Annotated in this window: 110 protein-coding genes and 2 tRNA genes (1 of these 112 only partly in view); 70 read left to right on the forward strand and 42 right to left on the reverse strand. The window is 69.1% G+C overall.

The window, feature by feature from the left end:
• A partial coding sequence (locus tag AC5W7N_RS10150) for an FAD-dependent oxidoreductase (protein ID WP_495923573.1) occupies nt 1-1,221 on the forward strand: 1,221 nt, incomplete at its 5' end.
• Nucleotides 1,222-1,277: 56 nt separating this feature from the next.
• The gene (locus AC5W7N_RS10155; protein WP_495923574.1) at nt 1,278-3,029 is read left to right on the forward strand and encodes an acyl-CoA dehydrogenase family protein; all 1,752 of its coding nucleotides are present in this window, start codon (nt 1,278-1,280) and stop codon (nt 3,027-3,029) included.
• Nucleotides 3,030-3,216: 187 nt separating this feature from the next.
• Here the strand turns inward: AC5W7N_RS10155 and AC5W7N_RS10160 are convergent, their stop codons facing one another.
• Both AC5W7N_RS10160 and AC5W7N_RS10165 read right to left on the reverse strand, forming a co-directional pair.
• On the reverse strand, nt 3,217-3,651 hold the full coding sequence (locus tag AC5W7N_RS10160) for a ferritin-like domain-containing protein (protein WP_495923575.1): 435 nt from the start codon (nt 3,649-3,651) through the stop codon (nt 3,217-3,219).
• Nucleotides 3,652-3,727: 76 nt separating this feature from the next.
• Complete coding sequence (locus AC5W7N_RS10165) at nt 3,728-4,288, reverse strand: hypothetical protein (RefSeq protein ID WP_495923576.1); 561 nt, start codon at nt 4,286-4,288, stop codon at nt 3,728-3,730.
• A gap of 218 nt (nt 4,289-4,506) precedes the next feature.
• On the opposite strand from AC5W7N_RS10165, the gene rimP reads away from it, so the two are divergent.
• From rimP to truB, 11 genes are all read left to right on the forward strand, one after another.
• A complete protein-coding gene (gene rimP / locus AC5W7N_RS10170; protein ID WP_163811787.1) occupies nt 4,507-5,187 on the forward strand; it encodes a ribosome maturation factor RimP in 681 nt (226 codons plus the stop codon).
• A complete protein-coding gene (nusA, locus tag AC5W7N_RS10175) occupies nt 5,184-6,212 on the forward strand; it encodes a transcription termination factor NusA (RefSeq protein ID WP_014352000.1) in 1,029 nt (342 codons plus the stop codon). The genes rimP and nusA overlap by 4 nt, the downstream gene beginning before the upstream one ends.
• Before the next feature lie 101 nt (nt 6,213-6,313).
• Nucleotides 6,314-6,682 carry a YlxR family protein gene (locus AC5W7N_RS10180; protein WP_375139377.1) on the forward strand — a complete coding sequence of 123 codons (369 nt, stop codon included), beginning with the start codon at nt 6,314-6,316 and terminating at the stop codon, nt 6,680-6,682.
• Between the two features lie 111 nt (nt 6,683-6,793).
• A complete protein-coding gene (infB, locus tag AC5W7N_RS10185) occupies nt 6,794-9,733 on the forward strand; it encodes a translation initiation factor IF-2 (RefSeq protein ID WP_163811791.1) in 2,940 nt (979 codons plus the stop codon).
• 78 nt (nt 9,734-9,811) lie between these two features.
• Nucleotides 9,812-10,102: a DUF503 domain-containing protein gene (locus AC5W7N_RS10190; protein WP_014351998.1), complete on the forward strand. Its 291-nt coding sequence runs from the start codon at nt 9,812-9,814 to the stop codon at nt 10,100-10,102.
• 28 nt (nt 10,103-10,130) lie between these two features.
• Nucleotides 10,131-10,571: a 30S ribosome-binding factor RbfA gene (gene rbfA / locus AC5W7N_RS10195; RefSeq protein ID WP_163811793.1), complete on the forward strand. Its 441-nt coding sequence runs from the start codon at nt 10,131-10,133 to the stop codon at nt 10,569-10,571.
• 69 nt (nt 10,572-10,640) lie between these two features.
• Entirely contained in the window at nt 10,641-11,702 is a 1,062-nt protein-coding gene (locus AC5W7N_RS10200; protein ID WP_495923577.1) for a DHH family phosphoesterase, read from the forward strand.
• Nucleotides 11,703-11,799: 97 nt separating this feature from the next.
• Nucleotides 11,800-13,341, forward strand: a complete 1,542-nt coding sequence (locus tag AC5W7N_RS10205) for an MATE family efflux transporter (RefSeq protein WP_495924080.1) — start codon at nt 11,800-11,802, stop codon at nt 13,339-13,341.
• A gap of 123 nt (nt 13,342-13,464) precedes the next feature.
• The gene (locus tag AC5W7N_RS10210; RefSeq protein WP_163812019.1) at nt 13,465-14,421 is read left to right on the forward strand and encodes a metallophosphoesterase family protein; all 957 of its coding nucleotides are present in this window, start codon (nt 13,465-13,467) and stop codon (nt 14,419-14,421) included.
• An 84-nt stretch (nt 14,422-14,505) separates the two neighbouring features.
• Nucleotides 14,506-15,171, forward strand: coding sequence for a 4'-phosphopantetheinyl transferase Npt (npt, locus tag AC5W7N_RS10215; RefSeq protein WP_195007025.1), 666 nt, complete (start codon nt 14,506-14,508; stop codon nt 15,169-15,171).
• Entirely contained in the window at nt 15,168-16,085 is a 918-nt protein-coding gene (gene truB, locus AC5W7N_RS10220; protein ID WP_416382043.1) for a tRNA pseudouridine(55) synthase TruB, read from the forward strand. Before npt ends, truB begins: the two co-directional genes overlap by 4 nt.
• A gap of 25 nt (nt 16,086-16,110) precedes the next feature.
• Here the strand turns inward: truB and AC5W7N_RS10225 are convergent, their stop codons facing one another.
• A complete protein-coding gene (locus tag AC5W7N_RS10225) occupies nt 16,111-16,719 on the reverse strand; it encodes a TetR/AcrR family transcriptional regulator (RefSeq protein WP_195007026.1) in 609 nt (202 codons plus the stop codon).
• Between the two features lie 138 nt (nt 16,720-16,857).
• On the opposite strand from AC5W7N_RS10225, the gene AC5W7N_RS10230 reads away from it, so the two are divergent.
• On the forward strand, nt 16,858-17,259 hold the full coding sequence (locus AC5W7N_RS10230) for a DUF4345 domain-containing protein (protein ID WP_163811804.1): 402 nt from the start codon (nt 16,858-16,860) through the stop codon (nt 17,257-17,259).
• 18 nt (nt 17,260-17,277) lie between these two features.
• On the opposite strand, the gene AC5W7N_RS10235 is transcribed toward AC5W7N_RS10230, so the two are convergent.
• The 3 genes from AC5W7N_RS10235 to AC5W7N_RS10245 are packed head-to-tail and all read right to left on the reverse strand — an operon-like array spanning nt 17,278 to nt 19,453.
• Nucleotides 17,278-17,943: a GntR family transcriptional regulator gene (locus tag AC5W7N_RS10235; protein ID WP_495923578.1), complete on the reverse strand. Its 666-nt coding sequence runs from the start codon at nt 17,941-17,943 to the stop codon at nt 17,278-17,280.
• Nucleotides 17,930-18,682 (reverse strand): maleate cis-trans isomerase family protein, encoded by a 753-nt coding sequence (locus tag AC5W7N_RS10240; RefSeq protein WP_194992283.1) that lies wholly within the window; start codon nt 18,680-18,682, stop codon nt 17,930-17,932. Before AC5W7N_RS10240 ends, AC5W7N_RS10235 begins: the two co-directional genes overlap by 14 nt.
• A gap of 30 nt (nt 18,683-18,712) precedes the next feature.
• Complete coding sequence (locus tag AC5W7N_RS10245) at nt 18,713-19,453, reverse strand: maleate cis-trans isomerase family protein (RefSeq protein WP_495923579.1); 741 nt, start codon at nt 19,451-19,453, stop codon at nt 18,713-18,715.
• 86 nt (nt 19,454-19,539) lie between these two features.
• Between AC5W7N_RS10245 and AC5W7N_RS10250 the strand changes: the two genes are divergently transcribed.
• Together AC5W7N_RS10250 and AC5W7N_RS10255 are read left to right on the forward strand one after the other, a co-directional pair.
• A complete protein-coding gene (locus AC5W7N_RS10250) occupies nt 19,540-20,505 on the forward strand; it encodes a D-2-hydroxyacid dehydrogenase (protein ID WP_495923580.1) in 966 nt (321 codons plus the stop codon).
• A gap of 29 nt (nt 20,506-20,534) precedes the next feature.
• Entirely contained in the window at nt 20,535-21,920 is a 1,386-nt protein-coding gene (locus AC5W7N_RS10255) for an amidase (protein ID WP_495924083.1), read from the forward strand.
• Nucleotides 21,921-21,968: 48 nt separating this feature from the next.
• Here the strand turns inward: AC5W7N_RS10255 and AC5W7N_RS10260 are convergent, their stop codons facing one another.
• Nucleotides 21,969-22,463: a DUF3830 family protein gene (locus AC5W7N_RS10260; protein ID WP_194992281.1), complete on the reverse strand. Its 495-nt coding sequence runs from the start codon at nt 22,461-22,463 to the stop codon at nt 21,969-21,971.
• Between the two features lie 30 nt (nt 22,464-22,493).
• Nucleotides 22,494-23,753: an aspartate aminotransferase family protein gene (locus AC5W7N_RS10265; RefSeq protein ID WP_195007027.1), complete on the reverse strand. Its 1,260-nt coding sequence runs from the start codon at nt 23,751-23,753 to the stop codon at nt 22,494-22,496.
• 166 nt (nt 23,754-23,919) lie between these two features.
• Between AC5W7N_RS10265 and AC5W7N_RS10270 the strand changes: the two genes are divergently transcribed.
• The gene (locus tag AC5W7N_RS10270) at nt 23,920-25,392 is read left to right on the forward strand and encodes an NAD-dependent succinate-semialdehyde dehydrogenase (RefSeq protein WP_195007028.1); all 1,473 of its coding nucleotides are present in this window, start codon (nt 23,920-23,922) and stop codon (nt 25,390-25,392) included.
• Nucleotides 25,389-26,450, forward strand: coding sequence for a tartrate dehydrogenase (locus AC5W7N_RS10275; RefSeq protein WP_195019690.1), 1,062 nt, complete (start codon nt 25,389-25,391; stop codon nt 26,448-26,450). The genes AC5W7N_RS10270 and AC5W7N_RS10275 overlap by 4 nt, the downstream gene beginning before the upstream one ends.
• Before the next feature lies 1 nt (nt 26,451).
• Here AC5W7N_RS10275 and AC5W7N_RS10280 read toward each other — a convergent pair whose 3' ends face one another.
• Complete coding sequence (locus tag AC5W7N_RS10280) at nt 26,452-27,231, reverse strand: metal-dependent transcriptional regulator (RefSeq protein ID WP_228815112.1); 780 nt, start codon at nt 27,229-27,231, stop codon at nt 26,452-26,454.
• 135 nt (nt 27,232-27,366) lie between these two features.
• Here AC5W7N_RS10280 and AC5W7N_RS10285 point away from each other — a divergent pair, with 135 nt between their 5' ends.
• The 4 genes from AC5W7N_RS10285 to AC5W7N_RS10300 all read left to right on the forward strand — a co-directional run bounded on the left by AC5W7N_RS10285 (nt 27,367) and on the right by AC5W7N_RS10300 (nt 32,775).
• Nucleotides 27,367-28,335 carry a bifunctional riboflavin kinase/FAD synthetase gene (locus AC5W7N_RS10285; protein ID WP_195019689.1) on the forward strand — a complete coding sequence of 323 codons (969 nt, stop codon included), beginning with the start codon at nt 27,367-27,369 and terminating at the stop codon, nt 28,333-28,335.
• Between the two features lie 138 nt (nt 28,336-28,473).
• Nucleotides 28,474-28,743, forward strand: coding sequence for a 30S ribosomal protein S15 (gene rpsO / locus AC5W7N_RS10290; RefSeq protein ID WP_163811825.1), 270 nt, complete (start codon nt 28,474-28,476; stop codon nt 28,741-28,743).
• Between the two features lie 367 nt (nt 28,744-29,110).
• Complete coding sequence (locus tag AC5W7N_RS10295) at nt 29,111-31,381, forward strand: polyribonucleotide nucleotidyltransferase (RefSeq protein WP_195007029.1); 2,271 nt, start codon at nt 29,111-29,113, stop codon at nt 31,379-31,381.
• A gap of 80 nt (nt 31,382-31,461) precedes the next feature.
• On the forward strand, nt 31,462-32,775 hold the full coding sequence (locus AC5W7N_RS10300; protein ID WP_163811830.1) for a M16 family metallopeptidase: 1,314 nt from the start codon (nt 31,462-31,464) through the stop codon (nt 32,773-32,775).
• Between the two features lie 75 nt (nt 32,776-32,850).
• Here the strand turns inward: AC5W7N_RS10300 and AC5W7N_RS10305 are convergent, their stop codons facing one another.
• A complete protein-coding gene (locus AC5W7N_RS10305) occupies nt 32,851-33,183 on the reverse strand; it encodes an ArsR/SmtB family transcription factor (protein WP_163811832.1) in 333 nt (110 codons plus the stop codon).
• A 93-nt stretch (nt 33,184-33,276) separates the two neighbouring features.
• On the opposite strand from AC5W7N_RS10305, the gene AC5W7N_RS10310 reads away from it, so the two are divergent.
• A complete protein-coding gene (locus AC5W7N_RS10310) occupies nt 33,277-34,494 on the forward strand; it encodes an MFS transporter (protein ID WP_194991069.1) in 1,218 nt (405 codons plus the stop codon).
• A 24-nt stretch (nt 34,495-34,518) separates the two neighbouring features.
• On the opposite strand, the gene AC5W7N_RS10315 is transcribed toward AC5W7N_RS10310, so the two are convergent.
• Together AC5W7N_RS10315 and AC5W7N_RS10320 are read right to left on the reverse strand one after the other, a co-directional pair.
• The gene (locus AC5W7N_RS10315) at nt 34,519-34,914 is read right to left on the reverse strand and encodes a hypothetical protein (protein WP_194991068.1); all 396 of its coding nucleotides are present in this window, start codon (nt 34,912-34,914) and stop codon (nt 34,519-34,521) included.
• 114 nt (nt 34,915-35,028) lie between these two features.
• Nucleotides 35,029-35,424 (reverse strand): VOC family protein, encoded by a 396-nt coding sequence (locus tag AC5W7N_RS10320; protein ID WP_163812025.1) that lies wholly within the window; start codon nt 35,422-35,424, stop codon nt 35,029-35,031.
• Nucleotides 35,425-35,666: 242 nt separating this feature from the next.
• On the opposite strand from AC5W7N_RS10320, the gene dapB reads away from it, so the two are divergent.
• The 7 genes from dapB to AC5W7N_RS10355 all read left to right on the forward strand — a co-directional run bounded on the left by dapB (nt 35,667) and on the right by AC5W7N_RS10355 (nt 41,746).
• A complete protein-coding gene (gene dapB / locus AC5W7N_RS10325) occupies nt 35,667-36,419 on the forward strand; it encodes a 4-hydroxy-tetrahydrodipicolinate reductase (protein ID WP_081597358.1) in 753 nt (250 codons plus the stop codon).
• 56 nt (nt 36,420-36,475) lie between these two features.
• Nucleotides 36,476-36,919 (forward strand): hypothetical protein, encoded by a 444-nt coding sequence (locus tag AC5W7N_RS10330; protein WP_194992918.1) that lies wholly within the window; start codon nt 36,476-36,478, stop codon nt 36,917-36,919.
• Between the two features lie 22 nt (nt 36,920-36,941).
• Nucleotides 36,942-37,394, forward strand: a complete 453-nt coding sequence (locus AC5W7N_RS10335) for a flavodoxin family protein (RefSeq protein WP_280499195.1) — start codon at nt 36,942-36,944, stop codon at nt 37,392-37,394.
• 97 nt (nt 37,395-37,491) lie between these two features.
• Nucleotides 37,492-38,193, forward strand: a complete 702-nt coding sequence (locus AC5W7N_RS10340) for a response regulator transcription factor (protein ID WP_163811840.1) — start codon at nt 37,492-37,494, stop codon at nt 38,191-38,193.
• Nucleotides 38,190-39,476 (forward strand): ATP-binding protein, encoded by a 1,287-nt coding sequence (locus tag AC5W7N_RS10345; RefSeq protein WP_195019687.1) that lies wholly within the window; start codon nt 38,190-38,192, stop codon nt 39,474-39,476. Before AC5W7N_RS10340 ends, AC5W7N_RS10345 begins: the two co-directional genes overlap by 4 nt.
• Nucleotides 39,469-40,488, forward strand: a complete 1,020-nt coding sequence (locus tag AC5W7N_RS10350; protein ID WP_175585820.1) for a DUF8320 family protein — start codon at nt 39,469-39,471, stop codon at nt 40,486-40,488. Before AC5W7N_RS10345 ends, AC5W7N_RS10350 begins: the two co-directional genes overlap by 8 nt.
• Nucleotides 40,489-40,534: 46 nt before the next feature.
• Nucleotides 40,535-41,746, forward strand: a complete 1,212-nt coding sequence (locus tag AC5W7N_RS10355; protein ID WP_495923584.1) for a winged helix-turn-helix domain-containing protein — start codon at nt 40,535-40,537, stop codon at nt 41,744-41,746.
• Nucleotides 41,747-41,756: 10 nt separating this feature from the next.
• Here the strand turns inward: AC5W7N_RS10355 and AC5W7N_RS10360 are convergent, their stop codons facing one another.
• Nucleotides 41,757-42,320, reverse strand: a complete 564-nt coding sequence (locus AC5W7N_RS10360; RefSeq protein WP_163811848.1) for a hypothetical protein — start codon at nt 42,318-42,320, stop codon at nt 41,757-41,759.
• Between the two features lie 208 nt (nt 42,321-42,528).
• Between AC5W7N_RS10360 and dapA the strand changes: the two genes are divergently transcribed.
• The 3 genes from dapA to AC5W7N_RS10375 all read left to right on the forward strand — a co-directional run bounded on the left by dapA (nt 42,529) and on the right by AC5W7N_RS10375 (nt 48,310).
• Nucleotides 42,529-43,452, forward strand: a complete 924-nt coding sequence (dapA, locus tag AC5W7N_RS10365; RefSeq protein ID WP_194992204.1) for a 4-hydroxy-tetrahydrodipicolinate synthase — start codon at nt 42,529-42,531, stop codon at nt 43,450-43,452.
• Nucleotides 43,449-45,470, forward strand: a complete 2,022-nt coding sequence (locus AC5W7N_RS10370) for a ribonuclease J (protein WP_228815111.1) — start codon at nt 43,449-43,451, stop codon at nt 45,468-45,470. The genes dapA and AC5W7N_RS10370 overlap by 4 nt, the downstream gene beginning before the upstream one ends.
• A 212-nt stretch (nt 45,471-45,682) precedes the next feature.
• Nucleotides 45,683-48,310, forward strand: coding sequence for a DNA translocase FtsK (locus AC5W7N_RS10375; protein ID WP_195019686.1), 2,628 nt, complete (start codon nt 45,683-45,685; stop codon nt 48,308-48,310).
• A 186-nt stretch (nt 48,311-48,496) separates the two neighbouring features.
• Here AC5W7N_RS10375 and AC5W7N_RS10380 read toward each other — a convergent pair.
• Both AC5W7N_RS10380 and AC5W7N_RS10385 read right to left on the reverse strand, forming a co-directional pair.
• Nucleotides 48,497-48,569, reverse strand: a tRNA-Arg gene (locus tag AC5W7N_RS10380).
• 25 nt (nt 48,570-48,594) lie between these two features.
• Nucleotides 48,595-48,677, reverse strand: a tRNA-Tyr gene (locus AC5W7N_RS10385).
• A gap of 704 nt (nt 48,678-49,381) precedes the next feature.
• On the opposite strand from AC5W7N_RS10385, the gene AC5W7N_RS10390 reads away from it, so the two are divergent.
• A complete protein-coding gene (locus AC5W7N_RS10390; RefSeq protein WP_163811856.1) occupies nt 49,382-50,368 on the forward strand; it encodes a TerC family protein in 987 nt (328 codons plus the stop codon).
• A 48-nt stretch (nt 50,369-50,416) separates the two neighbouring features.
• On the opposite strand, the gene AC5W7N_RS10395 is transcribed toward AC5W7N_RS10390, so the two are convergent.
• On the reverse strand, nt 50,417-50,704 hold the full coding sequence (locus tag AC5W7N_RS10395) for a YciI family protein (protein ID WP_194990980.1): 288 nt from the start codon (nt 50,702-50,704) through the stop codon (nt 50,417-50,419).
• Between the two features lie 37 nt (nt 50,705-50,741).
• Nucleotides 50,742-51,356: an amino-acid N-acetyltransferase gene (locus AC5W7N_RS10400; RefSeq protein WP_163811860.1), complete on the reverse strand. Its 615-nt coding sequence runs from the start codon at nt 51,354-51,356 to the stop codon at nt 50,742-50,744.
• A gap of 110 nt (nt 51,357-51,466) precedes the next feature.
• Here AC5W7N_RS10400 and pgsA point away from each other — a divergent pair, with 110 nt between their 5' ends.
• From pgsA to pspM, 5 genes are all read left to right on the forward strand, one after another.
• Nucleotides 51,467-52,123, forward strand: a complete 657-nt coding sequence (pgsA, locus tag AC5W7N_RS10405; protein WP_375139378.1) for a CDP-diacylglycerol--glycerol-3-phosphate 3-phosphatidyltransferase — start codon at nt 51,467-51,469, stop codon at nt 52,121-52,123.
• The gene (locus AC5W7N_RS10410) at nt 52,120-52,623 is read left to right on the forward strand and encodes a CinA family protein (protein ID WP_163811863.1); all 504 of its coding nucleotides are present in this window, start codon (nt 52,120-52,122) and stop codon (nt 52,621-52,623) included. The genes pgsA and AC5W7N_RS10410 overlap by 4 nt, the downstream gene beginning before the upstream one ends.
• 109 nt (nt 52,624-52,732) lie before the next feature.
• Nucleotides 52,733-53,179, forward strand: coding sequence for a helix-turn-helix domain-containing protein (locus AC5W7N_RS10415; protein ID WP_195019685.1), 447 nt, complete (start codon nt 52,733-52,735; stop codon nt 53,177-53,179).
• A 216-nt stretch (nt 53,180-53,395) separates the two neighbouring features.
• On the forward strand, nt 53,396-54,229 hold the full coding sequence (gene pspA / locus AC5W7N_RS10420; RefSeq protein ID WP_104359183.1) for a phage shock protein PspA: 834 nt from the start codon (nt 53,396-53,398) through the stop codon (nt 54,227-54,229).
• A 123-nt stretch (nt 54,230-54,352) separates the two neighbouring features.
• A complete protein-coding gene (gene pspM / locus AC5W7N_RS10425; RefSeq protein ID WP_163811867.1) occupies nt 54,353-55,225 on the forward strand; it encodes a phage shock envelope stress response protein PspM in 873 nt (290 codons plus the stop codon).
• Here pspM and AC5W7N_RS10430 read toward each other — a convergent pair.
• Both AC5W7N_RS10430 and AC5W7N_RS10435 read right to left on the reverse strand, forming a co-directional pair.
• Nucleotides 55,222-56,220, reverse strand: coding sequence for a hypothetical protein (locus AC5W7N_RS10430; protein ID WP_195019684.1), 999 nt, complete (start codon nt 56,218-56,220; stop codon nt 55,222-55,224). The two genes, pspM and AC5W7N_RS10430, sit on opposite strands and share 4 nt — an antisense overlap.
• Nucleotides 56,221-56,376: 156 nt before the next feature.
• Entirely contained in the window at nt 56,377-57,522 is a 1,146-nt protein-coding gene (locus AC5W7N_RS10435; RefSeq protein ID WP_194990978.1) for an acyl-CoA dehydrogenase family protein, read from the reverse strand.
• Between the two features lie 139 nt (nt 57,523-57,661).
• On the opposite strand from AC5W7N_RS10435, the gene AC5W7N_RS10440 reads away from it, so the two are divergent.
• Entirely contained in the window at nt 57,662-58,333 is a 672-nt protein-coding gene (locus tag AC5W7N_RS10440; protein ID WP_195019683.1) for a TetR/AcrR family transcriptional regulator, read from the forward strand.
• 4 nt (nt 58,334-58,337) lie between these two features.
• On the opposite strand, the gene AC5W7N_RS10445 is transcribed toward AC5W7N_RS10440, so the two are convergent.
• Nucleotides 58,338-58,865, reverse strand: coding sequence for an OsmC family protein (locus tag AC5W7N_RS10445; RefSeq protein WP_195019682.1), 528 nt, complete (start codon nt 58,863-58,865; stop codon nt 58,338-58,340).
• Between the two features lie 189 nt (nt 58,866-59,054).
• Here AC5W7N_RS10445 and AC5W7N_RS10450 point away from each other — a divergent pair, with 189 nt between their 5' ends.
• The 5 genes from AC5W7N_RS10450 to AC5W7N_RS10470 all read left to right on the forward strand — a co-directional run bounded on the left by AC5W7N_RS10450 (nt 59,055) and on the right by AC5W7N_RS10470 (nt 62,185).
• A complete protein-coding gene (locus AC5W7N_RS10450) occupies nt 59,055-59,228 on the forward strand; it encodes a hypothetical protein (RefSeq protein ID WP_194992222.1) in 174 nt (57 codons plus the stop codon).
• Nucleotides 59,229-59,312: 84 nt separating this feature from the next.
• On the forward strand, nt 59,313-60,023 hold the full coding sequence (locus AC5W7N_RS10455) for a PIG-L deacetylase family protein (RefSeq protein ID WP_163811877.1): 711 nt from the start codon (nt 59,313-59,315) through the stop codon (nt 60,021-60,023).
• A 49-nt stretch (nt 60,024-60,072) separates the two neighbouring features.
• Nucleotides 60,073-61,230 carry a glycosyltransferase gene (locus AC5W7N_RS10460; protein WP_195019681.1) on the forward strand — a complete coding sequence of 386 codons (1,158 nt, stop codon included), beginning with the start codon at nt 60,073-60,075 and terminating at the stop codon, nt 61,228-61,230.
• Between the two features lie 32 nt (nt 61,231-61,262).
• Nucleotides 61,263-61,457, forward strand: coding sequence for a DUF3046 domain-containing protein (locus tag AC5W7N_RS10465; protein ID WP_130917187.1), 195 nt, complete (start codon nt 61,263-61,265; stop codon nt 61,455-61,457).
• The gene (locus AC5W7N_RS10470) at nt 61,454-62,185 is read left to right on the forward strand and encodes a phosphotransferase (protein WP_495923590.1); all 732 of its coding nucleotides are present in this window, start codon (nt 61,454-61,456) and stop codon (nt 62,183-62,185) included. Before AC5W7N_RS10465 ends, AC5W7N_RS10470 begins: the two co-directional genes overlap by 4 nt.
• A gap of 21 nt (nt 62,186-62,206) precedes the next feature.
• Here AC5W7N_RS10470 and AC5W7N_RS10475 read toward each other — a convergent pair whose 3' ends face one another.
• Nucleotides 62,207-62,725, reverse strand: a complete 519-nt coding sequence (locus AC5W7N_RS10475) for a CGNR zinc finger domain-containing protein (RefSeq protein ID WP_163811884.1) — start codon at nt 62,723-62,725, stop codon at nt 62,207-62,209.
• A 154-nt stretch (nt 62,726-62,879) separates the two neighbouring features.
• Here AC5W7N_RS10475 and AC5W7N_RS10480 point away from each other — a divergent pair, with 154 nt between their 5' ends.
• The 5 genes from AC5W7N_RS10480 to recX all read left to right on the forward strand — a co-directional run bounded on the left by AC5W7N_RS10480 (nt 62,880) and on the right by recX (nt 66,978).
• Nucleotides 62,880-63,332, forward strand: coding sequence for a VOC family protein (locus AC5W7N_RS10480; protein WP_194992227.1), 453 nt, complete (start codon nt 62,880-62,882; stop codon nt 63,330-63,332).
• A 72-nt stretch (nt 63,333-63,404) separates the two neighbouring features.
• On the forward strand, nt 63,405-64,262 hold the full coding sequence (locus AC5W7N_RS10485) for a pyridoxamine 5'-phosphate oxidase family protein (RefSeq protein WP_495924084.1): 858 nt from the start codon (nt 63,405-63,407) through the stop codon (nt 64,260-64,262).
• A gap of 25 nt (nt 64,263-64,287) precedes the next feature.
• Complete coding sequence (locus AC5W7N_RS10490; RefSeq protein ID WP_163811888.1) at nt 64,288-64,737, forward strand: nuclear transport factor 2 family protein; 450 nt, start codon at nt 64,288-64,290, stop codon at nt 64,735-64,737.
• 131 nt (nt 64,738-64,868) lie between these two features.
• Entirely contained in the window at nt 64,869-65,906 is a 1,038-nt protein-coding gene (gene recA, locus AC5W7N_RS10495; protein ID WP_036538104.1) for a recombinase RecA, read from the forward strand.
• 430 nt (nt 65,907-66,336) lie between these two features.
• Entirely contained in the window at nt 66,337-66,978 is a 642-nt protein-coding gene (gene recX, locus AC5W7N_RS10500) for a recombination regulator RecX (RefSeq protein ID WP_495924085.1), read from the forward strand.
• A 117-nt stretch (nt 66,979-67,095) separates the two neighbouring features.
• On the opposite strand, the gene AC5W7N_RS10505 is transcribed toward recX, so the two are convergent.
• The 4 genes from AC5W7N_RS10505 to gluA all read right to left on the reverse strand — a co-directional run bounded on the left by AC5W7N_RS10505 (nt 67,096) and on the right by gluA (nt 70,401).
• Nucleotides 67,096-67,995: an amino acid ABC transporter permease gene (locus AC5W7N_RS10505; protein WP_163811890.1), complete on the reverse strand. Its 900-nt coding sequence runs from the start codon at nt 67,993-67,995 to the stop codon at nt 67,096-67,098.
• Entirely contained in the window at nt 67,992-68,672 is a 681-nt protein-coding gene (locus AC5W7N_RS10510; protein ID WP_495923593.1) for an amino acid ABC transporter permease, read from the reverse strand. The genes AC5W7N_RS10505 and AC5W7N_RS10510 overlap by 4 nt, the downstream gene beginning before the upstream one ends.
• A gap of 100 nt (nt 68,673-68,772) precedes the next feature.
• Nucleotides 68,773-69,612 (reverse strand): glutamate ABC transporter substrate-binding protein, encoded by an 840-nt coding sequence (locus tag AC5W7N_RS10515; RefSeq protein WP_495923595.1) that lies wholly within the window; start codon nt 69,610-69,612, stop codon nt 68,773-68,775.
• 60 nt (nt 69,613-69,672) lie between these two features.
• Complete coding sequence (gene gluA / locus AC5W7N_RS10520) at nt 69,673-70,401, reverse strand: glutamate ABC transporter ATP-binding protein GluA (RefSeq protein ID WP_163812038.1); 729 nt, start codon at nt 70,399-70,401, stop codon at nt 69,673-69,675.
• A 398-nt stretch (nt 70,402-70,799) separates the two neighbouring features.
• On the opposite strand from gluA, the gene miaB reads away from it, so the two are divergent.
• Both miaB and AC5W7N_RS10530 read left to right on the forward strand, forming a co-directional pair.
• Nucleotides 70,800-72,266 (forward strand): tRNA (N6-isopentenyl adenosine(37)-C2)-methylthiotransferase MiaB, encoded by a 1,467-nt coding sequence (miaB, locus tag AC5W7N_RS10525; RefSeq protein WP_495924086.1) that lies wholly within the window; start codon nt 70,800-70,802, stop codon nt 72,264-72,266.
• Between the two features lie 377 nt (nt 72,267-72,643).
• On the forward strand, nt 72,644-73,228 hold the full coding sequence (locus AC5W7N_RS10530; RefSeq protein ID WP_163812042.1) for an Rv2732c family membrane protein: 585 nt from the start codon (nt 72,644-72,646) through the stop codon (nt 73,226-73,228).
• Between the two features lie 272 nt (nt 73,229-73,500).
• On the opposite strand, the gene AC5W7N_RS10535 is transcribed toward AC5W7N_RS10530, so the two are convergent.
• Complete coding sequence (locus tag AC5W7N_RS10535) at nt 73,501-74,874, reverse strand: DUF349 domain-containing protein (protein WP_163811892.1); 1,374 nt, start codon at nt 74,872-74,874, stop codon at nt 73,501-73,503.
• Between the two features lie 265 nt (nt 74,875-75,139).
• Here AC5W7N_RS10535 and AC5W7N_RS10540 point away from each other — a divergent pair, with 265 nt between their 5' ends.
• The 7 genes from AC5W7N_RS10540 (at nt 75,140) to AC5W7N_RS10570 (ending at nt 82,645) form a co-directional block, all read left to right on the forward strand.
• Complete coding sequence (locus AC5W7N_RS10540; RefSeq protein ID WP_495923597.1) at nt 75,140-75,895, forward strand: class III extradiol ring-cleavage dioxygenase family protein; 756 nt, start codon at nt 75,140-75,142, stop codon at nt 75,893-75,895.
• Nucleotides 75,892-76,881 carry a tRNA (adenosine(37)-N6)-dimethylallyltransferase MiaA gene (gene miaA, locus AC5W7N_RS10545; protein ID WP_495923599.1) on the forward strand — a complete coding sequence of 330 codons (990 nt, stop codon included), beginning with the start codon at nt 75,892-75,894 and terminating at the stop codon, nt 76,879-76,881. The genes AC5W7N_RS10540 and miaA overlap by 4 nt, the downstream gene beginning before the upstream one ends.
• A complete protein-coding gene (locus tag AC5W7N_RS10550; protein ID WP_194992127.1) occupies nt 76,878-77,711 on the forward strand; it encodes a TrmH family RNA methyltransferase in 834 nt (277 codons plus the stop codon). Before miaA ends, AC5W7N_RS10550 begins: the two co-directional genes overlap by 4 nt.
• Nucleotides 77,712-77,752: 41 nt before the next feature.
• The gene (dapF, locus tag AC5W7N_RS10555) at nt 77,753-78,634 is read left to right on the forward strand and encodes a diaminopimelate epimerase (protein ID WP_163812044.1); all 882 of its coding nucleotides are present in this window, start codon (nt 77,753-77,755) and stop codon (nt 78,632-78,634) included.
• An 88-nt stretch (nt 78,635-78,722) separates the two neighbouring features.
• Nucleotides 78,723-80,243, forward strand: a complete 1,521-nt coding sequence (gene hflX / locus AC5W7N_RS10560) for a GTPase HflX (protein ID WP_195019677.1) — start codon at nt 78,723-78,725, stop codon at nt 80,241-80,243.
• 117 nt (nt 80,244-80,360) lie between these two features.
• Complete coding sequence (locus AC5W7N_RS10565; protein ID WP_228815110.1) at nt 80,361-81,350, forward strand: lysophospholipid acyltransferase family protein; 990 nt, start codon at nt 80,361-80,363, stop codon at nt 81,348-81,350.
• A 149-nt stretch (nt 81,351-81,499) separates the two neighbouring features.
• Nucleotides 81,500-82,645 carry an acyl-CoA dehydrogenase family protein gene (locus AC5W7N_RS10570; RefSeq protein ID WP_194992082.1) on the forward strand — a complete coding sequence of 382 codons (1,146 nt, stop codon included), beginning with the start codon at nt 81,500-81,502 and terminating at the stop codon, nt 82,643-82,645.
• 71 nt (nt 82,646-82,716) lie between these two features.
• Here AC5W7N_RS10570 and AC5W7N_RS10575 read toward each other — a convergent pair whose 3' ends face one another.
• From AC5W7N_RS10575 to AC5W7N_RS10585, 3 genes are all read right to left on the reverse strand, one after another.
• On the reverse strand, nt 82,717-83,568 hold the full coding sequence (locus AC5W7N_RS10575; protein WP_324197322.1) for a class I SAM-dependent methyltransferase: 852 nt from the start codon (nt 83,566-83,568) through the stop codon (nt 82,717-82,719).
• 79 nt (nt 83,569-83,647) lie between these two features.
• Nucleotides 83,648-84,721, reverse strand: coding sequence for an NAD(P)H-dependent amine dehydrogenase family protein (locus AC5W7N_RS10580; RefSeq protein ID WP_195019676.1), 1,074 nt, complete (start codon nt 84,719-84,721; stop codon nt 83,648-83,650).
• A gap of 10 nt (nt 84,722-84,731) precedes the next feature.
• A complete protein-coding gene (locus AC5W7N_RS10585; RefSeq protein ID WP_195019675.1) occupies nt 84,732-85,523 on the reverse strand; it encodes an SDR family oxidoreductase in 792 nt (263 codons plus the stop codon).
• A gap of 93 nt (nt 85,524-85,616) precedes the next feature.
• On the opposite strand from AC5W7N_RS10585, the gene AC5W7N_RS10590 reads away from it, so the two are divergent.
• Nucleotides 85,617-86,492, forward strand: coding sequence for a helix-turn-helix domain-containing protein (locus tag AC5W7N_RS10590; protein ID WP_195019674.1), 876 nt, complete (start codon nt 85,617-85,619; stop codon nt 86,490-86,492).
• 69 nt (nt 86,493-86,561) lie between these two features.
• Here the strand turns inward: AC5W7N_RS10590 and AC5W7N_RS10595 are convergent, their stop codons facing one another.
• Nucleotides 86,562-87,269 (reverse strand): histone deacetylase, encoded by a 708-nt coding sequence (locus tag AC5W7N_RS10595; RefSeq protein WP_195019673.1) that lies wholly within the window; start codon nt 87,267-87,269, stop codon nt 86,562-86,564.
• Nucleotides 87,270-87,301: 32 nt separating this feature from the next.
• Entirely contained in the window at nt 87,302-88,039 is a 738-nt protein-coding gene (gene lexA / locus AC5W7N_RS10600) for a transcriptional repressor LexA (protein ID WP_175585824.1), read from the reverse strand.
• Nucleotides 88,040-88,328: 289 nt separating this feature from the next.
• Here lexA and AC5W7N_RS10605 point away from each other — a divergent pair, with 289 nt between their 5' ends.
• From AC5W7N_RS10605 to nrdR, 3 genes are all read left to right on the forward strand, one after another.
• Nucleotides 88,329-88,850: a hypothetical protein gene (locus AC5W7N_RS10605; protein ID WP_195007032.1), complete on the forward strand. Its 522-nt coding sequence runs from the start codon at nt 88,329-88,331 to the stop codon at nt 88,848-88,850.
• Between the two features lie 199 nt (nt 88,851-89,049).
• On the forward strand, nt 89,050-90,234 hold the full coding sequence (locus tag AC5W7N_RS10610) for a hypothetical protein (RefSeq protein WP_280499230.1): 1,185 nt from the start codon (nt 89,050-89,052) through the stop codon (nt 90,232-90,234).
• 208 nt (nt 90,235-90,442) lie between these two features.
• Nucleotides 90,443-90,913, forward strand: a complete 471-nt coding sequence (gene nrdR, locus AC5W7N_RS10615) for a transcriptional regulator NrdR (protein WP_048834273.1) — start codon at nt 90,443-90,445, stop codon at nt 90,911-90,913.
• 29 nt (nt 90,914-90,942) lie between these two features.
• Here the strand turns inward: nrdR and AC5W7N_RS10620 are convergent, their stop codons facing one another.
• On the reverse strand, nt 90,943-91,173 hold the full coding sequence (locus tag AC5W7N_RS10620; protein WP_194991279.1) for a hypothetical protein: 231 nt from the start codon (nt 91,171-91,173) through the stop codon (nt 90,943-90,945).
• A 267-nt stretch (nt 91,174-91,440) separates the two neighbouring features.
• The gene (gene hrpA / locus AC5W7N_RS10625; protein ID WP_195019671.1) at nt 91,441-95,631 is read right to left on the reverse strand and encodes an ATP-dependent RNA helicase HrpA; all 4,191 of its coding nucleotides are present in this window, start codon (nt 95,629-95,631) and stop codon (nt 91,441-91,443) included.
• Nucleotides 95,632-95,925: 294 nt separating this feature from the next.
• On the opposite strand from hrpA, the gene AC5W7N_RS10630 reads away from it, so the two are divergent.
• From AC5W7N_RS10630 to AC5W7N_RS10640, 3 genes are all read left to right on the forward strand, one after another.
• The gene (locus AC5W7N_RS10630; RefSeq protein WP_163811921.1) at nt 95,926-96,579 is read left to right on the forward strand and encodes a Pr6Pr family membrane protein; all 654 of its coding nucleotides are present in this window, start codon (nt 95,926-95,928) and stop codon (nt 96,577-96,579) included.
• A complete protein-coding gene (locus AC5W7N_RS10635; protein ID WP_194991280.1) occupies nt 96,579-97,802 on the forward strand; it encodes an aminotransferase family protein in 1,224 nt (407 codons plus the stop codon). The genes AC5W7N_RS10630 and AC5W7N_RS10635 overlap by 1 nt, the downstream gene beginning before the upstream one ends.
• Before the next feature lie 284 nt (nt 97,803-98,086).
• Complete coding sequence (locus AC5W7N_RS10640) at nt 98,087-98,707, forward strand: DUF5134 domain-containing protein (protein WP_194991281.1); 621 nt, start codon at nt 98,087-98,089, stop codon at nt 98,705-98,707.
• Nucleotides 98,708-98,719: 12 nt separating this feature from the next.
• On the opposite strand, the gene AC5W7N_RS10645 is transcribed toward AC5W7N_RS10640, so the two are convergent.
• The 3 genes from AC5W7N_RS10645 to AC5W7N_RS10655 form a co-directional block, all read right to left on the reverse strand.
• Entirely contained in the window at nt 98,720-99,394 is a 675-nt protein-coding gene (locus tag AC5W7N_RS10645; protein ID WP_194991282.1) for a PhzF family phenazine biosynthesis protein, read from the reverse strand.
• A gap of 138 nt (nt 99,395-99,532) precedes the next feature.
• The gene (ahpD, locus tag AC5W7N_RS10650) at nt 99,533-100,072 is read right to left on the reverse strand and encodes an alkylhydroperoxidase, AhpD family (RefSeq protein WP_138455001.1); all 540 of its coding nucleotides are present in this window, start codon (nt 100,070-100,072) and stop codon (nt 99,533-99,535) included.
• Between the two features lie 9 nt (nt 100,073-100,081).
• On the reverse strand, nt 100,082-100,669 hold the full coding sequence (locus tag AC5W7N_RS10655) for a peroxiredoxin (protein WP_036538064.1): 588 nt from the start codon (nt 100,667-100,669) through the stop codon (nt 100,082-100,084).
• Between the two features lie 130 nt (nt 100,670-100,799).
• On the opposite strand from AC5W7N_RS10655, the gene AC5W7N_RS10660 reads away from it, so the two are divergent.
• Entirely contained in the window at nt 100,800-101,708 is a 909-nt protein-coding gene (locus AC5W7N_RS10660) for a hydrogen peroxide-inducible genes activator (RefSeq protein ID WP_195019670.1), read from the forward strand.
• A gap of 57 nt (nt 101,709-101,765) precedes the next feature.
• Here the strand turns inward: AC5W7N_RS10660 and speD are convergent, their stop codons facing one another.
• The 4 genes from speD to AC5W7N_RS10680 form a co-directional block, all read right to left on the reverse strand.
• Nucleotides 101,766-102,974, reverse strand: coding sequence for an adenosylmethionine decarboxylase (gene speD, locus AC5W7N_RS10665; protein WP_163811931.1), 1,209 nt, complete (start codon nt 102,972-102,974; stop codon nt 101,766-101,768).
• A 10-nt stretch (nt 102,975-102,984) separates the two neighbouring features.
• The gene (locus AC5W7N_RS10670) at nt 102,985-104,097 is read right to left on the reverse strand and encodes a type III PLP-dependent enzyme (protein WP_163811934.1); all 1,113 of its coding nucleotides are present in this window, start codon (nt 104,095-104,097) and stop codon (nt 102,985-102,987) included.
• Nucleotides 104,098-104,196: 99 nt separating this feature from the next.
• Nucleotides 104,197-106,695, reverse strand: a complete 2,499-nt coding sequence (locus AC5W7N_RS10675) for a DEAD/DEAH box helicase (RefSeq protein ID WP_194990021.1) — start codon at nt 106,693-106,695, stop codon at nt 104,197-104,199.
• 42 nt (nt 106,696-106,737) lie between these two features.
• The gene (locus AC5W7N_RS10680; RefSeq protein ID WP_163811938.1) at nt 106,738-107,694 is read right to left on the reverse strand and encodes a PAC2 family protein; all 957 of its coding nucleotides are present in this window, start codon (nt 107,692-107,694) and stop codon (nt 106,738-106,740) included.
• Nucleotides 107,695-107,953: 259 nt separating this feature from the next.
• Here AC5W7N_RS10680 and AC5W7N_RS10685 point away from each other — a divergent pair, with 259 nt between their 5' ends.
• On the forward strand, nt 107,954-108,673 hold the full coding sequence (locus tag AC5W7N_RS10685) for a sensor domain-containing protein (RefSeq protein ID WP_194990020.1): 720 nt from the start codon (nt 107,954-107,956) through the stop codon (nt 108,671-108,673).
• A gap of 559 nt (nt 108,674-109,232) precedes the next feature.
• Nucleotides 109,233-110,432 carry a DUF4192 domain-containing protein gene (locus tag AC5W7N_RS10690; RefSeq protein WP_194990019.1) on the forward strand — a complete coding sequence of 400 codons (1,200 nt, stop codon included), beginning with the start codon at nt 109,233-109,235 and terminating at the stop codon, nt 110,430-110,432.
• Between the two features lie 29 nt (nt 110,433-110,461).
• Here AC5W7N_RS10690 and galE read toward each other — a convergent pair whose 3' ends face one another.
• On the reverse strand, nt 110,462-111,442 hold the full coding sequence (gene galE, locus AC5W7N_RS10695; RefSeq protein ID WP_194990018.1) for a UDP-glucose 4-epimerase GalE: 981 nt from the start codon (nt 111,440-111,442) through the stop codon (nt 110,462-110,464).
• A gap of 3 nt (nt 111,443-111,445) precedes the next feature.
• Nucleotides 111,446-112,132 carry an iron-dependent transcriptional repressor DtxR gene (locus AC5W7N_RS10700; protein ID WP_163811946.1) on the reverse strand — a complete coding sequence of 229 codons (687 nt, stop codon included), beginning with the start codon at nt 112,130-112,132 and terminating at the stop codon, nt 111,446-111,448.
• A 186-nt stretch (nt 112,133-112,318) separates the two neighbouring features.
• Between AC5W7N_RS10700 and AC5W7N_RS10705 the strand changes: the two genes are divergently transcribed.
• Nucleotides 112,319-113,191 carry the 5' portion of an acetoin utilization protein AcuC gene (locus AC5W7N_RS10705; RefSeq protein ID WP_194990016.1) on the forward strand. Its footprint extends 396 nt past the window's final position, so 873 of the gene's 1,269 nt are visible here — the first part of the coding sequence; its start codon is at nt 112,319-112,321; the stop codon falls past the right edge of the window.

The raw sequence follows: 113,191 nt of genomic DNA on the forward strand, positions 1-113,191 counted from the left end.
CCGCAAAAACCCGCTCTCAGTCCCGGTTGGTTGCGCGCGCTCGGCGCCGAGGTCGGCGCGAGCGCGCAGTACCACACCGAGGCCGAATATCTCACCCTCGACGGCAGTGACTGCTACGCGGGCATGGACACCGTCGGCGCGCAGCTGGGCAACTTCCTGCTCTACGACTTCCTGCTCGGCGCGCTCACCGAGCGCGATATCGACGTGCGGTTCTCCACTCCCGCCGTGGAACTGCTCACCGAGTCCGGGGCGGTGGCGGGGGTGCGGACGGCCGACGGCCGCCGGGTCCGTGCCCTCGGCGGGGTCGTCCTGGCCACGGGCGGTTTCGCCGCGAACCCTGGCATGGTCCGCGACTATCTGCGCCTGAGCGACGCACCGATCTGGGGGTCGCCGCACTGCACCGGCGACGGCCATCGCATGGTCCAGCGCTTGGGCGCGGACCTGTGGCATATGGGCAACATGATGACGATCACCGGGGTGCGCGTCGATGACGGGCCCGGTGCCTTCCTCGCGCTGTGGGCCGCCCACCACTACCTGTTCGTCGGCCCGGACGGCCTGCGGTTCGTCGACGAAACCGCCGAGAACCGGCACGGCCACATCTACCGCAACGGCGCGCTGGAACTGTTCCCGCTGCGCCCGTTCCACCTGATCTTCGACGAGCGGATGCGGAAGGCGGGACCGCTGAGTCCGAGCCGCGAGGTGCTGCCCGTCGGCTGGAAACTGCTGATGGAGGATTTCAGCTGGAGCGCCGACAACAGTGCCGAGATCGACCGCGGCCTGATCCGGCGCGCGGATTCCATCGCCGAGCTCGCCGGCCTCATCGGCGTCGATCCGGCAACGCTGGAACGCACCGTCGCCCGCTACAACAAGGCCTGCGAATACGGCCGCGACGACAGCTTCGGCCGGGACCCGAAGACCCTCGCACCCGTATCCGAACCGCCCTTCTACGTTCTGGACGTCGCGCCACTGCTCGGCTGGAGCAATGGCGGCCCGCGCCGTGACGGCCGCTCCCGGGTGCTCGACGTGTCCGGCGCGGCGATCGACGGTCTGTATGCCGCGGGTGAGGTGAGCTCGACCTACAGCTGGGCCAAGGACGGCGGTTTCCATATCGCGGATGCCCTGGCCTTCGGCCGGGTCGCGGGCCGGGAGGCCGCCGATCGCGCGGTCGCGCCGCGCGCGTCGACGCCGCTCGCACTCAGCGGTGAACCTACGGTTACGTAGGGGAATGGGCTGGTCAGGCCGATGAAACGGGGCTACCCACTGGTAGGTTGACGGCCATGACTAGCTCTGAAGCGGTGCTGTTCAATCCGGCCACCTACGATCCGCAGCATTTCGATGCCGAGACGCGGCGGCTGTTGCGGGCGACCATCGACTGGTTCGAGCAGCGCGGCAAGAAGCAGCTGCTCGCCGATGACGATGACGCGGTGTTCACCGCCGACTTCCTGGAGTTCGTCAAGCAGGAGAAGCTGTTCGCGACCTTCCTGACCCCGTCTGCCTACGCCGACGGCGACCCGAACCGCCGCTGGGACGCGGCGCGCAACGCGGCACTGTCGGAGATTTTCGGCTTCTATGGGCTGGCCTACTGGTACGCCGAGCAGGTCACCATCCTCGGGCTCGGCCCGATCTGGCAGAGCGACAACGAGGCCGCCAAGCAGCGCGCGGCCCGTGATCTGGACGCCGGTGAGGTGATGGCGTTCGGGCTGTCCGAGCGTGCGCACGGCGCCGACATCTACAACACCGATCTGGTGCTCACCCCGACCGAGCCGGGCAGCGCCGACGCCGAGGCGGGCATTCTGTTCCGCGCCAACGGCGAGAAGTACTACATCGGCAACGGCAATGTCGCGAGCATGGTGTCGGTGTTCTCCCGCCGCGCCGACATCGAGGGTGCCGACGGCTACGTCTGGTTCGCCGCCGACAGCAGGCACGAGAACTACCACCTGCTCGGCAATGTGGTACGCCAGCAGATGTATGTGAGCACCTTCCGGCTCGAGAACTACCCGGTGCGCGCCGAGGACATCCTGCACACCGGCCCCGAAGCCTTCAGCGCGGCGCTCAACACCGTCAACGTCGGCAAGTTCAACCTCTGCCACGGCGGCATCGGCATGGTCGAGCATTCGTTCTACGAGGCCATCACCCACGCCAACAACCGCATCCTCTACGGCAACCCGGTCACCGACTTCCCGCATGTGCGCACCAACTTCGTCGACGCCTACGCCCGGATCGTGGCGATGAAGCTGTTCAGCGACCGCGCCGTCGACTACTTCCGCAGCGCGAGCCTCGACGACCGCCGCTATCTGCTGTTCAACCCGATGACCAAGTCGAAGGTCACCTCCGAGGGCGAGGTCGTGATGACCCTGCTGCTGGATGTGCTCGCGGCCAAGGGTTTCGAGAAGAACACCTACTTCGCGCAGGTCGCCCGGTTGATCAACACCCTGCCCCGGCTCGAGGGCACGGTGCACGTCAACGTCGGCCAGATCCTGAAGTTCATGCCGAACTACCTGTTCAACCCGAAGGAATACCCGGAGATCGGCACCCGCCTCGACGCCGCCGACGACGAATTCTTCTGGCACCAGGGCCCCGCGCGCGGTGCGGGCAAGGTGCAGTTCGCCGACTGGACCCAGGTCTACGACAAGCACATCGACATCCCCAACGTCGCCCGCTTCTACGAGCAGGCCCAGGCGCTGCGCACCCTGCTCGGCACCGCCGCACCGGATGCCGACCAGCAGCGCGACCTGGACTTCATGCTCACCATCGGCCACCTGTTCGCCCTGGTGGTCTACGGTCAGCTGATCCTGGAGCAGGCCGCCATCACCGGCCTGAACCCGGACCTGCTCGCCCAGATCTTCGACTTCCAGATCCGCGACTTCAACACCTACGCCACCACCCTCTACGGCAAGCCCTCGGCTACCGAGGCCCAGCAGCAGTGGGCCAGAGACGCGCTGCGCACCCCCGCCGCCGACCGCGCCCGCTTCGACCGGGTCTGGGCCGAGGTCGCCTCCTACGACGGCGCCTACGAGATGCCCGCCTGATTCGCGCAGCCGGTCGTTCGCTCGAAACCGTCGACGAGGCCGGATCGGATCCGACGGCCGGGGAGCCGTCCTGTTCGACCGATGGTCCCGCCGGGTGCGCTCGGCGGGACCGAGGCCACGGATACGGTCCGTGACGGAAGGTCCTGGTGCCCGTTCACGGTCCACGGGCTCGGCGTGGCGATGTCGGCTACGGCTGCCCGGGGAAGGGTGTCGTCGGCGGCGCCACGCCGAGGATCGACTGCCAGACCGCAAGGCGCAGCGCGCATTCGGTGAGCGCCTCCACACCCATGCGGCGGGTGGGCTCGGATTCGCCCTGCTCCACCACCGAGCGCCAGGCGACCGCGGTATCGGATTCGACGGTGGCGGCGAGCCTGGCCGCGGCGACCGGGTCGGTCACCGGGAACGGCATGGTGTAGGCCGCGTCCGGCGGCGGTACGGTGATGCCTGCGGCCTCGACCGTGTCGACGGTGGTGTCGCGGCGGGCCCGGTGGGCGGCGGTGTGCTCGGCGACCAGCCGGTCGCGCTCGGGGGAGGCATAGGCGGCGATCAGGCCGTAGGCGTACACGGCCGCGTGCTCGGCGCTCAGTGCGTCGAGCAGGGCGCGGCGCTCGGACTCGGTCATGCGGCGTCCTTGTGGGCAGGTGCGAGGGGTTCCGGCATCCCGGCGGTCACCGGCGAGGCGAAGGGGTGCGGCTCACTCACGCGAGCAGCACCCCGGCGTGCACCCCGCAGGCAGCGCTGATCGAGGCGAGTAGCCCGGCCCGGTAATCGGAGAGGGTCGCGGCCAGCTCGGCGGCCGAACGCTGGGAACCTGTGAGCTGATCGCGCAGTGTGGCGACGTCGACCGGCGCCGCGGGGGCGACGGTCACCTCGGGTTGGCGCCGGCTCGGGGTGGTGCCGTCGCCGTAGACGCCGACGAGACGGTCGATCTCGGTGCGCAGCGCCTCCGCGTGCGCGGTGCGTTCGGCGGCCACCAGTGTCAGCGCGCCGTGACGCTGTGGATCGAGCGCGATGGCCGCGGTGGCGGCCGCGGCGTCGGTGCGCGCCAGAAGTTCTTGGGTGAGAAGCGGATCGGGTTCGAGCTCCGATTCCTGCGTGCACCCGGTGGCCGCGGCGAGCGCGAGGGCACCGGCCGCACCGGCGCCGGCCAGCCGTAGCGCGGTGCGCCGGTTCACCGGGCGGAAGCGGGAATCGTGCCGATCGATCGGTATGCCGGAAATACACCCGGCCTCGGACCGGATGGGAAGGCGGTTGGGCACCGCACTATCGTGCCAGACGCGCGGTCGGCGACCGCGCACGGACGGAGCCCGGTCCGTCGCCGTCATGCCTTTCGCCACTACGTGCCCCGGTGGGGACGTCACGTGCTGGGGAAACTTGCTTGTAGCCGATCGTCCTTTACACTCTCCGGGCGCGTTACGCTAGACCTTCGGTACAGAAATTTCCGCTCGCGCCACAACTGAACCAGGAGCCGCCCCACATGCCCATGCCGACCGAGGAAAGGGTGAGCCAGCTCGTTGCTGGCCCCGTCGAACGCCGGGGATTCGATCTCGAGGGCGTCGAGATCTCGACGGCCGGACGGCATGCCGATGCCCAGGCTCGGGTTCGGGTGATCGTGGACAGCGACGACCCGGCCGACCTCGACGCCATCGCCGAACTCAGCAACGAACTCTCGGCCCAGCTCGACGACGCAGGCGACTTCGGCGAATCGCCCTATCTGCTCGAAGTCTCCACTCCGGGCATCGACCGCCCGCTGAGCACCGACCGGCATTGGCGGCGCGCCCAGGGCCGCAAGGTGCGAGTGACGCTGCGCCCCGGCGCCGAACCGCCCGATCCGGGTGGCAAGGCGACCTTCGACGCCCGGGTGGGCAAGCTCGCCGGCGACACCATCGCGCTCGTGCTCGGCGGCAAGGCCAAGCCGCACCGGGTCAACGTCCCGCTGGCCGATATCGCCGGCGCCGTCGTCCAAGTGGAGTTCTCCCCGCCGAGCCCCCGCGAGCTCGAACTCGCCGGCGGCGTCGCGCCGGGCAGGCCGATCCCCGGCAGCGAGCCGGGCACAACTGTTCCCGCGGGAGAGGACGCCGCGGACACCAGAGGAACCAGCGGGGCGTCGCCCCAGTCTGTTGCAGCGTCCGATTCGATCGAAGGGACCGTGGAATGAACATCGAAATCGAAGCCTTGCGCGCGATCGTCGCCGACAAGGGGATCTCGATCGAGACCGTAATCTCCGCGATCGAGTCCGCGCTGCTGACCGCCTACCGGCATACCGAGGGCCACCAGCCCAACGCGCGCATCGACATCAACCAGAAGACCGGCGTGGTCCGGGTGATGGCGCGCGAACTCGACGCCGACGGCAACGTCATCTCCGAATGGGACGACACCCCGGAGGGTTTCGGCCGCATCGCCGCCACCACCGCCCGCCAGGTGGTGTTGCAGCGGCTGCGCGACGCCGAGAACGAGAAGTCCTTCGGCGAATTCTCCACCCATGAGGGCGATATCGTCGGCGGTGTCGTGCAGCGCGATGCCCGCGCCAACGCCCGCGGCACGGTCGTGGTGCGCATCGGCAGCGAACTGCACGGCGCCGAAGGCCTGATCCCGCCTGCCGAGCAGGTGCCGGGCGAGAGCTACGAGCACGGCGACCGGATCAAGTGTTACGTCGTCGGCGTCTCGCGCGGTCCGCGTGGCCCGCAGATCACGCTGTCGCGGACGCACCCGAATCTGGTGCGGCGGCTGTTCGCGCTGGAGGTGCCCGAGATCGCCGACGGGTCGGTGGAGATCGTCGCCGTCGCCAGGGAGGCGGGGCACCGATCCAAGATCGCGGTCCGCTCCACCGTCGCCGGGGTCAACGCCAAGGGCGCGTGCATCGGCCCGATGGGTCAGCGCGTGCGCAATGTGATGAGCGAGCTGGCCGGGGAGAAGATCGACATCATCGATTACGCCGACGATCCGGCGACCTTCGTCGGTAATGCGCTCTCGCCGTCGAAGGTGGTGTCGGTCACAATCGTGGATCCGGATGCGCGGGCCGCGCGCGTCGTCGTCCCGGATTTCCAGCTCTCGCTGGCCATCGGCAAGGAGGGCCAGAACGCTCGCCTGGCCGCCCGGCTGACCGGCTGGCGCATCGATATCCGCAGCGACGCCGCCCCCGACACCGGTGGTGGCGTGCGCACGGAAGCCCAGCACAGTTGACCCACTCGCGACGTGCGCGGCCCGGCGCGGCGCCGCGGGGAACAACCGGCCGGGATGACATGTTGGTAACTTCGGCAGGGGCGGGGTTCGGTGATCGGACCGTGGCAGCGGTAGAGTGGTCCAAGGTTCAGCACGAGCCGCCGGTTTCCCCGCCCGAACGCACCACCGAGCATCCCCAGGCGCCCCAGCGCCCGGCAGCTCCGGTGCGAACGTGTATCGGATGCCGTAGGCGCGAGCTGGCCGCCGATCTGTTGCGGATCGTGGCCCGGAACGGCAGCGGCGACGTTGTCGAGATCGTGCCCGACCCGCGGCGCAGACTTCCCGGACGGGGTGCCTGGTTGCACCCCCTTTCGGCTTGTCTGAGCCTTGCGGTTCGGCGCCGAGCGATCGGCAGAGCACTACGAGTGTCCGGACATCTGGATATCTCAGCCCTGGAGCATTACCTCGAGAACAGGCACGAGCACTCATGAGCACACCGTGAAGTACCAACGATGAACGTCCATCGGAGATAACCCGAGGTCGTGCGGGCCGCCGTCCCCTGAACAACGGTGGCGCTGCTCGACCTCTCAGTGAGGAGAGCAGTGGCAGGCAAGGCCCGCGTGCACGAGTTGGCCAAAGAACTCGGTGTCACGAGCAAGGAACTACTCGCAACGCTCAAGGAGCAAGGCGAGTTCGTGAAGTCGGCGTCGTCGACGGTGGAAGCACCCGTCGCGCGCCGTCTGCGTGAATCGTTCGCATCCAAGTCCGCACCGGCGAACGGTGCCAAGGCCGGGGCGAAGCCCGGTCCGTCGACCGCGGCCCGTCCGGCCGCCAAGCCCGCCGCGGGTGGTCCGCGTCCGGGTCCGCGCACCCCGGCTCCGGCGCAGGCCGCCGCTCCCGAGGCGCCCGCGACCCCGGCTCCGCGTCCCGGCCCGGCGGTGAAGCCCGGCCCCGCGCCCGCTCCCGCCAAGGAAGCGGCAGCGCAGGCGCCCAGCCCGGCCCCGGCCGCCAAGGCCGCCCCGCAGGCCCAGCCCGGTACTCGGCCCACGCCGGGTGCGCCGCGCCCCGGCCAGCAGCAGCAGCGTCCCGGCGCCCCCGCGCAGGCCGCGCCGCGTCCGGCCGGTCCCAAGCCCGGTCCGAAGACCCCGCGTGTGGGCAACAACCCGTATTCGTCCGCGCCCGAGCGTGAGCGTCCGGCTCCCCGTCCCGGCCCCGGCCAGGCCGGTGGACGTCCGGTGCCCGGTCAGGGTGGTCCGCGTCCCGGCCCGGCCCAGGGCGGTCCCCGTCCGGGTCCGGCGCAGGGTGGTCCGCGCCCGGCCGCCGCGCAGGGCGGTGGCCCGCGTCCCGGCGGTCCGCGTCCGAGCCCCGGCTCGATGCCCCCGCGTCCGAGCCCCGGTGCCATGCCCGCGCGGTCCGCGCGGCCCGGCCCGGCCGGTGGCGGCCGTCCCGGTCGTCCCGGTGCCGGTGGCGGCGCCGGTCGTCCCGGTGGCGGCGGCGGTGGCGGCTACCGCGGTGGCGGTGGCGGTGCCCCCGGCGCCGGTGCCGGTGCTCCCGCGGCCGGTGGTTTCCGTGGTCGTCCCGGTGGCGGCGGCGGTCGCCCGGGTGGACCCGGCGGTCGCGGTGGTGCGGCCGGTGCGTTCGGTCGTCCCGGTGGCGCTCCGCGTCGTGGCCGCAAGTCGAAGCGGGCGAAGCGCGCCGAATACGAGAACATGCAGGCGCCCGCCGTCGGCGGCGTGCGGCTGCCGCGCGGCAACGGCGAGATCATCCGGCTCGCCCGTGGCGCCTCGCTGTCGGACTTCGCCGAGAAGATCGACGCGAACCCGGCCTCGCTGGTGCAGGCCCTGTTCAACCTCGGTGAGATGGTCACCGCGACCCAGTCGGTGAACGACGAGACCCTCGAGCTGCTCGGCAGCGAGATGAACTACGTCGTGCACGTGGTCAGCCCCGAGGACGAGGACCGCGAGCTGCTGGAATCGTTCGACCTCAGCTACGGCGAGGACGAAGGCGGCGAAGAAGACCTCGAGCAGCGTCCGCCGGTGGTGACCGTCATGGGTCACGTCGACCACGGTAAGACCCGACTGCTGGACACCATCCGTAAGGCCAACGTCCGTGAGGGCGAGGCCGGCGGTATCACCCAGCACATCGGCGCCTACCAGGTGATGACCCACCTCGGTGAGGACGATCGCCTGATCACCTTCATCGACACCCCGGGTCACGAGGCGTTCACCGCCATGCGTGCCCGTGGCGCCAAGGCCACCGACATCGCGATCCTTGTGGTCGCCGCCGACGACGGCGTCATGCCGCAGACGGTGGAGGCGATCAACCACGCCCAGGCGGCCGACGTGCCGATCGTGGTCGCGGTCAACAAGATCGACAAGGAAGGCGCGAACCCGGAGAAGATCCGGCAGCAGCTGACCGAGTACAACCTGGTGGCCGAGGAGTACGGCGGCGACACCATGTTCGTCGACATCTCCGCCAAGCAGGGCACCAATATCGACGCTCTGCTGGAAGCGGTGCTGCTCACCGCGGACGCGGCGCTGGACCTGCGGGCCAACCCGGATATGGACGCCCAGGGTGTCGCCATCGAGGCGCATCTGGACCGCGGCCGCGGTCCGGTCGCCACGGTGCTGATCCAGCGCGGCACGCTGCGCGTCGGCGATTCGATCGTGGCAGGCGACGCCTACGGTCGCGTGCGCCGCATGGTCGACGAGCACGGCGAGGACGTCGAGGCGGCGCTGCCGTCGCGGCCGGTCCAGGTCGTCGGTTTCACCTCGGTGCCCGGCGCCGGTGACAACCTGCTCGTCGTCGACGAGGATCGCATCGCCCGTCAGATCGCCGACCGGCGCAACGCACGCAAGCGCAACGCGCTCGCCGCACGCAGCCGCAAGCGGATCAGCCTGGAAGATCTGGATGCCGCGCTGAAGGAGACTTCGGAGCTGAACCTGATCCTCAAGGGCGACAACTCCGGTACCGTCGAGGCCCTCGAAGAGGCGCTGCTCGGTATCGAGGTCGACGACGAGGTGCGCCTGCGGGTCATCGACCGCGGTGTCGGTGGCGTCACCGAGACCAACGTCAACCTGGCCTCGGCCTCGAACGCGATCATCATCGGGTTCAACGTCCGGGCCGAGGGCAAGGCCACCGAACTGGCCAACCGCGAGGGTGTCGACATCCGGTACTACTCGGTGATCTACCAGGCCATCGACGAGATCGAGAAGGCCCTCAAGGGCATGCTCAAGCCGATCTACGAAGAGGTCGAGCTGGGCCGCGCGGAGATCCGGGCGATCTTCCGGTCCTCGAAGGTCGGCAACATCGCCGGCTGCATGGTCACCTCGGGTTCGGTCAAGCGCAATGCCAAGGCGCGCCTGCTGCGCGACAACGTGGTCATCGCCGAGACCGTCACCATCTCCTCGCTCAAGCGGGAGAAGGACGACGCCACCGAGGTCCGCGAGGGCTTCGAATGCGGTATGACGCTCACCTACTCCGATATCAAGGAAGGCGACGTCATCGAGGCCTACGAGTTGCGCGAGAAGCCGCGCGACTGATCGTGACGAACATCGGGTGACCGGCGGATTCGATGATCCGCCGGTCACCCGGTCGCGTCGCTCGAAACTGGAGGTTGTGTGTACCTCGGTGCACTCGAGTTCGACATCCTGCTCGGAGACGTGCATTCGCTGAAAGAGAAGCGCTCGGTGATCCGGCCCATTCTGGCCGAGTTGCAGCGCTTCGGGGTGAGTGCCGCCGAGGGCGGGGAACATGATCGCTACCGCCGCTCGTTGCTCGGAGTAGCCATGGTCAGTGCCGGAATGGACCACCTGACCGAGGTGCTCGACAAGTGTGAGCGGCACGTCGCGGCACGTCCGGAGTTACAGTTGCTGGCGGTACGCCGCCGGGTCTTCGGACCCGAAGATTGATCTCATAATCAGTGAGGAAGGAGCGGCCATGGCGGATCAAGCCAGGGCACGCCGACTCGCCAAGCGGATCTCGGCGATCGTGGCCACCGCGATCGAATACGAGGTGAAGGATCCGCGGCTGCGGTTCGTGACCGTGACCGATGCGAAGGTGACCGGCGATCTACGCGACGCCACCGTGTACTACACGGTGATGGGCGAAACCGTCGACGCCGAACCGGATTACGCCGCCGCGGCGGCCGGCCTGGAGAAGGCCAAGGGCGTGCTGCGCTCGAAGGTGGGTGCGGGCACCGGGGTGAAATTCACTCCGACGCTGGCGTTCGTCCTCGACACCGTGCCGGATGCGGCGCGGCAGATGGAGGACCTGCTGGCCAAGGCCAGGGCCGCCGACGACGAGGTGGCGAAGGTCGCGGCCAACGCCACCCATGCCGGTGAGCCCGACCCGTACAAGGTCGATTCCGATGAGGACTAGGCCGTCGCGGGCGGGCCGTCGTCAGCGCTTCGCGCGCCCGCGGGGATGACCCGGGACTCGCGGTAGGCGATGACGACAACTGGACAGCGAGCGGGAGCGGCAGGCCCGGCTCCCGAACCGGCGGACGGCTCGGATGACGCGCGGCCCGGTACCGCCGATTTCACGACGGCGGCGCGGGCCTTGGCGGCCGCCGCATCGGTCACCATCCTGTGCCATGTGCAGCCCGACGCCGACACCATCGGCAGCGGGCTGGCCCTGGCGCAGGTGCTGCATCGACGCGGGGTTGCCGTTCGGGTGTCGTTCGCCGAACCCGCGCAGCTGCCGGCGTCGATGAGTTCGCTACCCGGCGCGGAGCATCTGGTGCCACCGGCCGAGGTTCCCGAGCAGGTGGACCTGCTCGTCGCCGTCGACTGCGGCAGTGCCGCCCGGCTGGGCGGGCTGGCCGACCGGCTCGCCGGTGCCCGCAGCACGCTGGTCATCGACCATCATCGGTCCAACACCCGATTCGGCACGATCAATCTCGTCGACCCCTCGGCCGAATCCACCACGAGTGTGCTCACCCGGCTGTTCGACGTCTGGGGTGAGCCCATCGACCGGCCCGTCGCGCACTGTCTGTACGCGGGGCTGGTGACCGATACCGGTTCGTTCCGGTGGGTCCGCCCCGGCACCCATGAACTGGCCGAACGGCTGCTCGCCACGGGCATCGATGGCGCCGAGATCGCGCAAACGCTGCTCGACACCCATCCCTTCGGCTGGCTGCCGATGCTGTCCCGGGTGCTCGGCTCGGCCCGCTTGGCGCCGCAGGTGTGCGGCGGCGTCGGTCTGGTGTACGCGTTCGTGCGGCGCGCCGACTTGGACGGTGTGACGCAGGAGGAAGCCGAAAGCGTCGTCGATATCGTGCGCACCACCGCCGAGGCCGGGGTGGCCGCCGTGTTCAAGGAATCGGCGGAGCCCGGGCGCTGGACGGTGTCGCTGCGCTCCAAGGACAGCGGCCCCGACCGCCACGACGGACTCGATGTCTCCGCCGTCGCCACCGCGCTCGGCGGCGGCGGACACCGTTACGCCGCGGGGTATACCGCGCACGGGACACCGGAGGAGATCGTCGCCGAACTGCTGGCGGGTCTGGGATGAGTGCGCCGACGGCCGTGCGTTACCTGCGTCTGGGTCAACCGATGGGGCGTACCGGCTCGGTGCCGCCGGAGACCCACCGACGGATGGCGTGGTGAGCATGGCCGGTGACGCCCGGAACCCGCACGGCCGCACCAGGGGCACCGGCCCGGATGCCTCGCGTGCGAGCGCCGGGGGAGGCGCGCACGCCGATCCGGCCGCTCACCGGGTGGCTGCCGAAGTCGACGACACCCGGCCCGGCTCGCCCGCGGGTACCGCTTCGGATCCAGTGGACGTGGCGCCATCCCCTACCGGCCCGCAGAGAACCACGGCTGATCCTGCCGATGCCGGTCCGCGGCGCATTCTCGCGCTGGCCCTACCGACGCTCGGTGTCCTGGTCGCCGAGCCCGTCTACTTGCTCTTCGATCTCGCCGTGGTCGGCCGGCTCGGGGCGCTGGCCTTGGCGGGCCTCGCCGTCGGCGGATTGATTCTGGCCCAGGTGAGTTCGCAGCTCACCTTCCTCGCCTACGGCACGACAGCGCGGGCGGCTCGACGCCACGGTGCCGGTGACGAACGCGGCGCGGTGGCCGAAGGGGTGCAGGCCAGTTGGCTGGCGGCAGGCATCGGACTGGTGATCGTCGCGGTGGTGCAGCTGTTCGCCGTGCCCATCGTCGGGGCGATCTCCGGGGGCGGCGATATCGCGGACGAGGCACTGGACTGGGTACGCATCGCGCTGTTCGGTGTGCCGTTGATCCTGCTGTCGATGGCCGGCAACGGGTGGATGCGCGGGGTGCAGCAGACGCGGCGCCCGCTCACCTACGTCGTGGCCGGGCTGGCGTTGTCGGCGGTGCTGTGCCCGGTGCTGGTGCACGGGCTGGTGGGTGCGCCACGGATGGAACTGCCCGGTTCGGCGGTGGCCAATGTGGCCGGTCAGGCGGTGACCGCCGGCCTGTTCGTGTGGGCGCTGGTGCGGGAACGGGTCGAGCTGCGGCCGCATCCGTCGGTCATGCGGGCACAGCTGGTGCTCGGCCGGGATCTGATCGCCCGCAGCCTCGCCTTCCAGGCCTGCTTCGTCTCGGCCGCGGCGGTGGCCGCACGGTTCGGTGCGGCTTCGGTCGCCGCGCATCAGCTGGTGTTGCAGCTGTGGAATTTCCTCGCATTGACCTTGGATTCGCTGGCCATCGCGGCACAAACGCTGGTCGGCGCGGCGCTCGGCGCGGGCAATGCCTCCGGTGCCCGTAGCCTGGCCCGCCGGATCACCGGCTGGTCGGAAATCTTCGCGCTCGGACTCGCCGCGATCTTCGCCGCGGGGGCCGCGGTGATTCCACCGCTGTTCACCGATGATCCCGCTGTGCTCGACCGCACCGGCGTGGTGTGGTGGTTCTTCGTCGCGTTGATCCCGGTGGCGGGCATCGTGTTCGCGCTCGACGGCGTCCTGCTGGGTGCCGGTGACGCCGCCTACCTGCGCACCACCACCCTCGGTGCGGCGCTGCTCGGCTTCCTGCCCGCGATCTGGCTGTCGCTGGCCTTCGACTGGGGAATCGCCGGGATCTGGTCCGGTTTGGTGGCGTTCATGGCGTTGCGGCTGGTCGCCGTCGTCTGGCGGGCGATGTCCGGGCGCTGGGCGACGGTCGGGGCCGAGGTTCCGCGTGCCGCGCGGTGAGTGCGGGTAGCTCGGAGCGGTCCGGTGTTCTGGTGCCGCGCTGGTCGGTCGCCGGTGCGGTGTGTCCCGGCGCGACGGTGGTCCCCGCAGCCGGAGTCACATCGGTATGCCAAGGTGGGTGTGGTGATACCCAAGTTGATGGCGGTGAGCGACATTCATGTCGGGCACCAGGGCAATCGTCCCGTCGTCGAACAGATCCACCCCGACTCGCCGGAGGACTGGCTGATCGTCGCCGGTGATGTCGCGGAGAAGTCCGACGACATCCGGTGGGCGCTGGAACTGCTGCGCAGCCGCTTCAAGACGGTGATCTGGGTGCCGGGCAACCATGAACTGTGGACCACGGCCAAGGATCCGGTGCAGATGCACGGCGTCGCGCGCTACGAGTACCTGGTGTCGATCTGCCGGGACCTGGACGTGCTGACCCCGGAAGACCCGTTCCCGGTGTGGCGTGGCGCGGGCTCGGAACCCTACGGCGGCGCGGTGACGCTGGCGCCGATGTTCCTGCTCTACGACTATTCGTTCCTGCCCGAGGGCACCAAGACCAAGGCCGAGGGCCTGGCCGTGGCCAGGGAACGCAATGTGGTGGCCACCGACGAGTTCCTGCTCTCGCCCGATCCGTACCTCACCCGCGACGCCTGGTGCCATGCCCGGGTGCAGGTGACCGAACGCAAGCTCAACGCGCTGCCCGAGGGCACGCCGCTGGTGCTGATCAACCACTTCCCGCTGGTGCGCGAACCCACCGATGTGCTGTTCTACCCCGAATTCGCGCTCTGGTGCGGCACCGATCTCACCGCCGACTGGCATATCCGCTACAACGTGGTCTGCTCGGTCTACGGACACCTGCACATCCCGCGCACCACCTACTACGAGGGTGTGCGCTTCGAAGAGGTGTCGCTGGGCTATCCGCGGGAATGGCAGCGCCGCGGCATGCCCGAGCGGCTGCTGCGCCAGATTCTGCCCGAGCCCGAATATCCGCCCGGCACGCTCAACTCGTGGGGCGGGCATTTCAAGGTCACCCCGGAGATGGAGGCAGCCGCCGCCGAGATGCGCAGCAAGGCACAACGTCGCCGCGGGGTATAGCGCAGCACGCTGCCGGGCTGCGCCGGAGACGGGGTGCCCGGGCTGCGGCGGAAGCGCTCTGCGCACCTACTAGGCTCGATCGCGATGATCGAGAACATTCTGCCCGCCGGGGTCGCGTCGGCCGAGCTGCTGACGTACCCGGAGGGCCTGCGGGCGCATCCGGCCGAAGAGCATCTGATCGCGAAGTCGGTGGACAAGCGCCGCCGCGACTTCATCGGGGCGCGCCACTGTGCTCGGCTGGCGCTGGCGCAGCTGGGGGAGCCGGAGGTCGCGATCGGCAAGGGGGAGCGAGGCGCGCCGGTGTGGCCGCGCGGCATCGTCGGCAGTCTCACCCACTGCGACGGGTACCGCGCCGCCGCGCTGGGGCACAAGCTGCGCTTCCGCTCGATCGGTATCGACGCCGAACCGCACGACACGCTGCCGGAGGGCGTGCTCGATTCGGTGAGCCTGCCCGCGGAACGAGAATGGCTGCGCGCCACCGATTCCGAGCTGCATATGGATCGGCTGCTGTTCTGCGCGAAAGAGGCCACATACAAGGCGTGGTTCCCGTTGACCGGGCGGTGGCTGGGCTTCGAGGACGCCCACATCACCTTCACCGTCGACGATTCCTCCGACAAGGCGTCCGGCAGCTTCCGTAGCGAGCTGCTGGTTCCCGGCCAGGTCACCGACGGCGGCATGCCGCTCACCTCGTTCGACGGCCGCTGGCAGATCGCCGACGGTCTCATCCTCACCGCGATCGTGCACGCCTGATGGCCGCCGACAAGCCGGTGCTCGGCCCCGATGGGCTCGGTGGGCTGCTGATCGTCGACAAGGACGGTGGCCTGACCAGTCACGACGTGGTCGCCCGATGCCGGAAGTTGTTGCGCACCAAGAAGGTCGGTCACGCGGGCACGCTCGACCCGATGGCGACCGGTGTGCTGGTGCTCGGGGTCGAACGCGCCACCAAACTGCTCGGGCTGCTCACCCTCACCACCAAGGCCTACACCGCCACCATCCGGCTCGGTCAGGCCACCACCACCGACGACGCCGAGGGCGAGATCGTCTCCACCGCACCGGCCGGTGCGGTCACCGACGCCGATATCGCCGCCGGTATCGCCGCGCTCACCGGCGAGATCCAGCAGATCCCCGCCACCGTCAGCGCCATCAAGGTCGGCGGCGAACGTGCCTACGCCCGTCACCGCGCCGGCGAGGAGGTGCGGCTGGCGGCCCGGCCGGTCACCGTGCACCGGTTCGACCTGCTGGCACGCCGTGCTGTCGGGGACTTCGTCGATCTGGATGTGGTCGTGGAATGCTCCTCGGGCACCTACGTGCGGGCGCTGGCCCGTGATCTCGGCGCCGCGCTCGGCGTCGGCGGTCACCTGACCGCCTTGCGCCGCACGCGGGTCGGGCCGTTCACTCTCGACCATGCCCGCACGCTCGATCAGCTCGCCGACGATCCCGGGCTGAGCCTCGATATCGACGCCGCGGTCCGCACCGCCTTCCCGCATCGCGGCATCGACGCGGCCCAGGCCGAATCGCTGCGCGACGGCCGCTGGCTCGATCCGATCGGCCTGTCCGGGGTGTATGCGGCGCTGACCGAGGACGGCACCGCCATCGCGTTGCTGGAGGAGAAGGGCAAACGCGCCGCACCGGTGATGGTGGTCCGTCCACGCGGATTGGCCTGAATCGCGCTAGACGGGCCTCAGCGCGTCAGCCGGCCGCGCTCGGCGGGAACCGGCCGGGACCCAAAAGCGCCTCGAGGGCGCCCAGCAGTGCTCCGACGCTGACCTGACGCATCTGCTCGCGAGTCAGGCTGTGGTTCTCCAGCCAATCGATCGTCAGCACGCGTACGTAGGTCAGCCAGGACATCAGCACCGCCGAGGTAGCCTCGCGCAATTGGCCCTCGACGCCGAGAACGTCGAGCAGCCGCAGTCGCAGTTCGCCCAGCTCGCCGGAGATGATCGCCTGGATCGTCGGGTCGGTGGCGAGCACGCGGTTGGCGGCGATCACCGAGTGGGCGTTGGACTCGAAGTAGTCGAAATGGGCGTCGAGTCCGGCGGCCAGTTGCTCGGCGAACGGGCTGTCGGCGTCGAGTTCGGTGGCGACGAGCAGATCCGCTGACGCCTGCTCGTAGACGGCCGCGAACAGCTCCCGCTTGGTCGGGAAATGCCGGTAGAGCAGCGCCCGGGAGACCCCGGCCGCCGCCGCGACGTCCTCCATCAGCACCGCGTCATAGGGCCGTTCGCCGAACAAGCGCGCACCGGCCTCGACCAGCAGTAGGCGGCGTTGCTCCGGGGCGAGACGGCGGCGGGCGCTCATGAACACAGCTTAGTTGACGCGTGTCTACCAACGCTCGTATGGTCGTAGTAGACGCACGTCTACTACGACGCCGGGTGGATAGCACGCGGCGCGGCAACAGAATTCACGCCGACGACGGCATGCTGATCGGAGGGTCCCATGACTCGCGCACTCACCTGGCTGACCTGGACGATGGGCGTCGCCTGCGTCGCCATCGGCTGCTATCACCTGGGCCTCGGCAAGGACTCGGTGCCCGATATGGAGTGGAACGGCGTGACCGCCGACAGTCAGAGCCGGTTCTTCGGCGCGATCTTCGTCGGCTACGGGCTCGCCTGGATCTGGGCGGTGCGCCAGTCGCCGATCAACCTGTGGGCGGTGCGCTGGCTGGCCGGGATCTTCGCCCTCGGCGCGGTCGGGCGGTTGATCTCGCTGGCGGTGCACGGGTGGCCGCACTGGTTCCAGATCGTGCTCACCGTCATCGAGATCGTGCTACCTCCGGTGTTCTTCGCGTTGGCGGCGGCGATCGAGCGCGGGCGGCAACCGGTGCCTGCTCGGGTGTGATCCGGCGTGGCCGTTCGCTCAGTCCGCGTATCGATCGCGCAGCCTGCGTACCGCGTCGTCCATGTGCTCGGCGAGCATCGCCTGGACGGCGGCGGCGGGCGCGGAGCCGATGGCGTCGCGGAGTTCGATGTGTTCGCGGGCCTGCTCGCGCAGGTCGGGATAGGTGGTCTGGAGGGCGCCGAGGCACATGCGGGTCTCGATCAGCAGGGTGCGGGCGGCGCGCACCAGCCGCGGGCTGCCCGAACTCTCGACGAGCGCTTCGTGGAAGGCCTGGTCGGCATCGGAGACCGCGGTGGCCTCGCCCTGTTCGGCGTGCGCGAGCATCGCGGTGACACTGGGTTCCAGGGCCTGATAGGCGATCTCGCGCCTGCCGTCGAGGATCAGCGTCAGCGCACCACCTTCCAGGGCGGACCTGGCGCGGTAGATGTCGACCAGATCGTCGAGGGTCAGATCGACGACGAAGATCCCGCGATTGCGGATGCTGGTGGCCAACCCCTCCGAGACCAGCCGCTGCATGGCCTCGCGCACCGGCCCGCGGGATACCCCGAACCGGGCGGCCAGCTCGGCCTCGCCCAGCTGATCGCCCGGCGCCAGCCCACCACGCATGATCGCCTCGCGCAGCCGATCGGCGATCATCTCGGCGGTCGACTGCCGGTTCACCGGCTCGAAATCAATGACGGGCATAACGAGGCCTTTCGATATCCGATCGGGAGGGGTCGGCGAACAGTGCGCCGAGCTCGGCACTGCCGCGCAGGCCGCCGCTCAATCGCAGACCCTCCCAGACCGTGACCTGGTTCGCGGTGAGCACGGGTTTCCCCAGCGCGGTCTCCAGTCGCGCGAGGACGGCCAGGGTGTGCATGGCGGTATCGGGAATCAGCAGTGCCTGTGCGTCGGGATGGTCATGGCGCACCGCCAGGTCCAGCACCTGCTCGGCGGTCAGGGTGCCGACTTCGGCGGCGGTATCGATCCCGGCGCTCGCCATCGCTACCACGGTGATGCCTGCGTCGGCGAGGAACTCCACGAACAGTCGCGCCACCTCGTCGGGATAGCTGGCGGCCACCGCGACCGTGCGCACTCCCAGCGCCCGCGCCGCCTCGACGAACGCGATGCTGGTGCTGGAGGCAGGCACCCCGGCATACGCCGCCAACTGCCGCACCTGTTCGCGCGCGCCCTCCGGGCCGAACACGAAACTGCCCGAGGTGCATGCCCACACCAGCGCGGCCGGTCGGTGCCAGGCGAGCAGGCGCGCGCCGTGGCGCAGCTTGTCCGGACTGCCGAGATCGAGCAGCTCCGGCACCGCGTGCAGATCGGTGCCGTAGATGTGGGCGACCTCGAGCCGCGCGCCGAGCGTTCGGGCGACCAGCGCGTAGTCGTCCTCGGCCGCGTGGTCGGGGTAGATGAAACCTACGGTCGGAGTGCGCATCTGCCACCTCTTTCGGGCCGGATATCGGTCTCAGAACACATCGAGCAACCACTTTCCCGGGCCCATCATCGGCAGCTTCATCCGGCCGAGACAGGCCCACATGGTGAGCTGATTCGCGGTCAATACCGGTTTGCCGAGCGCCATTTCGAGTGGCTCGATGATGTCGTAGGTCGGCAGGTTGGTGCAGCTGACAAAGATCGCCTCGGCCTCGGGATAGTCGGCGCCGAAGATGCGCTCGGCGATGGTGCGGTAGTTGACCTTCCAGATGCCGCCGCCGAGCCCGAGGTGATCCGAACGCACCACCGCGCATCCGGCTTCGCCCAGGAATTCGTGCAGTTTGCCGGTCAGCACCTCGTCATAGGGCGTGATCACCGACATGCGTGAGATGCCGAGATGGCCGATCGCCTCCACCAGCGCGCCCGAGGTGGTGACCGCGTCCTGCGCGCCGGCGCGGCAGATGATCTCGCGCAAGGCCCGCTCGTGCGCGAGGCCCTTGATGAAGCTGCCCGAAGTGCACAGGTAGGCAACGACTTCGGGCTCCACGTGCAGCACGTCGCGGGTGGCGGTGGTCAGATGGGCCGGGTTGGAGACCAATTCGGCCATGGCCAGCGACACCGGCACCGGCTCATAGGGGGTGCGGGCCAGGTGCAGGCTCACCTCGAGCGGCGCCCAGCGCCACAGTTCGCGTTCGAGTGCGAGGTCGAAGGGTGCGATGATGCCGATTCCCCGTTGGGCGACCGGGCCTTCGATATCGGGGAAACCGATGTCCACTGCGGCCCCTCTCGCGCTCAGCTGGGTAGACCTCCGAACCCGATCGGATTGTTGACAATCATACGATGTGATCTTACGGTGTCAATGTGAAAGAGGGCCCTATTGTCGCCGTCTTGCACAGTGACAGTGTGCCCGACTCGGAATCGATGGCCCGGGTGAGCGCCCGGGCCACAGTGCGCTACACGGAGGAATCCGGGCTGGCCGAGGCACTGCGCGGGGCAGAGGCGCTGTTCGTCTACGACTTCCTGACCCGGGCTGTGCCCGGCGCCTGGCATGCGGCCGACCGGCTGCGCTGGCTGCACATGGGCGCCACCGGCGTGGACCCGGTGATGTTCCCCGAGCTGAGAGCGAGCGAGGTCGTGGTCACCAATACCCGTGGCGTCTTCGACGCGGCCATCGCCGAATACGTGCTCGGGCAGATCCTCGCCTTCGCCAAGGACCTGCCCGAATCGGTCCGGCTGCAACAGCGCCACGATTGGCAGCACCGTGAATCGGAGCGAGTCGCGGGCGCGACCGTGCTGATCGTCGGCACCGGCGCCATCGGACGCACCATCGCCCGGATGCTGCGGGCGGTCGGGATGCGGGTGCGTGGGGTCGGCCGGCGAGCGCGCGGCGACGATCCGGATTTCGGCAGCGTCGGGGTGGACCTGCACGCGGAACTGCCGTGGGCCGACTACGTCGTCGCGATCGCGCCGCTCACCGAGCAGACCAGGAAGATGTTCGACGCCAGGGCCTTCGCCGCGATGAAACCGCATGCGAGGTTTGTCAATGTCGGACGCGGGGAACTCGTGGTTACCGACGATCTGGTCGCCGCCCTCGGCGACGGGACGATCGCCGGGGCGGCGCTGGACGTGGTGGATCCGGAGCCGCTGCCGCCGGGTCATCCGCTGTGGGACCTGCCGAATGTGCAGATCACCCCGCACAATTCGGGCGACGTCATCGGCTGGCGTACCGAGGTCGTCCGGGCGTTCACCGAGAATTTCGATCGGTGGATGGATGGCCGTCCGCTGCACAACGTGGTCGACAAGACGCTCGGGTACGTGCCCGGCTGAAGGAGGGCCAAGCCATGAGCTACCCCGATATCAACCGTCCCACCGATCCCGCCGCGATGACGGCGGTGGAATTGGTCTCCGCCTACACCGCGGGCGCCCTGTCACCGGTGGAGGCCACCGAGGCGATCCTGGCCGCGATCACCGAACGCGACGGCGCGCTCAATGCCTACTGCCTGGTCGACCCGGATCGCGCGCTGGTGCAGGCCAAGGAATCGGAGGGCCGCTGGCAGGCCGGGCACGCGCGCGGGCTGCTCGACGGCGTGCCGGTCTCCATCAAAGACGTGTTCCTCACCGAGGGCTGGCCCACCCGGCGCGGTTCCACCTGTATCGATGCGGCGGGCCCCTGGCCGGTGGACAGCCCCGTGGCCGCGCGGCTGCGCGAGGACGGGATGGTGCTGCTCGGCAAGACCACCACCCCCGAAATCGCGTGGAAGGCCGTCACCGACAGCCCGCTCACCGGCATCACCCGCAACCCGGTCGACCCCGCGCTCACCGCGGGCGGCTCCTCCGGCGGCAGCGCGGCCGCGGTCGCCGCCGGACTCGGCCCGGTATCGGTGGGCACCGACGGCGGTGGCAGCGTGCGCATCCCGGCCTCGTTCTGCGGGATCGTCGGATTCAAGCCGACGCATGGGCGCATCCCGCTCTACCCGGCCAGCCCGTTCGGGCCGTTGGCCCATGCCGGGCCGATGGCGCGCACCGTGGAGGACGCCGCGCTGCTGATGGACATCCTGTCGCTGCCCGATCCGCGCGATCCCACCGCATTGGCCCCGACCCTGACCACCTTCCGCAGCCAGATGCAGCGCGACGTGCGTGGCATCACGGTGGCGTGGTCGCCGACGCTGGGCTTCGCGGACGTCGACCCGGAGGTAGCCGCGATCGTGGAACGCGCGGTGGTGCGGCTGGGTGAGGCCGAATTGCGGGTCGTGCCCGCCGATCCCGGATTCGGCGATCCGCGTGCGGCGTTCGAGCTGCTGTGGGCGGTCGGCGCGGCGGCCATGCTCGCCTCGTTCCCGCCGGAGGAGCGCGAGCAGGTCGATCCAGGTTTGCGGCAGGTATGGGAGCGCGGCGAAACCGTGAGCGGCGTCGACTATCTCGCCGCCCGCGAGGTCGCCGCGTCCGTCGGTATCGCGATGGGGCTGTTCCACACCGCCTACGACGTACTGATCACCCCGACCATGCCGATCACCGCCTTCCCCGCGGGCCACGACGTTCCGCCCGGGAGCGGGTTGACCGGCTGGCCGCAGTGGACGCCGTTCACCTACCCGTTCAACCTCAGCCAGCAACCCGCCATCAGCATCCCGGTGGGAACCACCGCCGGCGGGCTGCCGGTCGGGTTGCAGATCGTGGGACCACGCCATTCCGACGACCTCGTGCTCGCCGTCGCCCGATACGCGGAGCACGTGCTCGGGTCCTGAGGAGCCGCCGTCGGGACCCGAGCACGGCGCCGCGAACCGTTGGCGCGACTATGCCCTCGCGAAGGCGAGCGTTTCCCCCTCGACGCCGTAGCGCCACAGGTCGTTGCAGGCGGCGGCGATCTCGGTGAGCCCGTCCTCGATGGTGGCGAAGACATTGCCGGGGACCCAGCCGAGGTCGCCGTTGATCAGCAGATTGTTGCGGCCGTAGAAGATCGCCAGATCGGTGGCGCCCTGGTTGTGGTGGGCGGTGGAGCCGGATTCGTACCCGTAGGCGGGATTGCCGATCTCCCAGGGCTCGAAATCGAACAGGCATACGTCACCGGGTATGGGGGTGACGGTCGGGTTCTCGCGATGCGGCGCCGCGGTGATCCGGGGGACCAGCGTGTAGACCTCGTTGCGCGCGTATTTGGCGTGGTACGCATCGCCGGTCTGGGGCAGCGCGTCCCAGACCGCCGCGCAGGTCAGCGGGGCCTCGGCGTCGAGCAGCCTGGCCCGGCAGGTGCGGCCGGCCTTGGTGAGAGTGATCGTGATGTAGCGGTTCATCGAGCCTGCTTCCTGATCGCGCGGCACGGGCTAGGGCCGGGAGGCGTCGGGGAGTTCGGCGAGCACCTGCGCCCAGATCGCGAGCGCGTCATCGATCTGCGTTCGGCTCACCACCAGCGGCGGAATCATGCGCACCACATTCATATGCGCACCGCAGGTGAGCAACAGCAGACCCTTCTGTACCGCGAGCGCCTGCGCTCGGGTGGCGGCCTCGCGATCGGGTTCGCCTGCTGCCGTGACGAACTCGGCGCCGACGAGCAGGCCGAGCCCGCGCACATCGCCGATCGCCTTGCTCTCCAGCGCGCGCATCCCGGCCAGCAATTGGGCGCCGCGTTCGGCGGCGTTGCGCACCAGCCCCTCCGATTCGATGACCTCGAGCGTGGCGATGGCGGCGGCGCAGGCCACGGCGTTGCCGCCATAGGTGCCGCCCTGCGACCCCGGCCAGGCCTTGGCCATCAGCTCGCGCGAGGCGGCGATCCCCGACAGCGGGAACCCGCTGGCCAAACCCTTGGCGATGGTGATCACGTCGGGGGCGACGTCGAAATGCTGGTGGCCGAAGAACTTTCCGGTCCGGCCGAATCCGGTCTGGATCTCGTCGAAGACCAGAATGATGCCGTGCCGGTCGGCGCGCTCGCGCAGGCCGCGGAAGAACGCGCGGTTGCCGGGGACGTAGCCGCCCTCGCCGAGCACCGGTTCGACGATGAGGGCCGCCGTCTCCTCCGGCGCGCTGAGCGTCGCGAACAGGTAGTCGAGTTCCCGCAGCGCGAAGGCCGTGGCCTCCTCCTCGGTCCAGCCGTAGCGGTAGGCGGTGGGGAACGGCGCCACGTGCACGCCCGCCATCAGCGGGCTGAACCCTGCCGAGAACCGGGTGCCCGAGGTGGTCATGGATGCCGCGGCGACCGTGCGGCCGTGGAAACCGCCGTGGAAGACGATGACGTTCGGCCGGCCGGTCGCCTGCCGCGCCAGCCGCAGCGCCGCCTCGATCGCCTCGCTGCCGGAGTTGGCGAAGAACAGCGAATCCAGCCCTTCGGGCAATACCGAGCCGAGCCGTTCGGTGAGTTCGAGCAGCGGAGCGTGCATCACGGTCGTGTACTGGCCGTGGATGAGCCGCGCGATCTGGGCCTGCGCGGCCGCGACGACGTGCGGGTGACAGTGGCCGGTGCTGGTGACGCCGATACCCGCGGTGAAATCCAGATAGCGACGCCCGTCGGTGTCGTAGAGGTAGCAGCCCGTGCCGTGGTCGACGGTCACCGGAGTGGCTTGTTTGAGGATGGGCGATAACGCGGTCATGGTGCTCGGCCTCCCGGGCGTTGCGGGCGAGCGCCCGCGTCCGATGATCGTCGGGTTGTAGGATTGTTGACAATATGCATAACATGGTCGCCGGGGTCGCAGCAATGGATCGGGCGGCCTCGTTCGCGATGAGATCAATTCCGCCCGAACAAGGGAGTTCGCGTCGATGCTCACCGAGACCACTCTCGACCAAACGCAGCGCGCCGCCATCGGGTCGGTGCCCACCGGCCTGTTCATCGACGGCCAGTGGCGCGCGACCGTCGCCGAACTGCCCGTGATCGACCCGGCGACCGGACAGACCCTGTGCACCGTCGCCGATGCCAACCCCTCGGACGGCCTCGACGCCCTCGCGGCCGCGGCGCACGCGCAACCGGGGTGGGCGCGTACCCCCGCCCGCGATCGCGCCGACCTGCTCATGCGAGCCCATCAGGCCCTGCTCGACGACACCGAGCGCCTCGCTCTCGTGATGACCCTGGAGATGGGCAAACCGCTGGCCGAGGCGCGCGGCGAAATCGCCTACGCCGCAGAGTTCTTCCGCTGGTTCGCCGAAGAGGCCGTCCGCATCGAAGGTGGCTATCGGCCTGCGCCGCGTGGCGGCTCCCGATTCCTGGTGACGCGCCAGCCGGTCGGCCCGAGTCTGCTCATCACGCCGTGGAACTTCCCGATGGCCATGGGCACCCGCAAGATCGGCCCGGCGCTGGCCGCCGGCTGCACCTGTGTGATCAAACCGGCCGCGCAGACGCCGTTGTCGACGCTGGCGCTCGCCGAGATCCTGCGCACGGCCGGCCTGCCCGACGGCGTGGTCAACGTGGTCACCACCTCCGATCCCGGCGCGGTGATGGCACCGATGATCCGGGACGGCCGCTCGCGCAAACTCTCGTTCACCGGATCCACCGCCGTGGGCAAGCAACTGCTGCGACAGTGCGCCGATACCGTCATGCGGACCTCGATGGAACTCGGCGGCAATGCCGCGTTCCTGGTCTTCGACGACGCCGATCTGGATGCCGCGGTCGAGGGCGCGGTGGCGGCCAAGATGCGCAATATCGGGCAGGCCTGCACCGCCGCGAATCGTTTTCTCGTGCACCGCGGTATCGCCGTCGAGTTCGCCGATCGGCTCACCGCGCGCATGGCCGGGCTGCCGATGGGGCCGGGAACCGAACCGGGGGTCGTGGTCGGCCCCCTGGTCGACGAAGCCGCGGTCGCGAAGGTGCAATCCCTGGTTGACGATGCGGTCGGACGCGGCGCCACCGTCCGCACCGGCGGCACACCGATCGAGGGTCCCGGCACCTTCTACCCGGCCACCGTCCTGACCGACGTGGGCGACGACGCGCTTCTCACCCGCACCGAAATCTTCGGCCCGGTGGCGGCGATCTCGGTCTTCGACACCGAGGACGAAGCGATCGCCCGCGCCAACGACACCCCGTACGGTCTGGTCGGCTACGTGTTCACCGAGAACCTGCGGCGCGGGCTGCGTGTGTGCGAGGCTCTGGAGACCGGCATGGTCGGGCTCAATCGCGGCGTGGTCTCGGATCCGGCCGCCCCCTTCGGCGGGGTCAAGGAATCCGGGCTCGGCCGCGAGGGCGGCACCTGCGGTATCGACGAATTCCTGGAAACCAAGTACATCGGAGTCGACCTGTGACCTATCGGATCGCGACCATTCCCGGCGACGGCATCGGCGTGGACGTCACCGCGGAGGCGGTCGCGGTGGTCGACGCCGTACTGCCCGGCGTCGAGTGGACCGAATTCGACTGGTCCTGCGAGCAGTACCTGCGCACCGGCGCGATGATGCCCGCCGACGGCGTGGACCGGCTGGCCGGGTTCGACGCGATCCTGCTCGGCGCCGTGGGCTTTCCCGGTGTGCCCGACCATATTTCGCTGTGGGGGCTGCTCATTCCGCTGCGTCGCGCGTTCGGTCAGTATGTGAACCTGCGGCCGGTGCGGCTGCTGCCCGGCACCACCTCCGCGCTACGCGATCGCGGCGCCGACGATCTGGAACTGCTCATCGTCCGGGAGAACTCAGAGGGCGAATACTCCGAGATCGGCGGAATCCACAATCGCGGGCGCCCCGGCGAATTCGTGCTCCAGGAATCGGTGTTCACCCGCGCCGGTTGCGAACGCATCATCCGCTACGCCTTCGACCGGGCCCGCGAGCGGGGCAAAGGGCTGTGCTCGGCCACCAAATCCAACGGCCTCATCCACTCGATGCCGTACTGGGACAGCATCGTCGAGCAGGTCGCGACCGACTACCAGGAGGTGCCGGTGCGGCATATGCACGTCGACGCCCTCGCCGCGGAGATCGTGCTGCACCCGGACCGCCTCGACGTCATCGTCGGGTCGAATCTGTTCGGCGACATCCTCTCCGATCTCGCCGCCGCGGTCACCGGCGGACTCGGGTTGGCGCCCTCGGGCAATATCAACCCCGACGGCACGGCGCCGTCGATGTTCGAAGCCGTGCACGGCAGCGCTCCCGATATCGCCGGTCAGGGCATCGCGAACCCGGTCGCGCAGATCCTGGCCGCAGCGATGATGCTCGACCATCTGGGGGAGCACTCGGCGGCTGCCGCGATGGACCGGGCGGTATGCGAGGTCCTCGGTGCCGGGACGGTACTGACGCCCGATCTGGGCGGCACCGCGACGACGAGCGAACTCGGCGCGGCCATCGCCGCGGCGGCCGCGGCCGCACTGGCGCGCGGATAGCTCAGAGCGCGGTCAACCAGATCGCATCCGCGGCCGGGGTGCCCAGATCCACCGATTGGTCGCCCGCACCCACCCGGATGGCGATGGTTCCGGCGAAATCGCGGCGCTCCACCACCGTGATCGGGGTGTCGAGGGCGATGCCGACCTCGTCGAAATAGCGCAGCATGGCCGGATCGGAATCGGAGATGCGCGCCACCCGGCCGCCTTCGCCGTCACCGAAATCGCTGAGCTGACGGGCCGGGGGAGTGGGGACAGCGCCGTCGACCGACGGAATCGGATCGCCGTGCGGATCACGGTCCGGATAGCCGAGTTTCGCGTCGATGCGCGCCATCAGCAGATCCGAGACCGCGTGCTCGAGCACCTCGGCCTCGTCGTGTACCTCGTCCCAGCCGTACCCGAGTTCGTTCACCAGGAAGGTCTCGATCAACCGGTGGCGGCGCACCATCGCCACCGCGGCCAGCCTGCCGTGCTCGGTGAGCGTGATCGCCCCGTATCTGGCATGCTCGACCAGCCCCTGATCGGCCAGCTTGCGCACCGCCTCCGACACCGTGGAGGCCGACACCCCGATCCGCTCGGCGAGCAATTTGGTCGACACCTTCTCCTGCGACCACTCCTGCGCGGTCCAGATGACCTTCAGGTAGTCCTGCGCCACCGATGACAGCACCGGTGCGATCGTGGTCGCACCGGCGTGGCTCGCGTCGGGGTTGCCGGTGAGGGCATCGGCCAGTTCCCGCCGGGTGGCGACATCTCGTTTACCGGGCACATCTTCGAGCTTAGGCATAGGAGCGGCGATACACACATCACGCCATGCGCGAGAAACCCGCCATTCGCCGGCGCCTCACCGCGGCTACACCGGGGCGGTGCGATGAGCATGCCGGAATACTGTTCGACACCTGATTTGCGTAGGCTGCGCACTGTGCAGAGATGGCGAAGTCTCGACGAAGTTCCCGCGGACTGGGGCCGGTGTGTGCTCACGATCGGCGTATTCGACGGGGTCCACCGTGGGCACGCTCAGCTGATCAGCCGTGCCGTCAAGTCGGCTGCCGCACGCGGAGTTCCGGCGGTGCTGATGACCTTCGACCCGCACCCGATGGAAGTGGTGCGTCCCGGCTCGCATCCCGCCCAGCTGACCACGCTGACCCGCCGCGCCGAATTGGCCGAGGAACTCGGCGTCGACGTCTTCTGCGTCATGCCGTTCACCCAGGAATTCATGAAACTGACCCCCGCCCGCTACGTGCACGACCTGCTGGTCGAGCGGCTGCACGTGGCCGAGGTGGTGGTCGGTGACAACTTCACCTTCGGCAAGAAGGCGGCGGGCACCGTCGAGACCATGCGCGATCTCGGCAAGCGCTTCGGCTTCGAGGTCGACGCGGTGACCCTGCTCGGCGAGCACGCCGTCACCTTCTCCTCCACCTACATCCGGGCCTGCGTGGACGCAGGCGATATGGCCGCGGCCGCGGAGGCGCTCGGGCGCCCGCACCGGGTCGAGGGTGTGGTGGTGCACGGTGACGGTCGCGGCCGCGAACTCGGCTTCCCCACCGCCAACGTCGCACCCCCGATGCACGCCGCCATTCCCGCCGACGGTGTGTACGCCGGCTGGTTCACCGTGCTCGGGCCAGGGCCGACCATCGGCACCGTCACCCCGGGTGAGCGCGCCATGGCCGCCATCTCCGTCGGCACCAACCCCACCTTCTCCGGCCGTGCGCGCACCGTCGAGGCCTATGTACTCGACGGCGAAGCCGACCTCTACGGCCAGCACGTAGCCGTCGACTTCGTCGAGCACCTGCGCGGCATGCAGAAATTCGACTCACTCGACGATCTGATCGAGGCCATGAGCCGCGACGTCGCGAACGCGCGCAAGGTGCTCGGCGGCACCGAGGCCTGAACCGCGGCGAGCACCCGATTCGGTCCGGCGCGCCCGGTCGGGTAGGGTGGATCCTCGGGTTTGCTGCGGTCCGCGGCGGCGCCCCACCGGTTCGCCGGATCCTCGAGCGCGGAACTGAGAAACAGGAGTGGATGCCCCATGGCGTTGACCACCGAGCAGAAGAAGGCGATTCTCGCCGAGTACGGCCTGCACGAGACCGACACCGGTTCGCCGGAGGCGCAGATCGCGCTGCTGTCCAAGCGCATCTCCGACATCACCGAGCACCTCAAGAAGCACAAGCACGACCACCACACCCGCCACGGCCTGATGGCGCTGATCGGTCGTCGCAAGCGCCTGTCGAAGTACCTGGCGGACAAGGACATCACCCGCTACCGCTCGCTGATCGAGCGCCTCGGTCTGCGTCGCTGATCATCGCGTCCGCGCCCTGCCGACACGCGGTTACGGCAAGGCAGTAGACGACCCGGCCAACGGGGAGCTTACAATCTCCCCGTTGGCTTTTTCGTGCCCGGGGGAGGAATAATCCCTGCACGACAACACAGCCGTATGCACCCGTCCTCGTGGCGTCGGTCTTCGGTAGTGGCTTTTCGGCCGGTGGCATACCGCCGGAGGGCTTCGATCGATGACCGCCTCCGCGTCGCCGTATCCAAGGGGATACCGGCCGGGTGTGCGCGTCGCAGCCAGGAGGGCTGCCGCGTGCCCCGTCAGGTACGGCTGACACAGCCGGATCGCGCCGACGGCGCCGGGTCCGGCGAGACGAGAGGTTGAGAGAAGAAAAATGTCCGAAACCACCGAACGCGCGAACAGCACGGCCGTCGAGGTCGAGCCCGGAGTCTTCGAATCCGTCGCGCTGATCGACAACGGGAGCTACGGCACCCGCACCATCCGCTTCGAGACCGGCCGTCTGGCCCGTCAGGCCGCCGGCTCGGTCGTGGCCTACCTCGACGACGAGACCATGCTGCTGTCGGCCACCACCGCCGGTAAGCACCCCAAAGACCAGTTCGACTTCTTCCCGCTGACGGTCGACGTCGAAGAGCGGATGTACGCCGCGGGCCGCATCCCCGGTTCGTTCTTCCGCCGTGAGGGCCGCCCCTCCACCGACGCGATTCTCACCTGCCGCCTGATCGACCGGCCGCTGCGTCCGTCGTTCGTCGACGGCCTGCGCAACGAGATCCAGGTCGTGGTCACGGTGATGAGCCTGGATCCCAACGACCTCTACGACGTCGTCGCCATCAACGCCGCCTCGGCGTCCACCCAGATCGCCGGACTGCCGTTCTCCGGCCCGGTCGGCGGCGTGCGCGTCGCCCTGATCGAGGGCCAGTGGGTCGCGTTCCCGACCGTCGAGCAGCTCGAGGGCGCGGTGTTCGACATGGTCGTCGCCGGTCGCGTGGTCGACTCCGGCGACGTCGCCATCATGATGGTCGAGGCCGAGGCCACCGACAAGGTCATCGAGCTGATCGAGGGCGGCGCGCAGGCGCCCACCGAGGCCGTCGTGGCCGAGGGCCTCGAGGCCGCCAAGCCGTTCATCGCCCGGCTGTGCCGCGCCCAGGCCGATCTGGCCGCGCTGGCCGCCAAGCCGACCGGTGAGTTCCCGCTGTTCCCGCCGTACGAGGCCGATGTCTTCGAGGCCGTGGAGGGCACCGCCAAGCGTGAGCTGAACGAGGCGCTCAGCATCGCCGACAAGCAGGAGCGCGAGGCGAAGATCGACGAGATCAAGCTCGAGGTGCTCTCGCGCCTCGGCGAGGATTTCGTCGGCCGGGAGAAGGAGCTGGGCGCGGCGTTCCGCTCGGTCACCAAGAAGCTGGTGCGCCAGCGCATCCTCACCGACGGTTTCCGCATCGACGGCCGTGGCCTGGCCGATATCCGCGCGCTGTCCGCGGAGGTCGCCGTGGTGCCGCGGGCACACGGTTCGGCGCTGTTCGAGCGCGGTGAGACCCAGATCCTGGGCATCACCACCCTGGACATGGTCAAGATGGCCCAGCAGGTCGACTCGCTCGGTCCCGAGACCAGCAAGCGCTACATGCACCACTACAACTTCCCGCCGTTCTCCACCGGTGAGACCGGCCGCGTCGGCTCGCCCAAGCGGCGCGAGATCGGTCACGGCGCGCTCGCCGAGCGCGCGCTGATCCCGGTGCTGCCCAGCCAGGAGGAGTTCCCCTACGCCATCCGTCAGGTGTCGGAGGCGCTGGGCTCCAACGGCTCCACCTCGATGGGTTCGGTGTGTGCCTCCACCCTCGCGCTGCTCAACGCCGGTGTGCCGCTCAAGGCGCCGGTCGCCGGTATCGCCATGGGCCTGGTGTCGGACACCGTCACCAACGACAAGGGTGAGGACGAGGTCCGCTACGTCGCGCTGACCGACATCCTCGGCGCCGAGGACGCCTTCGGTGACATGGACTTCAAGGTCGCCGGTACCCGCGACTTCGTCACCGCGCTGCAGCTGGACACCAAGCTCGACGGCATCCCCTCCAAGGTGCTGGCCGGTGCGCTGGGCCAGGCGCACGACGCCCGCAACACCATCCTGGACGTGATGGCCGAGGCCATCGCCACCCCGGACGAGATGAGCCCCTACGCCCCGCGCGTCACCGCGATCAAGATCCCGGTCGACAAGATCGGCGAGGTGATCGGGCCCAAGGGCAAGGTGATCAACCAGATCACCGAGGAGACCGGCGCCAACATCTCCATCGAGGACGACGGCACCGTGTTCGTCGGCGCCACCGACGGCCCCTCGGCGCAGGCCGCGATCGACCAGATCAACGCCATCGCCAACCCGCAGCTGCCCAAGGTGGGCGAACGCTTCCTCGGCACGGTCGTCAAGACCACCGCCTTCGGCGCGTTCGTCTCGCTGCTGCCGGGCCGCGACGGTCTGGTCCACATCTCCAAGCTGGGCAACGGCAAGCGGGTGGCCAAGGTCGAAGACGTGGTCAACGTCGGCGACAAGCTGCGCGTGGAGATCGCCGATATCGACAACCGCGGCAAGATCTCGCTGATCCCGGTCGAGGAGACCACCGATGAGCCCACCGGCGATGCGGACGCGCCCGCGGGCGAGTAGTACTTGACGGTGTGACGAAGCAGAACTCGGCAACCCCCTTGCTCCTGAACGGGCAAGGGGGTTCGTCATCGAATTGGCGGGTGAACAAAACGGAGACGGCGACTGGGACCGGAGTCCGGCGCACGGTGCTGCCCGGCGGGCTGCGGGTGGTGACCGAGCATCTACCCGGGGTGCGTTCGGCCTCGATCGGCGTATGGGTGGGGGTCGGCTCGCGGGACGAGGGCCCGACCGTCGCCGGCGCCGCGCACTTCCTCGAGCACCTGCTGTTCAAGGCCACACCCACCCGCACCGCGCTCGATATCGCCGAGGCGATGGACGCGGTGGGCGGTGAGTTGAACGCGTTCACCGCCAAGGAGCAGACCTGCTACTACGCCCATGTGCTGGACGAGGATCTGCCGCTGGCGGTGGAGTTGGTCTCCGATGTGGTGCTCAACGGGCTGTGCCGGTCCGAAGATGTGGACATCGAGCGGCAGGTGGTGCTCGAAGAGATCGCCATGCGCGATGACGACCCGGAAGATCTCGTCGGCGACGCGTTCCTGACCGCGCTGTTCGGTGATCATCCGATCGGGCGGCCGGTGATCGGCTCGGTGGAGTCGATCGAGGGTATGCGTGCCACTCAGTTGCGCTCGTTCCATCAGCGCCGCTACCGGCCGGACCGGATGGTGGTCGCGGTGGCGGGCAATGTGGAGCACGAGCACACCGTGGAGTTGGTGCATCGCGCCTTCGCCGACCGGCTCGATCCCACCGCCGAGCCGATGCCGCGGCGTGAGGGCCGGTTCCGGATGCGGACGGCGCCGCAACTGCACTGGAGCCACCGCGACAGCGAACAGTCGCATCTGGTGTTCGGGGTGCGTGCCTTCGGCAGGCATGAAGGCGAACGCCGCTGGCCGCTGTCGGTGCTCAACACCGTGATCGGCGGCGGACTGAGTTCGCGGCTGTTCCAACGCATCCGGGAAGAACGCGGCCTGGCGTATTCGGTGTATTCGAGCGTGGACACCTTCGCCGACACCGGCGCCTTCTCGGTGTACATCGGGTGTCAGCCGGAGAACCTGGCCGAGGTCGCGGCCCTGGCTCGTGGCGTGCTGGAAGAGGTCGCCGCGGACGGCATCACCGACGCCGAATGCGCCCGCGCCAAGGGGTCCCTGCGCGGTGGACTGGTGCTCGGGCTCGAGGATTCCTCGTCGCGGATGAACCGCATCGGCCGCAGCGAACTCAGCTACGGCAACCACCGCAGCGTCTCCGAGACACTGGCCCGCATCGACGCGGTCACCACCGAGGAGGTCAGTGATATCGCGCGCACCCTGCTGGCGCGGCCGTTCGGTGCGTCGGTGGCCGGGCCGTACCGGCGCACGCGCGACCTGCCTGCGGCGGTGCGGCGGCTCGTCGAGGGCTGATCGCGCGGGTGTCGGCCCCGCCGGGCGTCCGACGTCCGGAGAGCGTCGGTGCGGCCGGGTCCCGTGAGTGGATTCTCAGTCGCCCTGAGCCCGGTTGGCGGCCTCGACCACCGAGGCCAGCAATCCGGGCAGCGCCTCGTCGAGGGCGTCGGTGCGCAACCGCTGGCAGGTCTGGCCGTCGATCACCAGCCGTTCGATGACGCCCGCCTCGCGCAGGATCTTGAAATGGTGGGTGGCGGTGGACTTGTTGATCACGTCGTAGAGCGCGCCGCAGCGCACCGCGGTGCCCGCATTGCTGAGCCGGCGCACCATCTCGAGGCGCACCGGATCCTGGAGCGCGCCGAGCACAACGGGAAGCGCGGCCACGGGGTGGACCTCGGTGCCGGTGACCGCTGTGGTGTCCGTCATGATCTACCTCACTGGGGGGTTTGATGATCGTCATACCGTGCGTTATCGTCGATTCGGTTCGATCATTATCAAACTTACCTGATCGGGGTTTCGATGGCAGCGACAACGGCAGTGCCCGTCCAAGAGCGGGCCGCGCAGTCGTGGGCATACGCTCTGGTGCTGGCCGCCAGTGGCGTCGCGCTCGGGGTCTCCGGGGTACCGGCCCCGCTGTACGGCATCTACGAGCGGGAATGGCATCTGTCGCCGCTCACCACCACCATCGTGTTCGCCGTCTACGCGGTCGCGGCGCTCGGCGCGGTGCTGGTTTCCGGCCGGATCTCCGATGTGGTGGGGCGCAAACCCGTGCTGCTCGGTGCGTTCGCCACGATGATCGTCGGGCTGATCGTGTTCGTGCTGGCCGATACGGTGCCGATGCTGTTGCTGGCGCGGGCGCTGCACGGTTTCGCCGTCGGTGCGACGGTGGTGGCGGGTGCGGCGGCGCTGCTGGATCTGCGTCCGCATCGCGGCGCGCGGTCGGGTCAGCTCACCGGCGTCGCCTTCAATGTCGGGATGGCGGTGGCGATCCTCGGTTCGGCGTTGCTCGCGCAATACGCGCCGAATCCGCTGCGCACGCCGTATGTGGTGATCAGCGTGATCTGCTTGATCATCGGCGTCGGCGTGCTGGCATTGCGCGAACCGCATGTCGCGCGGGTCGCCGGACGGATCCGGATCGCCAAGCCCGCCGTGCCACAGGAGATTCGCGGTGATTTCTGGTTCTCCGCCATCGGGGTGATGGCGGCCTGGTCCGTGCTCGGTGTGCTGCTGTCGCTGTACCCGTCACTGGCCGCGGAGAAGACCGGCATCCACAATCTCGTCTTCGGTGGGCTGGTCGTCGCCTCGACCGCGCTGTCGGCGGCGCTGGCGCAGTTGTTCGCCACCGGCGTGCCCGCCCGGGCGGCGGCCATCATCGGCGATATCGGGATGGCGATCGCGCTGCTGCTGACCGTGCCCGCACTCGGCACCCACAACTGGGTGGCCGTGATCGGAATCGGGCTGGCGCTCGGCGCCACCTTCGGGCTCGGTTTCGGTGGCTCGCTGCGCCACCTGTCCAACGTCGTGCCGCAGCACAAGCGCGGCGAGACCATGTCGGCCTATTACCTGCTGGCCTATTCGGCGATGGCATTGCCCACCGTCGTCGCCGGCTGGGCCGCGACGACCTGGGGTTTGAGCACGGTCTTCCCATGGTTCGTCGGTGCGGTGGCGCTGGCCTGCCTGATCGCGGCGGGTCTGGGGCTGCGCCGGGGGCGGGCCGAGGCGGAGGCCGCAGTCTGAATCGCGGGGCGCGTTCGCCGTCGATCAGCGGGCGGCGAACGCGGTTTCGTGGACCGTCAGCCACTGCACGGCGGGCTCGGTGCCCGCTCGTGTCACCACCGCGGTCACTCGACGGTGCGAAATCGCTCCGGCATGGTGGTGTGATTCCAGGAATCGCACCACCACAATGTCGAATTCCTCGGCGAGCTCTTCGAATTCGCTGATATCGATACGTAGGCCCGGACTGGTATTGCGGGCGGCGCGAAGGCCGTTCAGGAGTTCGGTTCGCCGAAGGGTATCGCCGGCCGTGGTCACCATCGAAAACGATTCGTGCTGTGCCGCGGCGAATCGATCGAATACCGAGTCGGGCGCTTCCGAACCCAGCCAGGCGGCGAGGTCGTCGTGTAGTTCTCGGACGGCGGCTTCGATAACGGTGCCCATTCGGTATCCATTTCTGCCCAGGCGGCGGTGCTCGACGACGGGAGCCGCCGCCGCGAGTCGCTGCGCGGGTGAAAATGCGCAGGGGCCGGGTGTGGTGGAACCCGGCCCCGCTCGCTACTGCGGCCAGCCTCCGTACGGGACGGTGATCAGCTCCATGAAGTGCCCACTCGGGTCGAGGAAGTAGATGCCTCGGCCACCATCGTTGTGGTTGATCTCGCCCGGACGGCGCTGGTGCGGATCGGCCCAGTACTCCAGCCGGTAGCGCTGGATCTTGTCGTAGGCCGCGTCGAATTCGGCTTCCGACACCAGGAACGCGTAATGCTGGGGCTGGATTTCGGTGATGTGCGGTGGGACATTCGCGAAATCGAAGGTGACGCCGTTACCGGTGGTGACCGGAATGAACGGGCCCCATTCGGTGCCGATGTCCACACCCAGAATGTCCGCCCAGAATTCGGCGGACACCCGATTGTCCTTACATCCGACAATGGTGTGATTGAACTGTACTGGCAGGGGAATTTCTCCTCGAGTAGTGACGGTCCCGACCCCGGGCTCGGTACAAGGCGGCCAACGGGAGCACCGTCACGAGAGAACACATTAACGTCTGATCCGCGGCGCTGCCAAGTCCCGATTTCGCTTGCGGCACCGCGCCATCCGGCGACTGTGACCGGGCCCGCAGGTGCGGGCGCCGACCGCACCGCGCAAGAACGTTAGGCTCGGCGGAAACAGCCGGACGAGAAGTAGGGAGACCAATCGTGACCGCACCGATTCGGGTGGGTGTGCTCGGCGCGCAGGGCAAGGTCGGACAGGCGATCTGCGCGGCGGTCGAGGCCGCCGCCGATCTGGAGCTGGTCGCGGGCGTCGACAAGGATGATCCGCTGGAGAAATTCCTGGAGACCGGCACCCAGGTCGTGGTCGACTTCACCCATCCCGATGTGGTCATGGGCAATCTGAAGTTCCTGGTCGAGCACGGCATCCACGCCGTGGTCGGCACTACCGGCTTCGACGCCGCCCGCCTCGACGAGGTGCGCGGCTGGCTGGCGGGCAAGCCGCACGTCGGCGTGCTGATCGCGCCGAATTTCGCCATCGGTGCGGTGCTGTCGATGCGCTTCGCCGAGCAGGCGGCGCGGTTCTTCGAATCCGTCGAGGTCATCGAGCTGCATCACCCGAACAAGGCCGATGCGCCGTCGGGCACCGCCTACCGCACCGCCGGGCTGATCGCCGAGGCACGGGAGAAGGCCGGCGTCGGCCGCAGCCCCGACGCCACCAGCACCGAGCTCGACGGTGCGCGCGGCGCCGATGTCGACGGCGTGCGGGTGCATTCGGTGCGCCTGGCCGGACTCGTCGCGCACCAGGAGGTGCTGTTCGGCACCCAGGGCGAAACGTTGACCATCCGGCACGACTCGATCGACCGGTCCTCCTTCGCGCCCGGTGTGCTGCTCGGGGTGCGTCGCATCGCCGACCGCCCGGGACTCACCGTCGGGCTCGATCCGCTGCTCGACCTGTGAGCGCACCGGAGCCCGCCGAGGCCGGGCCGAGCCGGGACGTGATCAAGATCGTCGCCATGGTGGCGGTGCTCGTCCTGGTGCTGGTCTTCTACTTCCTGTTGCTCGGCAAGATCGCGTTCAGCCTGATCGGTTCCGGTGACGGCGCCGCCATCGCCATCGGGATCGGCGTGCTGATCCTGCCGCTGCTCGGCGTCTGGATCGTCTACGCCACCGTGCGTGCCGCGCTCGCGCACCAGCACCTGGCCCGGCGCATCCACGACGAAGGCCTCGAACTGGATGTGTCGCAGCTGCCGCGCCGGCCGTCCGGCCGCATCGAACGCGCCGCAGCGGATGAGCTGTTCCTGAAGGTCAAGCAGGAATGGGAAGCCGACCCCGACAACTGGCGGGTCTCCTACCGGCTGGCCCGCGCCTACGACTACGCCGGCGACCGCGGCCGCGCCAGGGCCACCATGCGGCGTGCGGTGGAGTTGGAACGTCACGAACGCGCGCAGCGCGGATAGACCCCGGGATACCCTCGTCGTCGTGGCGCGACTGTTGATCATCCATCACACCCCGTCGCCGTTCATGCAGGCGATGTTCGAGGCCGTGGTCTCCGGCGCGACGGATCCGGAGATCGAAGGCGTGGAGGTGGTGCGCCGCGCAGCCCTCGCTGTCACACCGTCCGACGTGCTCGACGCCGACGGCTATCTGCTGGGCACGCCCGCCAACCTCGGGTACATGAGCGGCGCCCTCAAACACGCCTTCGATGTCATCTACTACCCGTGCCTCGATTCGACCCGCCGGCGGCCGTTCGGTGCGTATTTCCATGGCAACGAGGGCACCGAGGGCGCGGAAAAGGGCGTCACCTCGATCACCACCGGGCTCGGGTGGGTGAAAGCCGCGGACTACCTGGTGGTCTCGGGCAAGCCGAGCAAGGAGAACCTGGAAGCCTGCTGGGAACTCGGCGCGACGGTCGCGGCGGGCCTGGCCCCCTGACGCGCCCCCGAATATTGGTGGCTGACCACGCACGGCTTCGGCGGGCATACTGCTGAAGAACCAATTGTGCGGTCCGCGGTGGACCGGGTTGCTCGGGATGGGAGTTGTCGAGGTGACGTGGGCCGAAGGGGTCGAAAGCACTCCACGCCGGATAGGGCTGGTCGAAGACCATGAATCGGTCGCGATCGGCTTGGCGGCGATGCTCGCTCCGCATCCCGATCTCGACCTGGTGGCGACGGCTGGGACCGTCGCGGAACTGCTCGCCGATCCTGCCGTAGCCGATCCGGTGGATCTGGTGGTGCTGGATCTGCGGCTGGCCGACGGGTCCACGCCCGAAGACAATGTGCGTGCGCTGCGTGAGCGCGGCATGGAGGTGCTGGTGTTCACCGGCGCCGACAACGCCTTCCTGGTGCGTTCGGCGGCGCGTGCGGGTGTGCTCGGCGTGGTGCGCAAATCCGAGGATGTGCCCACTGTCGTGGCCGCGGTGCGCCGGGCGGCCTCCGGCGAACAGGTCGTCACCACCGACTGGGCCGCCGCCATCGATGGTGATCCGCAGTTGTCGAGCGTGGGTTTGAGCCCGCGTCAGGAAGAGGTGCTCACCCTCTACGCGTCGGGGGAGAAGGCGTCGCGGGTGGCTCGGCTCACCGGCCTGTCGGAACAGACCGTCAACGACTATCTGGGCCGGATCCGGCAGAAGTACGCCGACGCGGGCCGGCCCGCGCCCACCAAGACCGACCTGTACAAGCGCGCGGTGGAGGACGGATGGCTGCCGGTCCCCGAGCGGCATCCGCGCCCGTGACCGCGTCCAGCTTGCTGGACACCGCCCCGACCGCGCCCACCCCGCTCGACCGAGTTCGCGCGACCCGCTGGTGGCGCGGTCTGGCAGCGGTGTCGCGAGACCGAGCCGCCGACGGCGCCTCCGAACGCATCCTGCGCCGGTTCGGTTTGGTCGTGGGGCTGGCCGGAGTGATCGCCGCCCTGGTCGAACTGCCCGAGATCGCCGATCAGAGCCGCGATATCGCCCCCGGCTGGACGATCACCGCGGTGCTGCTGGCCTTCGGCATGTTCCCGATACTCGCCTTCGTGTCCATCGGGGCGCCGCCGCGGACCATCCGGCTCGTCAGCGGTGCGGCGGCGGTCAGTTTCCTGGCCGCGATGGTGGTGATCATGCTCGCCTACTCCCAGCCCACCGAGGCCGTGGGCTCGGTGTGGGTGTATCGCGTGCTCGCGCTCGGCGTGCTCGCGGCGGCCCTGGCATGGCCCACCGGGCCCGCGATCGGTTACCTGTTCGTCGGTTCGGCGCTGTCGGCCGTGGTCAATCTGTTCGTGGTGCCCGATGTCTCGGCGTTGACCACGGCGGGCGATTTCGCGCGGGCGGCCGGATTGTGCGCGCTGTTCCTGTGGTGTGTGGTCTACGCCAGGGAGGCGGGCATCCGGGTCGACCGGGAGTCGGAGGTGGCAGGCCGCCGGGCCGCCGCCGTCGCCGGCGCCGCCGCGCGCGACCGGGAACGTGCTCGGTTCGCCGCCCTCATCCACGACGCGGTGCTGTCCACCCTGCTGGACGCCTCCCGCGGCGGCACGGAATCGCCGGTGCTGCGTCGTCAGGCCGAGCGCACCCTGGAACAGCTCGACGAATCGCGCGCGGGCAGTACCGATCCGGACCATCTGGACGCGCAGTCGGCGATCGGTTTCCTGCGTTCGGCAGTGCACGAGGTGAATCCGGGCATCGAATTCACCGCCCGCCGCACCGCCGGATTCGACGATCTACGCCTGCCGGTAACCGCGGCGAGCACGATCGCCGCCGCTCTGGCCGAGGCCGCGCGCAACAGCCTGCGTCATGCCACGGTGCCGGGCCGCGAGGTGCGCCGCAGCGTCACCGTGACGGTCAGCGCCGGCGGTATCCGCACCGAAATGCGCGATGACGGCGCCGGATTCGATCAGAATGTGGTGCCGGTTGACCGGCTCGGCATCTCGGTGAGCATTCTCGGCCGGATGCGTCAGCTCGCCGGTGGCGCCGCGTTCGTGGAATCGCAGCCGGGCGAGGGGACGACGGTGACCTTGGTCTGGGGTGGCGATGGCTGAGACGAGTGCGGATTTCGGACTGCGCGATCTGCTCGGCCTGCGCGGTGCCGCGGGCTGGCTGTTCCTTGCCATCCTGGAGCTGACCATCGTGCTGTACATGGTCCGCAACTTCAGCGAGGCCTCGCCCGTGCCCGCAACGGCAGCGTTGGTGTTGCTGGTGGTGGCGGGCGTCGTGGTGCTGATGGCGCCGCACGAGCCGCTGCCCTGGCCGGCGACCGCCTACATCGTGATCGCCGGACCGCTGGCCACCGCGCTGACCACCTTCGACGTGCAGGAGTACGCGTCGAGTCAGGTGTGGACGGCTTTCGCGTCGTCGTATGTGCTCGCCGTGCTGGTGCTGCGCGGGCGGATGGGCGTGGCCTGGCTCGGCGTCGCCGGAGTGGCCGTCGTGGTGGCGGTGGTGGGTGCGGTGGCCGGGCTCTCGGCCGGGGTGATCGTCGGCTCGATCGTGCCGGTCGCCACCGTAGCGGGCGTGTCGGTGTGTGCGTTGATCATGCGGCCCACTCAGCGGTCGCTGCGGCTGCTGCGCGAGGAGGCCACCATGCGCGCGGCCGCCGAAGCCACGATGGCCGCCGAGAACGGTGAGCGCGATCGTCAGCTGGCCCGGCTGGACAAGGTGGCGCGCCCGATCCTGGAACGCATCGCCGACGGTGTCGAACTCACCCCGTACGAGCGCGAACAATGCCGGCTGCTGGAAGCCGAACTGCGCGACGGGCTGCGGGCGCCCCAGCTGGCCACCGACGAACTCAACAGCGCCGCCCGTGGTGCTCGCGCACGCGGAGTGGAGGTGGTGCTGCTCGATGACGGCGGATTCGACGGAGTGCCGCGCTCGGTGCGTCGTCGCGTGATCGAGGCGGCCATCCGTGAGCTGGACGCGGCCAACGCGGGCTCGGTGACCGTGCGAATCCTGCCGACCGGTCGCCGCATTCTGGCGACGGTGCTGGCGAACGCGCCCGAGCAGGACCGCCGCACCGAGATCGATCTGGCCGGGCAGGTCACGGTCACCACCTGAGCTGCCCCGGCAGGAATGTGTCGTACCCGCATGGCAGGGTGCGGGTATGCGGACGATGAGTGCGGCGGCGGCGCGGCGGACGGCGCTGGCGGCGCAGGGCTTCGGTAGACCAAGGCCGGTCAAGGCGACCCGACGCACCGTTTCCGGTGTGCTCGGCAGAACCCAACTGCTGCAAGTGGATTCGGTCTCGGCAGTGGTCCGGGCGCATTACGCACCGGTGTTCAGCCGAATCGGCGTCTACGACCGCGGGCTGCTGGACGAGGCGGCCTGGCATACCGACACCCGCCGCCCACGCACGCTGGTCGAGTACTGGGCGCACGAGGCGGCGCTGATCCCGGTCGAGGACTGGCCGCTGATGCGCTGGCGCATGCAGCGCTACCGGCATGGGCGCTGGGGCGGTGCGCGTGCCGTTCTCGAACGCAACCCCACGCTCGGCAAAGACATCCTCGACGTCATCGCCGAGGTCGGCGCCGCCAGTGCCGGCGAGGTGGAACGCCATCTGGAGCTGGACAAACCGCGCCCGCCGGGATCGTGGTGGAACCTCAGCGACACCAAGATGATCTGCGAGCAACTCTTCGCCGCCGGTGAGCTCTCGGTGGGCCGGCGGGTGGGCTTCACCCGCCACTACGACCTCGCCGAGCGGGTGCTGCCCGCCGCGGTGTTCGAGCGAACGGTCGGCGAAGCGGAGGCCATCCGGGAACTGGTGCTGCGCGCGGCCACCGCACTCGGCGTCGCCACCGAGCCCGACCTGCGCGATTACTACCGGCTGGCCGGTGCCCAGACCAAACCGGCCATCGCCGACCTCGTGGACGCCGGCGAGCTGATCCCGATCGAGATCGCCGACTGGGGAGCGCCCGCCTATCTGCGAGCCGGTGCCACCACGCCGCGCCGGATCGGCGGCGCCGCCCTCTTGTGCCCCTTCGATCCGCTCATCTTCTTCCGGGCCCGTACCGAACGCGTCTTCGGCTTCCACTACCGGCTCGAGATATACACCCCGGAACCCAAACGGGTGCACGGGTATTACGTGTTCCCGTTCCTGCTGGACGGTGAGTTGGTCGGCCGCGTCGACCTGCGTGCCGAACGTGCTGCCGGGCGTCTGCTGGTGCCCGGCGCGTTCGCCGAACCCGGCCGGTGCGATGCGCACACCGCGCAGGCGCTGTCGGCGGCGCTGCGGGAGATGGCCGACTGGCTCGAGCTCGACGATGTCGTCATCGGCGAGCGCGGGGATCTGGCGCCGCTGCTACGCGCGGCGAGCTGAACCGAGGGCCTCAGTCCTCGCTGGAACGGGTATCGCCGGTGCCGGGCGAGGCGCCACCGCTGTCGCGGGCCGAGTCGCCGGTGTCGCGCGAACCGCCCGCGTGCGGGGTCGGGCCGCCGGTGCTCCGTTTCGGGCCGCCGTATCCGCCGTAGCCGCGCATCTGATCGCGCAGCGCCCCCGACACCACACCGGACATCCACGAGTTCAGCGATTGCCCACTCTGTGCCGCGGCCTCCTCGGCACGCGACTTCAGCTGTTCCACCAGACGCAGGGTGACCCGGCTGATATCGCCGGTCATCTCCTCGAAAGTGGGGTGCTCGGAGTCGGTGGCCGAATTGTTGCGGACATCGGCCGTGACGTTCGTGCCGTCCATCGAGACATGCACGGTGCGGTCACCGAGCGCTGCGCTGACCTCGGCGGCCATATCGGACAGCGCCGACAACAGCACCAGCCGCGTCGAACTCTCCACGGCCGCGGCCAGGGCGGCAGCCGTGGCCTGGGTTTTCTCGTCGCCGAGAGCTGCTGCTGCGATCAGATCGGCGCGGAGTCGGGCGGTGTATGTGTCCAGATCCATGACATCAGTGTGACGCCAAAGGTGATGTCGTTCAAGCAACATTTTGGCGTCACCGCGACGCTATGAGACGGGTATCATGTGCCCGGCGTCTCCGAACGGCGACGAGGGTGTCGAGGGTGCATCCCGGACCGGGTAGCCTTTCTGACCATGACGAACGGTGAATCGACGCCGACACCGCGGTGCGAGGCGCAGGCCCGGAGGCGGCAGCATGCGTAACCACCCAGGGCCCGGCAGCGCCGGCGATTCGAGTCGGCTGCGTGCCTCCGGCACGGTCGGCGTCGCGATGGTGACCCCCTTCAGTGCCGAGGGCAAGCTCGACGTCGATGCCGGCGTCGCGCTGGCGGCCCGCCTGGTCGACCGGGGTGTCGACCTGCTCGCGATCTCCGGCACCACCGGTGAATCGCCGACGACCACCGAGTCGGAAAAGGCCGATCTGCTGCGTGCGGTCGTCGACGCCGTCGGCTCGCGCGCCACCGTGATCGCCGGCGCCGGCACCTACGACACCGCGCATTCGGTGGAGCTGGCGCGCAACGCGCAGCGGGCGGGTGCCCACGGTTTGCTGGTCGTGACGCCGTACTACTCGCGGCCCACTCAAGAGGGCCTGATCGCACACTTCACCGCGGTCGCCGATGCCACCGATCTTCCGGTGACCCTCTACGACATTCCGCCGCGCTCGATCGTGCCGATCGCCTCCGACACCATCCGACGCCTGGCCGAGCACCCGCGCATCGTCGCGGTCAAGGACGCCAAGGGCGATCTCAATGCCGGTGCCGAACTCATCGCCACCACCGGCCTGGCCTTCTACTCCGGCGACGACACGCTGAACCTGCCGTGGCTGTCGATCGGGGCGACCGGATTCATCAGCGTCATCGGCCATCTGGTGCCGGAGCGGCTGCGCGAACTGGTCGACGCCTACGCCGCCGGTGACGTGGTCCGCGCCCGCGAGATCAACGCCGCCCTGGTGCCGTTGAACGCCGCGATGGCGCGGCTGGGCGGGGTGGCCATGTCGAAGGCGGGCCTGCGTCTGCTCGGCATCGACGTCGGCGAGCCGCGATTGCCGCAGCTCATGCCGGGCCCAGATCAGCTCGACCTGCTCAGCGCCGATCTGCGCGCGGCCGGAGTGCTGGGATGACGGCCCCGCTAGGCCGTCGTCCCCGCCGTTCCGCCAGCCGCGGCGCCGGCCCGGCCACGCCGCGTCCGCCGCAGCCGCCCGCCGCACCGGAAAAGCCCGCTGACACAACGCCTCCCGCGCCGAGCGAGGCCGAGGCTCCGGCCGCGCCCGTGCAGCAGACCGCACCCGAGCGGCCCGCACCGGAAAAAGCCGCGCCGGAAAAGGCCGCGGCGCCCGCGAAGGCCACCGAATCTCGTACCGGACAGGACCGTCCGCGTAAGCAGGGCCGGCCCCGGCAGGGTGGGCGTGGCCGCGGCGATCAATCCGCGCCGCAGCCGGATCCACGGGCCGCGGTCGCTCCGCAGGATCGCCTCGGCACGCCGCCGAAGGCGCCGAGCAACGGCCTGCGGGTCTTCGCCCTCGGCGGCATCGGCGAAATCGGCCGCAACATGACCGTTTTCGAGTACGGCGGCAAGCTGCTCATCGTCGACTGCGGCGTGCTGTTCCCGGAAGATCAACAGCCCGGCGTCGACCTGATCCTGCCGGACTTCCGTCCGATCGAGGATCGGATGGACGACGTGGTCGCGGTCGTGCTCACCCACGGCCATGAGGACCACATCGGCGCCGTGCCGTTCCTGCTGCGGTTGCGGCCCGACATCCCGGTCATCGGATCGAAGTTCACCCTGGCGCTGGTCGCCGCGAAATGCCGTGAGCACCGCCAGCATCCGAAGCTGGTGGAGGTCACCGAAGGCCAGCACACCACGCACGGCCCGTTCGGCTGCGAGTACTTCGCGGTCAACCATTCGATTCCGGATGCGCTCGCCGTCGCCATCCGCACTCCCGCCGGCGTCGCCCTGCACACCGGCGACATCAAGCTCGACCAGCTGCCGCTGGACGGCAGGCTCACCGACCTGGCCGGATTCTCCCGCCTCGGCGACGAAGGCGTCGACCTGTTCCTGGTGGATTCCACCAACGCCGAGGTGCCCGGCTTCGTCACCCCCGAACGCGAGATCGGCGGCGTCCTCGACACGGTGATCGGTAAGGCCAAGGGCCGGGTGATCGTCGCCTCCTTCGCCAGTCATGTGCACCGCATCCAGCAGGTGGTCGACGTCGCCCAGAAGTACGGGCGCCGCATCTGTTTCGTCGGCCGGTCCATGGTCCGCAATATGCAGATCGCCCAGGATCTGGGCTATCTGACGGTGCCCGACGGGATCGTCGTCGACTTGGATCAGGCCGCCACCCTGCCCAGCGACAAGCTGGTGCTGATCTCGACCGGTTCGCAGGGCGAACCGTTGTCGGCGCTGTCACGGATGGCGCGCGGTGACCACCGCCAGATCAATATCCGCGCCGACGATCTGGTCGTGCTCGCCTCGTCGCTGATCCCCGGCAACGAGAACTCGGTCTTCACCGTCGTCAACGGCCTGGCCAGGCTCGGCGCCTCGGTGATCACCCAGCAGAGCGCGAAGGTGCACGTCTCCGGGCACGCCTCCGCGGGTGAGCTGCTCTACCTGTACAACGCGGTCCGGCCCACCAATGCGATGCCCGTGCACGGCGAATGGCGGCATCTGCGCGCCAACGCCGCGCTCGCGGTGGCCACAGGGGTACCCGAGGACCGCGTGGTGCTGGCCGAGGACGGTGTGGTGGTCGATCTGGTCGACGGCATCGCCTCGATCGTGGGCCGGGTGCCGGTGGGCCACGTCTACGTCGACGGCCTGTCGGTCGGCGACGTCGGCGAATCCACGCTGTCGGACCGGCTGGTGCTCGGTGAGGGCGGTTTCATCGCCATCACCGTCGCGATCGACGAGACCACCGGCAAGGCGGTGAGCACGCCGGAGGTCAGCGGTCGCGGTTTCTCCGACGATCCGACGGCGCTCTCGGAGGCCGCGCAGCTGGTCGAGAGCGAACTGCTGCGCCTGGCCGGGGAAGGCATCACCGACACCCATCGCATCGCCCAGGGCGTGCGCCGGGTGGTCGGACGCTGGGTGGCCGACACCTACCGGCGCCGTCCGATGATCGTGCCGACGGTCATCGGGGTCTGAATCTCGCGGCGAACCCGTCGGACGAGCACTCGTCCGGCGGGTTTTCTGTTGCCTGCCGCACGCCACGACGGTGTGTCGGCGTGTCCGATGTCGCGGTCCGGTGCATGATGAACCCCATCACCTGGGCATTCGCCCCGCTCATCCGCACAAGTTACAGGCGATACCAGTGTTGCGGATGGTCCAGATGGTGCGTTTACGGCTAGCCTGAGTTCATGGCAGGTAAGTCCCGCAGCACCACTACGACACGTGCGCGGGCGGGATCGGCACGGGGGCGGACGACGGCGGCCTCCAATCGTTCGGCGACGAACCCATCTCGTTCGACGACTCGCACCGGTTCGGCCGGCCGTGGCCGCACCTCAGCGGCTCGCGGCCGCGCTACGGCCGGGCGGGTTCGCGCCTCGGGCGCGCGACGTCCCGCGCGCCGCCGGTCCGACACCGCACCACTGGCCGTCATCGGGCGCGGGATCAGCGGCGGCTGGACCATGCTGGCGCGCGGGCTCGGAGCCACCACCCGAACGCTGAGCCGGGCGGGGGAGATCGAGCACGGGCACCGCCGCGACGGGATCGCGCTGGCATTGATCGCTCTCAGCGGCGTCATCGCGGCGGCGGTGTGGCTCTCGGCGGGCGGCCCGATCGGACACTTCGTCGAGGACGTGATCCGTGCGGTATCGGGGTCGGCCTCGGCGGCACTGCCGTTCGTCGCCGCCGGCATCGCCCTGGTGCTGATGCGTACCGAACCGCATCCGGAGATCCGGCCCCGGCTGGTGCTCGGCGGGTTGCTCGTGGGGCTGCCGATGCTCGGGCTCTGGCATATCGCCGCGGGCGCCCCGACCGACGCGCACGGACGGTCGCGGGCGGCCGGTTTCGTCGGGTTCGTGGTCGGTGGCCCACTCACCGACGGGCTGACGGCGTGGTTGTCGGTACCGATCCTGTTGCTGGCCATCGTCTTCGGTGTCCTGCTGGTCACCGGCACCACCGTGCGCGAGGTGCCCGCCCTGTTCCGGCACTACTTCGGCACCGCGAGCGGTGGCGACGAATACGACGATTACGACCCCGACTTCGCCTCCGGTGGCTACGACGCGGACGGCTTCCCGCTCACCCGCGGCGGTTCCCGTCGCCGTGGCCGCACACCCGAGGAGAACTACCCGACCGACGAGTTCGCCGGCTCCGACGCCGTCACCGAATCGCTGGGCGAACCGCCGCTGCGCGACGCCAAGCCGATCGCCACCGACGTCCCGGCCGAACCACCCAAGCCCAAGGCCAAGCCGAAGCCGGCCAAGGTCGTCGACCAGACTCCGCCGCCGCCGAAGGAACCGGAGTTCGTCACCGACCGGGTCATCGAAGGCGATTACACGCTGCCGCCGATGAGCCTGCTCACCGACGGGGAACCGCCCAAGAAGCGCAGCGCCGCCAACGAATCGATGATCGAGGCGATCACCGAGGTGCTGGTGCAATTCAAGATCGACGCCGCGGTCACCGGTTTCGTGCGCGGACCGACGGTCACCCGGTACGAGGTCGAACTCGGGCCCGGTGTGAAGGTCGAGAAGATCACCGCCCTCGCCCGCAATATCGCCTACGCGGTCGCCACCGAGAACGTCCGCCTGCTCGCGCCGATCCCCGGCAAGTCGGCCGTCGGCATCGAGGTGCCCAACTCCGATCGCGAACTCGTGCGCCTCGCCGATGTGCTCAAGGCGCCGTCGACCCGCAACGATCACCATCCGCTGGTGATCGGGCTCGGCAAGAACATCGAAGGCGAGTTCCTGGCCGCGAACCTGGCCAAGATGCCGCATCTGCTGGTGGCCGGTTCCACCGGCTCCGGTAAGTCGAGCTTCGTGAACTCGATGCTGGTCTCACTGTTGCAGCGGGCCACCCCGGAGGAGGTCAGGATGATCCTGATCGACCCGAAGATGGTGGAACTGACGCCCTACGAGGGCATTCCGCATCTGATCACGCCCATCATCACCCAGCCGAAGAAGGCGGCGGCCGCGCTGGCCTGGCTGGTGGAGGAGATGGAGCAGCGCTACCAGGACATGCAGGCCAACAAGGTGCGCCATATCGACGACTTCAACAAGAAGGTGAAGTCGGGTGCGATCACCGCGCCGCTGGGCAGCGAACGGGTCTACCGCCCGTACCCGTACATCTTGGCGATCGTGGACGAGCTGGCCGACCTGATGATGACGGCCCCGCGCGACGTCGAGGATGCGATCGTGCGGATCACCCAGAAGGCGCGTGCCGCGGGCATTCACCTGGTGTTGGCGACGCAGCGGCCGTCTGTGGACGTGGTGACGGGTCTGATCAAGACCAATGTGCCCTCGCGGCTGGCGTTCGCGACGTCCTCGCTCACCGATTCGCGCGTGATCCTGGACCAGCCGGGCGCGGAGAAGCTGATCGGTATGGGTGACGGCCTGTTCCTGCCGATGGGCGCGGGTAAGCCGACCCGCTTGCAGGGCGCCTACATCAGCGACGAGGAGATCCACGCCGTCGTCGAATTCACCAAGAACCAGGCCGAACCCGAGTACACCGAGGGCGTCACCGCGGCCAAGGCGGGGGAGAAGAAGGACGTCGACCCCGACATCGGCGACGATCTGGACCTGTTCTTGCAGGCGGTGGAGCTGGTGGTCACCTCACAGTTCGGTTCCACCTCGATGTTGCAGCGCAAGCTGCGGGTCGGATTCGCCAAGGCAGGCCGGCTCATGGACCTGATGGAGACCCGCAACGTCGTCGGGCCGAGCGAGGGTTCCAAGGCGCGTGATGTGCTGGTGAAACCGGATGAGCTCGAAGGGCTGCTGTGGTCGATCCGCGGCGGTGGGGACGAGCCGCCGCCGGAGGCCGAGGACTGATCGGTGCCCCGGTTCGGAAGGTTTGCTCTGGCCGATCCGCCGCGTGCGATGCACGTGCGGGATCGGACGAGGAGTGACCTCCGTCGGAGCTCACCGTGGAGTCGAACCACGCGACCGGGCCTTATGAGAGCCCGGCGGCAACCTGCGTGAGCCATGGGCCGAAGGCTGGACAGCATTCGGCCCGCGTGCGCTCGGGAGGATTCGAACCTCCAGCCCTCTGAGTCGTAGTCAGATGCTCTGTCCGTTGAGCTACGAGCGCGAAGAATTACGCGGCAATGAATATGTGGCAGCAGGAGGATTCGAACCTCCGATGGCGTAATGCACCTGATTTACAGGCAGGCCCTTTCGTCCGCTCGGGCATACTGCCGCAATTCCTGTGCACCATTGATGTGCACACGAAAAAAGGGCCATTCCTGGCTTTCGCCATGGAATGACCCCTGCCGGATCCGAAAAGGTCTGGCTAGGGGCTGCTCCGGGCGCGAGCGAGGCCATCCGCGTACGGCATGGCTTCGGGCAGGACGAATGCGCCGCTCCGGCGTGCGACGCCGAGCCGGCGCATCTGCCGCTCGTGAATGCGCTGCACGTTCATGGTTCCGGCCTTTCGCCTGTCGTGTTGGTACCGGGGGAGTTTCGATGACGGCTACAACGGTAGCACCCGAATTATGTTCCAGAAAAGAGCTTTTCGGCGGCGAGTATTTCTTTGTCCACGCGCCGGACTGTCGACCGGCGCTTTCGGCCCGGCGCTGTCGGGCGCGCCAGCTCGGCCGGGTTCCGGTGGATGTAGGACGGTGGACGTAGGACAACGAGCGCAGCCACGTGCACCCGACGCCGCACGGCGATCGTGCGGTGGCGAGGCCGGCTGCGGCCGCTGCGGTCTGCGTAGCCGACGTGATGTCCTGGCGCGTGTGGCCGGTGCACCGCCGGCGACCCGGTGCACGAGACCGACATCACGGCGCGCGGTGACCTGCGCGGGATGTGAAATCATGGTGAGCAACCAGCCCGCAAGCCGAGCGAAACGGGCAAATCGGGCATGATTGACGTCATGAGTCTTACTGCCGATCGGAGCGCACCATGCAGGTGACCGCGCTGGAGTGGGGGATCACCGTCGCGGTGATCCTCGGTTTGTTCGTCTTCGACTTCTTCGCCCACGTACGCACACCGCACGAACCGACCTTCCGTGAGTCCGGCTTCTGGTCGGCGGTCTACATCGGCCTCGCACTGGCCTTCGGTGGTTTCATCGCCTGGAAGTGGGGCGGGACCTACGCCGGGGAGTACTACGCGGGCTTCGTCACCGAGAAGGCGCTCTCGGTGGACAACCTGTTCGTGTTCTTGATCATCATGTCCACCTTCGCGGTGCCACGGATCTACCAGCAGAAGGTGCTGCTCATCGGCATCGTGGTGGCCTTGGTCATGCGCGGTGTGTTCATCGCCGTCGGCGCCGCCGCGATCAGCGCGTTCAGTTGGGTGTTCTACCTGTTCGGCCTGTTCCTGGTCTACACCGCGGTCAAGCTGCTGCGCGAGAGCGGACACGAGGTCGAGGAGGAGCAGAAACGCGACAGTCGCATCGTCGCGCTGACCAAGAAGCTGGTGCCGACCACCGACGAATACGACGGCGACAAGCTGCTCACCAAGATCAACGGCCGGCGCGCGGTCACCCCGATGCTGCTGGCGCTGCTGGCGATCGGCTTCGCCGACCTGCTGTTCGCGCTTGACTCCATCCCCGCCATCTACGGCCTCACCGAACAGCCCTACATCGTGTTCGTGGCGAACGCCTTCGCGCTGATGGGCCTGCGTCAGCTGTACTTCCTGATCGGCGGCCTGCTCGACCGGCTGGTGTACCTGTCCTACGGGCTGTCGGCCATCCTGGCCTTCATCGGTGTGAAGCTGGTGCTGCACGCCCTGCACGAGAACACGCTGCCGTTCATCAACGGCGGTGAGCACGTGTCGGTGCCGGAGATCTCCACCGCGTTCTCGCTGTCGGTCATCATCGGCATCCTGGTGGTGGCGACGGTGGCGAGCCTGCTGCGCACCAAGCAGACCAAACAGGCGGCAAAGTAGTGGCAACCCGGTGGTGCCGGTCGGGTTCCCGGCCGGCACCACCGGTGCTCATACCTGGCTCATGGCTCCGAAGATGGGCAGCCATTCGTTGACCCTGACCTCGGTGATCAGGTTCCTGCGAGCGAACGGATCCTCGGCCAGCAGGGTGCGCAGCGCGGTCTCGTCGTCGGCCCGGAACACCAGCAGGGCGCCCGAACCGTCCGGATACGGCCCGCTGGTCAGCAGCGTGCCTTCGGCCAGCCGATCGGCCAGCCAGCCGCGATGCTCGGGACGATGCTCGTCGCGCCCGGGCACGGTCTCGGCGGTGTAGGTGTAGTGGACGGCGAACAGCGGCACGTCGGATCGCTTTCTGTCGAAGGTGGGCGGGAGCCGCTCAGAGCGTGAGCAGCATCCGGGTGTTGCCGAGGGTGTTCGGCTTGACGTAGCTCAGGTCGAGGAATTCGGCGACGCCGGTGTCGTAGGAGCGGCACATCTCGGCGTACACCTCGGCGGTCACGGGCGTGCCGTCGATCTCGACGAATCCGTGCCGGGAGAAGAACTCCACCTCGAAGGTCAGCACGAACAGCCGGCTCAGTTCCAGCTCCCTGGCCACATCGATCAGCCTGCGCACGATGAGCTTGCCCACACCCTGGCCCTTCACATCCGGGTGCACCGCCACCGTGCGAACCTCACCCAGATCGGCCCACAACACATGCAGCGCGCCGCAACCGACCAACCGGCCGTCCTGCTCGGCAACCCAGAATTCCTGCACGGCCTCGTAGAGGTTGACCAGATTCTTTTCCAGCAGGATCCGGCCCGAATAGACGTCAACCAGGGCTTTGATCGCGGGGACGTCCGAGGTTCGGGCACGTCGCACCGTCGGGGCACGATCATGCGCGCCTGCCGATGCGGTGGCGGGCGCGCCGGACGGCGCCGCGCCTGCGGGATCGGCGGGCACCGCGGCGGGTGCGTCGCTGGTCGAACCACTCAGTGGTCCCCGTGAGGTCATGGGGTGCACAGTAGTCGGCCCCGCTACCGATAGTCTGGAGATGTGCCGCACACCCAGTCGTACCGCTCAACGCATCGCGCCGGGCAGCGCGACTGGATCCAGAGGCGGCCATGAGCGTGCAACCCGAGGAAATGGATCGTGGCTGGTCCGGTCCCGCGCCGCTGCGCCCGGGTCTGGTGCCGCCGCCCGCCGAGCCCGCCGTTCCGCTGTTGAACATCGCGAACGTGCTGACCATGGCCAGGATCGCGCTGGTACCGCTGTTCGTGCTCGCGCTGTTCGCCGGCGGCGGTCACGACACGGGGTGGCGGATCACCGCGGCGGCGCTGTTCGGGCTCGCCGCGATCACCGATCGCTTCGACGGGCAACTGGCCCGCAAATACGGCCTGGTCACCGACTTCGGCAAACTCGCCGACCCCATCGCCGACAAGGCGCTGATCGGTTCCGCGCTGATCGGGCTGTCGGTGCTGGGTGATCTGGCGTGGTGGATGACGATCGTCATCTGCGGCCGAGAGCTCGGCATCACGCTACTGCGGCTGGTGGTCGTGCGCCGCGGCGTCATCCCGGCCGGTCGCGGCGGCAAGCTGAAAACTCTGGTGCAGTCGCTGGCCATCGCGGTGCTGGTGCTGCCGCTGGCCGGTGGATTCGCCACCGCCGGGATGGCGCTGATGTGGCTGGCGCTGGTGCTGACGGTGGCCACCGGACTCGATTACGTCGGCCAGGCGGCGCGCGTGTGGTTCGCCGGATCTCCCCGTCACCGCAACGGATGAGCGATCCGCTCACCGCGCAGGTGCCCGCCGCCGAACTCGTGTCCGCCCTGGCCGCGGCCGGCCAGACCGTCGCCACCGCCGAATCGTTGACCGCAGGCCTGCTCAGCGCCACCATCGCGGGGATTCCCGGTGCCAGCGCGGTACTGCGCGGCGGGCTGGTGGTCTATGCCACCGATCTCAAACACAGCCTGGCCGGAGTCGGCGCCGAGGTGCTCGACACCGAAGGCCCGGTGGCCGCGAGCACCGCCGAACAGCTCGCCGTCGGCGCCCGCACCCGCTGCGGCGCCGATTGGGGAGTGGGCCTGACCGGGGTCGCCGGGCCGGACCCGCAGGGCGGATACCCGGTCGGCACGGTCTTCCTCGGACTGGCCGGTCCGGGGCACACCGAAGTGATGCGGTTGAAACTGTCCGGCGACCGGTGGAACATCAGACTGGGTGCGGCACGGACCGCGCTCGCCGAACTCCTGCGATGTGTGCGGGCTCCGGCGGCGGCGGACTGAATTCGCGGCGAGATCTCTCGCTCGGGAACCAACCGGACGCACCTGGACGTTGTGCCAGAAAGCGGCGCATGCGCGCCGACGCCTGGAAACAGGGAGTGAGGAGACCGAGATGACGCTGCTGCGAGAAGCGATCGGTGACAGTCTGCGGCGTGCGCGTCTCGCCCAGCAGCGAACTCTGCGGGAGGTGTCCACATCCGCGCGGGTGAGCCTTGGCTACCTGTCGGAGGTCGAACGAGGCCGCAAAGAGGCCTCGAGCGAGCTGCTGGCCGCGATCTGCGAGGCCCTCGATGTTCCGTTGTCGCGAGTGCTGTGGGACGTGAGCACGATCATGGCCGGGGTGGACGACGTGCGCGAGCCCGCCGTCGCGGTGCCGGCGGGCGCTGACGCGGCCGAGGCCCCGGCCGCCGCGGAGGAAGCCGAGGCCGCACCCGCCGAACCCGCCACCGCCACGATGTCGGTGGCCGGCCCCGAGGTACGCCCGCATATCGACGGCGAGACCAGGATCGTCATCCCCGCGCCGCGTTCGGACACCCTGGTTCTGGTGAAGAGCGCGTGAGCCCCGAATCGGCGGTGTGCCGTGGCAACGCTGCGGGCCACCGGCAAAAGCGGATAGATTCGTCATAGGCGGCGGAAGCAGACCGTGTCCGACCCTACTCGCGGGGTTGGCCCGGTCCAGGCGCCACGTAGTGGAGGATAGGCACATATCGGGTGCGTGACGGTCGCGCACTGGAGTCGCGCACAGCGGCGCAGCAGATGGAGGCGGGATCAATCGATGGCTAATCCGTTCGTCAAGGCCTGGAAGTACATGATGGCCCTCTTCGATTCCAAGATCGAAGAGCACGCGGATCCGAAGGTCCAGATTCAGCAGGCTATCGAGGAAGCGCAACGCCAGCATCAGGCCCTCTCGCAGCAGGCCGCGTCGGTCATCGGCAACCAGCGCCAGCTGGAGATGAAGCTGAACCGTCAGCTGGACGAGGTCGAGAAGCTCAACGCCAACGCCCGTCAGGCCGTCACCCTGGCCGATCAGGCGACCGCCGCGGGCGATACCGAGAAGGCGATCCAGTACACCAACGCGGCCGAGGCCTTCGCCGCGCAGCTGGTCACCGCCGAGCAGTCGGTGGAAGACCTGAAGGTGCTCCACGATCAGTCGTTGCAGGCCGCCGCGCAGGCCAAGAAGGCGGTCGAGCAGAACGCCATGCTGCTGCAGCAGAAGGTCGCCGAGCGCACCAAGCTGCTCAGCCAGCTCGAGCAGGCGAAGATGCAGGAGCAGGTCAGCGCCTCGCTGCAGCAGATGGACTCCACCCTGTCGGCCCCCGGCTCCACGCCGAGCCTGGATGCGGTGCGCGAGAAGATCGAACGCCGCTATGCCACCGCGCTCGGCTCGGCCGAACTCGCCCAGAACTCGGTGCAGGGCCGGATGCTCGAAGTGCAGCAGGCCAGCATTCAGATGGCCGGGCACAGCAAGCTCGAGCAGATCCGCGCCTCCATGCGCGGGGATGCCCTGCCCTCCGGCGGTGCCGCACCGGCGATCAACCCGGCGCAGGCGCAGGCCGATCCGGCGCAGCCGCAGCCGCAGATGAACAAGGGCCAGACCGCGCAGCAGTAGCGGCGAGGAAACAACCATGGTGGCGAGCGTGCGGGCGTCCGGTAGACCGATCGGCGCCCGCACCCGCCCCGAACGCCGACCGTCCGGCGGGGCGGTCGTAGTGGTGTCGGCGGAAGGATTGACATGAGCCGCAACGGTTCCCGCGGCCGCGTCGACGGCATGAACATCTTCGGATCACCGGCCTTCGGAACCGGGCAGACCAACCTGCCCGACACCTTGCGCGATGTGGGCGAGCACGCACTCGTGGCCGTGCGCCGCTGGGCGGATCCGCGTGAACGCGAACTACGCAAGCGCCGCCGGGCCCGCAGGCGCAGCATGCAATTGGGCACCGTTTCCGGTCTCACCACGGTGGGAACCGTTGGGCTGGTCATCATTTCGGCCCCCGCCTGGGCCGTGGTGGTCGTCGGCGGCGGCGCGGTGGCCTTGGTGACGGGCACCGCGCTCAGTGCGCGCCGCTATCTGCGGCTGCGCGGAAAACCGCTGCCGCAGGCGGCCTTCATCGCGCGTAAGGCGCCGGGCGTGCGTTCGGCGGCGCGGGCCCCGATCGTCGCTTTGGTCCGAGCCGAGCGGGCCATGCACGATCTCGGTGCCCAGATCGCGCGATCGCGCCGGCTGCCGCCCGACGAACTCGACGACCTGCTCGATACCGCTCGCTCCGGCGCGGCCGCCCTGCACGCGCTGGCCGCCGACATCGTCGCCATGGAACGCGCCGCGGCCACCGTCGGCCGCACCAATCCGCAGGCGGGCGCCTCGCTCACGGCCACTGTCGGCGCGGCGGTGCAGCGGCTGGAATCCGGTGTCGCCGAATACGAACAACTCGTCGCCGCCGCCGGTCGCGTACTCGCGGTGCCCGACAGCACCGTTGTCGCCTACCAGTTCAACGGCATCGTCGCCGAACTCCAGCACGCCGCCGACCGCCTCGACGGCTGGGCTCAGGCCCTCACCGAAATCGCCGACAAGCAGGCGCCCGCACCCCTGCCGCCGCACGGCGGTTAGCCGCCGAGCAACTCCCGCAGCCGCGCCAGTGACTGTGCGGTGGGTTCGGCGCCGTCCACCCGCAACGCCCAGTCGAATTCCGCGGTCGACCATCGGTGCACGCTGCCGGCCCAGCCCAGCTCCCACGGTTCGGCCGAACGCGGACGCCGCGCGAGCATCGACCAGAACGGCGGACGGCCGAGCGAAGCGGTGAACGCACCGGTCGCTTCGTCGAATTCGTGAACGGTCTCGATATCGAGCGGCACATCTACCTGAATCGAGAGTGGCTCCGGGGTGACGGTACGGGCGAACCACTCTCGGTGCTGTCGCTGCCGTTCCAGGGCGCGCTCCCGCATCCGGCGCTGTACATCGGCCCGCGTGCGTACCGGTCCGGGCCAGCTGAACACGTCATCGTCGATCGGCGCACCAACGCTCAGCTCGATCCATTCGTCACTGACCAGCCCGGCGTCGTCATTGCGCTGTTGCAGCACGAGTCCGGTTTCCTGATCGACCACCAGCTGTATCGGGAACGGTTTGTGCGGTGGCGGGCCGAGTTCCACCGCCCAGGCCGGACGGCCGAGGAAGACGGTCGTGGTGATGGGGCCGGTCGGGCGGGTGAAATCCTCGCCCACGAAATCGTTTGCGCTGCGCCGCACCACCAGCCGCACGGCGCTGCCGATGAACCGGACCGCCGACGCGTCATCCTCGAGCGGCGGTTCGCCCGGAGTGTCGAACCGCCACGATCGCACCCCATCGCTGAGGACCAGAGGTTGTCCGTCCTGGTTCTCGACGCGAATGCGCGCACCATGACGCCAGACCCGCCAGAGGGTGCGATCCGGGCCGGTCGCGCCGACGAACGTCGGCCTCTGCTGCCCGGCGAAGCTCACCCATCCGGCGCCGCCGGGTGCGGGGTCCGCGCTGGCGATGACTCCGTGGATCGGCGGCTCGGTGCCGGCTTCGCGCACCATCGCGTCGAGGACGCGGGCCCAGGACGGATGCTGGGGATCGTCGGTCATCGCGGGCTCCTCGCTCGGTTCCGGCCCCATCAGAGCCCGCGCCCGCGGCCGAGAGCAAGACGACGCGCGGAGTACGGCTCGATCGCTTCCGGTGTTCGCGGTGGCGAGCCGAAGGCGGTGGGGCGCCGGTGCGGCCCCACCGATGATCATCGGCGCTCAGAGGGAGCGGGCGATGATTTCCTTCATGATCTCGTTGGTGCCCGCGTAGATCATCTGCACGCGGTTGTCGACCCACATGCGCGAGATCGGGTATTCGGTCATGTAGCCGTAGCCGCCGTGCAGCTGCAGGCATTCGCTGGCCACCGACATCGCGCGCTCGGTGGTCCACCACTTGGCCATCGCGACCGTCGGGATGTCGAGCTCGCCTGCGATGTGCTTGGCGATGCAGTCGTCGGTGAACACCCGGGCGATCTTGGCTTCGGTGGCGACCTCGGCCAGCTTGAACTTGGTGTTCTGGAAACCGAACACCGGGCGGCCGAACGCCTCGCGCTCTTTGGTGTAGCGCAGGGTGTGCTCGAGCGCGACCTCCATGCCCGCCACCGAGCCGACGGCGATGATGAGCCGTTCCTGTGGCAGCTGCTGCATCAGCTGGATGAAGCCCTGGCCTTCCTGCGAGCCGAGCAGATTGCTCACCGGGATGCGCACGTCCTCGAAGAACAGCTCGGAGGTGTCCTGACCCTTCTGGCCGATCTTGTCAAGCACCCGCCCACGCCGGAAACCGGGCCGGTCGGCCTCGACCAGCACCAGGCTGATGCCGGAGGCGCCCTGGCTGGTGTCGGTCTTGACCACCACGATGATCAGGTCGGCCTGCGCGCCGTTGGTGATGAAGGTCTTCGACCCGTTGACGATGTACTCGTCGCCATCGCGGATGGCCTTGGTCTTGACGTTCTGCAGGTCCGATCCGGTGCCCGGCTCGGTCATCGCGATCGCGCCGACGACCTCACCGCTGGCCATCTTCGGCAGCCACTGCTGCTTCTGTTCCTCGGTGCCGTAGGCCAGCAGGTAGTGCGCGACGATGCCGTTGTGCAGGCTCTGGCCCCAGGCGGTGTCCACCACGCGGGCCTGTTCCTCGATCAGCACGGCCTCGTGCGCGAAGGTGCCGCCGCCACCGCCGTATTCCTCCGGGATCGACAGGCACAGCAGTCCCAGTTCACCGGCCTTGTTCCACAGGTCGCGGTCGACGTGGTGCTGCTCGATGTACTTGTCGACGTTGGGCGCGACTTCCTTCTCGAAGAAGGCCCGCGCGAGCTCGCGCAGCGCATCGAGGTCCTCGTTCATCCAACACGACCGGTAGGTGGTCATCGGGTGTGTCCTCCCGTTGAGCGGCCCCGGGGACGGTATTCGTTACCGGGAATAACGGGTACAGTGTGTCCCACACCGGCCGGTGTGACAAGCCCCACCTTCGTCGCGACGGCCCCGACCTGCGATAGCGTGGCGCGACGTGGAACGACAGCGATGGACCGACACCGCCGAGACCCGCCGTTCGGGTTCGGTTTCCGCAGCGCGCGACGAACGGCGCGCCGCGATCGTCGACGCCGCGATCGCCGCGATCGCCGAACACGGCCCCGACGCGCTGACCGGGCAGATCGCTGACCGCGCCGGCCTCAACCGCACCCACTTCTATCGTCACTTCGCCAGCAAGGCGGAGCTGGATTGGGCGGTGGCCAAGCGCGCACACCTGGAGATCACCGAGCGGATCCGCGCCGCGCTCGTGGTCGACGGCACTCCGCTCGACGCCATCCGCGCCCCGATCGTGGCGCATGTCGGCTGGGCGGGCGAACATCCGAACCTGTATCGGTTCCTGCTGGGGCGCAACTACTACCGGGGCAAGGACATGCCGCGCATCGGCGGCAGTGCGTTCGCCGCCGAGATCTCCGCGGCGGCGGTCCGCTACATCCCCCGGTTCGACGCCGATCCCGTGGCCGCGGACCGCTTGGTCGTCGCGCTGCTCGGCCTCATCGATGCCACGGTGCAGTGGTGGTTGTCCTACCGCGACACCTCGCGCGAGGAGTTGGTGGAGCTGCTCACCGCCCAGGCCTGGCTGCTGATCGACCACCACCTGCGGACCGTCGGCGTGGTGCTCGACCCGAATTCGCCACTGGAACGGCGCTGAACGCTCAGCGAGTGATCTCCAACGTCGCATGCACCGGGGTGACACCGGTGGTCAGATCCAGCACCGGGCAGTGCGCCTCCACCGCCTGCTGGAGTTCGGCGTAACGCTCATCGGTCTCCGGACCGCGCACCCGTACCCGCACCCGGACCTGCTGGAAACCCGGGCGCACCGAATCGTCCAGGCCGAAGAAGCCGCGCACATCCAGATCGCCCTCGGCCGTCAAGGACAGCTCGTCGACGGTGATGCCGAGCCGCTGGGCCCAGAACCGGTAGGTCACCACCTGGCACGACAGCAGTGCGGCCAGATACACCTCCACCGGATTGGCGGCCGTATCGTCTCCGCCGAGAGTCGGTGGCTCATCGACCACCAGGGTGTGCGACCGCGCCGTGATCGAACTCCCTACCCGGCCCTGCGGAACGGCCGAGGCGCGGAATACGACCTGAGCGTTGCGGGAATCCTGGGCCACCGCGGTGGCGGTGGCAGCGGCGATGTCGTTGAGCGGCGTGGCCGTGGGCGCCGGGGTAGTAGTCATGACCGCGACGGTAGGGGCCGACGGCACCGCCGACGAGGGTTGTGTTCGCCATGATTCTGACGGCGGATGCGCCGGCTGCCGCGGCTAGGGGTGAACCCTGAACTTCACCCCGATATCGGCTCTCACCTGGTGATTTATCGCCTACCCGGTGTCATGCTCGGAGGACGACGAATTGCTGGGAGGCACGAAATGCTGTGGAAGATCATCGGCGTGGTCGCCGTTGTCTGGATCGCACTGGCCGTCATCGGTGCGTTGATCAAGGGCCTGTTCCCGATCCTGATGATCAGCGCCGTGGTGTTCGGCCTCTACCTGCTGTACAAGGCGGTGTCGGGTTCGGACAAGAACACCGTGAGCAAACTCTGACCCACCACGCACGGGCCGTGCGGCTTCCCGATACGGAAGACGCACGGCCCGTTGCCGTCTCGGGGGCGTGTTTGAATGGCGGGTATGGAGCAGCTACCGGAAGACTGGCAGCGCGGTCTGGTCATCGTCGCGCATCCCGACGACATCGAATACGGCGCCGCCGCAGCCGTCGCCCGCTGGACCGGCCAGGGCAAGGACATTCGATATGTCCTGGCCACCTCGGGGGAGGCCGGCATCGCCGGGATGCCGCCCGCCGATGCCGGCCCGCTGCGCGAAGGCGAGGAGATCGCCTCGGCCGCCGTGGTCGGCGTCAGCGAGGTCGAGTTCCTCGGCTACCCCGACGGACGGGTCGAGGCGAGCCTGGCCCTGCGGCGCGACCTGGCCGCCGCCATCCGGCGCCACCGCCCGGAGATGGTGGTGCTGTTCAACTTCGGCGATGTGTGGGCGCCCGGCTACGTCAACAGCGCCGATCACCGCGCCGTCGGACGCGCGGCGCTGGATGCGGTGTCGGACGCGGGCAACGAATGGATTTTCCGTGAACTCGCCGAGCTGGAACCGTGGACGCCGCGCTGGGCGGCAGTGGTCGGGCCGAAGGTCACCCACGCCGTCGACGTCACCGACACCATCGACAAGGCCGAGGCCTCGCTGGCCGAGCACCGCCGCTACCTGGAGGCGCTGAGCGAGGAACCGGTGGCCGACCAGGTGCGGGCCGTCCTCGACATGACCACCGGGCGCATCGAGGGTTTCCCGGCCGAGCGTGCGGTGGGCTTCGAGCTGTTCCACTTCCGCGGCTGAGCCCACCGTGCGCCGTCGGCGTCGATGAGCGGTGTGGCAGGCTGGGCGGATGCGAGTAGCCGTCGTCGCAGGCCCGGATCCGGGCCACGCGTTCCCCGCTATCGCGCTGTGCCTGCGCTTCGCCGCCGCCGGTGACGAGCCGGTGCTGTTCACCGGGCCGCGCTGGTTCGACGCCGCCCGAGCGGCAGGCATCGGCGTGCGCAGGCTCAAAGGGCTGGCGCCGCGCGAGATCGATGACGATCGCGACGCCGGTCAGCGCATCCATGAACGCGCCGCCCACATTTCGACCGAGATCCTGCCCGAACTCAGCGCGATGCTGCCGGAACTGGTGGTCTCCGATGTGCTGACCGCGGGCGGCGGGATGGCGGCCGAACGGCTCGGCGTGCCGTGGGTGGAGCTCTCACCGCATCCGCTGTACCTGCCGTCGAAGGCCTTGCCGCCCATTGGTAGTGGGCTCGCTCCCGGTACCGGGCTGCGTGGCCGGATCCGTGACGGGTTCTTGCGGTCGATGACCGCCCGCGCCATCGAACAAGGACGCCGCCAGCGTGCCCGCGCACGGGAAAGCGTCGGGCTGCCGGGCGAGGACCCCGGCCCGATCGCCCGGTTGATCGCGACCCTGCCCGCCCTCGAGGTGCCGCGACCGGACTGGCCGGAGACCGCGCATCTGATCGGGCCGCTGCTGTGGGAGCCGACCGACTCCGTGCTGGAACCGCCGCCGGGTGACGGCCCGCTGGTCATGGTGGCGCCGTCGACCGCGCACACCGGTGTGGCCGGGATGGTGGAGACGGTGCTGGCCGGGCTGGACGGCACCGGCGTCCGAGTGGCGGTGTCGATGCTGGACGAGCCGCCCGCCGATCTGCCGCCGTGGGCCACCGCAGGACTGGGCCGCCAGGATGTTCTGCTGCGCCGGGCCTCGGTCGTCGTCGGTGGTGGCGGGCACGGTCTACTCGCGAAATCGCTCACCGCCGGAGTGCCGGTGGTGACGGTGCCCGGCGGCGGTGATCAATGGGAGCTGGCCAACCGTGCGGCGCGCCAAGGAAGTTCGCTGCTGGTGCGTCCACTGACCGCCGCCGCCGTGCGCGAGGCGGTGCTGCGGATCCTCGACGGACCGGGCTTCGCCGCAGCCGCCGCCGAGGCCGCCGCGGGCCTGTCGGTGGTGACCGACCCGGTGCAGGTCTGCCACACGGTGCTCGCCACCGCCCGCTGACGCCGCCGCTCGACGCGGGTATCTTCGGCACGGTGCGATTGACCGAATTCCAGGAGCTGTTGCACACCGAGTTCGGTGTGTCCCGCGGTGACACCCTCCTCACCGACCACGTCATCCCCTCCCTCGGCGGCCGCACCGGCGCCGCCGCCATCGAAGCCGGCGTCGACCCCCGCGACGTCTGGCGCGCGCTCTGCGCCGAATTCGACGTCCCCCGCTCCCGCTGGTGAGTGCGGCACCGGCCGGCTGGGAGGCGCCGCTGCCGCCGGCCATCGCTGCGCTCCTCGGCGATTCGCCCGACTGGTCGGATGCGCACGAGGGGATGAGCGGCGGTGTCGTCTTCGCCGCCGGGTATTGGGTGAAACGGGGCCAAGAGGCCGTCGCCGAGTACGAACGGCTGCGCTGGCTCGCCGGGCGGGGGATACCTGTGCCCGAGGTGGCGGCGTTCGACGAGGATGTGCTCATGCTGGCCGACGTCGGGGTGCCGAGTCTGGCGCGGCGGGGTGGGCGAGTCGGTGCTGTGATGGGGGAAGCGCTGCGCGTCTTGCATCAGGTGCCCGTCGCCGATTGCCCGTTCGACGGACGGCTCGAGGTGATGGTGCCGAAAGCTCGCCGGCGGGTATCGGAGGGGCTGGTCGATGCCGAAGACTTCGACGACGACCACCCGTTGACGCCCGAACAGGTGCTGCGGCGGTTGATCGACGAGCAGCCGGAGGACGAGGATCTGGTTGTCGCGCATGGTGATTTCACGCCGGCGAATGTGCTCGAGGGCGGCATCCTGATCGACGTCGGTGCGCTCGGGGTGGCGGACCGCCACCGGGATCTCGCACTTGCCGCGCGGGATCTGCGCGAGGACTTCGGCGATGCCGAGGTGGCCGAGTTCTTCGCCGCGTACGGGCTGGTCGAACCGGATCAGCGCACACTCGACTACTACCGGCTGCTCGACGAACTGTTCTGAGCCGGGCGGGATCCGGGACGGTCAGGACTTCTTGGCGTAGTGGCGCGCGGCCTTGGTGCGGTTGCCGCAGGTGGCCATGGAGTGCCAGCGGCGCGTGCCGTTCTTCGAGGTGTCGTAGAAGAACAGCACGCAGTCGGGATGGGCGCACTGGCGGATGCGACCGGGGGCCGTGGCCAGCAGGCTCAGCAGGTTGTCGGCGGCCAGCCAACCCGGCAACCATGCCGGGTCGGTGATTTCGGGGGTGTCCACGGGCCCGGCGTCGGCGAGTGACCGGCGGATCCGGCCGTGGTTCAGCACGTCGTTGAGCGCGTCTCGGCGGCCGTCGCGTACGGCGTCGTAGATGGCGGCGCGGGCGGCGCGCACCGCTTCCAGCGCCGCGGCGTCGGCGTCGCAACGCCCGGCCAAGCCGTTGGCCGCCAACCAGATCTCCAGCCCGGCGATATCGGTGAGCAGGTCCTGCGGTCCGTCGCCGCTCATCCACCGGGTGTTCAACAGATCCAGGGCCAGCGGTTCACCGAGGTGAGGGCGTGGATCGAGCATGCCTGAGGGTAACGGCTCAGTGCGGACGGACGTATCAACCACCTCCTACTAACTGTCTAACCCAAGATAGACGGTTGACAAGTTGTGGTCTTCTCCTTAGATTCTAACCAGTCAAACAAATTATGACGGTTTGACCATTCCCCGAGGAGGATCCATGACCACGCCCCAGCTCGCCACCGGCCACATCGGGCTCAACGTCACCGACCTGACCCGATCGGTCGACTTCTACCGCCGCGCGCTCGGCTTCCAACAGCTGGCGGCCAGTACCGACGAGCACCGGAAATGGGCCTTCCTCGGCGCCGACGGCGTCCTGGTACTCACCCTGTGGCAGCAGAGCGACGGCGCATTCGCCGCCTCGAGTCCGGGGTTGCACCACCTGTCGTTCCAGGTCGACACCCTCGAGCAGGTGCGGGCGGTCGAGGCCACCCTGCGCGAGCTGTCGGTGGAATTCGCCTATGACGGCGTGGTGGCCCACGGCGAGGGGGCATCCTCCGGCGGCATCTTCTTCGCCGACCCGGACGGCATCCGCCTCGAGGTCTACGCACCCGGCGGCGCCGAGTCCGCGCCCGCTCCCAGTGGCGCCGCACCCACCTGCGGATTCTTCTGATCCATCGCCATCGACGGTTCGGGCAGTGAGGTGGGGAAACACGTGACTACGCCGTTCCATGCGGGAGAGCGCATGGTGCAGCAGCGGATGGGCCAGGCCGATATCGCCGGACGGGTCGGGCGCATGATCCGGCGCGACATCCCGGCGGTCGCCGCGGACTTCCTGGCCGAACAATCGATGGTGGTGCTCGGCGCCGCCGATGGCGAGGGCCGGATGTGGGCGAGCCAGCTGATCGGGCCGCCGGGATTCCTGCGGGCGACCGGAGCGGACACGGTCCTGGTGGATGCCATGCCCGCGCCCGGCGACCCGCTGCACGAGCCGACCACGCAGGCGCTCGGCGTCGGTCTGATCGCCCTGCAACCGCAGCGCCGCAGGCGCATGCGCGTCAACGGCACCGCCACACCCGAGGGCGACGGCCTGCGCATCGTCACCGACCAGGTGTATTCGAACTGCCCGAAATACATCTCGCGCAGAGATATTCGCTCATTCGACCCGCGAGCGCGCACCGCGCCGCGTCGCAGCGCCGCACTGGACGATCGGCAACGCGCCGCCGTCACCGCTGCCGATACGTTCTTCCTCGCCACCGCGGATGCCGACGGCCATGCCGATGCCTCCCATCGCGGCGGCAATCCCGGATTTCTGGAAGTGCTCGCACCCGACCGGCTGCGCTGGCCGGACTATCGCGGCAACTCGATGTTCATGACCCTGGGCAATATCGCGGTGAACCCCCGCTGCGGCATCCTCGTCCCGGACTGGACCACCGGCGGCAGCCTGCAGCTCACCGGTACCGCGGAACTGATCTGGCCGGAGGCCGAGTGTGCCGCCGGCGCCCAGTGCTCGATCGAATTCACCGTCACCGAGGTCGTCGACACCTCGGCGGCCGGCCCGCTGCGCTGGGGTCCGGCCGAACTCTCACCCGTCAATCCCTGATCCGGCTCCATGAAAGGAATGGTCGATGCGACCCCCACTGCCCCCGTTCGATCGCAGCACCGCCGAAGCCAAGGTGCGTGCCGCCGAGGACGCCTGGAATTCCCGCGACCCCGAACGGGTCGCGGCCGCCTACACGCCGGACTCGGTCTGGCGTAACCGGGACGAACACTTCGCCGGGCGCGCGGCCATCGTCGAGTTCCTGAACCGCAAGTGGGCCGAGGAGAACGGGTACGCGCTGCGCAAGGAACTCTGGGCCTTCGACGGCAATCGGATCGCCGTGCGCTTCCAGTACGAATGGCACGACGAGCAGCGCCGGTGGTGGCGCAGTTACGGCAACGAGCAGTGGGAATTCGCGCCGGACGGCCTGATGATGCGCCGGGAGGCGAGCATCAACGACGTTGCGATCGGCGAATCCGAGCGGCGCATCTTCGGGCCGCGCCCGGCGGAGGATCGGACGCCGCTGCCGCAGTGGTAGCCGCCGTCCGGCGCGTCGCTTGACTCGAACACCTGTTCGGCTAATCTTGTCGCCAGAACTTGTCGGTGCCGCCCTCTAATGTGGGCGCCAACCACAGAACGAGACTCACCCGTCGAAAAGGGGATCAGGACATGGCACCACAGGCGTACGACCGCGACAAGGCGCTCGAGCTCGCCCTGGCTCAGGTGGAGAAGAGCTTCGGCAAGGGCGCGGTGATGCGGCTCGGCGAGGAGGCCCGCCAGCCCGTGTCGGTGATCCCGACCGGATCGATCGCGCTGGATGTGGCCCTGGGTATCGGCGGTCTGCCGCGCGGGCGCGTGGTGGAGATCTACGGTCCGGAATCCTCGGGTAAGACCACCGTCGCCCTGCACGCGGTGGCCAACGCTCAGGCTGCCGGTGGCGTCGCGGCGTTCATCGACGCCGAGCACGCGCTCGACCCGGACTACGCCCGCAAGCTCGGAGTCGATACCGACGCGCTGCTGGTCTCCCAGCCCGACACCGGTGAGCAGGCGCTGGAGATCGCCGACATGCTGGTGCGCTCCGGCGCCATCGACATCATCGTCATCGACTCCGTGGCCGCCCTGGTGCCGCGCGCCGAGATCGAGGGCGAAATGGGTGACAGCCACGTCGGCCTGCAGGCCCGCCTGATGAGCCAGGCGCTGCGCAAGATGACCAGCGCGCTCAACAATTCCGGCACCACCGCCATCTTCATCAACCAGCTGCGCGAGAAGATCGGCGTCATGTTCGGCTCGCCGGAAACCACCACCGGCGGTAAGGCGCTGAAGTTCTACGCATCGGTGCGCCTGGACGTGCGGCGCATCGAGACCCTCAAGGACGGCAGCGACGCGGTCGGCAACCGCACCCGGGTCAAGGTCGTCAAGAACAAGGTGTCGCCGCCGTTCAAGCAGGCCGAGTTCGACATCCTCTACGGTCACGGCATCTCCAAAGAGGGCTCGCTCATCGATATGGGTGTCGAGCAGGGCTTCATTCGTAAGTCCGGCTCCTGGTACACCTACGAAGGCGATCAGCTGGGCCAGGGCAAGGAGAACGCCCGCAAGTTCCTGCTGGACAACACCGACGTCCGCGACGAGATCGAGAAGAAGATCAAGGAGAAGCTGGGCATCGGCGCCGACGTGACGGCGAGCGAAGAGGTCCCCGCCGATTTCTGATCCGAGGCCGGCCCGGCGCCCCGCATCCGGTGAGGTTGCGGACGGCGTGCCCGCTGATCCCGTCGCAGCCATGCGGCAACAGTTGGCACGCCTCGGCGTCGAGGTCCCCGAATCCACCGGCTCACGGCCCGAAGGCCGGCAGCCGGCACCGGTTCGCCCGGCCGATGGTGGTTCGGCCGAGGCGAACGCATGGGGAACTCGGTCGGACGCGTCCGATCCGCAGCGGACACGTTCGACCGAGTTCCCCGGCACTCGTGGTCGCCGTGCGCGCACCAGCGGTGAGCGGGACCGCTACGGCGCACGGGACGACGGCGCGCCTGCCGCGACGCGACGTCGCCGCAGGCGCAGCGCCGAGGGCACCGGGCACGATGCCGACCACCGGCCGGCGCATCAGGATCGGGGTCCGGGAGGCGAGCCCAGCGGCGCCGTCATCCTCGAACGGCACACGCGTAGCTACCGCTCCGCATCGGACGACGACTCCGGCACCCCCGGCGACGGCTCTCAGTCGGCAGCTCCGCCGCGCACAAGAGCCGCACGAGGCGAGGCGCTCGCGACCGGCTCCGAATCCGGGGGCACAGTCGAGCAGGCGAAGGACGCGTGTCTGCGGTTGCTCGCCGTCCGCGCCCGCAGCCGCGCCGAACTCGCACAGCGGCTGGCCGCCAAGGGATACCCGGCCGAGGTGAGCGAGCAGGCGCTCGATCGGCTCGCCGAGGTCGGGCTCATCGACGATGCCGCGTTCGCTCAGCAGTGGGTCCAGTCCCGGCACACCTACTCCGGCAAGGGCCGCCAAGCCCTCGCCCAGGAGCTGCGCCGCAAAGGCGTCTCCCAAGACGACGCCGCCGACGCCCTCGCCGCCGTCACCGCCGACGACGAACACGACCGCGCCACCGAACTCGTCCGCCGCAAACTCCGCACCATGCCCGCAAACCTCGACCGCGACAAGGCAATCCGCCGTCTCGTCGGCATGCTCGCCCGCCGCGGCTACAACTCGTCCACCGCCTACGCCGTCGTCAAGGCAGAACTCGATACGGCCGATTCCGGCCTCGAATCCGACGAGTTGCCGCGCGAGTAGCTCGCGCAGGCGCCGAGCCGTGGCGATCTCGGCCGCCTGACCGGCCGGGTGACCTCCGAAACGCAAACGGCGCGCAGATCGCGAAATGTGCGATCTGCGCGCCGGAAGGCGCTACGACTACGGAGCCTTGGTGATATCCACCCCCGGCGCCCCATCGGTGACGATGGAATCGGCGGCCACCACCGCGCCGCCACCCTTGCGGCGGCCCGCGCGCAGACGCCGCTCCAGCCAGGTCGCGACCTGAGACAGCGTCATGTTCAGCACGATCATGATGATCGCGACCACGATCAACGCCGGAATCGTATTGGAATCGGCGGCACCCAGCTGCAAGCCGTTGCGGACCACCTCTTCGTAGGTGATGACATAACCCAGCGCCGAGTCCTTCAACGCCACAACCATCTGCGAGATCAGTGCGGGCAGCATGGCGGTGATGGCCTGCGGCAGCAGGATCAACCGCATCAACTGGCCCTTGCGCATACCCAATGCGGCCGCGGCCTCGGTCTGGCCCTTGGGCAGTGAGCGGATACCGGCGCGCACGATCTCGGCGATGACCGACCCGTTGTAGATGGTCAGTGCCGTGACCACCGCGCCGAGCGCCAGATACTCGGACTCGAAAACGTTGTACTCGGAGTAGAGCGCGAACAGGAAGATCATCAGGATCAGCACCGGAACGGCGCGCGCGATTTCGACGACCGCGCCCGCCACCCACCGCACCGGGCGGTGATCGGAGAGCCGGGCGATGCCGAAGATCATGCCGAGCACCATCGCGAAGATGATCGACAGCACCGCGGCCACGATGGTGCCACGCAGACCCGGCAGCAGATAGGTCGTCCAGACATCCGCTTCCAGGAACGGCTTCCACTTCTCGGCGTCGAACTGCCCCTGACTGTCGAAGCCGCGGTAGACGAACCACGCCGCGAGCAGCACCACGGCCAGCACGATCACCGAGTAGATGATGTTGCGCACCCGCGCGGCGGGGCCTGGTGCGTCGAAGAGAACCGACGGTTCCCGCCTCATCGGGCCACCTCGAATCGTTTGGCGATATAACCGAACAGCAGACCCGTCGGCAATGTCAGGACCACGAAGCCGAGGGCGAAGATCGCACCGATCGACAGCAGCGCCGCCTCGGTGTCGAGCATCTTGGCCATCAGGAACGACGCCTCGGCCACACCGATGGCGGAGGCGACGGTCGAGTTCTTGGTCAAGGCGATCAGCACGCTGCCCAGCGGGGCGATCACCGAACGGAACGCCTGCGGCAACACGATCAGCCGCAGGTTCTGCAAGAAGCCGAGGCCAAGCGATCGCCCGGCCTCGGACTGGCCCAGCGGCACGGTGTTGATGCCCGCGCGCAGCGACTCGCAGACGAACGCCGCGGTGTAGACGCTCAGGCCGACGACCGCCCACCGGAAGTTGTTCTCGGCCAGCGAGTTCGGCCCGTCGGCGGCCAGTTTGACGCGCAGCGTCGAATACAGGCCGAGCGAGCAGAACACCAGGATCAGCGTCAGCGGGGTGTTGCGGAAGACGGTGACGTAGACGGTGCCGACCCAGCGCGCCACCGGGACCGGCGAGACCCGCATGGCGGCCACGATGGTGCCGAGCACCAGCGCGCCGATCGCGGACAGCGCGGTCAGCTTGATGGTGACCCAGAACGCGTCGAGCAGTTGGGAATCGTACTCAGAGATCAAATCGAACACGGTGGGTGCGCGCCTCCGATCATGAGGTGAGGGCAGGGTCGGCGACCGGATGACCGCGCGGTGGGCGCATCATCGGCGCCCACCGCGGTCGATCATCGGATCAGTACCGGTCCACCTGCGGAGCCGGCGGAGTCGGGTAGTTCGCGGCGCGCCCGACCGAATCCTGGAAGGCCTTGTCCCAGGCGCCTTCGGTGATCATCGCCTCGATGGCGTCGTTGATCTTGTCGCGGCTCTCCTGATCGCCCTTCTTCAGCCCGATGCCGTAGTTCTCGGTGGTGAACGGCTGGCCGACCAGCTTGTAGCGGCCGGGGGTCTGCGCGGCGTAACCGGCGAGGATGATGTCGTCGGTGGTCATCGCGTCGACCGCGCCGCTGTTGAGACCCTCGAGGCACAGCGAGTACGTGTCGTAGGTCTGCAGCTGGGTGTCGGGGAAGTTCTTCTCGATGTTCTGCGCCGGGGTAGAACCCTTGACCGAGCAGACCGTCTTGCCCGCGATGGTCTCCGGGCCGGTGATGTCGGTGTTGTCGGCATTCACCAGCAGGCTCTGACCCGCGACGTAGTACGGGCCGGCGAAATCGACCTTCTCCTTGCGCTGGTCGGTGATGGAGTAGGTGGCGACGATGAAGTCCACCTGGCCGTTCTCGATCAGCGTCTCGCGCTGCGCCGACGGAGCTTCCTTGAAGGTGATGCCGTCGGGCTGGACGCCGAGCTTGGCCGCGACGAAGCGGGCCACCTCGACATCGAAGCCGCTGTAGGTGCCATCGGTGTTGCGCTGACCCAGACCCGGCTGGTCGAACTTGATGCCGATGGTCAGCTTGCCTTCCTTGGCGTGGTCGAGAGCGGTCTTGTCGTCTCCGCTACCGCAACCCGCGGTGGTGGCGGCGGCCAGGGCCAGGGCGATGGCCCCGACTCCGAGACGGAGCGCACGGTTGATCCTCATCGATTTCCTTCTTCCCTCATTCTGGTTTTCGATGGCCGTGGTCGGTGGGCGGTGCAGCGCTCAGTGGCTGAGAATCTTGCCGAGGAAGTCCTTGGCCCGGTCGGACTTCGGTGTGGTGAAGAACGTTTCCGGCGTGGCGTCTTCGACCACTTGACCGTCGGCCATGAACAGCACCCGGTTGGCCGCTTTGCGGGCGAAGCCCATTTCGTGGGTGACCACCAGCATGGTCATGCCCTCTTTGGCCAGCGACACCATGACGTCGAGGACCTCGTTGACCATCTCGGGGTCGAGCGCGGAGGTCGGCTCGTCGAACAGCATCACCTTGGGGTTCATCGCCAGGGCGCGCGCGATGGCCACGCGCTGCTGCTGGCCGCCGGAGAGCTGGGCCGGGTACTTGTCGGCCTGGTTGGCGATGCCGACGCGTTCGAGCAGGCCCATCGCCCGGGTGCGGGCCTCGTCCTTTTTCAGCTTGCGCACCTTGATCGGCGCGAGCATGACGTTCTCCAGGATCGTCTTGTGCGCGAACAGGTTGAACGACTGGAAGACCATGCCGACGTCGGCGCGCAGCGCGGCCAGCCCGCGCCCCTCGGCGGGCAGCGGGATCCCGTCGACGCTGATGTCGCCGGTGTCGATCGGCTCGAGCCGATTGATGGTGCGGCACAGCGTCGACTTGCCGGACCCCGAAGGGCCGAGCACGATCACGACCTGCCCTTTGGGCACCTCGAGGTTGATATCACGCAACACGTGCAGAGCACCGAAGTGCTTGTTGACGTTGCGCATCGAGATCATCGGTGGCGCGGTGGCGTCCCCGCTGTCGGCGGCCCCGGTCGTTCCGGGCGCGTCGGTGGCGTCGGTCATGGTCCATGACCTTAAGCGGAAATCCGGGATTTGCCCGGCTTTCCGTGACACACCGAGTCGCCACGCCGAATCGACATGTCGCCGTAACCTGGCGGTCAGCCGGTGTGGTAGCCGCGCGAACCGCGGGGTGCTGGACTCGGCGAGGTCCGGCGCGAGTCCGGTGACCTGCGCCCGCGGTGGCCGGGCGGGGCCGATGCGCCGCGAGCCCGCTACGAGCCAGCCCGTACCCTGGACGGGTGGATTCGATCGGACAGGCAGTAGCGCATCCCGCCCTGGTCCCGGCGCAGACGGACGCACGCAGTTACGAGGTCCGCACCTTCGGTTGCCAGATGAACGTGCACGATTCCGAGCGCTTGTCCGGCCTGCTCGAGGATGCGGGTTATGTGAAGGCGGCCGCGGGCGAGACGGCCGACCTGGTGGTGTTCAACACCTGCGCGGTGCGGGAGAACGCCGACAACAAGCTCTACGGCACCCTCGGCCATCTCGCGCCGATCAAGGCCGGGCGCCCCGGCATGCAGATCGCCGTCGGCGGCTGCCTGGCGCAGAAGGACCGCGACACCGTGGTGCGCAAAGCGCCGTGGGTGGATGTGGTGTTCGGCACACACAACATCGGGTCGTTGCCGGTGCTGCTGGAACGCGCCCGGCACAACGACGAGGCCCAGGTGGAGATCCTGGAGTCGCTCGAGGCGTTCCCGTCGACGCTGCCGGCCAAGCGGGAATCGGCCTACGCGGGCTGGGTGTCGATCTCGGTCGGCTGCAACAACACCTGCACCTTCTGCATCGTGCCCTCGCTGCGCGGCAAAGAGGTCGACCGGCGTCCCGGTGATGTGCTCGCCGAGGTGCAGGCGCTGGTCGATCAGGGTGTGCTCGAGGTGACGCTGCTCGGCCAGAACGTCAATTCCTACGGCGCCTCCTTCGCCGACCCGGAGCAGCCGCGCGATCGCGGCGCGTTCGCCAAACTGCTGCGCGCCTGCGGCGGCATCGAGGGCCTGGAGCGGGTGCGGTTCACCTCCCCGCATCCGGCCGAGTTCACCGACGACGTCATCGAGGCGATGGCGCAGACGCCGAACGTCTGCCCGCAACTGCACATGCCGCTGCAATCCGGTTCGGACCGCGTGCTCAAGGCGATGCGCCGCTCCTACCGGCAGGCCCGCTTCCTCGGCATCATCGAGAAGGTGCGGGCCGCGATGCCGCATGCCGCCATCACCACCGACATCATCGTCGGCTTCCCCGGCGAGACCGAGGAAGATTTCGAACAAACCCTCGAGGTGGTGCGGCAGGCGCGATTCACCAGCGCGTTCACCTTCCAGTACTCCAAGCGGCCGGGCACCCCGGCCGCCGATATGCCCGATCAGCTGCCCAAACACGTCGTGCAGGAGCGCTACGACCGGCTGATCGCACTGCAGGAAGAGATCTCGCTCGAGGCCAACCGTGCGCTGATCGGCACCGAAGTGGAGTTGCTGGTCGCCGAAGGCGCGGGCAAGAAGAACGCCGCCACCGCGCGGATGAGCGGACGGGCCCGCGACGGACGGCTGGTGCATTTCCGGCCCGAATCCGCCGAGCCGATCCGGCCCGGCGACATCGTCACCGTCGACATCACCGGCGCGGCACCGCATCACCTGATCGCCGACGCACCGCTGCGCACCCACCGCCGCACCCGGGCGGGCGATGCCCACGAACGCGGCACCACCCCGAAGACCGAACCCATCGGCGTCGGGCTCGGCCTGCCCCGTATCGGCGCCCCCGCACCGGAGCCGGTCGCGGCCGCGGGGTGCGCCACCGGATGCGGGACATGAGCGAGGCCCCTCGCGATCCCGACGAGGCGGACCGCTCCGGCGATACCGGCACCGGTAGCCGCCCGCCCACCGGCGCCGGCGCCGACGCGGCAGACGCAGACTCGACGACGGACGTGTCCGCGGCCGACACGGCATCCGGCTCGGCCGACGACGGCGCCGCCCCGGCCCGCGGCGACTCCGCGGACGTGCCCGCGGTCGAGGGAACACCGGATTCTTCCCACGATGGTGGCCCGCCCCGCGATGGCGCTGCCGACCTGTCGCCGGCGGCAGGTTCTTCCGGCGAGGACGCCGGTGCCGAACCTCGCGACGACGCGGCCGATCGGACCGCCGCACAGACCCCCGACACCACTGATGCAGCCGAAGGAAACGAGGACCACGTGAGCTCGGTCGAGCAGACTGACGAATTCGAACAGTTCCGCGACGATCTCGACGCCGTCGAACGCCGGATCGCCGGCGAGATCGATCCGGGTGTGCGCGCCATGGTGGTGGCCGTTGCGGTGTTCGCCCTGCTGGTGTCGCTGGTGCTCTCGCATGCGGGCGCGGCGCGCGGTTTCGATGTGCTGCTCGGCTCCGATGTCGCCGCGACCGAGCACATCGGCCTGCCCTCGCGCATCTTCGTCTGGTTCGTCGTCGTGTTCGGCATCGGGTTCTCGCTGCTGGCGCTGATGACCCGGCGCTGGGTGCTGGCCTGGATCGCGGTGGCCGGTTCGGCCATCGCCAGTGCGTTCGGCGTGTTCTCGATCTGGCATCGGCAGACCCCGGGTCTCAACAACTACATCGGCGCGGGCCCCGGCATCGGCCTGGTCATCGGCACCATCGCCGCGGTCGTGCTGACGTTCCACTGGGTTCGCGTGGTGTGGAGCCGCACGGCCTTGCAGCTGGCCGCCGAGGAACAGCGGCGTATCGCGGCCGCCGCCGAGGAAGAGCGGGACCGGCGCAGGTTGCAGGGCGACGACTCCTGAGTGCTGCGGCGTCAGCGCACTGAGTCTTACGGCATCGGCTGCCGCGCCATCGGCACGGTTCGTCTGGTCCGGAGCAGCATCTGACGGGCCACACGACCGATCAGCCTCGCCGTCGCCGACCAAGCTCCCGAGAGGTCGAGCGCAGCCTAGCTCGGTCTGCACACACCAGTCGGTTCACAACACCGGGTGTCGCCTGACCGAGTGCGGTAGGGCTTACACGAGAAGGCGCACCCGGCTCTCTGCTCGGGTGCGCCTTCTCCTGTCCGCGCCGATCAGCGGTTGCTGACCGCGCCTTCGGCCGCTTCGGCCCATTCGCGCCACTGCTTGGCCTGCTCGAGCGCCTTTTCCGCGTCCCGGGTCTTGCCGGCGGCGGTGGCCTTGGCTGCCTGCTCCTCGAACTGCGCGACGCGTTCGCGGAACTGCGCGGCCCGCGCCATGGCCTCGGGGTCGGTGCGCCGCCACTGCGCGTCGGCCGCCTCGCGGACCCGCTTCTCGATGGCGCGCAGCCTGCCTTCCAGCTCCTGCATCCGTTCGCGCGGCACCTTGCCGATGGCGTCCCACTTGTCCTGCAATTCGCGCAGTGCGGCCCGTGCGTTGTCGAGCCCGTGCGCGGGATCGATGTGGGCGTAGGCGGCGAGCAGCTCCTCCTTGGCGGCGGCGTTCTGCTCGAATTCCGCGTCGCGTTCGGAGGCCGCGGCGTTGCGGGCGGCGAAGAACACGTCCTGGGCGCTCTTGAACCGGCGCCACAGCGCTTCGTCGGCCTCGCGCGGCGCGCGACCCGCGGCCTTCCATTCGGCCAGCAGATCCCGGAACACCGCGGCGGTGCCCGCCCAATCGGTGGACCCGGACAGCTCCTCGGCCCGTGCGCAGAGCTCTTCCTTGCGGGTCTTGGCGGCGGCGCGTTCGCGGTCGAGTTCGGCGAAGTGGGCGCCACGACGACGGTTGAACGCCTCCCGCGCCTTGGAGTACCGCTTCCAGAGCGCGTCGTCGACCTTGCGATCAACCCCGCGGATGGATTTCCACTCCTCGAGGATCTCGCGCAGCCGATCACCCGCCGCCTTCCACTGGGTGGATTCGGCGGCGATGCGCTCGGCCTCGGCGGCGAGCGCCTCCTTGCGCTCGGTGTGCTCGTGCCTGGCGCGCTCTTTTTCTTCCTTGGCGTGCGCGGCCGCTTCCTCGGAGTGCTCGGCGATGGCCTGCAATCGGCGCGCGAGCCCGTCGATATCGCCGATCACGGCGGCCGTCGGCAACGATTCGGCGATCGCCAACGCGGCGGCCTTGGTCTTGCGGGCATCGGCGCCCGCCGCCAGCCGGGCTTCCAGCAGCGCGACCTCGGTGGCCAGATCGTCGAAGCGGCGGCCGAAGTGAGCCAGGCCCTCGGCGGCATCGCCTGCCTGCCAGGACCCGACGACGCGTTCGCCGTCGGCGGTCTTCACCCAGGCGGTGCCGTCTTCGTCGACGCGGCCCCATTCGCTGGGATCGGTCACGGTGGGGACGATGACCGGATGCGGGTGCTCGTGCGAGGCGCCGGGCGCCGGTTTGACCGCATGCGGTTTGGGGTGGGCCGAGCCGCCGGGTTTCGGCATTCCGGACGGTCGCGGGGTGGTGCCGGGGCCGGGTTTCGCGGTTCCGTTGCTGTCGGTCATTGCTCCTCGTCCCTGCCGCGCGTCACGGCTGCCTGGTTACGCCCTAGCTCATCCCATTGAACCCGGTCCGAGCCCTGGAAACCACATCGATCGAGCATGCACCGCGGTGTGGCGCCACGGACCCCGACCCGCGATGACCTGGGTTGGAGTACCTCGAACACTAGCAATTGTGGCCGGGTTTCCGGCAGAGACACTCGAACCCACGGTGGCGCACGGGGACTGGCAGGGCGCTGGGCCGCGGTGGCGGGCGACTACCGTTGACGGCGTGTTCTGTCTTGCGGCCCTTGTTCCCTCGCCGCCGATCCTGGTTCCCGAGCTCTGTGGTGGTCTCGGTGCGGGTGCGGCGGTCGACGAGGTGCGCGCGGCGGCCTCGGCCGCGGCGGCCGAGCTGGCGGCGGCGGCTTCGAGCTGGACGGTGGTCGGCGTCGGGGCGGGTGACCGGGTGGCCGGGCCGGAGCGCGCGGGCACGTTCCGTGGTTTCGGCGTCGACCTCGTGGTCGGTCTCAGCGGCAGCGCGCCGACCGGCGATCTTGATGCCGACCCGGATCTGCCGCTGCCCGTGCTCATCGCCGCCTGGTTGCGGCAGCAGGTCGCGCCGCATGCGGTCGCGCAGGCTTGGATCGTCGACGCCGACACTCCCGCGGGCGAGTGCGCGGAACTGGGCGCGAAACTGCGCGCGGAACTGGATGCCGACCCGCAGCCACAGGGCGTGCTCGTGGTCGCCGACGGCGCCACCACGCTGTCCACCGCAGCGCCCGGCTACTTCGATCCGCGCGCCGCGGACCGGCAGGCAGCGCTGGACAACGCGTTGCGCGCGGGTGACCGCGACGGCCTACTCGCCTTGGATCCGCTCGAATGCGCCGAGGTCGGTATCCGCGGCCGCGCCGCGTTCCAGGTGCTGGCCGGCGTATTCGGCGCGGACCCGGCGGCACCGATCGTCGACACGCGATACCAGGCCGCCCCGTTCGGCGTCGGCTATCAGGTGAGCACGTGGCGACCGCGGACCGGAGACCGGCGGTGAGCGCACCGGCACGCACCCCGATCGCGGTGGTCGGCCCGACCGCCACCGGCAAATCCGATCTCGCGCTCGATCTGGCCGAACGCCTCGACGGCGAGATCGTCAATATCGACGCGATGCAGCTGTATCGCGGCATGGATATCGGCACGGCCAAATTGCCGCCGGAGCAGCGCCGCGGCATTCCGCACCATCAGCTCGACGTGCTGGAGGTGACCGACACAGCGACGGTGGCCGCCTATCAGGCCGCCGCGTCCGCCGATGTCCAGGCGATCATGGCCCGTGGGCGCACGCCCGTGATCGTCGGCGGTTCGATGATGTATGTGCAGGCGCTGCTGGACCAGTGGGATTTCCCCGCCACCGATCCGGAGGTCCGCGCCCGGTGGGAGGCCTTGCTCGCCGACGGCGGAGTGGCGGCCGTGCACGAGGCATTGCGGGCCGCCGACCCGGCCGCCGCTGCCACCATCCTGCCCACCGACGGCAGGCGGATGGTGCGCGCGCTCGAGGTCGTCGAGCTCACCGGTAAGCCGTTCGCGGCGTCGGCACCGGTGATCGGGCGCCCGCGCTGGGGAACGATCATCATCGGCGTCGACCGCGACACCGCCGAACTCGACGAACGCATCGCCCGCCGCACCGACCTGATGTTCGACACCGGCCTGGTCGAGGAGGTGCGCGGGCTGGTCGAGCGTGGCCTGCGCAGCGGCCAGACCGCGCGCCGCGCCATCGGCTACGCCCAGGTGCTGGCCTATCTGGACGGGGAATACGACCTGGCACACGCCAGGGAGCGGACCTTCATCGGCACCCGCCGCTACGTGCGGCGGCAGCGTTCCTGGTTCCGTCGGGATGGGCGGGTGCGCTGGGTGGACGGCGCCGATCCGGATCTGGCCGCTACAGTCGCGTCGCTGCTCGCCACCGCCGAACCCGATGAACCGGGCGCGGCCACGACCCGGCCGAGCACCGGCATCGACTCCGAGGAGCGAACCCCGCAGTGACCCGACGCGTCAGTACCCGCAACGCCTCCGTGCAGGTGTGGCAGGCCTACCTGAACAATCGCACCAAACGTCATCGCGACCGCCGCTTCCTGGTGCAGGGCGTGCGCCCGATCACCCAGGCCGTCGCCAACGACTGGCCGCTGGAGACGCTGCTGTACCGGCTCGGTGGGCCGGAGCTGTCGCGCTGGGCGCGTGAGCTGCTCGCGACCAGCGAGGTGCCGCAGGTGGGCCTGGTGCCGGAACTGATGGCCGAACTGGGGGAGAAGGCCAGCGGGGTGCCCGAGGTCGTCGCCGTCGCCGAACAGCGGATCGTCGAACTGGATACGTTCGAACCGGGCGAACCCGGTGACGCGCCGGTGGTCGTGGTCTTCGACCGGCCCAATTCGCCGGGCAATCTCGGCACGCTGATCCGTTCGGCCGACGCGTTCGGAGCGGACGCGGTGATCGTCACCGGTCACGGCGCCGACCAGTACGACCCGCAGGCCGTGCGGGCCTCGACCGGTTCACTGTTCGCGATGCCGGTGCTGCGCACCGCGGGGCCCGCCCAGATCCTCGCCTTCCGGGACCGGCAGGTGAATCGCGGCATTCCCACGCGCATCGTCGGCACCGACGAAGGCGGTACGCACGCGGTGTTCGACCACGATTTCACCGAGGCCACCATCCTGGTGGTCGGCAACGAGACCAGCGGGATGAGCGCGGCCTGGGCACAGGCCTGCGACGATATCGTCGACATCCCGATGGGCGGGACCGCGAGCTCGCTGGGCGCGCCCTCGGCGGGAGCGGTCGCGCTGTACGAAATTTCCCGGCAACGCCGGACGTTTGCCAGATGACAACGACGAGAGGCGGCCGGCACGTGCCAGACACCGACAGCATCGAGTTCACCAAGGGCCACGGCACCCAGAACGATTTCGTGGTGCTGCCCGACCCGCAGGTGCGGCTCGAGCTCACCGTCGAGCGGATCGCGGCGCTGTGCGATCGGCAACGCGGACTCGGCGCGGACGGCGTGCTGCGGGTCGCGCGAGCCGGTGCGTTGCAGGCCGCGGGCGTGCTGGCCGAGCTGCCCGACGGCGTCGGCGATCAGGACTGGTTCATGGACTATCGCAATGCCGACGGCTCGATCGCCGAGATGTGCGGCAACGGCGTGCGGGTGTTCGCGCACTACCTGGCCGCATCGGGGCTGGAGACGCGCGGCGAGTTCGTCGTCGGAAGCCGCGCCGGTGCGCGCCCGGTGACGGTGCACACCGCCGGTCCGGTGCACGGTGAGGTCACCGTCGCCATGGGGGAGGTCCGCGAGCTCGGCGAATCGACCGCGACCGTCGCAGGCTGGGGCTACCGCGGGATCGGCATCGACGTCGGCAACCCGCACCTGGCCTGCGTCGATCCGGAACTCACCGCCGACGCGCTGGCAAAGCTCGATCTGACCGTTGCCCCCGGTTACGACCCCGACCTGTTCCCGCACGGGGTGAACATCGAGCTGGTCACCGGCCTCGACGCGACGGGTGCGGTCGACATGCGCGTCTACGAACGCGGGGTCGGCGAGACCCGCTCCTGCGGCACCGGGACGGTGGCCGCCGCGGCCGCCGCCCTGGCCGCGGGTGGTTTCCGCATCTCCGCCGACACCGGCGAGGTGACCGTGCGGGTGCCCGGCGGCGCGGTGTCGGTCGGGCTCGAGCGTGGCCTGGCCTGGCTGCGCGGCCCATCGGTGCTGGTGGCGACCGGCCGGATCGCCGCCGAGTGGTGGCAAACCTGGTGACCGGACCGCGCCGGCGGATAACCACATGCGCTGTCCTGGGATTTCGTGGCAGCATGGATGGTGTATGAGGAATTCAGAGTCTTTCGATATGACCAACGGTAGCGATCTGTACGACGGCGCCGACGACGTGGACGGCGCCGAGTTCGACGGCACCGACGGCACCGCCGAGGCGCGACCGAGCCGCCGCGGCGGCTGGGCCCCCGAGCCCACCACCGGTGAACTCCAGCTCGAAGACCGCAGCGCACTGCGCCGCGTCGCCGGGCTGTCCACCGAGCTCACCGACATCACCGAAGTCGAATACCGGCAGCTGCGCCTGGAGCGAGTCGTACTGGTCGGGGTGTGGACCGAGGGCAGCGCCGCGCGTGCCGAGGCCAGCATGGCCGAACTCGCCGCGCTCGCCGAAACCGCCGGTTCCGAGGTGCTCGAGGCGCTGATCCAGCGTCGCGACCGGCCAGATCCGGCCACCTACATCGGTTCCGGCAAGGCCGACGAGCTGCGCTCGGTGGTACTCGCCAGCGGTGCGGACACCGTGATCTGCGACGGTGAACTCACCCCCGCCCAGCTCACCGCGCTGGAGAAGGTCGTCAAGGTCAAGGTGATCGACCGGACCGCCCTGATCCTGGACATCTTCGCCCAGCACGCCACCTCGCGCGAGGGCAAGGCGCAGGTCGCGCTGGCCCAGATGGAGTACATGCTGCCGAGGCTGCGCGGCTGGGGTGAGTCGATGTCACGGCAGGCAGGCGGCCGGGCCGGCAGCAACGGCGGTGTGGGTCTGCGTGGCCCCGGTGAGACCAAGATCGAGACCGACCGGCGCCGCATCCGCGAACGGATGGCCAAGCTGCGCCGCGAGATCCGCGAGATGAAGACCGCGCGCGACACCATGCGCTCGCGGCGCACCTCCAGCGGCATCCCGTCGGTCGCGATCGTCGGCTACACCAACGCCGGCAAGTCCAGTCTGATGAACGCGCTCACCGGATCCGGTGTGCTGGTCCAGGACGCGCTGTTCGCCACCCTCGACCCGACCACCCGACGCGCCGAACTCGACGACAGCCGCGAGGTCGTCTTCACCGACACCGTCGGCTTCGTCCGGCATCTGCCGACCCAGCTGGTCGAGGCGTTCCGCTCCACCCTGGAGGAGGTCACCGGCGCCGATCTGCTGCTGCACGTGGTGGACGGCTCGGATGCCCTGCCCTCGGAGCAGATCAAGGCGGTGCGCGAAGTGGTCACCGATGTGATCCGCGAATCGGGCACGCCCGCGCCGCCGGAATTGCTGGTGGTCAACAAGATCGACGCCATCGATCCGGTCGAGCTCACCAGGCTGCGCGCCCTGCTGCCGGGTGCGGTGTTCGTTTCCGCGCACAAGGGCACCGGCATCGACGAGTTGCGTGACCGGCTCGCCGAGGTGCTCGGCGGCCTCGATGTCGAGGTCAGCGTGTTGCTGCCCTACACCCGCGGTGACCTGCTCGCCCGCATCCACGCCGATGGCCGGATCGATAGCTCCAGCCATGAGGAAGCGGGCACCAGGGTGCACGCCCACGTGCCGCAAGCCCTGGCCGCGGCGCTGTCGGAGTACGCGCACGCGGGCACTGCCGTCGGCGACGGGGCGTAAAGACCGCCGGGTTTCCGGCACGTGAACAATGTCGCAGGTCAGCCCGTAGTGGCATATCCGATGCGACACAGTCGATTTCGTTGCGTTATCGTCATCGAATCGACATCAGGAGGGTTCATGTCGCACGACCGTTCCGGCTCGGCCGATTCCGGTGATCGGCCGGCCGGTGCTCTGCCGCGGGGGGCCGCTGCTCCGGCCGACGAGGCCGGGGCCCTGCGCGAAACCGCCGTGCTCAGCGACGGTGCGCCGCTGACGGTATCGCTGAGCGATACCGATCTGCGCATCATCGAGACCGTGCTCGCCCCGCTGCGCGCCTGGACCAGCCCGCGCTTCTACGGGCTGGAGAACATTCCGGCCGAGGGGCCGGTGCTGCTGGTGGGCAACCACAATCTGCTCGGCGGGATCGACGCGCCGCTGCTGTTGCCGGAGGTGCTGCGCCGGCGCGGCAGGCTCATCCGCGGGCTCGCGGAGAACGTCCTCATCGCGGTGCCCGGTGTCCGGCACCTGCTGCACCACTACGGTTCGGTGCGCGGCACCCGGCAGAACTGCTTGGCGCTGCTCGAGCGTGGTGAGGCCGTGATGGTCTTCCCCGGTGGCGGGCGCGAAGCGGTGCGCCGCAAGAACGAGAAGTACCACCTCAAATGGGAGGGACGCACCGGGTTCGCCCGGATGGCGATCGAGGCGGGCGCGCCCATCGTTCCGGTCGCGATGATCGGTGTGGACGACGCCTACGACATCATCGTCGACGGTGATCATCCGGTGCTGCGGCCGCTGCGCTGGGTGGTCGAGGCCCTCGGCATCAACCGCGAGCTGACCCCGCCCCTGGTGCGCGGCATCGGCCCGACGCCGCTGCCCCGGCCGGAGCGGTTCTACTTCGCCGCGGGGGCGCCGATCGATCCCGCGCCCTGGCGTGATGCCCCCGATCTGGGTGCCGCGGCGGTGGAATTGCGGGCAGTGGTGCGCAAGAGCCTGGAGGAGGAACTGCGGTTCCTGTTCGCCGAGCGCGACCGTGACGCCGGTCGCACCCTGGTGGGCCGGGTGCGCGGCGATCTGGGCGCGTTCGCCTCCGGTGCCATCGACCGGCTGCGGCGTTTTCGTTTGTCGTGAATCTCCTTTGATCATCTTCGTCCCCGATACTCGAGCAGGTGAGGCGACGAATTCGGGGAGTGAAGTGAACAGCCATTCTCATTCCGGGTACGGTGGGTGACAACGACGGACCGGTGCGGACCGGTTCGTGTGGTCACTAGGAGGTTGGTGTGGAGCGCACACTGTTCGAACCCGAGCACGACCTGTTCCGGGAGTCGTTCCGCAAGTTTCTCGACACCCATGTCGCGCCGAACCACGCGGCATGGGAAGAGCGGGGCATCGTCGACCGGTCGGTGTGGACCGAGGCAGGCAAGCAGGGCTTCCTCGGCATGGCCGTGCCCGAGCAGTACGGCGGCGGCGGGGTGAAGGACTTCCGCTACAACGCGGTGATCACCGAGGAGACGGTGCGCGGGCAGTACTCCGGTCTCGGCTTCTCGCTGCACAACGACGTCATCGCGCCGTACCTGCTGGAGCTGGCCAACGAGGAGCAGAAGCAACGCTGGCTGCCGGGCTTCTGTTCCGGCGAGATCATCACCGCCATCGCGATGACCGAGCCGGGCACCGGTTCGGACCTGCAGGGCATCAAGACCCGCGCCGTCCGCGACGGTGACGACTGGGTCCTCAACGGCGCCAAGACCTTCATCACCAACGGCATCAACGCCGATATCGTCATCGTGGTCGCCCAGACCGACCCCGACAAGGGCGCGATGGGGTTCAGCCTGCTGGTCGTCGAGCGCGATATGCCCGGCTTCGAACGCGGCCGCAACCTGGACAAGATCGGCCTGAAGGCGCAGGACACCGCCGAGCTCAGCTTCAATGACGTCCGGGTGCCCGCCGCCAACCTGCTCGGCACCGAGGGGATGGGCTTCATCCATCTCATGCAGAACCTGCCGCAGGAGCGCATGTCGATCGCCGTGATGGCGGCCGCCGCCATGGAGGGCTGCCTGGACATGACCTGCCAGTACGTGCGTGACCGCAAGGCCTTCGGCAAGCCGATCGGCGCCCTGCAGAACACCCGTTTCGTGCTGGCCGAGCTGGCCACCAAGACCACCGCGGTGCGCATCATGGTCGACCGCTTCATCGAAGACCTGAACGCCGGCACACTCTCCCCCGAGGACGCCGCCATGGCGAAGTGGTGGAGCACCGAGGAGCAGCTCGACCTCATCAACCGCTGCCTGCAACTGCACGGCGGCTACGGCTATATGAAGGAATACCCGATCGCCAAGGCGTACATGGACGCCCGCATCCAGACGATCTACGGCGGCACCACCGAGATCATGAAGGAGATCATCGGCCGGTCGCTGAAACTGGCCTGATTCCCGCGAAGGCCGCGCAGCACCGAGCGCCCCGTCCCGCCGATCACGGTGGGGCGGGGCGGTTTCCGTCGCTAGCCCGCGTGCCGGGCGGTGACCAGCCAGGTCGCGGCCGGATGCCGGACCACCCCGTCGACCAGATGGCGGCGCAGCTCGGCACGTACCTCATCCAGCAGCGCCGTCCACCCGGAGGCGCCCAGTTCGGGCTCGAGCACACGGCGAGCCTGCCGTCCGGTGGTGGTACCAAGGATGAGCGCCAGCCGCTGCGCCACCCCATCGCCGCCGTCGATGCCGTAGTCGCACAGGAAATCCACGGGGGTCGCGGCGATATCGGACCATCCAGCCGTCGTCAGGATCGAGGTCAGGCGCTCGGGATCGGCGAACGCCGTCGGGCCGGGTGCGCCGGGTTGCGGGTCGTCCGGCCGAGGGTCCATGCGATCGGTCAGCACGGTGGTGCCGAGGGTGAACATCGGGTTCTCCGCGTGCCCGCGCCAGCAGGCGAACGCCAACCCGGCCTCCGGTGCGGCCGCCCGGCCGATATTGGCGAAGGCCGCGACCGGATCGTCGAAGAACATCACGCCGAATCGGGACACGATCCGGTCGAACGGCGCGCCGGGAACCGTGGTCAGGTCCATGGTCTGCGCATCGCCGAGTACCACCGCGGCCTCCGGCACGCGCGCCCGCGCCGCCTCCACCATGCCGGGAGACACGTCGACGCCGGTGACCGCCGCGCCGGCCGCGCGACCGGCGGCCAGCAATGTGCCGGTCCCGCAACCGATATCGAGCATCGCACGACCGTCACCGAGCGCCGCCGCACCGGCGATGGCCTCGGTCACCGGCGCGTACAACGCGTCGAAGAGCTGCTCGTTCTCGGTCCATCCGGCCGCGCCCTCGGCCCAGTTCTGCCGCATCTGCTCATTCACCACATCGCCAACGGTAGAGGTTCACGACATGGTCCGGGGAAGGCTCATCCGGCGCAGGCGGGGCGACCGACGACCGGCACGGTCAGGTACGCGACGCCAGGCCGGTGCCGGTGATCAGCGGCAGGTCCAGGGTGGTGCGGATTCCGGCGGGTGCCGCGACCACCGCTGGGATCGCGTTGACCAGGCGCATCGCGGTGCCGACCAGGCTGGCGTGGTTGTGGTCGCCGTTGTCGCTGAACATGGCCAGGTCCAGGGCATAGTGCGGTTCGCCGGTGACCTCCACGCGGTAGGAGCCGCCCGCACGGGCCGGTTGCGGCCAGTCCGGGGCGAGGTCGGCCCGCAACCGGGTGACGTGTTCGAGCACCGTGACGGCCCGATCGCCGACCATGCCGCGCACCTCGAAGCGCAGCCCGGCCGCGGTGCCCTTCTCGATGGTGCCGGAATCGATCTCGAACGTTTCCGGAGCCGGGATCCGCTCATAGTCCTGGGTGACGGCATCGAGCTCGATATTCAGCCCCGCCGCCAGTTGCCGCACGACGCTGCCCCAGGCCAGCGACAGCACGCCCGGTTGCAACAGCAGCGGCGTCTCGTCCATCGGCTTACCGAAGCCCATGATGTCGAACATGACCGCGCGATTGTCGTAGGTCGAGTAGTCGACGATCTCCAGGCACCGCACCTGATCGACCCGGCGGCAGGTGCCGAGCAGCGCCATGGGCAGCAGATCGTTGGCGAACCCGGGATCGATGCCGTTGACGAACAGCGACGCATTGCCCGCCGCGGCAGCCTTTTCCACCGGCACCAGCAGTTCGTCCGGGATGACATCCCATGGGTACTGCAAGAACACCGGCGCACTGGCCACCACATTGATACCGGCGGCGAGCAAGGTCCGCAGGTCGTCGAGGGCCTCCATCAGCCGGTTGTCGGTCATGGCGGTGTACACCACGCAGTCGGGCTCCAGTGCGAGGATCCGCTGGGTGTCGGTGGTGGCCGTGATGCCGGTCGGGGCCGTCCCGACGAGTTCGCCCGCGTCCCTGCCGTCCTTGTCCGGCCCGGACACCCGCACGCCCACCAGTTCGAGTCGTGGATCGTCGAGCACGCCGGCGAGCGCGTGCCGCCCGACATTGCCGGTGCCCCAGTGCACTACGCGATAGACCATGGTCGTCACCTCACAGATCGGGAAGGGGGATGTCGAGATTCGGTGCGATGAGGCCGCCGTCGACCTCGAGCACCTTGCCGGTCAGGAAATCGCCCGCGGGGGAGGCGAGAAACAGTGCCGCCGAGGCGATGTCGACGGGATCTCCGAGGCGGCGCATCGGGGTGGCCTGTTCGAGCTTGCCGCGCATCTCGTCGTTGCCGGCCACGACGGACAGCGCCGAGGTGAGGATCGATCCGGGGGCGATCGCGTTCACCCGGATGCGCGGGCACAGATCCATGGCGGCACTGCGGGTGTAATGCGCCAGCGCGGCCTTCGCGGTGGCGTAGGCGGCGAACGCGCGGCCGGGCAGCCTGCCCATCGTCGAGGTGATGTTGATGATCGAGCCGGTGCCCGCCGTTTCCAGGATCTTCGGTACCGCGGCGTGCACCAGCGAATGCGCGGTACCGACATTGAAGGTGAACGCCTCGGCCAGTTCGGCGGCGCCGGTGTCCAGCAGCGGTTTCGGCATCGCTCCGCCGACGTTGTTCACCACGATGTCCAGGCGGCCGAACCGGGTCACCGCCGCGTCGGCGAGCGCGGCGGCGGCCTCGAGATCGGCGAGATCGGCCACCACGACATGCGCCTGCCTACCGGTCGCTGCCACCTGCGCGGCGACCTCGCGCAGATCTGCCTCGGTGCGCGCCGCGATCACCACGTCCGCGCCCGCCTCCGCGAATCCGAGCGCGATCGCGGCACCGAGGCCACGTCCCGCGCCGGTGATGATCGCTACCCGGCCATCGAGCCGGAATCGATCCAGAATCATCGCCGTATCCTTCCTGTGCCGAATATTCGACTACTATTCGGCGAATAGTCGATGCAGTGTAGGGCGCGGCGCGTCCGGCGACAAGGGGATGCGATGTCGATATCAGGGTCACCACCGACCCGCCGGGTGATCGCGGTGGTCGAGCTGCTGATCGAATCCGAGCGGGCGATGAACGCCTCGGAGATCGCGGCGGCACTGTCGTTGGCGCGCGCCACCGTCACGGCCGTCCTGGCAGAGCTCGCCGATGCGGGGTGGGTTCGCCGTGACGGTGATCTGCGGTACCGGCCCGGGCCCGCGTTGGCGCGGTTGTCACCGGGGCCGCCCGCTGACATCGGCGCGGCCCATACCGAACTGGCGGCATTGGCCGCGGCCGCCGGTTGCGGCGCCACCCTCAGCCGGATCGACAGTGACCGGCTGACGGTGGTGGCCAAGCAGTATTCGGGCGAGCGGGTGGTGCCCGGTTTGAGTGTCGGGCAATCGCTTCCACTGGCCTACCCGGCCGGAGCGGCGGTGATGCCGTGGCGCGCGGAAGCCGAACGCCGCGCATGGCTGGCGAGCGTGTCGGGTCCGGCTCGTCGCGCGGCACCGGCCCTGCTGCGGTTCGTGGCCGACAACGGCTATGCGGTGTTCCGGCCCGATGCCGACGATGCCGGACTGGTCGACGTCCTCGCCGATCTTCTCGGCGCGGTCGGTGCCGAGGTGCTGCAACCCCAGTTGCGATCGCGGGTGCTGCGGCAGCTGTCGCGGCTGACCGCGCGGCCCTACACCGCCGCCGATATCGACTCGGCGGAGGCGCTGCCGGTCAGTTACCTGTCCGCACCGGTGTTCGACGGTGCGGCGGCACCCTATGAGGTGCAGATCGGTCCGCTGTTGCCCGCCGTCGGCCCGGATGAGCGGGCGAGGTACATCGCCGCGATTCGCGCGGGCGCGCAGGCGATGTCGGCGGCGCTGGGGGAGCAGGCGAGGTAGCGCAGGGAGCAACATCGCGGGATCGGGTGCGCACTCGACGATGACACACCGCTTCCGGGCGAGAGCTCGTCAGCGGGACGGGTTCTCGCTGCTCCGGCCGGCATCCGGTGGTGGCGAGGTGGCGTCGTCGGTCAGCAATGCGACCACCGATTCGGTGGTCCAGGCCAGGTCGGCGCCGGGTCGGGAAGCGAGGTAGGCGGCGGTGCGCTGGATCGTCCAGCCGTGCGAGGCGATCAGTCCGTGCGCCAGGTGTCGCAGGTAGGCCGGGGCGGGCGGGTTGCCGGGCACGGCGTGGCTGGCCCAGGGCGCGGTGAAGGTGAGGATCGGGTAACCGTCGCGGACGCCGGCGTGCACCAGGGTTTCGTACCGGCCAGGGCCGAAGCTCGCGCGCCCGGTGCCGAGCGCGAGGGAGAAATCCAGGTCGGTGCCGGGTTCGCGGTACATCTCCTGCGCGGCGATATCGCTGAACTGGGCGGCGGTGAGCAGGTAGGCGTGGGCGGCGGTGTGGTCGGCGACATCCGGGTCGTAGAAGGCGCGCCCGCCGGTCCAGATGGCCGATTCGGTGGCGAAGTACAGCAGTCCGGGCAACAGCAGCGGCACCGACCGCAGTGGCGGACTCGGGTCCCGGCAGCCCGGCAGGGTCATCACCCCGCCGTTGGGTGCACCCCCGCGCAGGTAGTAGTCGAGGCGGCGCGGGTTCATATTCGAGCCGTAACTGGCGTACCAGACCAGCTCCGGTCTGCCGGTTTCCGCACTCCCGGCGGTCGCGTCGGCCATCACGCGCCCGCCGGGACCCTGCTCATGGCGTCTCAGATCTTGCGGATGACGGTGACGACCTTGCCGAGGATCTGGGCGTCGTTACCGGGGATGGGCTCGAAATGCGGGTTGTGCGGCATCAGCCAGACGTCCTTGCCCGTGCGCTTGAACGTCTTCACCGTGGCCTCGCCCTCGATCATGGCGGCGACGATATCGCCGTTCTCGGCGACATTCTGCTGCCGGACCACCACCCAGTCGCCGTCGCAGATGGCCGCGTCGACCATGGACTCACCGACCACCTTCAGCAGGAACAGCGAGCCGTCGCCGACCAACTCCTTCGGCAGCGGGAAGACATCTTCCACGGCCTGCTCGGCCAGGATCGGGCCACCGGCGGCGATCCGGCCCAGCACCGGGACGAAGGTGGGCACCGGACGATCGGAGTCGCCGGCCGCGAGGTCTTCGCCGCTGCTTTCCGCGCCCACCGCCGACAGGCTCGTCACGGCGCGCACCGCTTCGTCCAGGCCCCTGACGTCCACCGCGCGCGGACGATTCGGATCGCGACGCAGATAGCCCTTGCGTTCCAGGGTGCGTAACTGATGTGCCACCGAGGAGGTGGAGGTGAGTCCGACCGCATCGCCGATCTCGCGGATGCTGGGCGGGTAGCCGCGCTCGCTCACCGAGCTGCGGATCACCTCCAGCACCTTCCGCTGACGCACGGTGAGATCCGTTCCGGTCCCGGCTGTTTCGGCGCCGAGACCGCTCCCGTCGCCCGTGCCGTCTGTCTGGCTCACCGTTGCCGCCCTTTCGTGTCGGTGCCCGGCTCGACCGCGCCGTACCGGGAGTCGATGTCGTTCTCCGAATCTAGTCCGGTCGGCGCGATGTATCAAACATCTGTTCGAGCATGTCCGGCGTTTCTGCTGACTTTGTCGGTGCGCCGTGGTAGAAATCGAACATCAGTTCTTCGAACAGGTGATCGAATGAGGGTCGGGCGAGCGGCGAGTCCGCTGGTAGAGCGACCGGTCGCCGCGAAGGTGCGGCGGATGACAGCAACGACGGGGTATCACCACGGAGGTTTGTCCGATGAGCACAGCGATCAGCGATATGGACAGGGTGGCGTCCGGGCCCGAGGCCCGGGAGGCCGGACTCGACCTCGTTCCCGGCGCGGGCGGCGGGGTGGCGGCGGGCCGGCGGCACTCGCGGCCCGGTGCCACCGAGGGCGGGAGCGGCGAGCGAGGGTCCGTTGCCGTGCGGGTCCGCCCGGCGCGCGGCACCCTGCGCACCCGGCAGGCGATCCATCGACCCGCCGAGCGACGCCCACGTGGAGCGGGCCCCCGGGCAGCGGTGGTGCGCTACGACTCTCGTCCGGCCCGGCTCGCTCGGGCGGGATACCCGGCCGACTCCGCGCAACGGGTCGAGCAGGCTCAGGTCGGGTTCGCCGTCCTGGCGATCGCGGCTGTGCTGAGCGCGCTGGTGGTGACGGCGCTGATCGGCATCGCGCACCTGCGGGCGGAGTCCGTTGCCCCGCAGCAGCATCCGCAAGGGCCCGCCGTCGTCGAGCCGGCGCTGCTGCCGGGTGATGTTTCGGCCGATGTGCCGCGCTGAATGCCCGAATGGCATCGAAGAACGGTCACCACGGGTGGCCGAATATATTGATCGACAACTGAAACACGTTGCTACTGTGCTGAACACCTGATCCAGGCACCACCGCCGACAACTGAACCGGGACCGCATGACGTATCAGCACACCGCCGGAGTCCGTCTCCGGTTCCTCGCCAGGACCGCAGTCGTCCTCCTCTGCACGGTGTTCGCGCTCGCTGCCGTTCCGGTCGCGCAGGCGGCGCCGGCGTACGCGGCCTACCTCGATCTGCCGGCCGTCAACGATGACGGCTCCGGTGCCGGTGGCCTGAATCCCGCTCTGCCGCTGGACGCGACTACCCTGCGCACCGCGCTCGATCAGGCCAGATCCGACGGCATCCCAGCGGACCGATACGCGACCCTGCTACACCAGTACTGGCTCGTCGTCGCGACCGACAACGCCGGCATCGAGCTCGCGGCCTGGGCCCCGAACCGCGGCCCGGCCGCGGGCGAACGAATCTTCAACCAGGTCTACGTCAACTACCTGCGCCTGGCCTCGCAGCATCCGGAATTCTGGTGGGCCGCGCTGGCCGGAATCGCGGGCGGCTCCTTCGCTTCCGGCTACTTCGACATGAGCGATGTGGGCCGGATGGTGGATCTGCCCGCCATCCATCAACTCGGCAACGCCGTCGCGGACCTGCTGCGCCACACGCCCGGCGAACTGGTGCGCGGACTACCCACCGATATCCACCTGCTCGCCACCGAAGGCCCGCGCCTGACCACCGACGATCTGATCTGGTACCAGATCCGGTTGATGACCATGCAGAAACACATCTTCGTGGATCTGGTGCCGATGCACGAGGCCTACCTCGCCGACGGCCTGGCGGGCATCGAGGAGATGCACCGGGCCGGAATCCTCGACGACGGCCTGCGCGCCGCCTGGCACTCGGTGGCCTCCGGCACCCGCGCCGGATTCGTCGACGCGCTGATCCGGATGACCGACCGCGAACAGAACCACATCGTCGCCGACCAGTGGGATGCCACCGCTACCGGACGCGGTGCCATGGGGCGCGTGCTCACCTACGTCAGCACCCTCGCCGGTAAGGCGGGCGTGCCCGGGGTTCGGGCTCCTGGCGTCTTCGGACCCGCTACCGTCACCGTCGCGGTGGGCGACCGCACGCTGTCGCTGCGCACACCGCTGCCGGACTGGAACTGGGCCGACCGGGACGCCCGCTGGGCCTACATCACCGGCGATCTGGTGCCGCGCCATATCGACATGAAGTCCGATCCGGCCCTGGCGGCCACCGTCCTGGCGGAGCCGTTCTGGGACAAACTGGCGCGCGGTCGCCTGCTCCAGCGCCTGCCCGATGTCCTCGCCGATATGACCACCCAGTGGCAGCTGAGCGGCTGACGCCGATAACCATCCGGTGCGCTCGCGGGGTGAGCAGCACCGGGGCGAACCCCGCGCGGGTATTCTCGAAGTGCTATGCGGGTATACCGGAGTTCGCCACGGGTGTACCCGCCGCCGGGTACCGTCCCGGCCCATGCGCTCGCCGGATGGCAGGCCCCGATCGGCCGGCGATCCGGACGCGAGCGTACGCATCGACGAAGGATCTCGGATGCACTGCCCGTACTGCCGGCACCCTGACTCCCGGGTGGTCGACTCGCGTGAGGCCGATGAAGGCGCGGCCATCCGTCGCAGACGTTCCTGCCCGGAATGCGGTCGGCGCTTCACCACGGTCGAAACCGCGATCCTGTCCGTGGTCAAACGCAGTGGTGTCACCGAACCGTTCAGCCGGGAAAAGGTCATTCGCGGCGTGCGCCGCGCCTGCCAGGGCCGCGAGGTCGACGACGACGCGCTGAACCTGCTGGCTCAGCAGGTGGAGGACACCGTCCGGGCCAAGGGTTCACCGGAGGTTCCGAGCCATGAGGTCGGACTGGCGATCCTCGGTCCGCTGCGCGATCTCGACGAAGTGGCGTACCTGCGGTTCGCGTCGGTCTACCGCTCCTTCACCTCGGCCGAGGATTTCGAACGCGAGATCCAGGGCATGCGTCAGGCGCGCGCCGCGGCCGTCGGCTCCGGCGACTGAGGGTTTCGGCCGACCGAGCGCTTCGCGGCTCAGATGCAGATGCCCGGCGGGCACGAGCAGCTGAAGCTGCCCATGTGCTGCCCGGGGCAGATCGTGATCGAGCCGGAGCCGACGAGGCCCGCCAGTGGACGCAACCACATCGTGAGGTTCGACGGCGACGCCACCGGCGCGGGCGCCTCCGCGGCCGCAGGGCCGGCACCCACAGTGGTCGCGAGCAGCAGACCCGCCCCGATTCCGATGCCGCCGATAACTTTTCGCATGACCAACACATCCTCATGACCGGGCACCGGGCACGGCCCGGGTGGCAGTGGCGCGGCGGCGGTATCCGTGGACTGCCGTTCGCCGAACGCGGTACACCGACGACGGTAGACCGGGCACCCCCGATCGGCGCGCCCCGTAATCCGCCGCCACCGATTCATGGGGCACGACCCGGGCCCGACGGCGGCTGGTGCGCGGCGATCGCTGACGGGATCGGCATCCGGCGATCCGTGGCAGTGACGTCCGGACGCCGATCAGGCCGCGCGTGCTCAGCGCCGGATGGCGCCGATGGCCTTCTGGATCCGCTTGGCCGACACCGGGTACGGCGTGCCGAGTTTCTGCGCGAAGAGACTGACCCGCAGCTCCTCGATCATCCACCAGATCTCGACCACGTCCGGCGCGTTCCTGCGCGGTTCGGGCAGCCCGGCCAGCAGCCGGTCGTAGGCCGCCAGTGCGGCGTCTACCTCGGCCATCGCCTGCCGGTCGCGCACCGCCGAACCGGGCAGCGCCTCGAGCCGCACCACCGCCGCCTGAAGATAGCGCGGCAGTTCACGCAGTCGCGCGCTGCCCCATTCGGAAATGAAGCCGTCGAACACCAGGTCCGCGAGCTGTGCCCGGACATCGTCGGCGATGTCGGCTTCGGTGGTGTTCGCCAAGGCCGTCGATACTCGGTGCGCCTGCGTGAGCACCGGCACCACCAGACGCACCATCCGCGCGGCCGCGCCGGCCAGCTCCGGCCGGACCTTCGCCACCAGAGCCTCGAACTGGTCGGGACCGCGCACCGGTCCGCCGGCGGCCGCGATGAGTTCGTCGGCAGCGGCCGCCCGGCAATCGGCGACCAACGCGTCCAGCGAGCCGTAGGGGTTCTGGCTCAGCACCAGGCGGTCGGCGGGGGACAGGCCTGTGGTGACCGTGCGCAGCGAGGTGGGAACGGCGCGCAAGATCAGCTCCCTGGTGCCGGCCCGCATGGCGGCCGCTTGCTCGGCGGGTGAGCTCAGCACTCGGACAGCGACGCCCTCGTCCTCGGGGACCAGCGCCGGATAGCCGGTGATGGTCTGCCCGGCGACCTCCCGCTTCACGGTCGCCGGCACCGTACCGAGCGATTCCGCGGTCCACACCACCGCGGGGGCGCGCTCGGCGCCCGCGGTGGCGCGGGCGACCGATTGCGACACCTGTTCCGAGAGCCGGGTTTTCAGCCGCGCGAGGTTCTTGTCACGGGCCACAACCGTGCCGTCGGTATCGACGGCGGCGAAGGTCATCCGCAGATGATCCGGCAGCGCCGACGGGTCCAGATCGTTCGGCGTGATGGGCACCGAGCCCAGCCGTGACAGCTCCCGCGCCAGCCCGGTGCGCAACGGTTCGGCCCTCGGGGTCAGCGCCGCCAGCGCCGCCGCCGCGAAATCGGGGGCGGGTACGACCGCACGGCGCAGGTTCTTGGGCAGCGTCTTGATCAGCGCGGTCGCCAACTCCTCGCGCATGCCGGGCACCAGCCAGTCGAATCCCATGGCCCGCACATGCGCCAGCTGCGCCACCGGGATCCGTGCGGTGACGCCGTCATCGTCATTGCCGGGCTCGAACTGGTAGGTGAGCGGGAAACTCAACTCGCCTTGGCGCCAGGCATCCGGGAAATCGGTCGGATCCAGTGGTGCCGCACCCTCATTGACGACGGTGTCGGCGGTGAAGTCCAGCAGCGTCGGATCTGTGCGTTGTGCGGTGCGCCACCAGCTGTCGAAATGCCGGACGGAGACGATGTCGGCGGGCACCCGCCGGTCGTAGAACTCGAACAGCACTTCGTCGTCGACCAGGATGTCGCGGCGGCGCGCACGATGTTCGAGATCGGCGACGTCGTCGAGCAGTTCACGATTGCGGTGGAAGAACCCGTGATGGGTCTGCCATTCCCCCTGCACCAGGGCATGGCGCAGGAACAACTCACGCGAAACGACGGGGTCGATGCGGCTGTAGTCGACCGGGCGCTTCGTCACCAGGGGGACGCCGTAGAGGGTGACGCGTTCATAGGCCCGGGCGACCCCGCGCTTGGACGACCAATGCGGCTCGGAATAGGTGCGTTTCACCAGATCACCGGCCAGGCGTTCGGCCCATTCCGGTTCCACCCGCGCGGCCATGCGGCCCCACAGCCGCGAGGTCTCCACCAGTTCCGCGGCCATCACCCAGCGCGGCGGCTTCTTCGCCAGCGACGAGCCGGGGAAGATCATGAACTTCGCCCCGCGCGCGCCGAGGAATTCGCGCGATTCGGCCTCCCGGACCCCGATATGCGACAGCATGCCCGCCAACAGCGCCTGGTGGATCGCGGTGACGTCCCAGGGCAGCGTGTCGTCGCCCTCGACGGCGGCGGCCTTCGCCGGCTTGCCGGAGGTCTTGCCGCGCGCGCCCGCCTTCGCCGCGTGCTGCGTGCGCGCCGCACGGGTGTCGGTGTGCGCCGACCAGCCGAGACCCTTGGTGATGGTGCGCAGCTGCCCGTGCAGGTCCTGCCATTCGCGAATGCGGAGGTAATGCAGGAACTCCTCGCGGCACATGCGCCGGAACTGATTGGACGACAACGATTTACGTTGCACCGACAGGTAGTCCCACAGGCGCAGGTACGCCAGGAAATCGGAATTCTCGACGACGAACCGTGCGTGCTTGGTGTCGGCGGCCTGCTGCTGATCGGCCGGCCGCTCGCGCACATCCTGAATCGACAGCGCCGCCACGATGATCAGTACCTCGGCCAGACAGCCATCACGATGGGCCTGCACCAGCATCCGCGCCATCCGCGGATCCACCGGCAGGCGCGCCATCTCGCGCCCGACCGGCGTGAGCGACAGGCCGCCCTCGTCCTCGGATCGACGACGCGAACCGCGAGCGCGCGGCGCGCGTCCCGCGGGCGACGATCCGGTCGGCTCGCCGGAGTCGGCGGGCACGGCTGCGCTGTCCGCGTCCACCGATGCATCCCGGCCGTGCTCGGTGCCATCGGCGGCGATGGCGCGGGCGCTACCCTGGGCCGTGCCCGCCGACCTGCGCGCAAGGGCGCCCAGCTCCTCGAGCAGCGCGATGCCGTCGCGGATCGCGCGCGAATCCGGCGGCTCCACGAAGGGGAACTTCTCGATATCACCGAGACCGAGCGCGGTCATCTGCAGGATGACCGCCGCCAGATTGGTGCGCAGAATCTCCGGATCGGTGAACAGCGGACGTGATTCGAAATCGTCCTCGGAGTACAGCCGGATGCAGATGCCGTCGGCCACGCGCCCGCAGCGCCCGGAACGCTGACGCGCCGAGGCCTGCGAGATCGGCTCGATCGGCAGCCGCTGCACCTTCGTGCGCATCGAATACCGCGAAATGCGGGCGGTGCCGGGATCGACGACGTAGCGGATGCCCGGCACCGTCAGAGACGTCTCGGCGACATTGGTGGCGAGCACGACGCGGCGGCCGGTGTGCGGAGCGAAGACCCGATGCTGCTCGGCCGCCGACAGCCGCGCGTACAGCGGCAGGATTTCGGTGCGCGGTAATTTCAGCTCACGCAGGGCGTCGGCGGCGTCGCGGATCTCGCGTTCACCGGACAGGAACACCAGCACATCGCCGTCGCCCTCGGCGAACAATTCGGTCACCGCGTCGCCGATGGCGTCGACCGGGTCGCGATCCAGGACGCGGTCCTCGTCGTCCTCGTCGGCGGCAGCCACCGGCAGTGCCAGCGGCCGGTACCGGATCTCCACCGGATAGGACCGGCCGGACACCTCGACGATGGGAGCAGGCGTCCCGGAGGCATCGGCGAAATGGCGAGCGAACAGCTCCGGATCGATGGTCGCCGAGGTGATGATCACCTTCAGATCGGGCCGGCGCGGCAGCAACTGTTTGAGGTAGCCGAGCAAGAAATCGATATTGAGGCTGCGTTCGTGCGCCTCGTCGATGATGATCGTGTCGTAGTTGCGTAGCAGCCGGTCGCGCTGGATCTCGGCGAGCAGGATGCCGTCGGTCATCAGCTTGACCAGCGTGTGTTCGGCGGCCTGATCGGTGAAGCGGACGGTGTAGCCGACGGCGTCGCCGAGTTCGGTGCCCAGTTCCTCGGCAATGCGTTCGGCGACAGCGCGCGCGGCGAGCCTGCGCGGCTGGGTGTGGCCGATCATGCCGCGGATACCGCGTCCGAGCTCGAGACAGATCTTCGGGATCTGGGTGGTTTTGCCCGAACCCGTCTCACCCGCCACGATTACGACCTGATGCGCGGCGATGGCCGCGGCGATGTCCTCGCGGCGAGCGGTGACCGGAAGCTGTTCCGGATAGCGGATCTCGGGTACGGCGGACCGCCGGTTCTCGATCCGCTGCTGGGCCACCGCGATCTCGGTCTCGATCCGTCCGAGGTCGCCTCCGCGTGCGCGGTCGAGCTGCCTGCGCAGCCGGTGCTCGTCGCGGAGGGTGAGAGTGGCCAGGCGGGTGCGAAGCTCACGCGGGGTGGTTGCGGTCCTGGTCATTGCGGCATCCAGCCTAATGGACGCGGTCCGCGGCGGTCCGCTGGTTTTCCGCCGGGGAGGTCAGGGGCATGCCGGACGGCCCAGCGTACGGGCTCACCCTGGCCCGGCGGGGTGACCCGACACACACGTGCCGGCGGGTCGGAGGTGGTGGACTCGGACCGGGCAAACGGGCGTCCAACGGGGTGAAGCTGCGTCACCGAGTGGGTTCGGGGACCCACCCATCGGGTTTGCCGTTCGTGTGCGCGCCTGCGATTCGCCGGGCCGCGCAGCCTGGGTTATGCGACGATCGGGCTCATGATCACCAGCGTGGGTACGCCGATGTGGATCCGGGTGTTGCGACTTGCCTTCGGTGTGCTGGGTGTCATCGCTTTGGCGTGGATCCCGGTCCGCAATATCGGCGAGTCCACCTTCTCGACCGCGAACTACTTCAGTTACTTCACCATCCAGTCCAATGTGATCGGGGTGGGGGTGCTGCTGGTCGGCGCGCTGATCGATCCGGCCGACCGCCGCTGGCAGGTGGTGCGCGCGGCGAGCACGTTGTACCTGCTGATCACCGGTGTGGTCTACGCGGTACTGCTGGCCGATATCGATGTGATGCTCACCGACCAATGGATCAACGTCATCGAGCACCGGCTGATACCGCTGGTGCTGATGGTCGATTGGCTGCTGGTGCCGGTGAGTCTCGGTCTCACCGGGCGGCTGGTGGGTGCGCTGCTGGCGTATCCGGCGGTGTACGGCGCGTACTCACTGATCCGAGGGCCCATCGTCGATTGGTATCCGTATCCATTCATCGACCCGCGCGAGCAGGGTTATGTGTCCATGGCGCTGGGCCTGGTGGTGCTCGCCGTCGTGTTCGCGATGCTGGCGATGGCCGTCATCGCACTCGGCGGGCTCGCGCGGCGCTGGCAGGATGGACGGCGCACGGCTGTCGAACCGAGGAGCGCCTGATGGGATCACTGTGGCATGGTTTCGCCGATATGGGCGCCGTCGAACGAGACGGCGCCTTTGTCGTCGCGCGGGGTGAGGGCGCCTACATCTGGGACGAGGCGGGCAACCGCTATCTCGATGCCACGGCCGGACTGTGGTTCGCCAATGTCGGCCATGGTCGCGCCGAGATCGCCGACGCGGTGGCCCGGCAGCTGACCCAGCTCGCGCACTACTCCAATTTCGGTGATCTCGCCGCGCCCGTCACCGGCGAGCTGGCCGAACGGCTGGCCGCTCTCGCGCCGGTGCCCGCCAGCAAGATCTTCTTCACCTCCGGCGGATCCGACTCGATCGACACCGCGGCGAAACTAGCCCGCCGCTACTGGCATGAGCTGGGCAAGCCGGACAAGTCGATCATCGTCGGGCGTCGGCTGGCCTATCACGGTATGCATGTGGCCGGCACCGCCCTATCGGGACTCGCGCCGAATCGGGAAGGGTACGGCGAGCTGATGGCCGATGCCCGCACCGTCGAATGGAATGACGCGAAGGCTCTGCTGGCGCTGATCGAGGAGATCGGCGCCGAACGCATCGCGGCGTTCTTCTGCGAGCCGATCATCGGCGCGGGCGGGGTGTACCTGCCACCAGAGGGCTACTTGAACGAGGTGCGCCGCATCTGCCGCGATCACGACATCCTGTTCGTCGCCGACGAGGTGGTCACCGGTTTCGGCCGGATCGGCGGCTCCTGGTTCGCCTCCACCCGGTTCGGCCTCGAGCCGGATCTCATGACCACCGCCAAGGGCCTGACCTCCGGCTACCTCCCGATGGGCGCGGTCTTCATCGCCCCGCGGGTCGCCGAACCGTTCTTCGGTGGTGGCGTGTGGTGGCGGCACGGCTACACCTACGGCGGTCACGCCGGTTCGGCCGCCGCGGCCATGGCAAACCTCGACATCATCGAGCGCGAAGAGCTGCTCACCGCCTCCGCGCACCTGGAATCGGCGCTGCACGCGCACCTCGCGCCGCTGGCCGAGCACCCGCGGGTCGCCGAGGTGCGCAGTGGGCTCGGTGCCGTCGCCGCGGTGCAGCTCACCGATCCCGGCGAAGCCCCCGCCATGGTGAAGGCGTTGCGCGCCCACGGCGTTTCCGCCCGCGCCGCCGGTGCGGGCGCCCTCCAGATCTCCCCGCCGTTCGTCATGACCGACGCGCAACTGGCCGAACTCGCCGAAGCTTTCACCCGAGCCCTCGGGTAACGGCGTCCGGCCAGGCGCAGCGGACGTCGCGCCGGTGGACGGGGAGATCGTGCTGGTCGACACCGCGGTGCCGCTCGCCAGTCACGGCGTCGTTGCGGGGTGCCGGGCGACTGGCCTAGGCCCGCGTCGGCGGTTCAGCTGCGTCGAATGCTTTGGCGCACCGGATGTTCGATGGCTGCTTTCGCAGCCGTAGGCCGTCCGGACGAAAAGTGCGCCGCATCGCTCGTCCTGATGCGATCATGGACAACGGTATCCACGGTCGCTGCGGCGAAAGGCGGTGCGGGGTGGCGGAATTCGTGCTCGAATACGCGGCGCTGCGGTGGACCGTGGTCGGCGCGTTCGTGCTCGCGGCAGGTGTGGTGCTCATGCGAGTGCTGGCTCCCATGCCGGTGCAGGCGGCCGGGGCGCCGGCATCGACGAGCTCACCCGACGCGCATCACCGGGAATCGGACGCGGCGCATCTGATCATGTGCGCGGTCATGCTCGCGATGCTGGTGTTCCCGGTGCACGCGCACGGGCCCGCCATGCGTGGCGTGCTGATCTCGATGACGGTGGCGTTCGCGATGTTGCTCACGGTTCGAATGGTGGAGTGGCAGGTCGAGGGCCGGCCGCTGCCGGTGGCACGGGCGGGGGCACTCGGCTACCACGTCGCCGCCGCGGCGGTGATGCTGTACGCCATGTCCGGCCATACCGCGAGCGGCCACGCCGGCGGGCCCGCGCCCGCGCCGGTGATCGCGTTGGCGCTGCTGTTCGCGGCGGACGCGGCCGTACTGATCGGCTGCGCGGCCACCGGACGGCAACTGCCCTGGCTCGACCATGCCGGCGCGCGGCCCGCCGCACTGGTGCCGCACCTCGTGATGGACCTCGGGACCGCGTACATGTTGATCGCCGCCGTGGCGGCCTGACGCGGACGGCGGCTACAGATCCACGAACGAATCGGCGACGACGCGCCCGCCCAGGCGCACCCAGCCGTCGGAGTCCCATTCGGTGAAGATCTGCGATCCCTGTCCCTGGGTGATCTTCAGGCCGCGCCGCAGCAACGCCGTCAGCGCGACCGCGGCGGCGCCGGTGGCCTCGTCCTCGGCGATCCCCATGGCCGGCGCGAACATCCGCGAGCGCACCGAACCGCGATGCTCATCGGTCCAGGCCCACAGGTAGTGCGAACCGTCGGAGAAGTCGGCGGGGTCGAGTGCGGCGAGCTCATCCGGCCGATCGAGCTGATGGAAGGTGAACGCGGGCGCCCAGGTGCCGCGCGCCTTGATCCACACCAGGCCGTCGGTCAGTTCCACCGGCACCGGTCCGGCCGGAACATCGAGAGTGTGCACCGGCATGCCGTGCTCGGCCAGCCACCAGCCGGTGCCGACGGAGGGGTGCCCCGCGAAGGGCAGTTCCACGGCGGGGGTGTAGATCCGGACCTTGGCGATCTCGGCGACGGGGTCCTCCACGAACACCGTTTCGCTGTAGCCGAGGCGGGCCGCGACGGCCTGCCGCTGCGGCTCCGCGACCTCGGTGGCCCGGACGACACCCAGCAGGTTGCCGAATCGCCCCGTCGTATCGGTGAATACCCGCAACACTTCAGCCTGTGTGCCCATGTCAGCCGAGCGTACTCGGCGCAGTCGCGGCCGTAAGGGGGTGAATGTCGCACATCACAGCAAATGTCCGGCAAACATGACTCCACGACGATGGCCCCGGCCACACGGGCCGGGGCCATCGAAACGGCGGGATACGGATCAGACCGCGGCCGTGGCCAGCGCCTCGGTGGTCTGCACGGCCTGGCCGACACCGGCCACGATCGCGGCCGCCCGCAGCGCCTCGAAGATCACCTCGCGGGACACGCCCTCCTCGCGCAGGGTGTGCTCGTGGGCCTCCAGGCAGTGCTGGCAGCCGTTGATCGAGGACACGGCGAACGACCACAGCTCGAAGTCGGCCTTGTCGACGCCGGGGGAGCCGATGATCTGCATGCGCAGGCCGGCCCGCAGGTCGTCGTACTTGCCGCCGAGGAATGCCTTACCGCGGTAGAACACATTGTTCATGCCCATGATGGAGGCGGCGCCGAGCGCGGCGTTGTACGCCTCCGCCGACAGGGTGTCCGCGGCCTCTTCGGCGATCTCGCGCAGCGTGGTGGCCGAGCGGGTGGCGGCGGCGGTGGCCAGCAGGGTGCCCCACAGCTGCTGCTCGTTCAGCACGGTGGTGCGCGCGATCGAGGACAGGTTGAGCTTGAGATCCTTGGCGTACTCGGGTAGCGAGTTCTTCAGATTATCGATGCTCATGGTGCTACCTCAGACGCTCGCGGCCAGCAGCTCGCCGGCGTTGATGGTCGGGTCGCCCTTCTTCCAGTTGCAGGCGCACAGCTCATCGGACTGCAGCGCGTCGAGCACCCGCAGCACCTCGTCGACATTGCGGCCGACGGAACCGGCGGTGACCGAGACGAACTGGATCTCGTTGTTCGGGTCGACGATGAAGGTGGCGCGGTCGGCGACGCCGTCGGCGTTGAGAACGCCGGTGGCGGTGGCCAGCTCACGCTTGAGATCCGACAGCATCGGGAACGGCAGGGTCTTCAGGTCCTCGTGCTGGGCCCGCCACTGGAAGTGCACGAACTCGTTGTCGACGGACACGCCCAGCACCTGCGCGTCGCGGTCGGCGAATTCGTCGTTGAGCTTGCCGAACGCGGCGATCTCGGTGGGGCAGACGAAGGTGAAGTCCTTCGGCCAGAAGAACACGATCCGCCACTTGCCCGCGTGGTCGTCGCTGGTGATCTGAGTGAAGTAGTCGTCTGGCTGCTGAGCGTCGACCTTCGACAGGTCACCGCCGATCACCGCGGTGAGGTTGTACGCCGGGAACTGGTCGCCGATGGTCAGCAGGGCCATGCTCATCTCCTCTTTCATGTCGGTAGCCGGCGGGTCGAGCGACCAGCCGGCGGTGCGAAAAAGCTCATCTGTGATCTTGCCCAACAACCGGTGAAAGGTAAAGGTGATAAGTCGCACTACACTGATAGGCGTGACTGATCAGACTTATCAGCCAACCCTGTCGCAGCTGCGTGCGTTCGTCGCGATCGCCGAGTATCGGCACTTCGGCACGGCTGCGGCCCGGCTCAATGTGAGCCAGCCCACGTTATCGCAGGCGCTGGCCGCGCTCGAACACGGGCTCGGATTGCAGCTGATCGAGCGCAGCACCCGGCGCGTGCTGGTGACCGCCGCCGGAATGCGGTTGCTGCCACAGGCGATGGCGACACTGGAGGCGGCCGACCGGTTCCTCGCCTCGGCGACCGGTGACGGGCTCGGCGGCACCCTGCGCATGGGCATCATCCCGACCGCGGCCCCCTACATTCTGCCGTCGTTGCTGCCCGCGCTGCGGCGCAAGCTGCCCGCGCTGGTGCCGCAGGTGGTCGAGGATCAGACCGCCCGGCTGCTCGAGGGCCTGCGCACCGGTGTCCTCGATGTCGCGGTGCTCGCGTTGCCCACCGAGGCCTCTGGCCTGATCGAGATCCCGCTGTACACCGAGGAGTTCGTGCTGGTCCTGCCCCGCGAACACGAACTGGCCGGCCGTACCGACATCCAGCCGGCCGCCTTGGACGCGCTGCCGATGCTGCTGCTGGACGAAGGTCACTGCCTGCGCGATCAAACCCTGGAGCTGTGCCGCTCGGCCGACGCCCACCCCGCCACGGTGGGTGACACGCGCGCCGCGTCGCTGACGACGGTGGTGCAGTGTGTGGCCGGTGGGCTCGGCATCACGCTGATTCCGGAGATGGCGGTGGCGGCCGAAACCGCGCGCGGCACGCTGGCGACGGCGCGTTTCGCCGCTCCGGCGCCCGGGCGGACCCTTGGCATGGTCTACCGCGCATCCACCGCGCGCGCCGACGACTACGCCTATATCGCCGAGATCATCCGCACCCAGCGCCCGGCGTGATCGGCGCCGCCCTCCCCGTCGGCGCCGGATTCGCCTGGGGGAGGGCCGGTCTCGATCTCAGTTCACCGCGCGCAGCGCGTACGGCTCGATCGCCCCGCGCGTCAGGGCGCGCGCGTCGATGGTGGAGGGTCGGTAGGGGAGCGTGCTGAGCCGGTCGAGCATGCCGGGTACCGGATCGGCGATCGGGTCGACCAGGCCGAACAGGAACGACCATTCGTGCTCATCGCTGCCGTAGTGCACGACGGTGCCGAAGTTGTCGTGGAAACGCTGCCAGGAGCGTTTGAGGGTGTCGTTGCGCCACATGGTCGCGCAGCCGGCCTGGGCGCTCAGCACGCCGCCGGGAGCCAGCAGGGCGCGACATCGCTGCAGGAATTCGGTCTCGTAGAGCCGGTTGTGCTGGGCGTCTTCGACGCGCTCGTCGGGCAGGTCGATGACGATGACGTCGTAGCGCACGCCCGCGGCGGTGGCGTCGGCGAGGAAGTCCCAGCCATCGGCGTAATGCACCCGCACCGGGCCCGAACCTTCGACCGCGGCGGCCAATTCGTCGGCGGTGTAGCCGTAGGGCAGATGTTCGGCGCACAACTGCACGGCCTCGCGGTCGATGTCGACGTGGTCGACCCGGGTGGCCCCTGCGGCCACCGACATCTGACTCGCCACGCCCTCGCCGGATCCGATGATGAGCACATTGTCGAGCTTCTCGGCCAGCACGAACGCCGGCACCATCATCGCCTCGTGATAGGTGATCTGGGAGAACTCGGTGGATTGGCGGTCGTTGTCGGAGAACAGGCTGATGCCCTGTTCGGTGCGCGCGATGAGCAGATGCTGGAACTCGGTCCTGGTGTCCACCAGGACATCCGACAGATCCCAGATCCGGGTCAGGCCCGGGCCCATGGGTTCCTCGACCCGCTGCCCGGCGCGTCCCCTGCGCACGGTCGACATGCGAACTTCCTTGGGCGACAAGGCGTCCCGCAGCAATTCCACCGTCTTCTCGGCGCCGTCACCGATGCTGCCGCAGGTGAACACGTCGACGAAGATGTCACCGGATTCGGGGTAGGTGTGGATCGAGGCGTGCGATTCCGACAGCAATGCGAGCACCGTCACGCCCTGCGGGGTGAATTGTTTACGCACCACATCGCAGATGGTGACGCCGGCACCGACCAGCGACCGGCGCAGGGCCTGGTCGAGTCGTTCCAGGTCGTTGCACAGATCCGCATCGACCCCGCCGAACTCGGCCAGCACATGCCAACCGGTGAACTCCGCCGTCATGGACACACACTCACTCTCCCTCAGCGCCCACGACATGCACGGTCAAGGGCGGGAAACCATTGAAGGACACCGACGAATAACTCGCGGTATAGGCGCCGGTATCGAGAATCTGTACCCGATCCCCGGCTCGCAACGTGGTCGGCAGAAGGACCCGCGTGCGTTGATACAGTACATCGTCGCCGTCGCAGGTCGGTCCCGCGACGACGGCCTCGTCCACCGGATCGCCGTCGCGTTCGGTGACGAAACGGTAAGCGATGTACTCGTTTTCGGTCTCGGCCAGGCCGTTGTAACGGCCGATGTCGAGATAGACCCAGCGCCGTCCGTCCGGTGCGGTCCGCACCGCGATCACTTCGGCGTGCACCACGCCCGCCGTGGCCACCAGCGCACGGCCCGGCTCCACCACCAGTTCGGCCGTCTCGGGCAGCAGCTCCACCGCCGCGCCGGCCGTCACCGGGGCGATTTGTTCGATGCCGGGCGCGGATTCGGCATAGGAGACCGGCAGGCCGCCACCGATGTTCACCGTCGACACCGCAATGTCCTTGTCGGACAACGCGTCGACGATCCGCGCCGCCTGCTCGATGCCGATCCGCCAGGCGTTCGGGTCGAGTTGCTGGGAGCCCACATGGAAGTAGGGGCCCGCGACGGTCAGACCGAGATCACGGGCGCGCACCAGCAGCCGCAGCGCCTCGCCGGGAGCGCAGCCGAACTTGGTGCCGAACGGGGTCTGCGATTGCGGTGCGGCCGCCAGGAACCGGCATTCGACCGCACCGCCGGGCGCGTGCTCGGCGATCCGCAGCAGATCGTCCTCGGTGTCGAAGGCGAAGCCACGCACCCCGAGTGCGTACGCGCGGGCGATGTCGGCGGCCTTCTTGATCGGGTTGCCGTAATAGAGCCGTCCCGGGTCGACACCGAGATCCAGGCACATCCGGATCTCGCCGACGCTGGCGACGTCGAACTGGGCGCCCTCGGCGTCGAGGACCCGCACCACCTGCGGCACCGGGCAGGCCTTGACGGCGAAGCGGATCCGGGCCCTGCGACCGGCCCGGAGCAGGGCGGCGTCGAGGGCGCGGTAGTTCTCGCGCACGCGCTCGGGGTCGACGAGCAGGTACGGGGATTCGGGCATCGGTGGATCTTTCGGTCGGGCAGCGGAGCAGAACAGTATCAGCGGCGCCTACCCGGAATCGAATCCGTCAAACCTTCAGTTCCGGTGATCGGTGCCCGGTCATCCCGCGACCACCGTGACCTCGTCGAATACCACTTCACCGGCCGCGTCGGACTCGGCCAGATCGACCACACCCACAATCGCCCAGCCATGATCGCCGGCCGGATCGTCGAGAGTCTGGCGTGCCTGCCAGAAGCCCGGGCGGGTCTCGACCCGGAACATCTGCGGCCCTCGCGCGTCGGGGCCGGTGCCGATGGTGTCGTACTCGGCGAAATAGGGCGCGAGCTCGGTCTCCCAGTCCGGTCCGGTGCCGAGGTCCGCCAGCGCCTGCCAGTTGCGCAGGGCTGCCAACTCCACCCGCCGGAACATGGCATTGCGGACCAGAACGCGGAAGGCGCGTTCATTGGCCGAGATCGGCCGAATGGTCTCCGCGCCGAAGGCCAGCTGCTCGGCGTCGGTCTCCGCGCCGGGGTTGGTGAGCTGTTCCCATTCGTCGAGCAGACTCGAATCCACCTGCCGGATCAGCTCACCCAGCCACTCGGTGATGTCGTCGAGTTCCTCGGTTCGCGCGGCCTCGGGCACGGTGCGGCGCAGCGCGCGATACGCGTCGGCCAGGTAGCGCAGCACCACCCCTTCGGAGCGGGCGAGCTCGTAGTGCGAGATGAGCTCGGCGAAGGTCATCGACCGTTCCACCATCTCGCGCACCACCGACTTCGGTGACGGCGCGAACTCCGAGACCCACGGGTGCCCCGCCCGGTAGGTCTCGAAGGCGGGTTCGATCAGCTCGGCCAGCGGCTTGGGCCAGGTGACCTCTTCGAGCAGCTCCATCCGTTCGTCGTAGTCGATGCCGTCGGCCTTCATCTCCGCGACCGCCTCGCCCCTGGCCTTGTGCTGCTGCGCCATCAGCAGCTGACGCGGATCCTCCAGCGTCGACTCGATGAGTGAGATCACATCGAGGGTGTAGGTGGGAGATTGCTCATCGAGCAGCTCGAACGCGGCCAGCGCGAACGGCGACAGCGGCTGATCGAGCGCGAAATCGCGTTGCAGATCCACCGTCAGCCGCGCCATGCGGCCCTGGCCATCGGGCTCGGAAAGCTGTTGCACCACACCGGCATCACGCAGCGCGCGATACAACCGGATCGCGCGCAGAATATGCCTGCGCTGCGCCGGGCGCGGTTCGTGATTGTCTTCGAGCAGATGCCGCATGGCGTCGAAGCAGTTGCCGGGGCGGGCGATCACGTTGAGCAGCATCGAATTGGTCACCGCGAAGCGCGACACCATCGGTTCCGGCGGGGCGGCTACCAAACGGTCGAAGGTCTCCTCGCTCCAGGACACGAAACCTTCCGGGGGCTTGCGCCGCTGCACCTTGCGCAGCTTCTTCGGATCGTCACCGGCCTTGGCCAGCATCCTGGTGTTCTCGACCTCGTGGTCAGGGGCCTGCACGACCACCGTGCCCATGGTGTCGTAGCCGGCGCGGCCGGCCCGGCCGGCGATTTGGTGGAACTCGCGAGCCTTGAGCCTGCGTGTGCGCACACCGTCGTATTTGGTCAGCCCGGTCAGCAGCACGGTGCGGATCGGAACATTGATGCCGACGCCGAGGGTGTCGGTGCCGCATACCACCTTCAGCAATCCGTCCTGGGCCAGCTTCTCCACCAGCCTGCGGTATTTGGGCAGCATTCCGGCGTGATGCACTCCGATGCCGTGGCGGATCAGCCGTGCGAGGGTCTTGCCGAATCCGGCGGAGAAACGGAAGCTGCCCAGAGCCTCGGCAATGGCGTCCTTCTCGGCCCGGCTGGCGAAGTTCACGCTGGTCAGTGCCTGTGCCCGCTCGAGGGCGGCGGCCTGGGTGAAATGCACGACATAGACCGGCGCCTGATGGGTGGTGACCAGCTCCTCCAATGTCTCGGTGATCGGAGTGCGCGCGTAGGAGAACGTCAACGGGACCGGGCGCTCGGTCCCGGCGACGACGGCGGTGGAGCGGCCGGTGCGCCTGCTCAGATCGGTAGCGAAGAAATCGACCTCGCCCAGCGTCGCCGACATGAGCAGGAACTGCGCTCGCGGCAACTCCAGCAGCGGCACCTGCCAGGCCCAGCCGCGATCGGGGTCGGCGTAGAAATGGAACTCGTCCATCACCACCTGGCCGATATCGGCCTGCGCGCCCTCACGTAGGGCCAGATTGGCCAGGATCTCGGCGGTGGCGCAGATGATGGGCGCCTCCGGATTGACCGCTGCGTCACCGGTGACCATGCCGACGCGTTCGGCGCCGAACACCTCACACAGGGCGAAGAACTTCTCGCTCACCAATGCCTTGATCGGCGCGGTGTAGTAGGTGCGCTGCCCGCGCGTCAGCGCGAACAGATGCGCGCCCACCGCGACCAACGACTTCCCCGAGCCGGTGGGCGTGGCCAGGATGACGTTGGACTCCGAGGCCAGCTCCAGCAGCGCCTCATCCTGCGCGGGATACAACGGCGTGCCCTGCTCGGCCGCCCACGTTCCGAACGACTCGTACAGCGCGTCGGCGTCGGTTCCCGGTATCTCGAGCAGTTCGGTCAGATCCACTCCGACAACCCTACGGGCCGCCGGAGCCGGGACCGATCCAGGTCAGCGCGGGTCGTCCGCGCCGGTGCCGGAGCCGTTGTCGTCGTATCCGCCCTGTTCGGCGAGGAAGCGCTCGAACTCGGCGCCGAGCTCGTCACCGCTGGGCAGTTCACCGTCACCGACCAGCAGACTCGACTGGCGTTCCTGCGCGGACACGAACGTGTCGTACTGACGCTCGAGGGCGTGTACGACCGTCTCGACCTCGGAATTACCCGCGATGTGCTCGTTGACCTGCTCACGCACCCGCGCTGCGGCCTCACCGAGCGCGGCCAGCGGAATATCCAGGCCGGCGTTCTCGCAGACGTGCTCCAGCAGCGTCTGCGCGGCCTCCGGATAGGCCGTCTGCGCCAGGTAATGCGGCACATGCACCGAGAAGCCGAGCGATTCGTGCCCGTGCTGGGCCATCCGGTATTCCAGCAGCGAGGAGGCGCTGCCCGGCACCTGCAGCTCACCCGGCCAGCGCTGGTTCTCCTCGATCAGATCGCGATTGGACGAATGCGCGGTGATGCCGAGTGGGCGGGTGTGCGGAATGGCCATCGGGATCGCGCTCAGGCCGATGCTGCGGCGCACACCGAGCTGTTCGGCCAGCAAGCGCACGGCCGTGGTGAACTTCTCCCAGCGCAGGTCCGGTTCCAGACCCGACAGCAGCAGGAACGGGGTGCCCGCGGTGTCGCGCAGCGCCCACAGGTTCAGTTCGGGCTCGGCGTAATCGGCGAAGTGATCGGACTTGAACGTCATCAGCGGCCGCCGCGACCGGTAGTCGAGTAGCTCGTCCACGTCGAACGAGGCGACCAGTTCGCTTTCCAGGCTCTCGCGCAGGTGCGTGGTGGCCAGCCGCACCGCGTGCCCGGCATCGGTGAAACCCTCGAGTCCGTGCACCAGGACCGGACCCGAACCGTCGTCGGACGACAGCTGCGGAGCGGGGAACTCCAGTTCGTACATTCGCGACTCGTAGTCCATCGCGTACTCCTTCCTGCGCGGCGCACCCGACGTGTCGACGCCGACGGGCCAGTATCTCGCACCGGTCGCCGCGTCGCCTGGTGTACCACAGTCCATTGTCCCCCATGGGCGATGCACTGCTTCGCGCGCGGGCGGACATCGACCCTTCAGTGGAGGCAACAGCGTCGACGGCACAAGCATTCCCGCGTTACGCACGCACAACCGGGGTGGTCGGCGTGGCGTGGGCGGGCCGCCAGTGGAGTTTGGCAGAGTGGGGCGGGTGGGCGTGCCGGATTCGACGCACAGATCGTCGCTGAGCCGCGCGGTGGCCGGCGGCGCGCTGGCGGTGACCGTGCTGCTGAGCGCCGGTTGCGGGGGCGAGATGTCCGGCCGGGCGGTCCCTGCCGAGCCGACCGCAGTCACCCGGCAGCTCGAAGCACCCCTGTCGGCCCTGCTCCCCGAGACCGAGGCCTTCCCGGCCGGATACCCGGCCGTGGTGCTGCCCGCCGAGGCCGCGGGACAGGCCGCCGGTGATCTCGACGGAGTCGGAGCCGGTGCGAGCGTGCAGCCGGCCGAATGCACGCCACCCGAGGCCCGTCCGGGTGCCGACCGTCTCGCCGTCGCCGTCGGCACCGACGATGCGGCCCGCGCCACCCTGACCGTGGAGCTGACCCGCACGGATGCGCCGCTACTGCGGCTGCGCAATCAGCTGCAGCAGTGCGAGCGGATCCGGGTGTCGCGTTCGGGAGCGTCGAGCACGGTGATCACCGAGGTCGGGCAGGCGCCGGAGGTCGACGCCGACGATGCGATGGCGCTGCGGCGCACGGTGCGTCCGGACGTCGGCGCAGCCGGACTCACCCAGTCGATGAACACGCTGATCGGCCAGATCGGGGACGTGCGGATAACGGTGACCTATATGTCGTTCAGCGACGCCGAGCCGGATACGCAAGCGCTGGAGCAGTTGTTCGATACCGCCGTGAACAAGGTCGCGACCAGCTGAAACGTGGAGTTGTCCACAGGGGGAAGTTATCCACAGGCCGGGTGAAAGCCCAGGTCGTGTCCGCGTCGATGAAGCGGTGCCCGGGCAGGCTGCACCCATGACGACTCCCGCGACGCCCACCGAACCCACGAGGCGTGATCAGGCCCGCACCACGCGAACAGCGCATCCAGCGGCACCGCCGGGCGATTCCGGGCCGCCCTGCGCCCCAGCCCGGGCCGGCGGAATACGCAGGTCGCCGTCCAGTGCGGGTCGTTCGGGAAACTGCGGTGTCTGTCACCGAGCCAGGACGGCCGACGAACCGGCCAACAGCTGTGTCAACGCACAGGGCACCGTGGAACTCGGACCGCTGCGTCCGGCTCCGAGAACCGGTCGCACAACGGGACGGATCGAGACGGCCGGTTCTGTCGCCGAGGGGCTGGACCCGCCACGCACACCGCGGCCTGCCGCGCCGGAGCCGTGGCAGGCAGAGCGACACCGCACCGACGCGGCCGCATGTTCCGGCCCGCCGCGGGCCGTCGATGAATGGCCCGAATCGAGGATCCTGAGCTGCGCGGACGGTGTGGACACCGACGGTGACGACGCCGTCGACGAGGGCGCAGAACCCGGTTCCGGGCACCCGCGCAACGATGCGGGGCATACCGCCGACGACCTCGCGCATCCCGATGACTGCGTGGTGGATATGCGGCTCGGGGAGATCAGGCTCGCCGAACCAGGGGAGTTCCTGGCCGGGATTCCGGCGATTCTCGGATTCGTGCCGGTGCGTTCGCTGGTGGTCGCGGTCTTGCGCGCTGCGCCGCGCGATCCGGACAGCGCTGTGATCGATGTGGTGGCGCGATTCGACCTCACCCCGTCGCCGGCCGGCGACGGTTCCAGAACACTGGCCGCGACGGTGGCCGAGGTCTGCGATCAGCAGGGTGTGGTCGGGGTGCTGGCCGGCGTCATCGACGACCGCCGAAGCGAACCCGAGCCGGGGACAGCCGGGCGCGATTCGGTGGTCACGGCGCTGGCGGCGCGGTTGGAGCTGCGTTCGATACCGCTGTGCGGAGCGTGGGCGGCGCAGGCGATCGCGCCGGGCTACGGGTGGTGGAGCGTGTTGGGTGCGGACCGCCGCGGGGTGGTGCCCGATCCGGCCGCCTCACCGATCACGCTGAGCCATGTGCTCGACGGAAAACAGATTCGCCGGTCGCGCTCGGAACTGATCGCGGCGGTGGCGGTCGATCCGGCGATGCGTGAACAGGTCTGTGCGGAAATGAGTTCGGCGCTTGCGCGAGCTCATGAGCGTTTCGTCGACGCGGCCGGCGGTGGCGATCGGGTCGGCTACAGCAGGCGCGCCGCGCACTACCTGCTGTGGCAGATCGCGAATGTGGCATCAGGGGTGCGGATGTCGCCGGCCGAGCTCGCGGAATCAGCTGCGGCACTGCGGGATAAACACGCGCGCGATGCCATGTTCGCCCTGGCGGGCACCGATCACGCCGATGCCGCCGAACAGCTGTGGGCGATGATGACGCGCGGCCTGCCCGACACCGACCGCGCCGAAGCCGCCACCCTGCTCGGTTACTGCGCGTACGCCCGCGGTGACGGGCCCCTCGCCGGTATCGCGTTCGCGGCGGCGCTGGACGCCGACCCCGAGCATTCGCTGGCGGCGTTGCTGGACGCCGCGCTGAGTTCGGGAATGGACCCGCAGCGGTTGCAGCGGCTGATCACCTGCGGCCGCGAGGCGGCCATCGATCTCGGCGTCGACCTCGACCGATCATGGTGATCTGCCGCGGAGTGCGCCCGGGAGCCGGGCTATGGCGCGCTGTGTGCCCGCGGGCCGAGCTCGCGCAGGAAGTTCCAGGCGTCGGTGACGATCTCGTCGAGGTCGTTGTGTTCGGGCCGCCAGCCGAGTTCGGCGATCGCCCGATCGCTGGAGGCGATGAGCACGGCCGGATCGCCCGCGCGCCGCGGCGAATCCTTGGCGGCGATGGGCAGCCCGGTGACCCGCTCACAGGCCGAGATCACCTCGCGCACCGAGAAACCGGTGCCGCTACCGAGATTGAACACCCGGTGAGTGCCGGGCTCGGACGACCGGAGAGCGAGCAGATGAGCGTCGGCGAGATCGCGGATGTGAATGTAATCCCTGACGGCGGTGCCGTCGGGGGTCGGCCAGTCGGTGCCGAAGACCGCGATGGATTCGCGGTGACCGGCGGCGACCTGCAGCACCAGCGGAATGAGATGGGTCTCCACCACTCGGTTCTCGCCGAGCCCGCCGTAGGCGCCCGCGACGTTGAAATACCGCAGGCTGGTGGCCGCGAGGCCGTGTGCGACGGAATACGAGGTGATGGCGTGGTCGATCGCCAGTTTCGAAGCGCCGTAGGGATTGGTCGGCCTGGTCGGGGCGTCTTCGGTGATCGGCACCTGCTCGGGCTCGCCGTACACGGCGGCCGTGGAGGAGAACACCAGTCGTTGCGTGCCCGTGCGGCGCATCGCCTCCAGCAGCTCCAGCGTTTTCACCACATTGCCGTGCCAGTATTTCTCCGGCTGCTGCACCGACTCGCCCACCAGCGACTGAGCCGCGAAATGCAGGACGCCATCGAATTCTTCGGACGCGAGCAGATCGGGCCCGGCCTCGGCGATATCGCCCTCGACGAACCGCGCGGCGCCGGGCACGCCGTCGGCGTTGCCGGTGGACAGATCATCGAGGACGACCACCTCGTGACCGTCCTCGATGAGGACCTGCGCGCACACTCCACCGACATAACCGGCACCGCCGGTGACCAGAAGTTTCACCGGTCAGACCAGCTTCACCTGGACGGCGTGGGCCATTTCGTCCGACAGCTCGAACCCCTCGTGGCCGGGCACCGTGATCACCACCGAGCCGGGCTTGGTCTCGACGGTCACCCTGGCGTCGGGCACCACGCCGGCCTCACGCAGCCGGTTGATGACCTCGGGGTCGGTCTGGATGTGCTCGGCGAGCCTGCGGACCACGACCGCGTGCGTCTGACCGTGCGACAGCTCCGAGAGCCGGATCAGGTTCTCGTCGGCCGGCGCGATCGGGGCCACGCCCAGCTCGTCCAGACCGGGGATCGGGTTGCCGTAGGGGGAGGTGGTGGGGTGGTTGAGCACCTCGACGAGGCGTCGTTCGACGTCCTCGCTCATCACATGCTCCCAGCGACAGGCCTCGGCGTGCACGTTCTGCCAGTCCAGCCCGATGATGTCGACCAGCAGCCGCTCGGCCAGCCGGTGCTTGCGCATCACCGCGACGGCCATGCTGCGGCCCTTGTCGGTGAGCTCGAGATGCCGGTCACCGGCCACCAGGAGCAGCCCGTCGCGCTCCATGCGGGCGACGGTCTGGCTGACCGTGGGCCCGCTCTGCTCGAGGCGCTCGGCGATCCGGGCACGCAGGGGCACCACGCCCTCCTCCTCGAGGTCGTAGATGGTACGGAGGTACATCTCCGTGGTGTCGACCAGATCCTTCACCTGTTACCCCTTCGTCGGCACGAATTCTACCCACGCGACGTCTCGATTCGCGCACGCCACAGCGGCACGCGTCGCGTATCGGGAACCCTGTCGGCGCACGGCATACCGCCGTGTTCGCTCATGCTTGTATTTCTACTGCATATGAACGCCGAACGGGGCGCTGCGCTTCCCGCTAGCGTTGCGAGCATGGCCACTGCAGTGCCCGGCGCGCATCCAGGACCCGCCGACCCGGCGACGGTCGTGTGGACCGACCGGTTCCTCGACTACACCTGGACGCCGCAACATCCGATGAAACCGGCCCGGCTGGCGTACACGATGGCGCTGGCGCGCAGTCTCGGCGTGCTCGACGGCGTCGAATTGCTCGAGCCCGCGGCCGCGGGCACTCCCGAACTGCTGCGCATCCACACCGCCGAGTACATCGACGCCGTCGAGCACGCCGTCGCGCCGCCCATGCCGCACGGCGAACCTCCGCTCGCGCCGCCGTTCGGCCTGGGCTCCGCCGACAATCCGGTGTTCCCCGGCATGCACCGGGCGGCCTCGGTGATCGTCGGCGGCACGCTGGCCGCGGCCCGCGCGATCGCCGAAGGCCGTACCCGCCGCGCGGTGAGCATCGGTGGTGGCATGCACCACGCGATGCCCGCCTCGGCGGCCGGGTTCTGCGTCTACAACGATGCGGCGGTGGCCATCTCGTGGCTGCTCGACCACGGTTTCGATCGCATCGCCTATCTCGATGTCGACGTCCACCACGGCGACGGCGTCCAGCGCGCGTTCTACGCCGACCCGCGAGTGCTCACGGTCTCGATCCACCAGCATCCGGCGACCTTGTGGCCCAACACCGGCTGGCCGGAGGAGAACGGTAGCGGGGCGGGTACGGGCACATCGATCAACCTGCCGGTACTGCCGGGTACCCGGGACCCGCAGTGGTTGCGTGGATTTCATGCGGTGGTGCCAGGGGCGGTGGCGGCGTTCCGGCCGCAGATCGTGGTCAGCCAGTGCGGGGTGGACAGCCACCGCGAAGATCCCCTCGCCGACCTGGAACTGAGCGTGGACGGTCAGCGT

The sequence above is a fragment of the Nocardia sp. CDC519 genome (genome assembly GCF_059509835.1).

Coding starts and splice junctions, on each gene's coding strand:
- AC5W7N_RS10360 (WP_163811848.1), bottom strand. CDS start 42,320: ATGGATCTGGACACATACACCGCCCGACTCCGCGCCGATCTGATCGCA.
- AC5W7N_RS10265 (WP_195007027.1), bottom strand. CDS start 23,753: ATGACCGCGTTATCGCCCATCCTCAAACAAGCCACTCCGGTGACCGTC.
- AC5W7N_RS10565 (WP_228815110.1), top strand. CDS start 80,361: ATGTCGCACGACCGTTCCGGCTCGGCCGATTCCGGTGATCGGCCGGCC.
- nusA (WP_014352000.1), top strand. CDS start 5,184: ATGAACATCGAAATCGAAGCCTTGCGCGCGATCGTCGCCGACAAGGGG.
- AC5W7N_RS10655 (WP_036538064.1), bottom strand. CDS start 100,669: ATGGCCCTGCTGACCATCGGCGACCAGTTCCCGGCGTACAACCTCACC.
- AC5W7N_RS10680 (WP_163811938.1), bottom strand. CDS start 107,694: ATGGACTACGAGTCGCGAATGTACGAACTGGAGTTCCCCGCTCCGCAG.
- AC5W7N_RS10375 (WP_195019686.1), top strand. CDS start 45,683: ATGGCAGGTAAGTCCCGCAGCACCACTACGACACGTGCGCGGGCGGGA.
- AC5W7N_RS10400 (WP_163811860.1), bottom strand. CDS start 51,356: ATGACCTCACGGGGACCACTGAGTGGTTCGACCAGCGACGCACCCGCC.
- AC5W7N_RS10370 (WP_228815111.1), top strand. CDS start 43,449: ATGACGGCCCCGCTAGGCCGTCGTCCCCGCCGTTCCGCCAGCCGCGGC.
- AC5W7N_RS10355 (WP_495923584.1), top strand. CDS start 40,535: ATGCGGACGATGAGTGCGGCGGCGGCGCGGCGGACGGCGCTGGCGGCG.
- AC5W7N_RS10490 (WP_163811888.1), top strand. CDS start 64,288: ATGCGACCCCCACTGCCCCCGTTCGATCGCAGCACCGCCGAAGCCAAG.
- AC5W7N_RS10240 (WP_194992283.1), bottom strand. CDS start 18,682: ATGCGCACTCCGACCGTAGGTTTCATCTACCCCGACCACGCGGCCGAG.
- AC5W7N_RS10595 (WP_195019673.1), bottom strand. CDS start 87,269: ATGGCCGACGCGACCGCCGGGAGTGCGGAAACCGGCAGACCGGAGCTG.
- AC5W7N_RS10445 (WP_195019682.1), bottom strand. CDS start 58,865: ATGACTACTACCCCGGCGCCCACGGCCACGCCGCTCAACGACATCGCC.
- AC5W7N_RS10630 (WP_163811921.1), top strand. CDS start 95,926: ATGATCACCAGCGTGGGTACGCCGATGTGGATCCGGGTGTTGCGACTT.
- AC5W7N_RS10620 (WP_194991279.1), bottom strand. CDS start 91,173: ATGCGAAAAGTTATCGGCGGCATCGGAATCGGGGCGGGTCTGCTGCTC.
- AC5W7N_RS10580 (WP_195019676.1), bottom strand. CDS start 84,721: ATGGTCTATCGCGTAGTGCACTGGGGCACCGGCAATGTCGGGCGGCAC.
- ahpD (WP_138455001.1), bottom strand. CDS start 100,072: ATGAGCATCGATAATCTGAAGAACTCGCTACCCGAGTACGCCAAGGAT.
- AC5W7N_RS10635 (WP_194991280.1), top strand. CDS start 96,579: ATGGGATCACTGTGGCATGGTTTCGCCGATATGGGCGCCGTCGAACGA.
- AC5W7N_RS10270 (WP_195007028.1), top strand. CDS start 23,920: ATGCTCACCGAGACCACTCTCGACCAAACGCAGCGCGCCGCCATCGGG.
- AC5W7N_RS10535 (WP_163811892.1), bottom strand. CDS start 74,874: ATGACCGACAGCAACGGAACCGCGAAACCCGGCCCCGGCACCACCCCG.
- pspA (WP_104359183.1), top strand. CDS start 53,396: ATGGCTAATCCGTTCGTCAAGGCCTGGAAGTACATGATGGCCCTCTTC.
- AC5W7N_RS10415 (WP_195019685.1), top strand. CDS start 52,733: ATGACGCTGCTGCGAGAAGCGATCGGTGACAGTCTGCGGCGTGCGCGT.
- AC5W7N_RS10485 (WP_495924084.1), top strand. CDS start 63,405: ATGGTGCAGCAGCGGATGGGCCAGGCCGATATCGCCGGACGGGTCGGG.
- AC5W7N_RS10230 (WP_163811804.1), top strand. CDS start 16,858: ATGACTCGCGCACTCACCTGGCTGACCTGGACGATGGGCGTCGCCTGC.
- AC5W7N_RS10455 (WP_163811877.1), top strand. CDS start 59,313: ATGGAGCAGCTACCGGAAGACTGGCAGCGCGGTCTGGTCATCGTCGCG.
- AC5W7N_RS10670 (WP_163811934.1), bottom strand. CDS start 104,097: ATGCCCGAATCCCCGTACCTGCTCGTCGACCCCGAGCGCGTGCGCGAG.
- AC5W7N_RS10605 (WP_195007032.1), top strand. CDS start 88,329: ATGAGCACAGCGATCAGCGATATGGACAGGGTGGCGTCCGGGCCCGAG.
- AC5W7N_RS10160 (WP_495923575.1), bottom strand. CDS start 3,651: ATGACCGAGTCCGAGCGCCGCGCCCTGCTCGACGCACTGAGCGCCGAG.
- nrdR (WP_048834273.1), top strand. CDS start 90,443: ATGCACTGCCCGTACTGCCGGCACCCTGACTCCCGGGTGGTCGACTCG.
- miaB (WP_495924086.1), top strand. CDS start 70,800: ATGAACGTGCACGATTCCGAGCGCTTGTCCGGCCTGCTCGAGGATGCG.
- AC5W7N_RS10340 (WP_163811840.1), top strand. CDS start 37,492: ATGGGAGTTGTCGAGGTGACGTGGGCCGAAGGGGTCGAAAGCACTCCA.
- AC5W7N_RS10350 (WP_175585820.1), top strand. CDS start 39,469: ATGGCTGAGACGAGTGCGGATTTCGGACTGCGCGATCTGCTCGGCCTG.
- AC5W7N_RS10295 (WP_195007029.1), top strand. CDS start 29,111: ATGTCCGAAACCACCGAACGCGCGAACAGCACGGCCGTCGAGGTCGAG.
- AC5W7N_RS10450 (WP_194992222.1), top strand. CDS start 59,055: ATGCTGTGGAAGATCATCGGCGTGGTCGCCGTTGTCTGGATCGCACTG.
- AC5W7N_RS10480 (WP_194992227.1), top strand. CDS start 62,880: ATGACCACGCCCCAGCTCGCCACCGGCCACATCGGGCTCAACGTCACC.
- AC5W7N_RS10200 (WP_495923577.1), top strand. CDS start 10,641: ATGACGACAACTGGACAGCGAGCGGGAGCGGCAGGCCCGGCTCCCGAA.
- pspM (WP_163811867.1), top strand. CDS start 54,353: ATGAGCCGCAACGGTTCCCGCGGCCGCGTCGACGGCATGAACATCTTC.
- recA (WP_036538104.1), top strand. CDS start 64,869: ATGGCACCACAGGCGTACGACCGCGACAAGGCGCTCGAGCTCGCCCTG.
- AC5W7N_RS10590 (WP_195019674.1), top strand. CDS start 85,617: ATGTCGATATCAGGGTCACCACCGACCCGCCGGGTGATCGCGGTGGTC.
- AC5W7N_RS10390 (WP_163811856.1), top strand. CDS start 49,382: ATGCAGGTGACCGCGCTGGAGTGGGGGATCACCGTCGCGGTGATCCTC.
- AC5W7N_RS10310 (WP_194991069.1), top strand. CDS start 33,277: ATGGCAGCGACAACGGCAGTGCCCGTCCAAGAGCGGGCCGCGCAGTCG.
- AC5W7N_RS10315 (WP_194991068.1), bottom strand. CDS start 34,914: ATGGGCACCGTTATCGAAGCCGCCGTCCGAGAACTACACGACGACCTC.
- pgsA (WP_375139378.1), top strand. CDS start 51,467: ATGAGCGTGCAACCCGAGGAAATGGATCGTGGCTGGTCCGGTCCCGCG.
- AC5W7N_RS10460 (WP_195019681.1), top strand. CDS start 60,073: ATGCGAGTAGCCGTCGTCGCAGGCCCGGATCCGGGCCACGCGTTCCCC.
- AC5W7N_RS10235 (WP_495923578.1), bottom strand. CDS start 17,943: ATGCCCGTCATTGATTTCGAGCCGGTGAACCGGCAGTCGACCGCCGAG.
- AC5W7N_RS10515 (WP_495923595.1), bottom strand. CDS start 69,612: ATGAGGATCAACCGTGCGCTCCGTCTCGGAGTCGGGGCCATCGCCCTG.
- AC5W7N_RS10645 (WP_194991282.1), bottom strand. CDS start 99,394: ATGGGCACACAGGCTGAAGTGTTGCGGGTATTCACCGATACGACGGGG.
- speD (WP_163811931.1), bottom strand. CDS start 102,974: ATGACGGCGGAGTTCACCGGTTGGCATGTGCTGGCCGAGTTCGGCGGG.
- AC5W7N_RS10505 (WP_163811890.1), bottom strand. CDS start 67,995: ATGAGGCGGGAACCGTCGGTTCTCTTCGACGCACCAGGCCCCGCCGCG.
- npt (WP_195007025.1), top strand. CDS start 14,506: ATGATCGAGAACATTCTGCCCGCCGGGGTCGCGTCGGCCGAGCTGCTG.
- AC5W7N_RS10410 (WP_163811863.1), top strand. CDS start 52,120: ATGAGCGATCCGCTCACCGCGCAGGTGCCCGCCGCCGAACTCGTGTCC.
- AC5W7N_RS10430 (WP_195019684.1), bottom strand. CDS start 56,220: ATGACCGACGATCCCCAGCATCCGTCCTGGGCCCGCGTCCTCGACGCG.
- rimP (WP_163811787.1), top strand. CDS start 4,507: ATGCCCATGCCGACCGAGGAAAGGGTGAGCCAGCTCGTTGCTGGCCCC.
- gluA (WP_163812038.1), bottom strand. CDS start 70,401: ATGATCTCGATGCGCAACGTCAACAAGCACTTCGGTGCTCTGCACGTG.
- hrpA (WP_195019671.1), bottom strand. CDS start 95,631: ATGACCAGGACCGCAACCACCCCGCGTGAGCTTCGCACCCGCCTGGCC.
- rbfA (WP_163811793.1), top strand. CDS start 10,131: ATGGCGGATCAAGCCAGGGCACGCCGACTCGCCAAGCGGATCTCGGCG.
- AC5W7N_RS10225 (WP_195007026.1), bottom strand. CDS start 16,719: ATGAGCGCCCGCCGCCGTCTCGCCCCGGAGCAACGCCGCCTACTGCTG.
- AC5W7N_RS10205 (WP_495924080.1), top strand. CDS start 11,800: ATGGCCGGTGACGCCCGGAACCCGCACGGCCGCACCAGGGGCACCGGC.
- AC5W7N_RS10155 (WP_495923574.1), top strand. CDS start 1,278: ATGACTAGCTCTGAAGCGGTGCTGTTCAATCCGGCCACCTACGATCCG.
- AC5W7N_RS10435 (WP_194990978.1), bottom strand. CDS start 57,522: ATGACCACCTACCGGTCGTGTTGGATGAACGAGGACCTCGATGCGCTG.
- AC5W7N_RS10330 (WP_194992918.1), top strand. CDS start 36,476: ATGGTGGCGGTGCTCGTCCTGGTGCTGGTCTTCTACTTCCTGTTGCTC.
- AC5W7N_RS10475 (WP_163811884.1), bottom strand. CDS start 62,725: ATGCTCGATCCACGCCCTCACCTCGGTGAACCGCTGGCCCTGGATCTG.
- AC5W7N_RS10585 (WP_195019675.1), bottom strand. CDS start 85,523: ATGATTCTGGATCGATTCCGGCTCGATGGCCGGGTAGCGATCATCACC.
- AC5W7N_RS10280 (WP_228815112.1), bottom strand. CDS start 27,231: ATGCCTAAGCTCGAAGATGTGCCCGGTAAACGAGATGTCGCCACCCGG.
- dapA (WP_194992204.1), top strand. CDS start 42,529: ATGCGTAACCACCCAGGGCCCGGCAGCGCCGGCGATTCGAGTCGGCTG.
- AC5W7N_RS10305 (WP_163811832.1), bottom strand. CDS start 33,183: ATGACGGACACCACAGCGGTCACCGGCACCGAGGTCCACCCCGTGGCC.
- hflX (WP_195019677.1), top strand. CDS start 78,723: ATGACCAACGGTAGCGATCTGTACGACGGCGCCGACGACGTGGACGGC.
- rpsO (WP_163811825.1), top strand. CDS start 28,474: ATGGCGTTGACCACCGAGCAGAAGAAGGCGATTCTCGCCGAGTACGGC.
- AC5W7N_RS10260 (WP_194992281.1), bottom strand. CDS start 22,463: ATGAACCGCTACATCACGATCACTCTCACCAAGGCCGGCCGCACCTGC.